This is a genomic window from uncultured Succiniclasticum sp. (assembly GCF_902793885.1).
GTDB lineage: Bacteria > Bacillota > Negativicutes > Acidaminococcales > Acidaminococcaceae > Succiniclasticum.
This window is the reverse complement of the sequence record NZ_CADBFF010000003.1, coordinates 1-115,343: the sequence shown is the minus strand read 5'-3', so window position 1 is coordinate 115,343 and position 115,343 is coordinate 1. Positions and strand designations below refer to the sequence as shown.

102 protein-coding genes, 1 tRNA gene, 1 other RNA gene, 2 pseudogenes and 2 riboswitches (1 of these 108 running past the window's edge) are annotated in these 115,343 nt (G+C 47.2%); of the genes and pseudogenes, 38 read left to right on the top strand and 68 right to left on the bottom strand.

Annotated features, from left to right (window positions below; all coding sequences use genetic code 11):
• From QZV31_RS02545 to lexA, 29 genes are all read left to right on the top strand, one after another.
• Positions 1-737, top strand: partial view of a hypothetical protein gene (locus QZV31_RS02545; protein WP_295357677.1) — the 3' portion only. The gene continues 199 nt to the left of window position 1, outside the view; the window shows 737 of its 936 coding nt (coding positions 200-936); its start codon lies beyond the left edge, outside the window; the stop codon is at positions 735-737.
• Positions 738-750: 13 nt separating this feature from the next.
• Entirely contained in the window at positions 751-1,830 is a 1,080-nt protein-coding gene (locus QZV31_RS02540) for a DUF4428 domain-containing protein (protein ID WP_295357674.1), read from the top strand.
• Positions 1,823-1,948: a hypothetical protein gene (locus QZV31_RS02535; RefSeq protein ID WP_295357672.1), complete on the top strand. Its 126-nt coding sequence runs from the start codon at positions 1,823-1,825 to the stop codon at positions 1,946-1,948. Before QZV31_RS02540 ends, QZV31_RS02535 begins: the two co-directional genes overlap by 8 nt.
• Positions 1,949-2,069: 121 nt before the next feature.
• Positions 2,070-2,699 carry a hypothetical protein gene (locus QZV31_RS02530; RefSeq protein WP_295357669.1) on the top strand — a complete coding sequence of 210 codons (630 nt, stop codon included), beginning with the start codon at positions 2,070-2,072 and terminating at the stop codon, positions 2,697-2,699.
• A 73-nt stretch (positions 2,700-2,772) separates the two neighbouring features.
• Positions 2,773-3,273 carry a hypothetical protein gene (locus QZV31_RS02525; protein WP_295357666.1) on the top strand — a complete coding sequence of 167 codons (501 nt, stop codon included), beginning with the start codon at positions 2,773-2,775 and terminating at the stop codon, positions 3,271-3,273.
• Between the two features lie 327 nt (positions 3,274-3,600).
• On the top strand, positions 3,601-4,593 hold the full coding sequence (locus QZV31_RS02520; RefSeq protein WP_295357664.1) for a hypothetical protein: 993 nt from the start codon (positions 3,601-3,603) through the stop codon (positions 4,591-4,593).
• A 153-nt stretch (positions 4,594-4,746) separates the two neighbouring features.
• A complete protein-coding gene (locus QZV31_RS02515) occupies positions 4,747-5,808 on the top strand; it encodes an alanine racemase (protein ID WP_295357661.1) in 1,062 nt (353 codons plus the stop codon).
• 152 nt (positions 5,809-5,960) lie between these two features.
• Complete coding sequence (locus QZV31_RS02510; RefSeq protein WP_295357658.1) at positions 5,961-6,614, top strand: HAD-IA family hydrolase; 654 nt, start codon at positions 5,961-5,963, stop codon at positions 6,612-6,614.
• Between the two features lie 121 nt (positions 6,615-6,735).
• A complete protein-coding gene (gene mtnP / locus QZV31_RS02505) occupies positions 6,736-7,548 on the top strand; it encodes an S-methyl-5'-thioadenosine phosphorylase (protein WP_093729655.1) in 813 nt (270 codons plus the stop codon).
• A gap of 69 nt (positions 7,549-7,617) precedes the next feature.
• Positions 7,618-8,790: an S-methyl-5-thioribose-1-phosphate isomerase gene (mtnA, locus tag QZV31_RS02500; protein ID WP_295357654.1), complete on the top strand. Its 1,173-nt coding sequence runs from the start codon at positions 7,618-7,620 to the stop codon at positions 8,788-8,790.
• Entirely contained in the window at positions 8,778-10,022 is a 1,245-nt protein-coding gene (locus QZV31_RS02495; protein ID WP_295357650.1) for an adenosylhomocysteinase, read from the top strand. The genes mtnA and QZV31_RS02495 overlap by 13 nt, the downstream gene beginning before the upstream one ends.
• 6 nt (positions 10,023-10,028) lie before the next feature.
• The gene (locus QZV31_RS02490; protein WP_295357647.1) at positions 10,029-11,231 is read left to right on the top strand and encodes a hypothetical protein; all 1,203 of its coding nucleotides are present in this window, start codon (positions 10,029-10,031) and stop codon (positions 11,229-11,231) included.
• Positions 11,232-11,666: 435 nt separating this feature from the next.
• Positions 11,667-12,044 carry a VOC family protein gene (locus QZV31_RS02485; RefSeq protein WP_295357644.1) on the top strand — a complete coding sequence of 126 codons (378 nt, stop codon included), beginning with the start codon at positions 11,667-11,669 and terminating at the stop codon, positions 12,042-12,044.
• 34 nt (positions 12,045-12,078) lie between these two features.
• On the top strand, positions 12,079-12,288 hold the full coding sequence (locus tag QZV31_RS02480) for a hypothetical protein (RefSeq protein WP_295357642.1): 210 nt from the start codon (positions 12,079-12,081) through the stop codon (positions 12,286-12,288).
• A gap of 108 nt (positions 12,289-12,396) precedes the next feature.
• The gene (locus tag QZV31_RS02475; protein WP_295357848.1) at positions 12,397-13,272 is read left to right on the top strand and encodes a DMT family transporter; all 876 of its coding nucleotides are present in this window, start codon (positions 12,397-12,399) and stop codon (positions 13,270-13,272) included.
• Between the two features lies 1 nt (position 13,273).
• On the top strand, positions 13,274-13,783 hold the full coding sequence (locus QZV31_RS02470) for a hypothetical protein (RefSeq protein ID WP_295357640.1): 510 nt from the start codon (positions 13,274-13,276) through the stop codon (positions 13,781-13,783).
• 98 nt (positions 13,784-13,881) lie between these two features.
• Complete coding sequence (locus tag QZV31_RS02465) at positions 13,882-14,961, top strand: metallophosphoesterase family protein (protein WP_295357638.1); 1,080 nt, start codon at positions 13,882-13,884, stop codon at positions 14,959-14,961.
• A 33-nt stretch (positions 14,962-14,994) separates the two neighbouring features.
• Positions 14,995-15,531 (top strand): hypothetical protein, encoded by a 537-nt coding sequence (locus tag QZV31_RS02460; protein ID WP_295357636.1) that lies wholly within the window; start codon positions 14,995-14,997, stop codon positions 15,529-15,531.
• Between the two features lie 109 nt (positions 15,532-15,640).
• Positions 15,641-15,946: a hypothetical protein gene (locus tag QZV31_RS02455; RefSeq protein ID WP_295357633.1), complete on the top strand. Its 306-nt coding sequence runs from the start codon at positions 15,641-15,643 to the stop codon at positions 15,944-15,946.
• A 199-nt stretch (positions 15,947-16,145) separates the two neighbouring features.
• Entirely contained in the window at positions 16,146-16,406 is a 261-nt protein-coding gene (locus QZV31_RS02450; RefSeq protein WP_295357630.1) for a hypothetical protein, read from the top strand.
• Between the two features lie 98 nt (positions 16,407-16,504).
• On the top strand, positions 16,505-16,846 hold the full coding sequence (locus tag QZV31_RS02445) for a DUF3795 domain-containing protein (RefSeq protein ID WP_295357627.1): 342 nt from the start codon (positions 16,505-16,507) through the stop codon (positions 16,844-16,846).
• Positions 16,847-16,973: 127 nt separating this feature from the next.
• The gene (locus QZV31_RS02440; RefSeq protein ID WP_295357624.1) at positions 16,974-17,735 is read left to right on the top strand and encodes a class II aldolase/adducin family protein; all 762 of its coding nucleotides are present in this window, start codon (positions 16,974-16,976) and stop codon (positions 17,733-17,735) included.
• A 44-nt stretch (positions 17,736-17,779) separates the two neighbouring features.
• Positions 17,780-19,066 (top strand): amidohydrolase, encoded by a 1,287-nt coding sequence (locus QZV31_RS02435; protein ID WP_295357621.1) that lies wholly within the window; start codon positions 17,780-17,782, stop codon positions 19,064-19,066.
• 144 nt (positions 19,067-19,210) lie between these two features.
• Positions 19,211-20,050 carry a sulfide/dihydroorotate dehydrogenase-like FAD/NAD-binding protein gene (locus QZV31_RS02430; RefSeq protein WP_295357617.1) on the top strand — a complete coding sequence of 280 codons (840 nt, stop codon included), beginning with the start codon at positions 19,211-19,213 and terminating at the stop codon, positions 20,048-20,050.
• Positions 20,038-21,429 (top strand): NADPH-dependent glutamate synthase, encoded by a 1,392-nt coding sequence (gltA, locus tag QZV31_RS02425; protein ID WP_093912784.1) that lies wholly within the window; start codon positions 20,038-20,040, stop codon positions 21,427-21,429. The genes QZV31_RS02430 and gltA overlap by 13 nt, the downstream gene beginning before the upstream one ends.
• A gap of 106 nt (positions 21,430-21,535) precedes the next feature.
• The gene (locus QZV31_RS02420; RefSeq protein WP_295357609.1) at positions 21,536-22,165 is read left to right on the top strand and encodes a hypothetical protein; all 630 of its coding nucleotides are present in this window, start codon (positions 21,536-21,538) and stop codon (positions 22,163-22,165) included.
• Between the two features lie 208 nt (positions 22,166-22,373).
• On the top strand, positions 22,374-23,837 hold the full coding sequence (locus QZV31_RS02415; RefSeq protein WP_295357606.1) for a hypothetical protein: 1,464 nt from the start codon (positions 22,374-22,376) through the stop codon (positions 23,835-23,837).
• A 399-nt stretch (positions 23,838-24,236) separates the two neighbouring features.
• Entirely contained in the window at positions 24,237-25,199 is a 963-nt protein-coding gene (locus QZV31_RS02410) for a hypothetical protein (RefSeq protein ID WP_295357603.1), read from the top strand.
• A 533-nt stretch (positions 25,200-25,732) separates the two neighbouring features.
• Positions 25,733-26,398, top strand: coding sequence for a transcriptional repressor LexA (gene lexA / locus QZV31_RS02405; protein WP_093729634.1), 666 nt, complete (start codon positions 25,733-25,735; stop codon positions 26,396-26,398).
• 142 nt (positions 26,399-26,540) lie between these two features.
• Here lexA and QZV31_RS02400 read toward each other — a convergent pair whose 3' ends face one another.
• From QZV31_RS02400 to QZV31_RS02345, 12 genes are all read right to left on the bottom strand, one after another.
• Positions 26,541-27,911 carry a methionine gamma-lyase family protein gene (locus tag QZV31_RS02400; protein WP_295357600.1) on the bottom strand — a complete coding sequence of 457 codons (1,371 nt, stop codon included), beginning with the start codon at positions 27,909-27,911 and terminating at the stop codon, positions 26,541-26,543.
• A 9-nt stretch (positions 27,912-27,920) separates the two neighbouring features.
• Positions 27,921-29,738, bottom strand: a complete 1,818-nt coding sequence (hflX, locus tag QZV31_RS02395; RefSeq protein WP_295357597.1) for a GTPase HflX — start codon at positions 29,736-29,738, stop codon at positions 27,921-27,923.
• 18 nt (positions 29,739-29,756) lie between these two features.
• Positions 29,757-31,361 (bottom strand): DEAD/DEAH box helicase, encoded by a 1,605-nt coding sequence (locus QZV31_RS02390; RefSeq protein ID WP_295357594.1) that lies wholly within the window; start codon positions 31,359-31,361, stop codon positions 29,757-29,759.
• A complete protein-coding gene (locus tag QZV31_RS02385) occupies positions 31,339-32,628 on the bottom strand; it encodes a competence/damage-inducible protein A (RefSeq protein WP_295357591.1) in 1,290 nt (429 codons plus the stop codon). Before QZV31_RS02385 ends, QZV31_RS02390 begins: the two co-directional genes overlap by 23 nt.
• Before the next feature lie 27 nt (positions 32,629-32,655).
• A complete protein-coding gene (rimO, locus tag QZV31_RS02380) occupies positions 32,656-34,014 on the bottom strand; it encodes a 30S ribosomal protein S12 methylthiotransferase RimO (RefSeq protein ID WP_295357588.1) in 1,359 nt (452 codons plus the stop codon).
• Positions 34,011-34,949 carry an extracellular solute-binding protein gene (locus QZV31_RS02375; RefSeq protein WP_295357584.1) on the bottom strand — a complete coding sequence of 313 codons (939 nt, stop codon included), beginning with the start codon at positions 34,947-34,949 and terminating at the stop codon, positions 34,011-34,013. The genes rimO and QZV31_RS02375 overlap by 4 nt, the downstream gene beginning before the upstream one ends.
• Before the next feature lie 157 nt (positions 34,950-35,106).
• Positions 35,107-36,960 carry a YgiQ family radical SAM protein gene (locus QZV31_RS02370; RefSeq protein WP_295357581.1) on the bottom strand — a complete coding sequence of 618 codons (1,854 nt, stop codon included), beginning with the start codon at positions 36,958-36,960 and terminating at the stop codon, positions 35,107-35,109.
• Positions 36,961-37,070: 110 nt separating this feature from the next.
• Entirely contained in the window at positions 37,071-39,980 is a 2,910-nt protein-coding gene (locus QZV31_RS02365) for a DNA translocase FtsK (RefSeq protein WP_295357579.1), read from the bottom strand.
• Positions 39,981-40,041: 61 nt separating this feature from the next.
• Entirely contained in the window at positions 40,042-41,706 is a 1,665-nt protein-coding gene (locus tag QZV31_RS02360) for a ribonuclease J (protein WP_295357576.1), read from the bottom strand.
• A 310-nt stretch (positions 41,707-42,016) separates the two neighbouring features.
• Positions 42,017-43,981 (bottom strand): TRAP transporter permease, encoded by a 1,965-nt coding sequence (locus QZV31_RS02355; protein WP_093729624.1) that lies wholly within the window; start codon positions 43,979-43,981, stop codon positions 42,017-42,019.
• Between the two features lie 73 nt (positions 43,982-44,054).
• Positions 44,055-44,597: a DUF1850 domain-containing protein gene (locus tag QZV31_RS02350; RefSeq protein WP_295357569.1), complete on the bottom strand. Its 543-nt coding sequence runs from the start codon at positions 44,595-44,597 to the stop codon at positions 44,055-44,057.
• 5 nt (positions 44,598-44,602) lie between these two features.
• On the bottom strand, positions 44,603-45,586 hold the full coding sequence (locus tag QZV31_RS02345) for a TAXI family TRAP transporter solute-binding subunit (protein WP_093729622.1): 984 nt from the start codon (positions 45,584-45,586) through the stop codon (positions 44,603-44,605).
• Between the two features lie 231 nt (positions 45,587-45,817).
• Between QZV31_RS02345 and QZV31_RS02340 the strand changes: the two genes are divergently transcribed.
• On the top strand, positions 45,818-46,162 hold the full coding sequence (locus QZV31_RS02340) for a hypothetical protein (RefSeq protein ID WP_093729621.1): 345 nt from the start codon (positions 45,818-45,820) through the stop codon (positions 46,160-46,162).
• 104 nt (positions 46,163-46,266) lie between these two features.
• Here the strand turns inward: QZV31_RS02340 and QZV31_RS02335 are convergent, their stop codons facing one another.
• The 9 genes from QZV31_RS02335 to dapB form a co-directional block, all read right to left on the bottom strand.
• Positions 46,267-47,781 (bottom strand): HD domain-containing phosphohydrolase, encoded by a 1,515-nt coding sequence (locus QZV31_RS02335; protein ID WP_295357562.1) that lies wholly within the window; start codon positions 47,779-47,781, stop codon positions 46,267-46,269.
• A gap of 254 nt (positions 47,782-48,035) precedes the next feature.
• Positions 48,036-48,941 carry a succinate--CoA ligase subunit alpha gene (gene sucD / locus QZV31_RS02330; protein WP_295357560.1) on the bottom strand — a complete coding sequence of 302 codons (906 nt, stop codon included), beginning with the start codon at positions 48,939-48,941 and terminating at the stop codon, positions 48,036-48,038.
• A 3-nt stretch (positions 48,942-48,944) separates the two neighbouring features.
• Positions 48,945-50,144, bottom strand: coding sequence for an ADP-forming succinate--CoA ligase subunit beta (gene sucC, locus QZV31_RS02325; RefSeq protein ID WP_295357557.1), 1,200 nt, complete (start codon positions 50,142-50,144; stop codon positions 48,945-48,947).
• 147 nt (positions 50,145-50,291) lie between these two features.
• Complete coding sequence (locus QZV31_RS02320) at positions 50,292-51,134, bottom strand: Asp23/Gls24 family envelope stress response protein (RefSeq protein ID WP_295357555.1); 843 nt, start codon at positions 51,132-51,134, stop codon at positions 50,292-50,294.
• A 31-nt stretch (positions 51,135-51,165) separates the two neighbouring features.
• Positions 51,166-52,713, bottom strand: coding sequence for a leucyl aminopeptidase (locus QZV31_RS02315; protein WP_295357552.1), 1,548 nt, complete (start codon positions 52,711-52,713; stop codon positions 51,166-51,168).
• Positions 52,710-54,032: an SH3 domain-containing protein gene (locus tag QZV31_RS02310; protein ID WP_295357549.1), complete on the bottom strand. Its 1,323-nt coding sequence runs from the start codon at positions 54,030-54,032 to the stop codon at positions 52,710-52,712. Before QZV31_RS02310 ends, QZV31_RS02315 begins: the two co-directional genes overlap by 4 nt.
• A gap of 352 nt (positions 54,033-54,384) precedes the next feature.
• On the bottom strand, positions 54,385-55,278 hold the full coding sequence (gene dapA, locus QZV31_RS02305; RefSeq protein ID WP_295357546.1) for a 4-hydroxy-tetrahydrodipicolinate synthase: 894 nt from the start codon (positions 55,276-55,278) through the stop codon (positions 54,385-54,387).
• Between the two features lie 103 nt (positions 55,279-55,381).
• Positions 55,382-56,413: an aspartate-semialdehyde dehydrogenase gene (locus QZV31_RS02300; protein ID WP_295357543.1), complete on the bottom strand. Its 1,032-nt coding sequence runs from the start codon at positions 56,411-56,413 to the stop codon at positions 55,382-55,384.
• 101 nt (positions 56,414-56,514) lie between these two features.
• The gene (dapB, locus tag QZV31_RS02295; RefSeq protein ID WP_093729612.1) at positions 56,515-57,288 is read right to left on the bottom strand and encodes a 4-hydroxy-tetrahydrodipicolinate reductase; all 774 of its coding nucleotides are present in this window, start codon (positions 57,286-57,288) and stop codon (positions 56,515-56,517) included.
• A 209-nt stretch (positions 57,289-57,497) separates the two neighbouring features.
• A riboswitch (Lysine riboswitch) is annotated at positions 57,498-57,678 on the bottom strand.
• Between the two features lie 356 nt (positions 57,679-58,034).
• Here dapB and QZV31_RS02290 point away from each other — a divergent pair.
• On the top strand, positions 58,035-59,543 hold the full coding sequence (locus QZV31_RS02290) for a hypothetical protein (protein WP_295357538.1): 1,509 nt from the start codon (positions 58,035-58,037) through the stop codon (positions 59,541-59,543).
• A 336-nt stretch (positions 59,544-59,879) separates the two neighbouring features.
• Here the strand turns inward: QZV31_RS02290 and QZV31_RS02285 are convergent, their stop codons facing one another.
• From QZV31_RS02285 to dut, 19 genes are all read right to left on the bottom strand, one after another.
• Positions 59,880-60,155: a type II toxin-antitoxin system YafQ family toxin gene (locus QZV31_RS02285; RefSeq protein WP_295357536.1), complete on the bottom strand. Its 276-nt coding sequence runs from the start codon at positions 60,153-60,155 to the stop codon at positions 59,880-59,882.
• A complete protein-coding gene (locus QZV31_RS02280; RefSeq protein ID WP_093729609.1) occupies positions 60,155-60,433 on the bottom strand; it encodes a type II toxin-antitoxin system RelB/DinJ family antitoxin in 279 nt (92 codons plus the stop codon). Before QZV31_RS02280 ends, QZV31_RS02285 begins: the two co-directional genes overlap by 1 nt.
• A gap of 264 nt (positions 60,434-60,697) precedes the next feature.
• A complete protein-coding gene (locus QZV31_RS02275) occupies positions 60,698-61,909 on the bottom strand; it encodes an arylsulfotransferase family protein (protein WP_295357532.1) in 1,212 nt (403 codons plus the stop codon).
• A 17-nt stretch (positions 61,910-61,926) separates the two neighbouring features.
• Positions 61,927-63,525, bottom strand: coding sequence for an EAL domain-containing protein (locus QZV31_RS02270; RefSeq protein WP_295357529.1), 1,599 nt, complete (start codon positions 63,523-63,525; stop codon positions 61,927-61,929).
• A 265-nt stretch (positions 63,526-63,790) separates the two neighbouring features.
• Complete coding sequence (locus tag QZV31_RS02265) at positions 63,791-64,636, bottom strand: PD-(D/E)XK nuclease family transposase (protein ID WP_295357526.1); 846 nt, start codon at positions 64,634-64,636, stop codon at positions 63,791-63,793.
• A 503-nt stretch (positions 64,637-65,139) separates the two neighbouring features.
• The gene (gene hypE, locus QZV31_RS02260; protein ID WP_295357523.1) at positions 65,140-66,123 is read right to left on the bottom strand and encodes a hydrogenase expression/formation protein HypE; all 984 of its coding nucleotides are present in this window, start codon (positions 66,121-66,123) and stop codon (positions 65,140-65,142) included.
• 90 nt (positions 66,124-66,213) lie between these two features.
• Positions 66,214-67,257, bottom strand: a complete 1,044-nt coding sequence (hypD, locus tag QZV31_RS02255) for a hydrogenase formation protein HypD (RefSeq protein WP_295357520.1) — start codon at positions 67,255-67,257, stop codon at positions 66,214-66,216.
• Positions 67,250-67,534, bottom strand: a complete 285-nt coding sequence (locus QZV31_RS02250; protein WP_295357517.1) for a HypC/HybG/HupF family hydrogenase formation chaperone — start codon at positions 67,532-67,534, stop codon at positions 67,250-67,252. Before QZV31_RS02250 ends, hypD begins: the two co-directional genes overlap by 8 nt.
• A gap of 113 nt (positions 67,535-67,647) precedes the next feature.
• Positions 67,648-67,947 (bottom strand): DUF2442 domain-containing protein, encoded by a 300-nt coding sequence (locus QZV31_RS02245; RefSeq protein WP_295357514.1) that lies wholly within the window; start codon positions 67,945-67,947, stop codon positions 67,648-67,650.
• A 135-nt stretch (positions 67,948-68,082) separates the two neighbouring features.
• A complete protein-coding gene (locus tag QZV31_RS02240; protein ID WP_295357510.1) occupies positions 68,083-70,698 on the bottom strand; it encodes a carbamoyltransferase HypF in 2,616 nt (871 codons plus the stop codon).
• Between the two features lie 22 nt (positions 70,699-70,720).
• On the bottom strand, positions 70,721-71,371 hold the full coding sequence (gene hypB / locus QZV31_RS02235) for a hydrogenase nickel incorporation protein HypB (protein WP_295357507.1): 651 nt from the start codon (positions 71,369-71,371) through the stop codon (positions 70,721-70,723).
• Positions 71,372-71,423: 52 nt separating this feature from the next.
• On the bottom strand, positions 71,424-71,801 hold the full coding sequence (locus QZV31_RS02230; RefSeq protein ID WP_295357504.1) for a hydrogenase maturation nickel metallochaperone HypA: 378 nt from the start codon (positions 71,799-71,801) through the stop codon (positions 71,424-71,426).
• A gap of 4 nt (positions 71,802-71,805) precedes the next feature.
• Complete coding sequence (locus QZV31_RS02225) at positions 71,806-72,237, bottom strand: 4Fe-4S dicluster domain-containing protein (RefSeq protein ID WP_295357501.1); 432 nt, start codon at positions 72,235-72,237, stop codon at positions 71,806-71,808.
• Between the two features lie 79 nt (positions 72,238-72,316).
• Positions 72,317-73,402 (bottom strand): nickel-dependent hydrogenase large subunit, encoded by a 1,086-nt coding sequence (locus QZV31_RS02220; RefSeq protein ID WP_093729599.1) that lies wholly within the window; start codon positions 73,400-73,402, stop codon positions 72,317-72,319.
• A 1-nt stretch (position 73,403) separates the two neighbouring features.
• The gene (locus QZV31_RS02215; protein ID WP_093729598.1) at positions 73,404-73,874 is read right to left on the bottom strand and encodes an NADH-quinone oxidoreductase subunit C; all 471 of its coding nucleotides are present in this window, start codon (positions 73,872-73,874) and stop codon (positions 73,404-73,406) included.
• A complete protein-coding gene (locus tag QZV31_RS02210; protein WP_093729597.1) occupies positions 73,871-74,380 on the bottom strand; it encodes an NADH-quinone oxidoreductase subunit B family protein in 510 nt (169 codons plus the stop codon). Before QZV31_RS02210 ends, QZV31_RS02215 begins: the two co-directional genes overlap by 4 nt.
• 88 nt (positions 74,381-74,468) lie before the next feature.
• Positions 74,469-75,344 (bottom strand): complex I subunit 1 family protein, encoded by an 876-nt coding sequence (locus QZV31_RS02205; protein WP_093729596.1) that lies wholly within the window; start codon positions 75,342-75,344, stop codon positions 74,469-74,471.
• A complete protein-coding gene (locus QZV31_RS02200) occupies positions 75,337-77,241 on the bottom strand; it encodes a proton-conducting transporter membrane subunit (protein ID WP_295357493.1) in 1,905 nt (634 codons plus the stop codon). The genes QZV31_RS02205 and QZV31_RS02200 overlap by 8 nt, the downstream gene beginning before the upstream one ends.
• Before the next feature lie 190 nt (positions 77,242-77,431).
• Positions 77,432-77,890 (bottom strand): dUTP diphosphatase, encoded by a 459-nt coding sequence (dut, locus tag QZV31_RS02195; RefSeq protein ID WP_093729594.1) that lies wholly within the window; start codon positions 77,888-77,890, stop codon positions 77,432-77,434.
• 222 nt (positions 77,891-78,112) lie between these two features.
• Here dut and QZV31_RS02190 point away from each other — a divergent pair, with 222 nt between their 5' ends.
• Positions 78,113-79,600, top strand: coding sequence for a 4Fe-4S dicluster domain-containing protein (locus QZV31_RS02190; protein WP_295357489.1), 1,488 nt, complete (start codon positions 78,113-78,115; stop codon positions 79,598-79,600).
• 205 nt (positions 79,601-79,805) lie between these two features.
• On the opposite strand, the gene QZV31_RS02185 is transcribed toward QZV31_RS02190, so the two are convergent.
• A complete protein-coding gene (locus QZV31_RS02185) occupies positions 79,806-80,009 on the bottom strand; it encodes a hypothetical protein (protein ID WP_295357487.1) in 204 nt (67 codons plus the stop codon).
• A 414-nt stretch (positions 80,010-80,423) separates the two neighbouring features.
• On the opposite strand from QZV31_RS02185, the gene QZV31_RS02180 reads away from it, so the two are divergent.
• Positions 80,424-80,669 carry a hypothetical protein gene (locus QZV31_RS02180; RefSeq protein WP_295357484.1) on the top strand — a complete coding sequence of 82 codons (246 nt, stop codon included), beginning with the start codon at positions 80,424-80,426 and terminating at the stop codon, positions 80,667-80,669.
• Between the two features lie 56 nt (positions 80,670-80,725).
• Here the strand turns inward: QZV31_RS02180 and QZV31_RS02175 are convergent, their stop codons facing one another.
• Positions 80,726-81,664: a LysR family transcriptional regulator gene (locus QZV31_RS02175; protein WP_295357481.1), complete on the bottom strand. Its 939-nt coding sequence runs from the start codon at positions 81,662-81,664 to the stop codon at positions 80,726-80,728.
• Between the two features lie 265 nt (positions 81,665-81,929).
• On the opposite strand from QZV31_RS02175, the gene QZV31_RS02170 reads away from it, so the two are divergent.
• Both QZV31_RS02170 and QZV31_RS02165 read left to right on the top strand, forming a co-directional pair.
• Positions 81,930-82,178, top strand: coding sequence for a hypothetical protein (locus QZV31_RS02170; RefSeq protein ID WP_295357479.1), 249 nt, complete (start codon positions 81,930-81,932; stop codon positions 82,176-82,178).
• A gap of 21 nt (positions 82,179-82,199) precedes the next feature.
• Complete coding sequence (locus tag QZV31_RS02165) at positions 82,200-83,483, top strand: SLC13 family permease (protein ID WP_295357476.1); 1,284 nt, start codon at positions 82,200-82,202, stop codon at positions 83,481-83,483.
• 163 nt (positions 83,484-83,646) lie between these two features.
• On the opposite strand, the gene QZV31_RS02160 is transcribed toward QZV31_RS02165, so the two are convergent.
• Positions 83,647-85,725, bottom strand: a complete 2,079-nt coding sequence (locus QZV31_RS02160; RefSeq protein ID WP_295357845.1) for a polyribonucleotide nucleotidyltransferase — start codon at positions 85,723-85,725, stop codon at positions 83,647-83,649.
• 232 nt (positions 85,726-85,957) lie between these two features.
• Positions 85,958-88,876 carry an insulinase family protein gene (locus QZV31_RS02155; RefSeq protein ID WP_295357475.1) on the bottom strand — a complete coding sequence of 973 codons (2,919 nt, stop codon included), beginning with the start codon at positions 88,874-88,876 and terminating at the stop codon, positions 85,958-85,960.
• Between the two features lie 319 nt (positions 88,877-89,195).
• Between QZV31_RS02155 and QZV31_RS02150 the strand changes: the two genes are divergently transcribed.
• Complete coding sequence (locus tag QZV31_RS02150) at positions 89,196-89,486, top strand: Arc family DNA-binding protein (protein ID WP_295357472.1); 291 nt, start codon at positions 89,196-89,198, stop codon at positions 89,484-89,486.
• A gap of 138 nt (positions 89,487-89,624) precedes the next feature.
• Here the strand turns inward: QZV31_RS02150 and rnpB are convergent.
• The 5 genes from rnpB to QZV31_RS02125 all read right to left on the bottom strand — a co-directional run bounded on the left by rnpB (position 89,625) and on the right by QZV31_RS02125 (position 93,137).
• An RNA gene (rnpB, locus tag QZV31_RS02145) (RNase P RNA component class A) lies at positions 89,625-89,990 on the bottom strand.
• Between the two features lie 132 nt (positions 89,991-90,122).
• Positions 90,123-91,043 (bottom strand): HD domain-containing protein, encoded by a 921-nt coding sequence (locus tag QZV31_RS02140; protein ID WP_295357469.1) that lies wholly within the window; start codon positions 91,041-91,043, stop codon positions 90,123-90,125.
• Between the two features lie 107 nt (positions 91,044-91,150).
• Positions 91,151-91,942 carry a Nif3-like dinuclear metal center hexameric protein gene (locus QZV31_RS02135; RefSeq protein WP_295357466.1) on the bottom strand — a complete coding sequence of 264 codons (792 nt, stop codon included), beginning with the start codon at positions 91,940-91,942 and terminating at the stop codon, positions 91,151-91,153.
• Between the two features lie 51 nt (positions 91,943-91,993).
• On the bottom strand, positions 91,994-92,695 hold the full coding sequence (locus QZV31_RS02130) for a class I SAM-dependent methyltransferase (RefSeq protein WP_295357463.1): 702 nt from the start codon (positions 92,693-92,695) through the stop codon (positions 91,994-91,996).
• A gap of 133 nt (positions 92,696-92,828) precedes the next feature.
• Entirely contained in the window at positions 92,829-93,137 is a 309-nt protein-coding gene (locus QZV31_RS02125; protein WP_093729586.1) for an HU family DNA-binding protein, read from the bottom strand.
• Positions 93,138-93,342: 205 nt separating this feature from the next.
• Between QZV31_RS02125 and QZV31_RS02120 the strand changes: the two genes are divergently transcribed.
• Positions 93,343-93,420 (top strand) — tRNA-Ile (locus QZV31_RS02120).
• A 193-nt stretch (positions 93,421-93,613) separates the two neighbouring features.
• On the opposite strand, the pseudogene rpoD reads toward QZV31_RS02120, so the two are convergent.
• From rpoD to QZV31_RS02060, 13 genes and pseudogenes are all read right to left on the bottom strand, one after another.
• Positions 93,614-94,375 (bottom strand): annotated as a pseudogene (rpoD, locus tag QZV31_RS12975) (RNA polymerase sigma factor RpoD); the annotation flags it as partial.
• Between the two features lie 531 nt (positions 94,376-94,906).
• Positions 94,907-95,287: pseudogene (locus tag QZV31_RS12970) on the bottom strand (sigma-70 factor domain-containing protein); the annotation flags it as partial.
• A gap of 1,063 nt (positions 95,288-96,350) precedes the next feature.
• Positions 96,351-98,147, bottom strand: coding sequence for a DNA primase (gene dnaG, locus QZV31_RS02110; RefSeq protein WP_295357456.1), 1,797 nt, complete (start codon positions 98,145-98,147; stop codon positions 96,351-96,353).
• A gap of 238 nt (positions 98,148-98,385) precedes the next feature.
• Positions 98,386-99,375, bottom strand: a complete 990-nt coding sequence (locus QZV31_RS02105; RefSeq protein WP_295357453.1) for a deoxyguanosinetriphosphate triphosphohydrolase — start codon at positions 99,373-99,375, stop codon at positions 98,386-98,388.
• Positions 99,376-99,393: 18 nt separating this feature from the next.
• A complete protein-coding gene (locus QZV31_RS02100; protein ID WP_295357450.1) occupies positions 99,394-100,218 on the bottom strand; it encodes a pyruvate, water dikinase regulatory protein in 825 nt (274 codons plus the stop codon).
• A complete protein-coding gene (locus QZV31_RS02095) occupies positions 100,211-100,873 on the bottom strand; it encodes a helix-turn-helix transcriptional regulator (protein WP_093729704.1) in 663 nt (220 codons plus the stop codon). Before QZV31_RS02095 ends, QZV31_RS02100 begins: the two co-directional genes overlap by 8 nt.
• A gap of 163 nt (positions 100,874-101,036) precedes the next feature.
• The gene (gene metK / locus QZV31_RS02090) at positions 101,037-102,215 is read right to left on the bottom strand and encodes a methionine adenosyltransferase (RefSeq protein ID WP_295357444.1); all 1,179 of its coding nucleotides are present in this window, start codon (positions 102,213-102,215) and stop codon (positions 101,037-101,039) included.
• A gap of 65 nt (positions 102,216-102,280) precedes the next feature.
• A riboswitch (SAM riboswitch) is annotated at positions 102,281-102,390 on the bottom strand.
• Positions 102,391-102,535: 145 nt separating this feature from the next.
• Positions 102,536-103,738 carry a bifunctional phosphopantothenoylcysteine decarboxylase/phosphopantothenate--cysteine ligase CoaBC gene (gene coaBC / locus QZV31_RS02085; RefSeq protein WP_295357441.1) on the bottom strand — a complete coding sequence of 401 codons (1,203 nt, stop codon included), beginning with the start codon at positions 103,736-103,738 and terminating at the stop codon, positions 102,536-102,538.
• Positions 103,739-103,751: 13 nt separating this feature from the next.
• Entirely contained in the window at positions 103,752-103,934 is a 183-nt protein-coding gene (rpoZ, locus tag QZV31_RS02080) for a DNA-directed RNA polymerase subunit omega (RefSeq protein WP_093729703.1), read from the bottom strand.
• A gap of 29 nt (positions 103,935-103,963) precedes the next feature.
• Positions 103,964-104,599, bottom strand: coding sequence for a guanylate kinase (gene gmk / locus QZV31_RS02075; RefSeq protein ID WP_295357436.1), 636 nt, complete (start codon positions 104,597-104,599; stop codon positions 103,964-103,966).
• Positions 104,596-104,859 carry an extracellular matrix/biofilm regulator RemA gene (gene remA, locus QZV31_RS02070; RefSeq protein WP_093729579.1) on the bottom strand — a complete coding sequence of 88 codons (264 nt, stop codon included), beginning with the start codon at positions 104,857-104,859 and terminating at the stop codon, positions 104,596-104,598. Before remA ends, gmk begins: the two co-directional genes overlap by 4 nt.
• 18 nt (positions 104,860-104,877) lie before the next feature.
• Positions 104,878-105,777 (bottom strand): YicC/YloC family endoribonuclease, encoded by a 900-nt coding sequence (locus QZV31_RS02065; protein WP_295357430.1) that lies wholly within the window; start codon positions 105,775-105,777, stop codon positions 104,878-104,880.
• 17 nt (positions 105,778-105,794) lie between these two features.
• Complete coding sequence (locus tag QZV31_RS02060; RefSeq protein WP_093729577.1) at positions 105,795-106,481, bottom strand: hypothetical protein; 687 nt, start codon at positions 106,479-106,481, stop codon at positions 105,795-105,797.
• Between the two features lie 140 nt (positions 106,482-106,621).
• Between QZV31_RS02060 and QZV31_RS02055 the strand changes: the two genes are divergently transcribed.
• Positions 106,622-108,373, top strand: a complete 1,752-nt coding sequence (locus tag QZV31_RS02055; RefSeq protein WP_295357427.1) for an NFACT family protein — start codon at positions 106,622-106,624, stop codon at positions 108,371-108,373.
• Between the two features lie 161 nt (positions 108,374-108,534).
• Here the strand turns inward: QZV31_RS02055 and QZV31_RS02050 are convergent, their stop codons facing one another.
• The 6 genes from QZV31_RS02050 to QZV31_RS02025 all read right to left on the bottom strand — a co-directional run bounded on the left by QZV31_RS02050 (position 108,535) and on the right by QZV31_RS02025 (position 114,963).
• Positions 108,535-109,293: a hypothetical protein gene (locus tag QZV31_RS02050; RefSeq protein ID WP_295357424.1), complete on the bottom strand. Its 759-nt coding sequence runs from the start codon at positions 109,291-109,293 to the stop codon at positions 108,535-108,537.
• Positions 109,294-109,468: 175 nt separating this feature from the next.
• Positions 109,469-109,870, bottom strand: coding sequence for a hypothetical protein (locus tag QZV31_RS02045; RefSeq protein ID WP_093729574.1), 402 nt, complete (start codon positions 109,868-109,870; stop codon positions 109,469-109,471).
• A gap of 149 nt (positions 109,871-110,019) precedes the next feature.
• Positions 110,020-111,669 carry an iron ABC transporter permease gene (locus tag QZV31_RS02040; protein WP_093729573.1) on the bottom strand — a complete coding sequence of 550 codons (1,650 nt, stop codon included), beginning with the start codon at positions 111,667-111,669 and terminating at the stop codon, positions 110,020-110,022.
• Entirely contained in the window at positions 111,666-112,820 is a 1,155-nt protein-coding gene (locus QZV31_RS02035) for an ABC transporter ATP-binding protein (protein ID WP_295357418.1), read from the bottom strand. Before QZV31_RS02035 ends, QZV31_RS02040 begins: the two co-directional genes overlap by 4 nt.
• A 116-nt stretch (positions 112,821-112,936) precedes the next feature.
• Positions 112,937-113,986 (bottom strand): extracellular solute-binding protein, encoded by a 1,050-nt coding sequence (locus QZV31_RS02030; RefSeq protein WP_295357415.1) that lies wholly within the window; start codon positions 113,984-113,986, stop codon positions 112,937-112,939.
• 155 nt (positions 113,987-114,141) lie between these two features.
• Positions 114,142-114,963, bottom strand: coding sequence for a nitroreductase family protein (locus QZV31_RS02025; protein ID WP_295357412.1), 822 nt, complete (start codon positions 114,961-114,963; stop codon positions 114,142-114,144).
• Positions 114,964-115,343 lie beyond the last annotated feature (380 nt).

Below are 115,343 nucleotides of genomic sequence, written 5' to 3'. Positions count from 1 at the left end.
AAGGCTATATTCTGTACCGGAAAAACGGGCAGACCAAAACACTGATTCCACCCGGTGTGCTGCATTACCCGTCAGGCATGGCGGTTAAGGACGATTACCTGTTTGTCTGCGACGGCGACCATCTTCGCGTTTACAATTTGCAGCAGCCGGAAAAAGCGCCCCAGACTATCACATTTCCTAAACCTTATTGGCTGAAAGCGGCTGCTATTGATGGGAACACACTTTACGTTTCTTCGGACAACGTGGGGCAGATTTTTACCCTTGATATCACCCATCCGGAAAATATGAACCGGGTGCAGCCGAAAAAATGGTTTGAGCTCCAGGGCGTAAAATGTATGGCAGTGGGTAACGGTGTCATGTATATCACGGCCCCTCCTGAAAACGGCCCGGATACAGAAGAAGCAGATATGGAAAACGTAATTTACCGGGTCACAGACCTGCATCATCCGCAGGCGGAAAAATTTATCAGCAAAAAGGTATATTCCGGCAATCCCGCTGCCGATAAAAACGTCTCTGTTTATTATGAGGGCATAACACTTTCGGAAGACAATTACGCGCTGTATGTAGCAGACCACCGGGTAAAGACGGGAGCCATCCTCGTTGTCGATATCGGAACAAAAGAAATGCGAACGATTTACGAAGCGGAAGGACTGGACCCGGCAGACCTCACACTGACAGACAAGGCATTGTTTATTCCCGACATGAAGAACCATCGCGTGCTTAAACTGGAATTGTAAGGAGGTGCTTCTTATGGGATTTTTCGACAGTATATTTGGCAAGAAAAAAGAAGAAAAGAAACCGGAAGAAAAACGGATCTGCCCGGTCTGCGGTAACAGTTTTACAGGCAGGGGCATGAATGTTCACGACGGCATCATCTGCATGGACTGCTGGGAACTGGTGATGGATGACTTTGAGATGGGCAGAATGGATGAAGATAAGGAATTTTATATCGCTCCCATCAAAGCAGCCGTACTGGCCAAAAAAGGTGAAATAGCCTCCGATAAAGCAGCCAAAGCGGAAAAACCGAAAGCCTGTCCCATCTGCGGCGGAAAAATGCCGAAGTTACTGACGGTGGAAGTGAAAGACGGGTACATCTGCGATGAATGCTTCCATACGTTTAATGAGCTGGAAGAAAACGGTGAAACCGATAAAGTGCTGGAAGATACAACGCTGAAAGAACTGTCCGCCCTGATTGCCCTGGCTGATAAACAAAAAGCGGCCAATGAAAAACGCAAGGAACAGGACACCTGTCCCGTCTGCGGAGCCAACGTGTCCGAGAAATCCACCGGTTCCCTTTGGGGCGATATCAAACGGTCGGTTAAGGATGAAATTCCTAAATTTGTTTTGTTAAAAGATAACCAAAAAATCTGCGAAGAGTGTGCGGAAAAAGTCCGCCTCCTGTATCCGGTTCAGTATTCGAGAAAATACGCCGGCGACGGCGAATACGAAGATGTTTACAATGACACACTGAATACAATTACACTGGCGGAATACAAACAGGCTTTAGCAGACGTTAAAACAAAACGGAAAGAATTGGAAGAGCAGTACGGAAGCTGCGAAGCCGTTTTATCTGTAAGCAGTACGCATGAAAATAAACGAAACGGAAAAACAGAATACCAGATCAGAGGAAGGATACTGTACGGCAAAGCGTCCAAAGGCGATATGATCCAGGTGGCACAGAATGGTTCCAGTAATTTAATGCGTATAAAATGGTTGCAGCAACCTAACGGCGAAGCTGCTGACAGCGTCGGGGAAGGATATTACGCCATCGTGACTGTCGCGGAAAACACTTCCTGTATTCATCCGGGAGATACCCTGATCATTGTGTAAGAGCAGCTTTATTTTTGTCTGGCAGTATGACGGCACGGCGCAGGAAGGATATCCTTTCCAGTTTGCGTTTACCAATAAGTATCTGCCCGTAGAGGCGGGGGATTTGATTGTGAAGTAAGGTGAGTCCATGTATCTGTGCATGCATGCACCCATGCACAGGGTTTAAAACTTTGCCTTAACAGATAATAGGTTAGCTGCAATTTTTGCTAATATAAACATTTATGTAAGGAGGCCTGATTATGATGAAAAAGAAAGTGTTGGCATTGACGTTAGCTGCTTTTGTAGCCTGTGGCGCTGCCGGATGCGGCGGCGAGGAAAAGAAACCGGCGCCGAAACCGGAAAACAAGCAGACTACAAATGTCAAAAAAGACGAGAAACAAAAGGCTCCGGAGAAAAAAGTCGATCCGGCAGTAAAACACGCGCAGGAAGTAATGAAGCTTCCGCATGTTGCCAAGTATGACAAAATGTCGAAGGACGCGTATCCGCATCTGAAATGGGGCAGCACCGGTTACAGTTACAAAGACTATCCGGGCAAGGGCAAGGAAGGCAAAGGCGCCCTGCTTGCCTACGGCGAAGTAGTGGCCGGTTTCCACCGGACCCTGGCCAGCGATGACAGACCCACGTTTAAACTGGATGACGGCAGGGAAGTCAAAGGCTCGGAAAATTATGATATCGAAGTACTGGTCGGCGGATGCAAGGGCAACTGCGTCATCGAAGCAACCAGCACGTATACCAAGCGTATGGACCCGGCTTCTTACAAGAAACCGCACGTTGAGAAAAAGGTCCTGGTACCCTTTGACAAAACCTATGTGCGTCACGATGAAAACGGCAAGAAGTGGGTTACCCACGAGAAATGCGGAACGAAATAATTATTACGGCTAACGGGCTGGCTAGTTATTGACCGTTCTTAACACTTTACACATTGGGGAGGTGTTTCGTATTTTGAAACGAATCGTATTATTTCTACTCACCATGCTTTCCATCTTGTTTTCCGCCACCAGTTTTGCCCATACGATGCCCGAATCGGAAATGTTCCTGCGGGGCATCGGACCCAAAACAACACTGGCCCAGGTCAAAACCGTCTACGGTGAGCCTGCCAGCAAAGACGAGTTTAAGGGCGAAGGGGTACGCGTTGTAACCTACGTTTACAGTCCTTTATTCAAAGTATTCGGCAGAACCTATGCGGAAGATACTTCACCGGATGAGAAGTTAACAGTTGTCGGCTACATGGTAAAAGATAAAAATATAACCACGCCGTCCGGTTTTTCGGTGGGAATGCCGTATCAGGCAGTCGTGAAAAAGTTCGGACCCGGAGAAAAATTTAAAAACTATAACGGAAGAATCGGCTATATTTACGGCTTTAACAACGACGTGAAGACGTTAACGTTTTATGTAGACAAAGAGGATAAAATTTCTGAAATCAATCTGGGAACGGATTTTTGATCGTCAGTATATTTGTTTTAACCGGACAGCGCATACTGTCTGGTTTTTATTTTCTGTGTGCGCTTACTTATAATAATGCGAAACGCAGCGACCCCGTGCTTGGCTATAATAAATTAAAAAGAAATAATTTTTTTAATTCTCCTTACGCCTTAGCATCTTCAGCATGAGGGAAATTTTTGTGCTATAATAAAAAAGTAACAGTTTAAACTTTCAGTTCTTCCAGTGTGAAAAAGGAGGCATGACAAAAACTCTTTGGATTTTGTTTTTAAATGCGAATGCCTGATCAGTAACAGAGAAAATGAAGATTACCGATAAGGAGGGTGAAACATGAAGCCGAAAAAAATATTTGCACTTACGCTCGCCCTGGTGGCGGCGCTCAACCTTACGGGCTGCGGCGGCAGTGGAGGAGGAAATGATAAGAAAGCCGATCTTCCCAAGAAATCCGTGCCTCCGATTGTAGAAATGGTTCAAAAAGAAGGCACCGAACTAAAAAATCAAAATGTGAGCATCAAAGCCCTCAAACTGGAAAGCGCTGTTAAAGATTTGTCCAATGGTGCCTACATGCCCCCGATGCGTTATCTGGACGGCGCGTTCTATACCGTTTCCAAAAATAAGGATATGGTGAAGCTCGTCCTCAAAGATAAAAAACTCGTGGTGGACCAGCCCTCGCTGGCAAAGAACGTCAGCTTCATCACCGGCGTTGCAGGCAATCGTTTGTTTTTCCGCCAGCAAGTTCAGGGCAAGACCCGCACGCACGGGTTGGAAAAAGATAAGGATATCGGAGAGATTTACGCCAATCTGGGTTATTTGACGCCTACTACTGATAAAAACAACGCGCTTGCCTGGACGAACAGCGGCTCTTTCCTAAAGACACAGGCTAAATCGGACGGTATTTTCCCCGTGCCCAATGCGAAAGAGGCCGGCGGCTACCTGCCTCAGAACGATCCCTATACCACCTGCGGCTGGTTCAGCATACACGACAACCGCGCTTTGGTCAAAGGGCGCGTTAAGAGCGAGGCTCCCAATAACCATTATGTTCGTGAACACGAACTGGATATGCGTCTGGTCAGGTCATATGGTCCCAACAAAGATTTTAATTTCGGCAGCTTTTATCTGACGGATGACTATATGGTGCATGCGCGCTCGAACAGCAAAGGATTGGACATTTATTCCCGAAAGGACGCAAAGCTCGTAGCTAATTTCACGCCTAAGGAATTAGGCATTAACTCTACCTTTGGCTGTCAGATTGACGGAAACACAATCGCGCTGCTGGACCATTGGACGGGCAATCCCAAACTCGTGCTGATTTCGTTTAAATAGAAATGGAAGTCGTCCGACGCGGGCAGGAAAAGCCCGTTAGAAAAGTAGTGCTTTTCTTGAAGGAAAAACGAATCAATACGAGTTTATCAAACGTCAATACGACTAAGAAAAAACAATGTCAGAACAGACACAACAGAGTTAAAGGAGAAACCCGTGTACCCCTGTGTTGAATGCAACAAGATCAAACTGTCAGAGAATATTGAAACCGTGGCCCGCATGTTGCATGCGGATCATAAAATCATGTGCTCTGTCGTCAAAGGCTTCTGCGCAGACGACGGCGTCATGGAAATTCTGGAAGACAGTTCCTGCGACTGGCTGGCTTCTTCCCGCATTGAAGATCTGGCAAAACTGAAAACGAAAAAGACAAGACTTTTAATCCGTTTGTCCCAACCCTGTGAGGTTAAAGAAGTGGTTGCTTCGTCGGAAGTAAGTTTTGAATCGGAGTGCAACACGATTTTGCTTTTGCAGGAAGAAGCAAAGAGACAGAATAAAACGCATGGTGTTATACTGGCCATCGACATGGGGGATTTGCGGGAAGGCATTTTTTATAAATATCTTAACGAGATTGAGGAAGCCGCCGCAATGGTTCTCCAGTCCTCAAATCTGGAACTGCTTGGTGTGGGCACGAACCTGGGCTGTTTCGGCGGTGTGATTACGGATGCGGCCAACATGCAGGGGCTTATAGAGGTGGCAACTCATATAGAACAGAAATTTTCTGTCACGCTGCCTTATATTTCCGGCATGAGTACGGCGGCCATGGAAATGATTGAAAACAAAACCATGCCCCTGCGGGTGAACCACGGCCGTTTCGGCGAAGCCTGGCTGTTGGGCTTTGATTCGGTGGATAACCGGAGGCTAGCATATCTCCACGATGACGTGTTTTTGTTTAAAGCGCAAATTATCGAAATCAAAGACAAACCGTCTCAACCTGTCGGAACCATTGGCGGAAACGCTTTCGGACAACATGTGGAATTTAAAAACCAAGGAATGATGAAGCGGGCCTTGCTTGCTTTCGGCACACAGGACGTAGCGTATGAATATCTTATTCCGCTGGATAAAAATATCGAAATCATAGGCGCCAGCAGCGATCATACGATTATCAACCTGCACGGTTCGGACAATTATGAAGTAGGGGACGTACTGACGTTTAAACTGAAGTATCACGCTTTGCTGCATTTGTACACCAGCAAGTATGTGAAGAAGTATATTGTGTAAACAAACAATTATAACGCAAAGGGTTTGAATGATTCATTCCCTTTGCGTTTTTTTATTTTGCAAAACCTGTGTATTTATCAGTAGAAGAACGACGTGATTTGTGGTATGATATTTGTGGAGTAATATAAATAAAATCTTAGGAATAAACACATATGATCAAGGGAATTGTTTTTGATTTTGACGGCACGCTGGCCAATACGCTTCCGGTGATTTTTGCCTGTTATGATTACAGCACGGAAAAAATTTTGGGAAAGAAAGCCGACCGTGCGCCATTTATTGAAACTTTCGGCCTGCCATTGACCGTGTGTCTGACCAAAATTTTTGGTAAAGAAAAAGGCAGCAGAATCTGCGAGGAGTATCGGGCGTATCAGGAACTCCATCATGACGAACTGATCCGGCCTTTCCCAAACGTTAAGGAAACGTTGGAACAACTGCAGCAGATGCATATCCCCATGGCTGTCGTCACCAGCAAAACCACCGCCACCTGTCTGCGGGGAGCCCGCTGCCTTGGCATTGACAAGTTTTTTGTTACGGTAATCGGTTCGGATATCGTAACACATCCCAAGCCGGACGCCGAACCGACCCGAATGGCGTTGGAAAGGTTAGGGACACGGCCGGAGGAAACCCTTTGCGTCGGTGATGCGCCCTTCGATATCATGAGCGGACGCGCGGCAGGGTGCAAAACCGTCGCAGTTAAATACACGCAGGTTGCCAGAGAAAAATTTACCGGAACGGCTGAACCGGATGGATGGATAGAAGATATTACGGATTTATTAAGTTTTAATTTACGGGAAGGGGAGCGATGACGAGGAAAAATCTACTGACTGCGCAAAAACTTTGCAGGACATTGGAGCAGGAAAAATATAATAGGACAACGTAACTTAGATAAAATGCGGTATTCTTCATGAACAGAAAGGTGGTAACAACATGCGTAAAATCGGTATTGTGGGCGGAACCGGTATCGAAAATCCCGATACCCTGAAGGGCTTTGAAACAAAAATTATTGAAACGCCTTATGGCAAAGCACTGTGCAACATCGGCGAGATGAGCGGAAACCTGGTGGCGTTCCTGTCCCGGCACGGGGTGGATCATTCCGTGGCGCCCCACATGATCAACTACCGCGCCAACATCTGGGCGCTGAAGAGCCTGGGCATCACGGAAGTGTTTGCTACGTCTGCTACCGGCTCCCTGAACCCCAACATGAAAGCGGGACACTTTGTAGTCTGTGACCAGTTGATGGACTTCACCAAGAACCGCATCAGCACCTTTTACGATAACCCGATCCGCGGTGTGGCCCATGCGGATTTCACCAACCCGTACTGCGAAACCCTGCGGCAGAAGGCCATTGCGATTTTAAAGAAGACAGACATCACTTTCCATGAAAAAGGCTGCTATGTCTGCACCGACGGCCCCCGTTTTGAAACCGCCGCCGAGGTTCGCGCCTACGCCATGCTGGGCGGCGACGTCATCGGCATGACCAACGCGCAGGAAGCGGCGCTGGCCCGGGAAGCGGAACTCTGCTACACCAACGTAGCCATCGTCACCAACATGGGCGCCGGTATTTCGCCTACGCCGCTCTCACACAAGGAAGTGGTGGAAGCCATGGCCCAGAGCATCAAGAACATGGAAAAACTGATTTTAGGTTTCATCGGCTACAACAAAAAAGTTAAAGACATCTGCCTGTGCAAGCATTGCATGAAAGATTTCGGCGGATTCAAGCTGTATCCGGAGAAAGAATAAAATGTTGTGACGCTCCTGCAGGTCCAGCGGGATACGTTACGCTAAAGTATAGAAGAGATGGGGATTGCTATGGTTGAAACAATGAAATGGGAAAACGGGAAGCTGATTCTGCTTGACCAGACGAAGCTGCCCGTCAGCGTGGAATGGATTTCCTGCGACACGTACCAGCGTGTGGGGAAAGCCATTCAAAAATTGGAAGTGCGGGGCGCACCGGCCATCGGGGCAGCGGCAGCGTTCGCCATGGTACTGGCCTGGCGGAAGATTGTAGAAAAGTACGAAACAAAAAGGGATGCTGCAAACACCTCCAATATGCAGCTGCAAACTTATGCTGCCATGCTTTACGGAAGTCATGACCATGCCGCTAAAAAGTTGCAGCAGCAGTTACTGAAAAAATTTTTGCAGACCCGAAACGATTTGGATGCGTCTCGTCCTACCGCAGTCAATCTTTCCTGGGCGACGAAGCTGATGTACGACGCCGCCTGCAAAATGTCGGAAGCAGGACTGGACCTGCCGCAGACAGATGCGGAACTGGAAAAGTTAGCAGTCAAAGTTTACGAACAGGACATCGCCAAAAACAGAAAGATGGGTGAGTATGGCGCGGAAGTCGTGCCGGAAGAGGCTGTCATCTTAACGCACTGCAATGCGGGAGCGTTGGCCACCTGTGGCTGGGGAACCGCTTTGGGCGTAATTCGTTCCGCCCATGAAAAGGGGAAAGTAAAAATGGTGTATTCGGATGAAACCCGGCCCCTGTTGCAGGGCTCGCGCCTCACAGCCTGGGAACTGCTGGAAGACAACATTCCCGTCACCACCATTACCGACAACATGGCGGCCTGGTCCATGAAGACCAAAGGCATCAATATTGTGATCACCGGGGCGGACCGCATCGCCGCCAACGGAGACACGGCCAACAAAATCGGCACATACGGCGTAGCACTTGCAGCCAAAGCCCACGGCATTCCTTTTTACATTGCGGCGCCGGCCAGCACCTTTGACTTTTCACTGAAGAATGGTTCGCAGATTCCTATCGAGGAACGCAATGCAAACGAGGTGAGAAGTTTTCAGGGAAAAGTCTCTGCACCGAAAAATGTCAATGTGTTTAACCCGGCCTTCGACGTAACGCCGGCCAAACTGATTGCGGGCATCATCACCGAATACGGCGTACTGCGCCCGCCCTTCAGCAAATCTATCAAAGAATTAAAAACGAAAGTACTCAGGGAGGAACTCTTTACATGGAAAGCATGATCCGCGACATCAGACTGGCAGAAAGCGGCCAGAAAAAAATCGACTGGGTGAAAGGCCACATGCCTTTGCTGAATTACTTTAACGAAAAGTATGCGCCCACCCAATTATTCAAAGGCATCAACATGGTGGTCACGATTCATCTGGAAGCCAAGACTGCCTATTTGGCGCTGACGCTGAAAAACTGCGGCGCCAACGTGACGGTTACCGGCAGTAATCCGCTTTCCACACAGGACGATGTGGCGGCTGCCCTGGTGGCAAACGGCATCACCGTATTCGCCACCCACGCCTGCACCAACGAAGAATACGACATGTATCTGGATAAAGCGCTGGATACCCATCCCCAGCTGATCGTGGATGACGGCGGCGACCTGGTGAACAAACTGCACACCACGCGCCGGGAACTGATTCCGGAACTGTGGGGCGGCAGCGAAGAGACCACCACCGGTGTGATTCGTCTGCGTGCGCTGGCAGAAACGGGGAAGCTTGCGTTCCCCATGATTGCTGTCAACGACAGCAACTGCAAATATTTATTTGACAACCGCTACGGTACCGGCCAGAGTGTGTGGGACGGCATCATGCGGACCAGCAACCTGATTGTGGCAGGGAAGACCGTGGTGGTTGCCGGGTACGGCTGGTGCGGCAAAGGTGTGGCCATGCGGGCCAAAGGCATGGGCGCCCGGGTCATCGTCACGGAAGTGGATCCCATCAAAGGCATTGAAGCGGTATTTGACGGGTTTGAAACCCTTCCCATGGCGGAAGCCGCGAAGAAAGGCGATATCTTTGTCACCGTTACGGGTTGCAAGGATGTCATCCGCAAAGAACACATGAAAGTGATGAAAGACGGCGTGCTGTTGGCCAATGCCGGACATTTTGATGTTGAGATCAACAAACCGGACCTGGAAGCGCTGAGCGTAAAAGCGCCCTTTGAAGCGCGTCAGAATATTACCGCATACACCCTGGCCAACGGTCATCAGCTGAATTTGTTAGGCGAGGGCCGTCTGGTAAATCTGGCCTGCGGCGACGGACATCCGGCGGAAGTTATGGACCTGAGCTTCGCCATGCAGTTCCTGGCCATGCGTCACGTGTTGGAGAATAAAGGCAAGCTGGAAAACAAACTGTATCTGCTGCCGGCGGAACTTGACGAAGAAGTGGCAACGATCAAATTACGGGCCATGGGCTTTGATGTAGACAAGTTGAGTGAAGAACAGTGGAAATATCTTCATGAGGCATAAGATGAAATGATTACCGTCGGCATTCTGCGCTGCGATGTGTGCGGCGCTCCCATGTATCCGAACCCGGCAAAGCAGGCATTTTGCTGTCCGTTCTGTGGCAATGTATCAGCCTATGGGATGCAGCAGTCCCGCGTGAAGCACGAACACCGAAAACTGGAATTTACCGAAGAAGGCTATTTCAGTTTGAAACGTGTGGCTATCCTGACGCCTGTGTCCGTAAAAGAAGAGCTTCTTGCCAAACGCAAATGGAGAACCTTTGACGAACTGGTGCAGCTGTTTGACCGGCGTGCGTTCGTGACTTTCAAAACCAAAAAAGAGTTTTCCTTTGCCTGTCCGGCCTGCGGAGCGCCCGTCCACGGAAACTCTGTCATGAGTATGTTTGAATGCGGGTATTGTGGGAGCAAGTACTCTTTCGAAGATGCGGCAGAACACGGGTATATCAAAGTGGCAAGGATTATTGGATATGAAGGCATGCTGCCGGATCAGTGTCTTCCTTACGAAGTTACCCCCGAGCAGGCGGAAGTTTATATCCGCAGGCTTGCGGAACGATATAATCTGGAACAGGGCGGTTTCCCGGTAAACGCCCTGCTGCGACAGAAAAAATTACTGGCTGTTTACGCACCGGGAAGATTATGGGACCGGAAGTTTCTGTTAGAAGTTGCAATGAATGGCAGCCGGTCCAAACTTTACGTGGAATGGCTCAACTGGGTCAGCCTGTTCAACAGCCTGGACGCGGAAACCTTTGACCGCCTCCAGCCCTGGAATTTTGAAAAGGCGGGTCCCTTTGTCCCCGAATATGTGGAAGGGGATGTCCGTCTGATGGCAACCCTGAATGACAACGACGAGTTGGAACTGCGACAAGCCCTGCTTGCGAAACGCCTTACGGAAGAAATCAGTGAAACCTTTGATGTAAAAGCCCCCCGGATCCTGAAATGGGGCGATGATTTTATCAAACATAAAAACGGCACCATTGCTATGCCTGTTTATTATCTGGAATATCGTGATTTACAAAAACGCCTTTGCCTGAACGTTATGGTCAACGGCCAGACAGGCAAGACGGTTGCGTCCGTCAGCCGGAACGGGGAAGAGCGTTGCTGTGAAATGACGCCGGGCAAGTTTACCGATATGACCGGGGAATGTTCCATGCATTCCAAACCGGTAAAGGTAAAATATGTAAAACCAAGTTTTCTGTATGAATCGTTGCGGTAAATACAGGCAAAGGTAAGAAACACTGATTAGTTAGTTTATACGCTGACCGGTGCTTTTTGCAACTGACTACCGCTTCAATGTCCTTCAACACAGCTACGGCTCTGTAATTATCCGTTTTATTCCATTTCGGGTATTTGGCCGCCCGGCGCAGTGGCAGCTCTCTCGAACAAAGCAATAAAATGAACGAAAGAAGTGTCACTGGGAGACAGACAAACAGACTGTCTATATTTATAACAGAGAGCAGGTTCAAAAGTGGCTCTATGACTGGGTTTACGAAAAAAGTCCGGTCACTAAAGTGACCGGAGTAGATTTTAAAATGCTTCACAACAAGTATTATTGAAAAAGAAGTATTGCGAACGAGTTAGATTGAGATTCAACCATCGCAAAATATGCGACAGTTCAGAATGATGGTTGTAGAGGTATTAAACGACAACGATGAAGATAACTGACATTGATCACTTTGTTCTCACGACAACTGATGTGGAAGCCTGCCTTCATTTTTATACGGACACATTAGGAATGGAAAAACGGGAAACAAACGGACGGTTTTCCCTGTGGTTCGGCAGACACAAAATCAATATACACACGCGCCCGGCCGAGTTTCTGCCTGCTGCAGACAAGCCGGTCCCGGGCAGTCTGGATCTTTGTTTTGAAATAGAGGATGACATAGAAGTAATCTACGGGGAACTAAAGCGCAAAAAGGCGCCGCTTATTACCGAGATTGTGGAACGTAACGGGGCAAAAGGGAAAATGCGCAGTGTGTATCTGCGTGACCCGGACGGAAACCTCATAGAGTTAGCTTCGTACAGATAAACGGTAAGTTAAATGGGGAAACGCAGGTGATAGTATGGACATTGAATGGGTAGACGGATTCGAAATCCGCGTGAAAGTGGATCATGATGCTGTGGTTATAACTGCAAACAGGGAAGGGATGCTTTCTCTGGCAAAACAGCTTACAGCGTTGGCAGATGCTGCACCGGGACAACATATCCATTATGACGACTATAATTCTCTGGAAGAAGGATCTGCCGAAATGATCATTGTCAGGGAAAAGTAATTCCGTTTTCAAATAAACTTTGCAAATCGGAGAAGAGTTAGATTCAAGTGTCAGGGAACGTTTAACCGTTCTCTAGCAATATACAGGAGATAGTAAGATTTGAAGTCGGTGACTGCCAAAGATAATAAAGGGAATAACAGTTCAGGCTTTTTTTATGGTATGTACGTCCTTTCCATGCTGTTGTTTGGCACGAACGGATATCTTGTGTCGCATATTTCACTGCAAAGCAGCCAGATTGTTCTTGTGAGAACGCTGATCGGCGGTATTTTGTTGTCTGCAATGGTCCTGCTGCAAAACGATTTTACGTTTAGCCGGATTAAACCGGAACTCCGCAATCTTCTGGCAGGCGGTATCGCACTTGGCTTAAACTGGGTGGCGCTGTTTGCCGCGTACCGGATGCTGAACGTCAGCCTGGCTACCTTGATTTATTATGCAGGCCCGATGCTGGTGTTGTTGTTTTCTCCGTGGCTTTTCCGTGAAGCGCTGACACAACGGAAACTGACTGCCATTATAATCGTTGCGGTCGGTTTACTGTGTATTACCGGAAGTATTGCCGCCGGCAAACTGAGTATGGCAGGTCTGGTTACGGCTATCGGCTCAGCATTGTTTTATGCGGCTCTGATTGTGTTCAACAAGCGCATCAAAAACACAGGCGGGTTGCAGACCGCTGCCATTGAACTTGATGTAGCTTTTGTTGTTGTATTATTGTATGTTCTTTTTACTTCGGGTTTTTCGTACCCGCTGGCAACCGATATTCCGTATCTTCTGACTATCGGCCTTTTGAATACAGGGCTTGCTTATTTTCTATATTTTTCCAGTATGCAGCGCTTGCCCGCCCAGTCGGTTGCGCTGATCAGTTACATCGACCCGGTATCGGCCTTACTGTTTTCTGCCATGCTGCTGAATGAAAACATGACCCTGCTGCAGATTGCAGGAGCCGTTTTCATTATCGGCGGGGCCATCATGGGAGAACTGGGGGATTAAAATGAACGTACGTAACACGGATAAAGACATCATCGTGTATCAGGATGAACGCTATACGCTGGGTCAGAAAGACACGTCTCCGTATTTTACGGCGGACGGTAAAACTTACCTGCTTTCCTGCCATCCCTATGAGCCCTGTACGTATATCAGGGACGGAGAACGTCTTGTGGCTGTAATCCATAATGCGTTTAATCCGCTGGACGCAATGGAAGCCTTTGCAAAAGGCAAGACGGTTACTTCGATAAGCGGGAAAGTCTATGATGCAAAAGCCTTTTGCGTGACGATTGAATACGCGGCTAGTTATCTTTACGATACGGATATCAGCTATGTGGAGGGTGCGCTGGCGGTAAAGAAACTGAAAGAGTCAGGCGCCACAAGTCCTGAAACAGCAATAGATGTTACATCCTTAGGCGTACGGAGCATCAGCGACCGGTTCAATCATTCGAAAAAGCGGAAAGAACGGGTGATGTACACAGAGGAAGGAAAAGTTTATGTTCGTATTATAAAATGAACTTACAGAAACTCATTTAATCAGCGTCTCCTATTATTTTACCGTAAACGAACAGATATAGAAAAAAGTTTAACTATGTAGTACGAGGGGAAAAGATTATGCAGAAAATAACGAAATTAGTGATTGCTGTCATAGCCCTTGTGGTTTTAAGCATTACGGTTTTCCCGCAAACGTTAAATGTGTTGGGAAAATCACCGGAAAAGCCCAAATCATATTATCTTGACGAGATACAGGACACGACGCAAAAAGTCAGAGCACTGACCAAAGAACCGGCCTTGGTATTTTTTCTCTGCTCTGATGTCCACTACAATACCGTCAAGACGGATAACCGCTTAAAGCTGGACAGCGTGACCGACATGACAACCAATATGGCTGCGTTAAAAAAGCAGATTCAGGTTGACGGCCTGATTTGTCTTGGGGATATCGTAGACGCAAAGCCGCCCACGAAAATGGATGAGACAAAGCAGCAGATCGATTATGTCATGAAACGGTTGCAGGGAGTCGGGGTTCCTCTGATTTACAGTATGGGAAATCATGATGATAACCGTTATATTTCCCGCAAGGACGGAACCGTTCTTACCCCTCAGCAAATTGAGTCCATGTTTATGCGTTACACCCTTCCGAATAAAGTCATTGATCCTTCCATGAACGGGTTGAATTACTATGTTGATTATGACCGGCTGAAGATCCGGGTGTTTGTTGTGGATTCTAATTATCAGAAACCGGAAGACGGTTTTCACTGGAGCCATGGGTTTTCAGACAATACTGTTGTATGGTTTAGTAAATGCCTGAATGAAGTTCCCAAAGGATGGAGCGTGCTGGTATTAACCCACAGAAGGCTTGTCCAGAACAAGAATCCGGGAAAAAAGTGGATTTACAACCAGATGAAAATGGTTGAGACTGTGAATAACTTCATTGCCAACGGAGGCACTTATATTGCTACCATCTCCGGTCATATTCACAGAGATTACAGTCACAGTAAGCCCTTTTTGGAATTTTCGGTTGCCGCGCAAAAGTGCCAGAACATAGAAGCGAAAAAAGGAAAAGCTCTTGCGCCTGAACGAAAGCTGAACACTGCCTCCGAAGATTTGTGGGACGTACTGGTCATCCGGCCCCAAAGCAGGAAAATCAATACCGTTCGTTTCGGCGCAGGCGATGACAGAGAGTGGTCGTATTAAATTAAATGAACGAAATATGAAGGAGGAGTTGTGATGAAAGTATTCAAATACAGCTCAATCGCCATTGTTCTTGTTGTTCCCTTATTCTTGATGATGGGTTGCGCCGGAGCCAGCTGGAGTTTTTCAGATATGTTGCCCGGAAACGGTCCAAAGACAGTGGGAGCCGACGTGAAAATGGAAGATATTACAGATTTTTATTTCACTTACGACTCTTCCACAAACCCGCCGCAATTCCAGCGCTATCGTTTTTCTGTGAAAGACGGAACCTATCAGTTTTATCACGAAAAACGGGAAGGCAACCATTGGCCGCTGCGAGAAAAGGATATCACCGTTTCCGGCACAAAGGAACTTTCGCCGGAAGAATGGAAAACCTTTTTTGACTGTTTAAAAGACGGAAAAGTGGAAAAAAGGAAAGAACATCTTGAATCCGGCGGAAGAGGTCCCTGGCTGTTTTTATACTGGAAAGGGGACAAGGGCAAAATTCAGGAGTTTACCTTTGCAAGTTACGAGAAAAGAATATCTTTTGAAAAGTATTGTGCGAAGCTGAAAGAGGAGCAAACAGGAAAATAGAATGACCTGTCGTGTGTCAGGAAAGGACGCTGTTATGAAACTCTTTTTAATACTGTTGGCAATAGTTCTTCTTTTTGTTGTAGCAGGATGTGAAGGGAAGGGAAACGGGTTGAATTTATTTCCGAAGAACTCAGCAGGTGAAAGTCGCGGTAAAAACCCGGGAGGCACCGGCCAGATTGTTGGCGGAACGGTTACCGTTTATGCCGAACCTTCTGTCAAGGCGAAAGCCGTGGGAAACTTCCCGGAAGAAACCGCCGTGATTTTAATGCATAAGCGGACGACGGAGACGGAAGGAATCTGGATTGAAATTAAGCGGAAAGAAAAAAGCGGCTGGGTACAGGGCTGGGTAAAAAGCGAATCTATTAAATTCAACTGGAAAGAAGACAGCCTGGAGAACCTGATAGAATCAAAATAATAGTTTTCCAGGCATAAAAGATAAAAATTGCAAGCAACATAAGGTGAACAAACCTTGCAGGATAATGAGAGCAGAATCCATGAAACTGTCAAATGCGTATATCCATGGGAAACACCCGAAAATATGGTTTGTGAATATGTGCGGGCTGTTGTGGGGAATAATTATTTATAATTAACAGTTGAAGAGGAGAGGTGTAATCATGATCACAGCAAAACAGGCTTACGAAATCGCCAAAGAGTGGATGGGACCCTTCGCGTTAGTCAGCGCCGGTTATGAAACGGAAAGCCATTTCATTTTTCTTCGGGAGCATAATAGGGGAAAGCTCTGGACAGATCATGCTTCCTTCTGGATCGACAAGACAAACGGCGCATTAAAAATCGTGTCGGCTATCCCGGCAACAAAAGAATATGACCTGATGCAGCAGGGCACGCAGTTGAACCTGGCAGAAATGTGTGAATAGGTTTTAAACGATTCGTTCACTAATTTTTTTAATGCAAATCGCCTTAGGTTCGTGCAGTTAAAGATTGAGAGCATAGTTGTTAATGGAGGATAAATAACTTGAAAGATTTTATTGCTTATTGCGGTCTGGACTGCGAGACCTGTGAAGCACGTATTGCAACGTTGCGTGATGACAATGAGCTGCGTAAGAAAGTTGCCAGAGAATGGTCTGAAATGAACAAGGTCGAAATAACTCCTGAAATGATTAACTGTGCAGGCTGCCGGATTAACGGAGTAAAAACTCTGTATTGTGATTCTTTGTGCCCGATTCGTCAATGCGGTCTGGGTAAGGGGTATGAAACCTGCGGTGACTGCAGCGAACTGGAGACTTGCGAAAAAGTCGGCATGATCATCGGCAACAGCAAAGAAGCACTGCGCAATCTGAAATGTAAAGAAACATGACGTGAATTTCGGGATATTATTCTTGAGATGGACTGGATCAAAATGTTTGTCTGCGAGCCGTTCCGTGAAATGGAAGAATTTTGTATTAAGCTGAAGAACGAACCGTTAAGGAAACAGAGGAATTTGTATGGACAGAGAAGTTTTGGATTCTATCAGACAGTCAGTGGTGGAGGCGGGGCTGGTACTGGCCCGTTCCAGCATGACCATCGGCACCTACGGAAACATCAGCCAGCGCGTAGATGCTGACCATATAGCCATCACTCCGTCGGGCAGGGATTATGAACAGCTTACTCCTGCGGATATTGTGGTGACGGATATGGAAGGGACAATTTCTTATAGCAGTGGCGCATTAACGAACCAAGATTGTGGTAACAAATCGGTTGCCGCGGATTCAGTCAACTGTAAAGAGGACAGAAGTTCTGTCACGGTTCCCTTGCGGCCTTCTTCCGAATTACCGCTCCATCTGGAAATATACAAAAACTTTCCGGAGGCACAGGCCATCGTGCACACCCACAGCGTCTATGCCAGTGCGCTGGCAGCGGCACATAAGGATCTGCCGCCCATTATAGAAGACCTGACACAAATTACAGGCGGTGCAGTGCGATGTACTGAATACACCATGGCAGGCACAAAAGAACTGGGCAGGAACGCCGTGCAGGCTATGGAAGGCGGACGCAGCGCCGCACTGCTGGCCAACCATGGCGCGGTTTGCTGGGGCAGAACTATGAAAGAGGCGCTGGCAACGGCGCAGATTTTGGAAAAAGCCGCGCAAATTTACTGTATTGCCCATTCTTTCGGCACTCCATTTCCGTTAAATGAAAAAACCGCGGAAGCGCTGCACGATTTTTATCTGAATCATTACAGCAAGAGGCAGCTGGGAGAAGAGTGAATCATAAAATCTTATTTAAGCTTTAACGAAAGGAAGAACGTACCATGAAGAAAATTTTAATCAGCAACGTGGAAATTGTTACGGACGGCCCGGCTTACAAAAAGAAGTACATTGGCATCACAGGCAATAAAATTTCATACATTGGTATTAAGAAGCCAAAAGGCTATGAGGATGCGTATCAGATTGACGGCACGGGAAAATTAGCTGCTGCCGGTATGGTGAACGCACACACCCACATCGCCATGTGCCTGCTGCGCAGTTACGCCGACGACATGGCGCTGATGGACTGGCTTCAGAACAAAGTATGGCCGGCAGAAGCAGGCCTGCAGAAAGGCGACTGCTATGTAGGCACCCAGCTGGGCATTTTGGAAATGCTGAAGAGCGGTACTACCGCTTACGCCGATATGTATTTCTTTATGGATGAAACGGCACAGGCTTCCAAGGAAGCAGGAATCCGTGCCTGCCTGTCCCGGGGCCTGATGGGCGACAAATATGACAAAAATGATGAGCGGCTCCAAGAAAATGTGCAGCTTTACAAAGACTGGAACGGAACAGATGACGGACTGATTACCGTCATGCTGGGACCTCACGCGCCTTACACCTGCAGCAAAGAGTATCTGAAGCTGTTGGTGGATACAGCCGGCGAACTGGGCTGCCAGCTGCACATGCATCTGGCGGAAACAGAACAGGAAGTAAAGAATTGCGTAAAGAATTTCGGGGCAACGCCCATTAAATACGCGGACAGCCTTGGCATTCTGGATAGAGGCTGCCTGATTGCCCACGGCGTATGGGTAACGGATGAAGAAATGGAAATCATGGCTGCCAAAAAGGCAAGAGTCGCCCACAATCCGCAAAGCAATTTAAAATTGGCCAGCGGGATTGCGCCGGTAGAAAAAATGCTGGCAAAAGGAATCACGGTTGGTCTTGGCACCGACGGAGCAACCAGCAATAACAATCTGGATATGCTGGAAGAAGCGCGACTCACGGCCATGCTGCACAAGGGCGTCACTTACGATCCGCTGTGCATTCCGGCAGCAACGGCCTGGGATATGGCCACATACCAGGGAGCGAAATGCCTTGGCTACGACAAGCTGGGAAAACTGGAAAAAGGCTGGCTGGCCGATATTGTTTTGTATGATATGAACAAACCGCACTGGTATCCGCGGAACAACCGTATGAGCCTGCTGGTGTACGCAGCCAATGCCAACGACGCGGACACGACCATCATCAACGGCAAAGTAGTGATGGAAAAAGGCGAAGTGAAAGCACTGGATGCGGAGAAGATTTATTTCGAAGCAGACAGAATCGCGAAACGCCTGACGGGAAAATAAAAATCACGAATTGGTTTTTTACCCGGAACTATGTTTGATTCGTTTTTTTATTCACAAATTCTTTTAAAATTTGTAACAACTAAACCTGAAAACGTATTATAATAATAAGATAGAGAACTATGAATTGAAGGAAGGGGAATCATCATGGCGAAAATCTTGGACAAAAAACTTGTTTCACCTGCCGTATACGAATTGGTGATTGAGGCGCCGCTGATTGCGCGCAAATGCAAACCGGGTCAATTCGTCATTGTGTTATCGGATCCTGAAAGTGAGCGGGTTCCGTTCACCATTGCGGATTTTGACCGGGAAAAAGGAACCATCACCATGATCATCCAGGTGGTAGGCAACACCTCCCGCCACATCTGCGAAGATTTCGAAGCAGGGGATGAATGGGATAACATCGTGGGCCCGTTAGGCCAGCCTTCTGAAATGAAAAATTTCGGTACGGTGGTCTGCGTGGGCGGCGGTATCGGCGTAGCGCCGGTATATCCTATTGCCAGAGCCTACAAAGAATTAGGAAATAAGGTCATTTCCATTATCGGCGCCCGGAACAAAGAGCTGGTATTGTGGGAAGACCGTATGCGCGCTGTCAGTGATGAACTGATCGTCTGCACCGACGACGGCAGTTACGGTCATAAGGGCTTTGTCACCGATCCGCTGAAGGCCATGCTGGAAAAAGGTGAGAAGGTAGATTACGTTATCGCCATCGGCCCGGTAATCATGATGCGCAATGTGGCTCGCACCACGGAACCGTTCAAGGTGTTTACGGCAGTCAGCCTCAACACCATCATGGTAGACGGAACCGGCATGTGCGGCGGCTGCCGCGTGCTGGTTGGCGGCGAAAACAAATTCGCCTGTGTGGACGGCCCGGAATTCGACGCCCATAAAGTGGATTTCGCCAATCTGATGGAACGCCAGAAGATGTATAAAACTCAGGAATCGGTTGAATGGGGATGCGGAGGTGCCTGCAAATGCTTAAAGTAAATCGTCACGCTATGCCGGAACAGCCGGCTGAGATCCGCCGTCGCAATTTTGAAGAAGTGGCGCTGGGCTATGATGAAGCCACTGCCATTGAAGAAGCCAAACGCTGCCTGAACTGTCCCAAGCCCCGCTGTGTAGAAGGCTGCCCTGTTAATATTTACATTCCGAAATTTGTCCACGCGGTTTCCGAAGGAGACTTTGCTTCCGCTATTAAAATCATCAAAGAAAAGAGCAGCCTGCCTGCTGTCTGCGGCCGTGTCTGCCCGCAGGAAAAACAGTGTGAAAGCCGCTGCGTGTTAGGTATCAAGGGCGAGCCGGTGGCAATCGGGCGCCTGGAGCGCTTTGTTGCGGATTATGCACGGGAACATGGACTGGACAAAGTGGATCCGTCTGAAGTTGCCGCTAAAAACGGCAAAAAGGTTGCCATTGTAGGTTCCGGACCCTCCGGCCTGGCCTGTGCCGGCGTGCTGGCGCAAAAAGGCTATGACGTAACCATCTTTGAAGTCCTGCATGCAGCCGGCGGCGTGCTGATGTACGGCATTCCCCAGTTCCGTCTGCCCAAAGAAATCGTGCAGCACGAAATTGAAGGGCTGAAGCAGATGGGCGTGCACGTCCAGACCAATGCCATCATCGGACGCACCTTTACCATTGACGAGCTGATGAAAGAAGAAGGCTTTGACGCTGTGTATATCGCGACCGGCGCAGGCCTGCCTCACTTCATGCATATTCCCGGCGAACAGTTCAACGGCGTCTATGCCGCTAATGAATTCTTAACCCGCGTAAACCTGATGAAAGCGTACACGTTCCCACGGGCAGCCACCCCAGTCTTTATCGGTAAAAAGGTTGCAGTCGTGGGCGGCGGCAACGTAGCCATGGACGCAGCCCGTACTGCTATGCGGTTAGGCGCGGAGCACGTGTACATTGTGTACCGCCGCGGTGAGGATGAACTGCCGGCCCGTAAAGAAGAAGTGGGACACGCAAAAGAAGAAGGCATCGAGTTCTGCCTGCTGAACAATCCGGTACGCATTGTCGGCAACGAACAGGGCTGGGTCACCGGTTTGGAATGCGTTAAGATGGAACTGGGCGAACCGGATGCTTCCGGCCGTCGTTCCCCTGTTGCCATCAAAGACAGCAACTATGTGCTGGAAGTGGATGAAGTCATCATGGCCATCGGCCAGGGTCCGAACCCGCTGATTCATCAGACTACGCCGGATTTGGAAGTAAACCGGCGCGGCAACATCGTAGCCGATGAAAACGGCGCCACCAGCATGCCGGGCGTCTACGCCGGCGGCGATATCGTCACCGGTGCGGCCACGGTTATTTCCGCCATGGGCGCAGGCAAAAGGGCTGCAGCAGCTATTGATGAATACCTGATGAAATAAAACATGATTATGGAGCAGGTACTCAATACTGTATGACTTACAGTTTTTGATTATATAAATCAGAAAAAATTTCGCAAAAAAGTTTACTCAGAAAGGCAGAATTAAAGTGAAAAAACTCAAATTATTTTTCGGTGTTTTGTTTTTGTTCCTCGCCTTGACGGCGTCCGTTCAGGCTCAGGAAAGAATCCTGGACTATTTTTATCCGGAGGGACGTTCTGCATTCTATATTTATGAAGATGAAAAATCCGGACCTATAGAAAAAGTAAATGTTAATTTTGAACGGAGCAGTAATGGATACCGACTGGAGAGGGAATCCCCGATTCCCCTGATTGGCAGTATTAAATTTCTTCCTTACGATGGGACTTCTTCTTACGTATTGGATATTACGGATTATTCCATTACCGCAAAGACCTGGTGGTCAACGGACAAGACTGGCGGTCAGAATTCGCAAAGCAATGTACGCGTCAATCTTGAACTTCTCAAACTGCCTGCAAAGGGCGAGGTTCTCAATTGGACTACTACCGTAAATGAAAACGGTACCATCAAACAAATCTGGGAAATGAGTGCCAGGCTTATGATGATGGCGGTTTTTGAGAATGGCGAAAGAATCGCTGTGCATGCGCTGGAAGTAAAGCGCAACGTATTTGATGCGCAGCATAATCCGCTTCCCGGTCAGTCCGTTATCGAATACTGGCAAAAAGGGAAGGGGAAAGTTAAGGTCATCCAAAACAAATAGGAGATAAGGGACGCATTCCGTTTTTGCAAAAGTTCCCGTCATTCTGCAAAGGATTTATATTTGTTTTATAGTTAACATAGTGTTTTATGACAACTAAAACTTGCATAGATTTGTTTATGCAGAATGGAATATTAAACCGAAGATAAAGATTTAGACGTTACAAACTATTTGTTTATTTTTATAATTTTATTTTTGGAGGCATTTGTCTATGAAAAAAAGTGCAGCAGCAATTATTTCTTCGTTATTGGTTTTAGGTTGTGCATATCCCGTATTTGCGGCGCCTAAAAATGTTTACACAGACGCAGATTCCGGCTTTGCGGTGCAAACTGTGAATCCGATGATAGAATATGCATCGAAATCCAGTTACGGATTCCAGGAAAACAATAGCACCACGGACAGCTATCATTCTGTTGCGGCCATTCCCGCAGACGTTCTCGCCCAAAAGACAGGAATCGTTTTCACAACGAAACAGTTTAAAGAAAAACTGGCAGCGGAAATGAGTAAAAAATCCGGAGCCAAGCCCGATTACGCTTTGTTCCGCCCGGAAACCTACACCCACGCCACAGGCCAACCCTATCAGAATATGGAAGACTCGTTGCTGGATTGTTTTGATGAAGATGAATTACAGCACGCCAAATTTTCCTATGAAACAAAAACTGTCGGAAAACAAACTTATTTTGTGATATCTGCACAATACCCCGGCGCATTTGATAAAGAAAAAGGGATTGACCAAAGGGTTACAGACAAAAAACTGTACATCACTTCTGAAAACAATATCCTTTATCTGACAGAATCCTACTGCAGTGCAGAGACAGAAGCTGCAAAGAAAGCCAAAGCGGCCGAAAACAAAAATTCCACATTGAAAAAAGACTATGAAGAAAAAGGGATTTCCGCAGAAACGGCCGGCAGCGCCGTACAGGATCCCAAGGCCTTGCAGAAAGCGCTTCTGCCGCTGACCGATTCTTCGTTGAATGATCCTAAGATCCAGAAAGCATTGCAGAAAGAACGGGAGGCAATCTTAAAAGGCCTCACTTTCTTTAAACCGGACAAAAGCAAAAAGAATTTTGGTATGAACGATCCGGTTCTGAAACAGTTTGTTTCGTTACCGGACAACTGGCTGTATGTGCGCGCTGCTCCGGAAATCAAGGATCAGGACGGCTTGAAAGTGAATGTGGCCTGGACAGCGCCTTATACTATGGTAAGCAATCTGGCGAACTTTGCTTTTATGAAAGATTTTGATAAAGACCTGAAGCCGGAAGAGATTTACAACATTTATGATGAAAGTGTAATATTAGCCAGCTACAGTATCCGGAAAAGCAAAAAAAATAAGAATATTTCTGATATAGCCGAAGAAATATTCAGTATCCCACAGTCTGATATGCAAAAGGCACTAAACGAACTGATGCCCAAGCTGCTCAACAATGAAGATTTGAAAAAATATGCGGTGTTAAGCAATACAAAAGCAAAGATTGCAAATGACGGTCAGGTAATTAAGCTTGCTTTTGACACCAATGTTAAAGTTATGAACCGGTTTGATTTTCTTACCCATGCCAACCTGGCGGGAACCCGGAACAACGGACTGCTCAGCCTGTATATCTCAAAAGGCGATAAAACTAAAACCAACGCAGTCGCTAATCTGGCAGACAAAGTGAAACTGCTGCCGGGAAAATAACAAGGAGCTAAACGAAAGATGAACAAAGTACTTTGCGCTTCAATCTCTGCACTTCTGATAACCGGAAGTTTATCTGCTTTTGCTGCCGCAGCTACCTATACGGATTTGGATTCGGGTTTTGCACTGAAGTCACAGCCTGCCTGGATGGAAATCGGCGGCAGAAGCTTCTATGGCCTTGCAAATAAACCGGAGAAAAATGAAACTGCCTTGAATATTATTTGCGCATATACAGCCAAAGAGGTGGAAGAGTCAACCGGAAAAAAATTCTCAACAGATGAATTTCTCAAAAAATATAAAGATTTACAGGTTCTGGAGCGCAACGGGCTTTCGCCGGATAAAGTAAATTATCTGCTGTTCATGCCGGATCCGTATGAGATAAAAACCGGCAATAAGCTGTCTTTGGCGCCAAAAGAACTTCTTGACAATTCAAATATCAGCATTTCCACAAACAAAAGCGGAAAACAGCCTTATGTGTATCTTCATATCGTGGATAATGGAGGAGCTAAGGAAAAGCTGAAAAGCCCGGGTCGTGCGGTAGATATGCAAATCTCCATAACATCAGCCAACAACATGCTCTATACGGTTGTTTCCACCTTCCCGCTGCCAAATCTGAACGCGCAAAAGGAAATAATCGGGGAGGCCACACCATTTACCAAAAAGAAAGTACGCAATGAATTAACCGATGGGAACAAAGTAAAAGTTAACGGCTATGTGGACTCCCGTAAGGCGTTTCTGAAAGGGCTCCGTTTCTTTACACCGACTAAAGAATCCGTTCCATATGGTTTTAATGACGAGTTACTGGGAGGAAGGATCACATTACCGGACGACTGGGCCTATGTTCAGGCTAATGATGACACGATTGACAAAAAGATACCGTTAAAAATTACGTTAGCCATGCCCTGGGACGGCGTATCTGATTTTCTGAAATATCATGAGGAAATAAACAAATCACAGGGCAAAGAGGACGCCTCAAAAATAAATTTTCAGAAAATTTCCGAGGTTGTTTTGTTTGCCTCTTCTCGAACCAAAGATAAAAATTCTTTCGCGGAATTTTTCGAGAATCCGATTCTGACAAATCTTATTATTGACAAATTAATAAATGAAGGTCTGAAACATCCTTCCATAAAAGAATATGTTGATTTTAAAGAAGTCAATACAAAATCAGATTTTAGAGACAATTACGGAACAGTTAATTTAACCGCACGCGGATCTGTAAAAAATAATTCTACATTTAACGTTAACGCAAAAGCAATGTTTACGCCGCAAAATTTTGGTTTGGCAGCTTACATTTTCAGAGACGACAAAAAAATGAATAACGAACTGGAAAACAGATTAGAAAAAATTACATTGCTGAAAAAATAATTTAAATTGATAAAAAACCGGCCAATTTGTTGTGCCGGTTTTTTGTTTAAAAAAACGACCGCGTAAAATGCCCGTAGAACGATTTTTAAGGCAGGGTACGATAAATGAGTCGCGCAGAATTTAATCAGGGCTTAAAACGCAAATATGAGCGTTTAAAAAGAAAAGCAGTTAATTGTGATAATTCCAGTACCGAGTTATTAGGAAAAACAGAAGAAAAGTACGGGCTCGATTAAAAAATAACGTAATCGAAACGGAAGTCGCCAGGAAATTATTAAAAGCAATGCGCAAACCGTGATTTTTCCGGTTCTGATTTTACATAATATATATTATCGGACGTAAAAATAATTATCAAATAACCACCATTATTTTACATAATTCACATTAGTTTTTGTAATTATGAAAATTACGAACGCTAATGAACAAGCGTTTGACATCCCCTCTCGCTTTTGCTATAATAATTATAAGAACTTTTGTTTTTATTTTTATTTACCGAAATTATGTATAGTACAAATTTATTTTAGGAGGTTGTGCAGATGGCAAGACACAAAAGTTTAATTCCAAAGGATTTCGACGGAAATTATACGGAAGATATGTTGACGGAAAGACAGAAACAAGTTTTGAATTTCATCAGGTCTTACGCGCAAACCAAAGGTTATCCGCCGTCAGTGCGTGAAATCTGTAAAGCTGTTGGTCTGTCTTCTACGGCCAGTGTCCACAACCATTTGCATAAGTTGCAGAACATGCGCTTCATACAGCGTGATTCCGCTAAACCGCGTGCTTTGGAGCTTACCCAGGAAGCTTCCTGGCGTAATAAAACAGTTGTTCCTGTACCTTTGGTCGGTAATGTGACTGCCGGTGTTCCCATTCTGGCTGTTGAGAATATTGAAGAGACCTATCCTATCCCTTTAGATCTGATTGGTACCGAAGAAGATGTTTTCATGCTCTCTGTTAAGGGCGACAGTATGATCAATGCCGGTATTCTGGATCATGATTATATTGTAGTACGCAAACAAAATTTTGCTAATAACGGTGATATCGTCGTAGCTTTAATCGACGGAGAAGAAACTACGGTAAAGCGTTACTTTAAAGATTTACGTTCTATTCGTTTGCAACCTGAAAACGATGCGTATAATCCTATCATCGGTAACGACAACATCCAGGTTATCGGTAAGGTTATTGCGGTCTTTCGCATGTTATAGCCATTCGTCTTTTTGACATCACTATTTTCGTTGTCTTTTTAATGTTTTTTCGATGCGTTTCTGACGTCATTTCTTCTTTTTAGTTTTAATATGAAAACCACAAGAGTTATGCGGTTTATGGCTCTTGTGGTTTTCATTTTCTTTATTTTACAGTATTTTGTTGTTTTTTATTTGGTTTTACGGTAGTCTCACAGGCCGTTAAAAAGTTTTTCTCTTCATTCATCATTGTAGTGTAATCACCCAATAACCTGTTCCTCCGTTTTTCAGTGGCTGCACCAATCAGTTTAGCCGCTGCATTGATTGCCAGTTGTCCGTGTTCATAGGTCAATCCGCCCTGCATAAATGCATTAAACGGTTCTCTCATCGGTCCGTCAGCACTTAATTCAATGGAAGCACCCTGAACAAATGTTCCCGCAGCCATAATAATTTTATCCTGATATCCGGGAATGTAATCCGGCACAGGGGTTACGTGTGCATCAACCGGTGAATTAATTTGTATAGCTACGCAAAAGTTCTCCAGATTTGTTGCATTCTTCAATGTAATCGACTGAATGATATCGTGCCGGATTTCATTTGATAACGGATTTACTTTATAACCTAACTGGTGAAAAACTGAGGCAGCATAAATAGCCGTTTTGACAGCCTGCATAACGACATGAGGAGCCATGAACAAACCCTGATAAAACTCTCTGCCGGTATCACCCAGTGTGGCCCCCATCTCTCCTGCAAGGCCGGGAACGGTTAACCGACAGGCTGCATTGTAAACAAGATCTTTTCGACCTACGATGTAGCCGCCGGTAGGCGCAAGTCCCCCTCCCAGGTTTTTGATCAGGGAACCCGCCATCAAATCCGCACCGTAATCAGTCGGTTCTTTTTCCTCTGTAAATTCGCCGTAACAATTATCTACGAAACAGATAATATCTTTCCGAACGTTGTGAACCTCCTGAATCAGCCGGCCAATGCTGGCTACATCCAACGTTCCCCTTTCACTGCTGTATCCACAGGAACGCTGAATATGAACCATTTTTGTTTTTTCGGTGATTGCATTACATACGGCACGGATATTGACATAATTGCCAATCATCGGAATTTCTTTATAGGCAATGCCTATGTCTGTCAAGGATCCCGGAATCTTTTTAGGATAACCGATAATTGTCTGCATGGTGTCGTAAGGAGTACCTGTCGCACCAATCACTTCATCACCCGCATGCAGATTGCCAAGCATGGCAACTGCCAGTGCATGGGTTCCGGAAACAAATTGGGAACGAACTAACGCAGCTTCTGTTTTAAAAATATCCGCATAAATCTCATCTAACTTCTCACGCCCAAGGTCATTGTACGCATAACCGGTAGTAGGTTTCATATAAAAATCAGATACCTGATGTTTCCGAAAAGCAGCGATAACCTTTTCCGTATTTTTCAAGGCAATTTCATCATACCGATACTGCCTTCTCTTAACCTCATTTCTTGCACACTCAAAGATAGAATCAAAAGATAACGTATTCTTAAACATAAAAATTAATCACCTGTTTACTATAAATTTTTCCCAACGACCGATCTCGTTGGCCTGAACTCTGACTACCATTTTAATTCCTTCCGCCTGATAATCCTGCGACAACACGGTTCCTGATTCAAACAGCTTTGCCGCAATACCGGAATCACTGTAAGGAATTAACATCGTGACTTCTACAGATTTCATTTTTAAATGATCTGTAATCGTCGCCAATAACTCATTCAGTCCAATTTGCTTTTTGGCTGAAATACAAACACTGTCCGGAATGGCTTTCAATTGAATTAAAAGACAGCTGTCTTCCGGCAGTTTATCAATTTTATTAAACACGCTTAATACCGGCTTATCCTGTGCTCCAATTTCTTCCAACACACGGTAGACGGCTTCGCTCTGTTCCTTATATAAAGCATGGCTCACGTCAATAACATGTACCAGCAAATCGGCATCCAGTGTTTCTTCCAGCGTAGATTTAAACGCTGCGATCAGTTGATGCGGAAGCCTCTGAATAAAACCGACCGTATCTGTCAAAATCGCCTGTCTCTTATCCGGAAGATCCAGCTGACGCGTGGTAGGATCCAGTGTAGCAAACAACTGGTCTTTTTCGTACACGTCAGAATGCGTAAGCACGTTTAACAAGGTAGATTTTCCTGCATTGGTATACCCAACCAGACTGATGGACGGCACCTGGTTTTTATTCCGGTGCGAGCGATGTAATTTACGAACATTCTGCACCTTATCGATACAGCCTTTAATATAGGCAATGCGATCGCGAATCATACGCCGGTCGGTTTCCAGTTTTGTTTCACCGGGGCCTCTGGTACCAATACCGCCGCCTAAACGGGAAAGGGACATCCCCTGCCCCATAATCCGCGGCAGTGTGTATTGCAGCTGTGCCAGTTCAACCTGCAGCTTTCCTTCATTTGTCCGTGCCCGTTGCGCAAAGATATCAAGAATCAACGCAGTACGGTCCAGCACTTTAATCCCCAGCGCCTGTTCCAGATTCCGTTGCTGGGCCGGAGACAATTCTTCATCAAACACGCAAAGATCTACGTCTTCCTGCTGCGCAAACAGAGCCAGGTCCCTCACCTTGCCGCGACCAATAAAAAATCCCGGATCCGGCTTGGGCCGCTTCTGCAAAAACTTTGCGATCACCTCGGCGCCGGCCGTCTCTGCCAGTTGTCGCAGCTCTTCCAGTGAATCCTCACTGGTCCACAGCCGGTCCTGTTTTCCATATTCCAGACTGACCAGCATGGTACGCTCCGGTCGCTGTTCCAGCTTATGGTTGTCATCCGTTGCAGCCAGCCGTTTTTCTGCCGAGCTGATAATATTTGGAAGGAACAACGTTTCCAGCGCCTCTAATTGTAAGACGCCATACTCTTCCGCTGTATACTGCCCGTAATCGTCTTTCCCTGTAATGATGGCAAAACTCAGAACGGATTCTTCCGGTTTTTCATCATCCACACCTATAGCTGCCATTAAATCATATTTGTGGCTGCGCAATGCGGACAAATCAATTCCACTTAATTGCGGATTCCCCCCAGGGTGTGTATGAATACAGCGGATCCCGCTCAATCGCCCGGTTCCCCTCCGGCCCGGCAGGTTTGGCAATGAAACTGTATTGCTGTCCCCAATGGAAACACTCAGCACATTTCCTTTCCGGTCCAGAAAGATATTAACTTCCCTGTTGACTGCAGTAGTAATCTTTGCCATATGGATGACAATTTCCTCAGACACTAACTGCCAGGGAGGCACCTTTAACTCATACAGCTGAAGTAATGATTCTATAATATTATTTTTAAGTCCGTCTGTGTTGCCCAGAACTTCCTTCATTCCAAGTCCAACTCCTTACTATTTGGAATGCGCCGGTTCAATATTCACTTTATAGCCCCGGATACTGTTCTTACGCATCACAACCAGTACCCGTTCGGCAAACTGCTCCGGTACCTCGACAAAAGAAAATTTATCAAAAATATTAATCAGACCGATAGAACGTCCCGGAATCTCAGCTTCCCGGGCAATCGTCCGCACCAGTTCAGGAACTGTAATTTTCTGACTGCGTCCAATGTTCAGGAAGAACCGTACCATACCCGGACGACCTCCTGTATTGGACATGTTCTGGTTGGTCAGGTCACTGATTGTATTTTTTTCTTCGTGAATCTCAAGGGCCCTGTTCCCTTCCTGCATCAGTTTTAACGCAGCGGCCGCAATCTCTTCCAGTTCATATTCCTTGCCCAGTGTGGTTACCACAGACATATAATCCCCATAGTTTCCCATTTCCAGCAAAGCCTGCATCTTGGAAATAATCTGTTCCCGCTGATGCTCCAGTACATCAGAAGTAGTCGGCAGTTCCCGGCGGCGGATACGTGTTTTGGCAATCCGTTCAATCAGCTTCAGCTGACGGAATTCCCTCGGTAAAATAAAGGTCAGCGCCACGCCGGTATTGCCAGCCCGTCCGGTTCGACCGATCCGGTGAACGTAACTTTCCGGATCCTGGGGAATATCAAAGTTGATAACATACTGCACGTTCTCAATATCCAAACCGCGGGCCGCAACATCGGTTGCAATTAAAATATCAAGACGCCCTTCCTTGAATTTTTTCATGACGCGGTCACGCTGAATCTGAGTCAGGTCACCGTGAAGTCCCTCTGCAATATAACCTCTGCTGATCAGTGACGAAGCCAGGTCGTCAACCCCCCGCTTGGTACGGCAGAATATAATGCTTTTCCCTTCAATGCCCGCATCCAGAAGACGGGAAACGCCTTCAATTTTATCACGGGTTTCAAAATAATACTGATCAATCAGAGGAACTGTAATTTCTTCTTTACTGACAGTTACAATCTGCGGAGCCCGCATGTACTTTTTGGTAAGACTGAGAATCGGCCGGGGCATCGTGGCGGAAAACAACATCGTCTGCCGGTCGGCCGGAACATTCGCCATGATGTCTTCCATATCGTCGACAAAGCCCATATCCAGCATTTCATCCGCTTCATCCAACACTAAATACCGAACATGGTTCAATTTTATCGTTCCCCGGCGGATATGGTCCAGCAAACGTCCCGGGGTACCAATCACAATCTGCACTCCGCTCTTCAGGGCGCGAATCTGTCGTTCAATCGGCTGACCGCCATATACCGGCACCGCTTTGATCCGTTTATTGCGGCCAATTTTTCCGATTTCTTCCGCAACCTGGATTGCCAGTTCCCGGGTAGGACTCATTACCAACGCCTGAATATGCCGATGGTCTTCAATCCCCTGTATGATGGGAATACCAAAGGCAGCAGTTTTGCCGGTACCGGTCTGCGCCTGTCCGATGATATCCTTTCCCTCTAACAATAAAGGAATCGCCTGCTGCTGAATCGGCGACGGTTCTTCAAATCCCATCTCCTTTACTGCCGCGACAATACGTTTATCCAGTTTCAATTCTCCAAAATTATCTTTCTGCGTCATGGTCATGGATTGTTTCCTCCGAATCATTCTGTGGGCTTTCTTTCAACCTGTCCAACGCCAAACCTAAAGCTGCCATGGAGGCCCTTTGTTTAATCTGTGTTCGCGTACCATTAAAAACAAATTTCCGGCATAACGAACCGTTTTTATCTGCCACGGCTATATAAACAAGGCCAACCGGTTTTTTACGGGTACCCCCTCCGGGTCCGGCCAACCCTGTAATGCTGACTGCTATATCGGAACCGATTGCCTCTCTGACACCCTCTGCCATTTCCAGAGCCACTTCTTCGCTGACGGCTCCCTTTTTCGTCAGCGTTGTTTTGCTGACATGAATAACCAGATTTTTTACTTCATCGGTATAAGAAACGACAGAGCCTTTCACATAAGCAGAGCTTCCCGGTACATCGGTCATTAGACTGGTTGCCAGCCCGCCGGTACAGGATTCCGCAAAAGCAATCGTTTTCTGCCTGCATAAAAGTTCTTTCCCTACTACTTCCGGCAGCGTATCATGATTATACCCATATACGTAGGTTCCCACAATTTTTTCCACTTTTTCCTGCATGCCTGCAATCAAAACGTCCGCTTCCTCTGGGGCAGACGCTTTGGCTGTCAGCCGGATCAAAATATCTCCATGTCTTGCATAAAGAGCGATGGTCGGATTTGACTGGTTTACAATGATATCGTCCAGTATTTCTGCCAGATTCGACTCGCCTATGCCGCGAAGCTTCAACGTGTGGGATTTGATGATTCCAAGATGCGGAAAACGCTGTTCAAAATAAGGGAACAGTTCCTTTTCACAAACCGTTTTTAATTCAAAGGGGGGTCCGGGCAGCATGACAAATGTCGTATTGTCATGCTCTAATACAAGTCCCGGCGCCGTTCCTGCCTCATTATGCAAAACGATGGCGCCACTGGGAACCAGAGCCTGTTTTTCATTATTCGCCGCAATACAGATATTCCGCCTGGACAACATTTCGTGTATATGATTCCAGACTTCCAGATTCATATACATATCGACGTTGCAATATTCCGCAATGATTTCTTTGGTAATATCGCCCCGGGTCGGCCCCAGACCGCCGCTGGTAATGACAATATCTGCACGTTTAACGGCGATGTCCAACACTTCTTTCATGCGGGCCGGATTATCTCCCACCGTTGTCTGGTACAGGACATCGAAACCGCGCTGATTTAACTCCTGTGCCAGCCAGGTAAAGTTTGTATTTATAATTTCTCCCAGAAGAAGTTCCGTACCGGTTGTTATAATTTCAACTCTCATCTGACGCCCTCCCATGTTTTGGTTTTATCACACGCGGGTCGCTACTACTTCATAGGCAAATCCCTGTTCTATCCGCACGCGGATAAAATCGCCCGGGTTCAGTCCGGGAGCATTCTCCACAAAAATACTTCCGTCTATATCAGGCGCTTCCCGATAACTGCGGGCTGCAACCAGATTATCTTCTTCTGACTCATAGTCTTCCACAACAACCTCCAGTTCCCGGTCTTCCATGGACCGGTGGACGTCTTCGGAAACACCGGCCTGAATTGCCATCAGTTCATCATACCTCTCCTGCTTTGTTTCTTCTGGAATCTGCTCCGGAAGTGTTGCCGCAACCGTATTTTCTTCCTGAGAATACTGGAACACGCCTGCATTTTCAAACTTCTGCTCTGTCACAAACTCTTTCAGAATGGCAAAATCTTCTTCCGTTTCACCGGGAAAACCTACAATAAATGTTGTGCGTATCACAATATCGGGAATCCGTTCCCGCAATTTTTTCAGAAGCTTTTTCGTCTCACTTAACTTATCGCGGCGCCGCATGGCATGCAGCAACCGGTCACTGGCATGCTGCAACGGTAAATCTACATAATGGCAGACTTTCGGCAATGTTGCATACGCTTCAATCAGTTCATCAGTAAATGTGTTTGGATAGGAATATAACACACGGATCCATTTTAAACCGGGCAACGCATTCAAATCGTGCAGCAGTTCCGCCAATCGGAGTTTTCCGTACAGGTCCTGACCGTAACGCGTCGTATCCTGCGCAATCACGATCAGTTCCTTCACGCCCCGCTCCACTAACTCTCTGGCTTCAGCCATGATTTGTTCATACGGTTTGCTGGTATAGCGTCCCCGAATGAGGGGAATCGCGCAAAAAGAACAGAAGTTATCACAGCCTTCCGCGATTTTCAGATACGCCATGTACGAGGGCGTCGTCAACTTACGGGGATCGGGCAAATTCCGTTCATTACCCTGCAGTCCTTCCAAATCGATTATTTCAAAATCAGTTTCCGACAGATGCAGAACCCGTTGCCCCTGCATGACCCGCTCAATAACCTGAGCAATATCTTTATATACATTTGTACCCACAATGGCATCAACTTCCGGCATATCATGAAAGAGTTCCTGCGCATAGCGCTGCGCCAGGCAGCCGGTTACAATCAGATAGCGGCAACAGCCTTCCGTTTTATAGGCAGACATGGAAAGGATTGTATCTATCGATTCCTGCTTGGCGGATTCAATAAACCCGCAGGTGTTAACGATAATAATTTCCGCCGCTTCCGGATCATTTGTAATTTCAATGTGATATTTTTCAATGATTCCCAGCATGACCTCCGAATCAACCAGATTCTTCGGACAGCCTAAACTAATCAGACCCAGCTTCACGTTTTATCCTCCCCTGCATCCGTCAACCGAATTTTCCGGAGCCATCCCTCCGTCAGTTTTTCTAAGGACTGTCTGTCTTTATAAAACGTATTGACCCATAACGTACCTTTTGAAACAGCCTGCCCGGTTTCTCCCCGAGGCAGTACCGGAAGATACCCGCTACGGGTAGTCATAAGGACTGTCCTCGCTTCGGAATCCTGCAATACCCAATTGAGGAATGCCGTAACTTCTTTTTGTTTCTTGCTGTTCTGCGTCACACCGATCCCGTATAAGTTAACCGGCGTTCCTTCTTCCGGAATCAGAATGTAAGCAGGAAAATCATTTTGCAAATATTTAAAGATATGACTTCTCCTGGTAATAGCAATATCCGCGTCGCCGGTAGCAGCCATACGGACCGGGGTGATGGGAAACTTTGCATATTGCTTTATCAGAGGGCGAATCTGTTTGAAATATTCCATACACTCCTGCTGTCCCATGCGGGAAGACAGTCCGGCCAAGAACTGAACAGTTGATTCATTGTCACTGAGATTTTCCATTACAAGCCGGGCTTCGGTCTGCTTTGGTAAATCAGCCCAGTGTAAAAACTGCTGCTGTCCAACTTTTCTGGAATACGCCTGATTGACCAGTAACACCGCCGGATCATAAAAGAGTGTGATCCATTTTTCTTCATTCCCCTTCAGCTCTGCCGGAAGCATATCCGCATATTCCGCAGAAATCTTTTGCAAGGAACCTTCCGCTGCCTTTTGCTGCAACAACGTCGCCTCACCGATAATACAGTCCGCCTGAAGCATTTCCTTTTCCTGATTCAGAACTTCAAACACAATTCTTTTTTCTTTTGGCTGACTGTCAGTAAATTTACCGCACAACGCCTCAACAAAAGTTTTGTCCAGCGTCGTATAAACTTTAACTGTGTTTTTGGAAACGGTTGTGTTCACAAAGCTGCAGCCTGTTGTAAAAAGAAAAAGCAGACACACACAAACCGAAAATAAAATCTTCCTGTTCATTACTTCTTCACTTCAAAAAACTTAGTTTCCGAATAAAAAACGTCGAAACATTATGATTCGTTTTATTTATTAATCAGCGTTTCCTTACTTATTTATGATTTCGCTTACTGCGGTTTCCGGATTTTGTTTTGCGCGAAATTTGAAAACTGTCAGCCCGGACAAGGCAACGGGGACCCTCCCCAATCAAATCCGTACGTCCCCCTTCTTTCAGCGCTTCTATAACTAACGCCCGGTTCCGGGGATTGCGGTATTGCATAAGGGCACGCTGCATCGCCTTGTGATGAGGATTGTGTACCGTGAATACTTTTTTTCCGGTAAAGGGATCTATACCGGAATAATACATGGCAGTCGACGCGCTCCCCGGCGTAGGAATAAAATCCTGCACCTGTTCCGGATAACGCCCGGTATCACGTAAAAACTCCGCCAGTTCAATGGCGTTTGACAGCGTACAACCGGGATGGCTGGAAATAAAATACGGAACCAGATACTGTTCTTTCCCAATTTCTTTATTCTTCTGCATGAAAGCTTTGACAAACTTCAGATACACTTCCTTGCCGGGTTTGCCCATATGCTTCAGGGTAGACTCCGCAATATGCTCCGGTGCAATTTTTAATTGTCCGCTCACATGGTAACGGCACAGCTCATCCAAAAACTGCTGCTTGTTTTCCGCCAGCAAATAATCGTAACGGATGCCGGAACGGATAAACACTTTTTTTACGCCCGGAAGCGCGCGCAGTTCCCGCAGCAACCGGATATAATCACTGTGGTCCGCATCAAGAGCCGGACACGGTTTTGGAAAGAGACACTGCCGGTCCTTGCAGGCGCCAACTTTCAGCTGTTTTTTGCAGGCAGGATGACGGAAATTTGCCGTAGGTCCCCCCACGTCGTTGATATATCCTTTGAAATCAGGCATCTGTGTCATCTCTTTTGCTTCTTTTAAAATAGAAGCATGGCTGCGCGCCTGAATGATACGCCCCTGATGGGCATGGATGGCACAAAAGGAACAGCTTCCAAAACAGCCCCGGCAGCTTACGATACTGAACTTCACTTCTTCCAGTGCCGCAATTCCGCCTTCTTTGTCGTACATCGGATGCCACTGCCGCGTATACGGAAGATCGTAAATGGAATCCATTTCTTCTTCCGTCAGCGGCATAGCAGCCGGATTCTGTACTATATATAAGTTATGGCTGTTCTTCTGCACAAGGATTTTTCCGTAAAAGGGGTCCACATTTTCATGCTGCAGCCGATAGGCATCCGCCAACAGCCTTTTGTCATTCCGGATAGCATCATACGCAGGAAGTTCTACATATTCTTCCAGATTATCCAACGTTTCCGCCGCGTAAGCAGTGCCGCGAATATAATGCAGGTCTTCTCCCGAAGCACCGCCGGCCAGATAATCCGCAATTTCACGAATCTGGGTTTCCCCCATGCCGCATACCAGCAGATCCGCACCGCTTTCTGTCAGGATGGAAGGCAACAGTTTATCTTCCCAGTAATCATAATGCGCGAAACGCCGCAAGCTTGCTTCGATACCGCCGATTATGACAGGTAAATCCGGCCACAATTTTTTAGCGGCTTTAGCATAAACCAGTGTTGCATGATCGGGACGCTTTCCCATTTCTTTCCCGGGAGAATATTTATCCTCTTTCCGGGGTTTTCTGGCAGCCGTATAATGACACAACATGGAATCTAAATTCCCGCCGCATACTAACACGCCAAGCCGGGGCTTCCCCATACGCTGAAACGATTGAGGAGAATTCCAGTCCGGCTGAGGCAGAATGGCAACTTTGTAACCTGCCGCTTCCAATACACGGCAGATAACCGCCGGTGCAAAGGACGGATGATCCACATACGCATCTCCGCTGATAAAAAGGAAGTCAAGCTGTTCCCAGCCCCGTTCCTCCATATCTTCTTTACACACGGGTAAAAATGTCTGATTCATTATACTTCCTTCTATATGACAATCGTTACATAAAAACACTCTTATACTACGCTTTGTCTTTATGTTTGTCAAGTATCAGTTTAGTATACCGATACCAACCAATTCCTGCATCACTGACTGTCAGAAAAATTATCTTTCTTTAAAAATCTGTATTCCACTTCATCCCTTGACAGCAGCAGCTCCCGCGGCTTGCTTCCTGTCGCCGGACCCACAATGCCCAGTTCTTCCATGGTTTCCACCAGACGGGCCGCCCGGTTATAACCGATACGGAAACGGCGCTGCAGCATAGAAGCAGAGGCCTGTCCCAAATCCAGTACTAAACGAATCGCGTCATCCAGCAACTCGTCCTGGCTGTCTTCTTCCGAAGCTTCTCCGTCACCGGCGGCAGCATTCTTCGCTTCTTTCTGGCTGTCGCTGGGAAGGACCGTATTCGTAATTTCAGGATTGTCTTCAACAGGAATTGCCTGCTGTTTAATAAAATCCGTTACCCGGTTCAGTTCCTCGTCACTGACAAAAGCCCCCTGAACACGGGACGGTTTGTTGGCGCCGATGGGATAAAACAGCATGTCGCCTTTGCCCAGCAGTTTTTCCGCACCGCCCATATCCAGAATGGTACGGGAATCCGTCAATGAGGAAACGGCAAAAGCAATCCGGGACGGAATGTTCGCTTTCACGATACCGGTAATAACATCAACAGAGGGACGCTGGGTCGCCAGCACCATGTGAATACCGCAGGCGCGAGCCTTTTGGGCCAGCCGTAAAATCGCATCTTCCACATCGGCCTTGGCCACCATCATCAGGTCACTCATCTCGTCGATGACGATGACGATGTACGGCATCTTTTCATCCGCCTGGGCGTTATACGCCTTAATATCGCGCACCCTTGTATCCGCAAAGGATTTATAACGCCGCTCCATTTCCCCCACAGCCCAATGCAAGGCGGAAGCCGCTTTCTTTGCGTCCGTAACCACAGGCACCAGCAGATGGGGAATGCCATTATAATTCGTCAGCTCGACGACCTTGGGGTCAACCAAAATCAGTTTTACCTCGTCGGGACGCGCTTTATACATGATGCCTGCCAGCAACGTATTGACACAGACAGATTTACCGCTGCCGGTAGTACCTGCTATCAACAGATGGGGCATCTTGGCAAGATCAATAGTGATAACCTTTCCTTCAATGTCCTTGCCCAGACCCACACACAGCTTGGAAGAATTTTCGCGTACCGCCTTGCAATCCACAATTTCACGGAAACCCACCATATCATTTTTTGTATTGGGCGCTTCAATCCCTATGGCCGCCTTGCCAGGTATGGGCGCTTCCACCCGGATGCCGGGTGCGGCCAGGCGCAACGCAATATCATCCGCCAAATTCACCACGGAATTGACTTTGACACCGGGGGCCGGCAGCAGTTCGTACCGTGTCACGGACGGACCGCGGGTCACACCGGTTACTTTTGCATTCACTTTGAAATCTGCCAGCGTTTGTTCCAGTATACGACACTGCTCCCTCACATCCGCGTCAAACCGTCTCTGGTCTGTTTTTTCCACAGGATTCAACAGATCCAGCGGTGGGAACTTGTATTCCGGTTTAGGCAATTCTTCTGTTTTTTGCGCTTTCTCTTCCGTTAATTGAGTTGCAGTCTTTCCGGCAGAAACTTTTTCTGCACCGGAACGGTCAGCCCTTTCATTGCCTGCCGTTTTATTCGTATCTGCAAGATTACGATTCTTACTTCCCGCTGTTTCAGGAGCATTCGTTTTTCCTGTAGCAGTTTCGTTTTGTGCAACAGAAGCCATTGCAAGCGCTTCCCGCCCTCCTTCTGTCACAGCCATAACGCCATGTTCCGTCAGAACATACCGGGACTGCGGTGCGTCTTTTTTCTTCTTTTCAGTCTCATTGCCTGCCGCTGCCGATTTTTCTTTCTCCATTGCGGCATCACCGGTTTTTATATTTCCGCTGAACGTCTCAGTATCCTCTTCGGTTTCTCCGTAATGAGAAATAGGTATTTCAGAGGGTTCCTGTTCCGGAAGCATTGCAGTCTTTTCCCAGGGCGCCGGTTCCGAATCATCCTCATGCGGAGTAATGATACCGGAAGCAGGACGCAAGACAACTGTTTCCTGCTTTTCAGGATACGTCTGTACCAGAGACGGTCTTTCTTTCTTATCATGATTCGCCATGCGCTCCACCGGAATATAATGTTCCGGTTTTGCTTCGTCCGGCCATGGATAATCCGAAGTCGTCTCTCCGGAATTTTTGTCTTTGTCCAATGCCTTTTGCCCGAAACTCAAAATCTTTTTAAAGGTGGAAGGCTTGCGTACATCCTCATTATATTCAGAGAACTCTTCATTATCGTATACATCCATTGCACTGGATTTTCTTCCGTCCTGGTCAGAGGAAACAAAAACAGGTTGCCGCGGCTTCCGGGAAGCAGATTCAGACTCCTCTTCCACATCCAGTTCAACATTCCGCCGTTCTCTCCTGGCCTCCCGGATATCCTGAATCGTATCCCCGGCTTTTTCGGTCAAAGCCGCCAACGATAATTTTCCGGTCAGCACCAGGCTGGCAAGCATACCGGCCACCAGTAAAATCACTGAGCCGGTTGCCCCTGCCACGGCATGCAGCGCACTGGTGAGAAGACCGCCTACAATTCCTCCGCCCTGCGGCAAAAAAGTTAATTCGGTTTCATAATCAAGAGGGATAAAGATATGATGCAGGAACCCCAGCAGGCAAATATAAAACAACATGGCAGCCCAGAATCCCCCAAACCAAACCAGATTCTTTTTCAGGCGGAAGTAACCGATTCCCATCGCGATAAAAATGAATGGGAAAACGATGGCGCCTAGCCCGAATCCATAGGTCATCGAGTCATGCAGGAACTTACCGATAAAACCTGTCGGCAACCCTGCATATGAGGCCAGCAGAAATAATCCTGCCGCAAGAAACAGGAGACCTTTCAGTTCAATATTTTTCTGGCTTTTCTGTATTTCTTTTTTATCTTGTACTGCCGGTTGCTTTTTCAATTTAATACCTCACACTAAAAGTACGGAAAGACGAGCCGCGAGGCCCGTCTTCATAGAAAAATCATACTTCCATAATAATCGGAATTATCATAGGCCGGCGCCTTGTCTTTTCGAACAGGAAGCGCCCCAGTGAATCGCGAATTGCCGTTTTTAATGCAGACCATTCTGTATTATTGTTTTCTTCGCACTTGTCCAGCGCAATCTGTACCTTATCTCTGGCTTCACCCATCAGGTCCTCTGCCTCCCGTACATATACAAAACCGCGGGATACAATATCCGGACCTGACACGATCTGATTTGTTGCTCCGTCTACGCCAACCACGACGATCATAATCCCGTCCTGGGACAACTGGCGACGGTCACGCAACACGATATTGCCAACATCCCCTACACCCAGACCGTCAATCAGAACATTTCCTGCCATAATTTTACCATTCGTGCAGATCTTATCGCGGGTCAGTTCCACAACAGCACCATTTTCCGCAATCACAATATTCTTGTGGTCCATGCCGAGACTTTCTGCCAGCCGGGCATGCTTTACCAGATGCCGGTATTCGCCGTGCACCGGCATGAAGAATTTCGGACGAACCAGATTGTGCATAATTTTCAGTTCTTCCTGGCTGGCGTGACCGGATACATGAACGCCGTTGGCTTTTTCGTACACCACTTCAGCACCTAACATATACAAGTGGTTAATGGTATTGGAAACCATTTTTTCATTACCCGGAATCGGCGCTGCGGAAATAATCACCGTATCTCCCGGAACAATTTGCACTTTTCGGTTTTCACCCATGGACATACGGGTCAGGGCGGACATGGGTTCCCCCTGGCTTCCGGTGCAGATGACTACAATTTTATCATTCGTATAATTGCGTATCTCATCAATGTCAATCAGCACGCCTTCCGGAACATTCAGGTAATTCAGCTTCAGGGAAATATTCACAACATTGACCATGCTGCGTCCCATAACCGCCACCTTACGCCCGTATCTGACCGCCGCATCACAGATTTGCTGGATACGGTGTACGTTTGATGAAAATGTAGCGACAATAATACGGTTCTTCGCATAGCGGAACTCATTGTCGAAGGTTTCCCCCACAAACTTTTCGCTCTGTGTGTAACCGGGACGTTCGGCATTGGTACTGTCCGCCATCATCAGGAGAACCCCTTTATCTCCGTACTCAGCAAAACGGTTCAGTTCCATCACCTGTCCGTCCACCGGAGTCTGATCAATTTTAAAATCGCCCGTGTGGACGATCAGCCCCACCGGCGTATGGATCGCCATACCGATGGCATCGGGAATACTGTGATTGACCCGCATAAATTCCAGTTTAAATACGCCGGCCCGCACACGGTCGCCGGATTTCACAACATTTAAATTGGCAGTGGAAACCCCCGCCTCTTCCAGACGTCCCTCCAGAATCCCAAGGGTTAACGCAGTGCCGTAAACCGGCACGTCCAGTTGTTTCAATATAAACGGCAGCGCACCGATATGGTCTTCGTGCCCGTGGGTTAAAAAGATGCCTTTCAGCTTATCCTGATTTTCAATTAAATAGGTAATGTCCGGGATAACCAGGTCAATCCCCAGCATATCATCTTCAGGGAACATTAAACCGGCGTCAATCAGAATGAGGTCGTTATCGTAACGAAAGGCCGTCATGTTCTTTCCGATTTCGCCGAGACCGCCAAGCGGTATAATATTTAGCTTTTTTAAAGTCTTATCCAAAATTTACCTCCATTATAAATTTTCCGCTCATTTCAACTCTGCTGTTATTATACTCCAATTGCTGCGGAAAAACAATGAGGTATCCTGATAAATGATGCTTAATTGTAAAAAAAATGTGAAAATCGCAGAAATATACAATTTTAAAATATAAAATCGCATCGGCCCATTCACGTAAACCTTATAATTAAGAAAGGAGGGAAAAGGAAGAATAGCCGATGCGATTGATAAAACGATATTCAGTTTTACGAAATTAGTAATAATCAGAAGTAATAATCAGATGTTTTTGAGTGATGAGTCACGCTGCCTGCGATTAGTCATCCTCTCCAGTTGCCGTCAGGGCGCCGCCCTTATTGCGTTTCTGCCACAGGAATGCAAGAACCAGAACTGCAACGCCGGCAATATCGGTCATGGTTCCCGGAACGATCAGGCACAGGCCGCCCAGGAAGAATACAATACGCTGTAATATGTTCAGCGGGTGCTGACAGAAACCGATCATGGCCAGGGACAGACCCCACATACCAAGTATAGCAGTGATCATGGACAACAGCACCGTAACGGCGGTTGCATTGATCATCAGCAGTTCAGGCGCCAGCACGAAAATATACGGAACGATGAACGCGGCAATTGCCAGTTTCGCTGCGTTGACGCCGGTCTTCATGGGGTTGGCGCCAGCGATACCGGAGCCTGCGTAAGCGGCCAGGGCAACCGGAGGCGTAACGTCAGCCACAATCCCGAAATAGAACGCGAACATGTGCGCAGCCAGAACCGGCACATTCATCTGCACCAACGCAGGGGCTGCAATGGTAGAAGTGATTACATAGTTCGCAGTAGTAGGAACGCCCATACCCAAAATCAGGGACGTGATCATGGTGAAGAACATGGCCGGCAATAATTGTCCGCCTGCCAGGTCCAACAGCGCGGTAGCCAGTTTCAGACCAACGCCGGTCTTGGTTACGACGCCGATGATGATGCCGGCCGTAGCACAGGCGATCAGTACACCCAGCACGCCTTTGGAACCGTTGATCAGACCGTTGACAAAATCTTTGGGGGTAATACGGGTGCTCTTACGCAGGCAGGCGCAGATGATGGTCAGCGCAATTGCATACAAAGCGGCCCGCATGGGAGTATAACCGGTAACCAACAGGTAAACGATGATAATCAGCGGAATGGCCAGATGACCTTTTTCCCGCAACAGTTCGCCAAACTTCGGCAATTCTTCCCGCGGCGTACCTTTTAAGCCGTACTTTTTGGCTTCAAAGTGAACGCCGATCCAGATACCGGTGTAATACAGCACCGCCGGAATGACGGCTGCCTTAACTACATCAATGTAAGGAACGCCTACAAATTCCGCCATCAAGAAAGCTGCCGCGCCCATAACCGGAGGCATCAGCTGGCCGCCGGTGGAAGCCGCTGCTTCTACCGCGCCGGCGAAAGCGGGACGGTAGCCCAACTTTTTCATCATGGGGATGGTAAAGGAACCGGTACCTGCTACGTTGGCAACAGAAGATCCGGATACCGTACCCATCAGGCCGGAGGACAAAACCGCAACTTTAGCCGGACCGCCTACGGCCCAGCCGGCCAGAGCGTTCGCCGTATCAATAAAGAACTTGCCAAGTCCGGTGGCTTCCAGATAAGCGCCGAACAAAATGAACAGGTAAATGAAAGTGGACGATACGCCCATCGGCACACCGAAGATACCTTCCGTCGTAAAGTACAGATGACTTACCAGTTCGTCAAAGCCCACACCGCGATGCGCCATGATTCCCGGCATGTACGGACCGGCAAACGCATACGCCAAAAAGATCAAAGCTACCGTGATCATTGGCCAGCCAACCGTTCGACGGGCAGCTTCAAATACAAGGACGATACCCAGAATACCGACCATGATATCCGTTTCGGTATTCATGCCGGCTCGCAACACCAATTCGTCATATTGAAAGAAAATGTACATTGTTGCGAACACACTGAGTACCGCAAACACCAGGTCAACCGGGTGCATAGATTTTCTTGACCAGCTGGCCCGCGCCGGATACAACAGGTAAATCAGCGCCATGCCGAAGCACAGATGGATGGTACGCTGTAAATGCGCATCCAATACGCCGAAGATACCCGTATACAATTGAAAACAGGCAAACAGGATACAGATAGCAGAGATTACATAGCCCCAAAAGCCGTCCGGTTCCCGTTTGTTCGATTCTTTATCAAACTTCTGCATCACTTCTTCGGCAGACATCTCTGCCGGAGCGGCAGTCGTTTTCTTTTTTAAATCGTCCATAGGCCTCACCGCCTTTTCTGAAATATTTTATTTAAGGAAACACTGATTCGTTCGTCTCCTTAACAACGGCGTCTTACAAAAAGTGTAACGCCCAGTACTGATACCGTTTGATTACTTTCACTTCCACTAACGTACCCTGCCCATACAGCAGACATAAATCGTAGGTCTTATCCTTGTGAATGATTTTCGGCATCGCCTGCACCGCAGTCCGGAACATAAGCGATTTGTACGGCCGGTTCATTTCCAGATCAAACTTTCCGTCTTTCTTCAGGCTTTTGAACGTTCCTTCCGCAGGATCGTAAGGCAGCCCCACCCCTAATGATTCATAGGTTGTATGAGTCATCGTCATGTCGTCTACACCATTCACCCGGAAAAACTCATCCACCGGAGTCTGTTGGACAGAGTGTTTATAATGGTAGCTCCACTCCCCGCCTTTTTCCACAGCAAAAGACTGGATGGGAAGATTATTTTCCGGTACTAATATAACCAGCAGCTGGTTTCCGTACCACCCGACTGCAGCCAGAATAATCAACAGCAGGAATACAAAGGACGGATGTTTGAAAAAAGACCGGGCCCCGGTGGACGCCGGAGTCCGGTCTGTAGTTGAGTGATTCATTAAAATTACTTCTCGTTGAAGAATTTTTCTGCGCCGGCATTCAGTTTAATGGACATACCATCTTTACCGGTAGCTTTGGTAATGTTCTTGGAAACGTTATGAGCAGCTTTCATACGATCCAGGTTGCCATACAATGCTTTTACAATAGCGTAACCGGTATCGGCATCCATCTTATCGGTAACAGCCAGCATGCATTTTACAGCAACAGCAGCGGTATCCGTTTCAACCTTGTTGTAGGTTTTTGCCGGAATGGTAACTTTGGTGTAGTACGGATATTTTGCAATCAGCTTATCGGCAATGTCAGCGCCTACACTTACCATTACAACGTCATGCTGGGTCGCCAGATCCTGGATAGCAGCAGTCGGGAAACCGGCTACTACGAAACCAGCGTCAACGTTGCCGTCTTTCAGAGCGGAAGCCGCTTCGCCGAAGGACAGGTACTGAGGTTTGATATCTTTATAGGTAATGCCTGCAATATTCAGAATCTGACGGGCATTTGCTTCGGTACCGGAACCGGCAGCGCCTACGGCAACTCTCTTGCCTTTCAGGTCAGCAACGGTTTTGATACCGGTCTTTTTCGTGGTAACGATCTGAACAGTTTCCGGATACAGGGTAGCCAGACCTTTCAGAGATTCAACCTTTTTGTCTTTGAACATTTCCGTGCCGGTGGAAGCATAGTAAGCAATATCGTTCTGGATAAACGCAATGTCAACTTTGCCTTCCTTCAGCAGATTAACGTTGGCAACAGAAGCGCCGGTGGACTGTGCAGAAGCATTCGCGCCTTTCACATTCTTGTTCAGAATGTCAGCCAGAGCGCCGCCTAACGGATAATAGGTACCAGCAGTGCCGCCGGTAGCAATGTTAATGAATTTTTTGCCACCATCAGCAGCCGGTTTCGGGGCTTCCTTCTTTTTGTCTCCTCCGCCGCAGCCAGCCAGTACGGAACCGATAACCGCAAAGGCCATCAAGAACGCCAAAAATTTTTTCATGATAAAAATCCCTCCCTTTTGCGTACAGCAAAAAATACATAATAATGCTTATTAAATTCGCATTTGATTATGTTTTCGCTATTCTTATAAAAAATCCTGCTAATATAAATTTTTTTTTTGAAATTTTTAAAAGAATATTGTATACAAAACTTTTTGTTTGCTCTTTCGCAATACGAAAAATTGTGCTAAAATAGGTGGCAAGCAAAAATTTATTAAAGGAAGTGTAACAAAATGAACAATGTACCCGTTTACAAACTGCGGTTAGCCCGCACCCTGTACAATAATTTTTATCGCGCCCGCCTGCAGGACGCCAACGGTGAAGACGCAGGCCAACTGCTGATCGTTCCCGGACTCCCTCTGGACCGCAGCCAGCTTCCGGAAAATGCTCCCATCGCCGACCCCTATCTTCTGGTGATCGTGGAAGACGCCGACATCAACAAAAATAATGTCATTGACTTTGAAGAAGGCGTATCCCGCGCCGTGCTTGCAAAATTCACAACCGAGACCACCTCGTTCAAGCATTGTGAATTTTATTATCCCTCACCGGCTTTCTACTTTGCACAGGAAGAAGAATAGTTTATCATTGTTTTACGATTATTAAAGGCAGAACTCTCATGATGAAAGTTCTGCCTTTCTTGTTATATTTATCCGTGAAACTTTTTATATTTATCCGTTGTTCATTACACAGAAGTTTCCTGCTTATTATTTTCACTGAACTTATCCGCCACTTCCAGGATCTGCTCCTCCGCCGCGAAAAACGCGTCGACAATTTTCGGATCAAACTGCTTCCCCCGCTCTTCGCGGATAATACTGAACGCTTTATCGTAAGGGAATCCTTTCTTGTAACACCGGTCGGAAATCAGCGCGTCGAACACATCCGCCACAGCCATCACACGGGCGGACAGGGGGATGTCTTCTCCCGCAAGCCCGGCCGGATACCCTTTCCCATTCCATTTTTCGTGATGGTACATAGCCAGATTTTTCGCTTCAAGCAGATAATCCGAATCCGGTATCTTATCAATAATGGAAGCAATAATATTTCCGCCTGCCGTGGTATGGGTCTTCATGATTTCAAATTCTTCATCCGTCAGTTTGCCCGGCTTATTCAGAATTAAGTCAGAAACATTTATTTTTCCTACATCATGCAACGGCGCTGAACTTACCACGTCGCCAATATATTTTTCTGTCAGCTGCTCCGTATAAACGCCTTCCCGCTTCAGTTCATCCAGAATAATTTTTACGTAGGACGCTGTCTTGCGGACATGATCCCCTGTATTTTCGTCACGACTTTCAACCATATCGGCCAGGGTGATCAGAAACGCTGTATGCATTTTGTTGATGGTTTCGTTTTTGCGATTGATATCCGTGACATACTTCACGCTGTCGTTACTCATTTTCACAAAGGCCCGGTACAGATTTTCAATCTCGTCGCCGGTGCGGATGTTGAGCTTACGAATTTCCTGCAGATTGTTCGCAAGAGCCTGTTCATTATCGAAGAGGAAACCGTCCGTAGTTTTTGCCATGGAATTGATGGGCGTAATGATCCGACGCGCCATAAACGCGGCCAACAACAGAACGCAGGCAAGGATACCGGCGAAGACTTTGGCCAGCCATTTAAAATACCGGTTCGAGTCATCTCGCAGGTGGTTCATAGAGATGTCCACCGCTGCATAGCACTGGCAGGTACCGTCATGATCATACACCGGCGTATATACCGTCAGCAGCCAGCCAAACTTATCATTAGAAATAACAGGCTCGATTCTTCCGCCTTTTAAAAGCGTGGGCAGATAGGGGTCAAATGCTTCGTCAAATTCCACCACTTCACCCGGTTTACCGGCTGCCGTTTCATCCGTATCCAAATCAAATACTACATGACACCCATCCGGTAAAATTTTATAAACATACACATATTTAATATTAGGAGAACTGTCACGGATAATTTCCAGTTGACGTTTTGTTTCCACATAACCGCTGGCCTTTTCCCCGTTTTTTATAAAATTGGGAACCAGGTCAGCATTAATCACACTGGCAACCAGAGCAGAAGTAGAAACGCCAAGCCGTTTATGCTGTTCTATGGTTGCACCCAAATAGTACTCATAACTAAGCTTAGCCGATACTACCCCAAAGATGGCCAGCGCTACAAAAATCAGTAACAGTATTTTTTTCTGTATGGAAAAATGAAATCTATTGTTCATGCAGCATTCCCCGATTCACACGGAAACAAAATGTTCAGAAACAGAGAAGCAAAGCCCACTGTAACCGCCTAACCATTTCTGATTCAAAGGATTCCTTATTTTCAACATTATGATTTATTATATCACGATACAGAACGTAAGACAACGGAAGCAAAAGAAAAATGCCGGAACTGCCATAAAAATACAGTTCCGGCATGAATTATTACTACCATTGTATGAACCGCAAACTCAAAACGGGGACAATGGCTGCTCCATCAGCAGGTATGGCATTTATCGTACAGTCCGGTTTTCTTCAGTACCCGTACTGCGGTCTCTCCGATATGGGCAACCGTATCCGCTACTTCGATGCCTGCCGCGTTCAATGCTTTGATTTTGTCGTCAGCCGTTCCCTTGCCGCCGCTGATGATAGCGCCCGCATGACCCATGCGTTTGCCGGGAGGCGCCTGACGGCCGCTGATGAACCCGATAACCGGTTTCTTCATGTTGGCTTTGATCCATTCCGCCGCCTCTTCTTCCGCCGTACCGCCGATCTCGCCGATCATAATAACTGCCAGCGTGTCGTCGTCTGCATTAAAGGCTTCCAGGGCTTCAATATAATCCATGCCCTTAACCGGATCGCCGCCCAGACCTACCGCGGTCGTCTGGCCGATGCCCGCCATGGTCAGCTGATAGGTTGCTTCATAGGTCAGGGTACCGGAACGGCTGATTACGCCTACATGCCCTTTCCTGTGAATATACGTCGGCAGTAATCCCAGACGGCATTCATCTACCGTTAAAATACCGGGGCAGTTGGGACCCAGTACGCGGGTCTTCTTCCCTTTCATATACGCGCGGACTTTCACCATATCATGCACCGGAATGTGTTCGGTGATGCAGCAGACAAAATCCAGTTCCGCATCAATGGCTTCACAAATAGCATCCGCCGCAAAACGGGCCGGAACATAAATGACAGAGGCGTTGGCGCCGGTGGCTTCTTTCGCATCTCTTACCGTATTGAATACGGGAATCTTGCCCAGTACTTTTTCCCCGGCTTTACCCGGAGCTACACCGGCTACCACATTCGTGCCGTAGTCCAACGCAATCTTGGTATGGAACGTAGCCTGACGGCCCGTAATGCCCTGTACGATGAGTTTCGTATCTTTTCCTACAAATACTGACATATCTTACGCCTCCTTTCCTTCCGCTCTCTTTGCTTTCAGTTCCGCCGCCAGCTTCACTGCCAGCTCTGCGCCCTCTTCCATCTTGGGAACCGCATGCACCATGGGAAGGTTGGCTTCTTTCAAAATACGACGGCCTTCTTCATGATTGGTGCCGTCCAGACGGGCAATGACCGGAACCCGAAGGCCTACTACTTTGGCCGCTTCCACGATACCGCCGGCGATCACGTCGCACTTGTTGATGCCGCCGAAGATATTTACGAACACGCTGCAGACCTGATCGTCGGACTGCATGATCCGGAAAGCTTCCGCAATCTTTTCTACCGTACTGTCGCCGCCTACATCCAGGAAGTTAGCCGGTTCGCCGCCGTAGAATTTGATGATGTCTACCGTAGCCATAGCCAGGCCAGCGCCGTTTACCATGCAGGCCACATCGCCGCCCAGGTTTACATAAGACAGGGAAGCCTTGCCAGCCGCTCTTTCTTTCGGATCTTCTTCCTCTTCGTCGCGGAGAGCTTCAATTTCAGGATGACGGAAAATCGCCGCATCGTCAAACTGCAGCTTGGCGTCCAGCGCCATTACTTTATTGTCTACCGTTACCACCAGCGGGTTGCATTCCGCGAGGGTACATTCTTTTTCTACAAACAGCGTATACAGGTCCATCATTAATTTCTGGGCCTTGGCAACCACTTTGTCCTTAAACTTTAAGTTGTACGCCATCCGTTTGGTCTGGAAAGGCATCAGCCCGATGGTAGGATCAATGTATTCCTTGAAAATGCGGTCAGGCATCTCGGCCGCTACTTTTTCAATTTCCATGCCGCCTTCGGAGCTGCCCATCATGACCACATTGGCAGTTTCCCGGTCGATGACGAAGCCAAGATAATACTCTTTTTCAATATTACTGCCTTCTTCGACCAACAGACGGTTGACCATCTTTCCTTCCGGGCCGGTCTGGTGGGTCACCAGCACTTTGCCCAAAATCTGGGAAGCAAAATATTTTACTTCGTCAATGTTATGAGCCAGCTTCACCCCGCCAGCCTTGCCGCGACCGCCTGCATGGATCTGCGCTTTCACAACAGCAATCGGCGCGTCAAAATCCTTGGCGATACGGGCCGCTTCTTCCGGACTGAAAGCAGGGCTGCCGTTGGGCACGCTGATGCCGTACATCTTCATGATCTGTTTTGCCTGATACTCATGAATTTTCAAAATGATGTCCCTCCTTTAAATAAACTTTTTGATTGAATTGTACTCATATCCTAAAAAATATTATCATATTTTTTAGATAAAATGTCAATTGTTTTTCCCTGTTTGGAATATGTCTTCTGCTAATTATAAACAGCAGTTACACGCTTTTTACTGTGCCTGCATCTGCACCGCCCCTGACTGCATTTCCAGACTGCGGACAGAAATATTCACCCGCTGTACCTGCATACCGGTCATGGATTCCACTTTGGTCTTGATTTTCCGTTGAAGTAACCGGGACACTTCAAATACCTTCACTCCGTAATACAGATTAATTTCTACATGGACAGACAGTCCTTTGTTATCGGTCCGTCGGCGGACATGAATGTAATGGATTCTCGCCACGCCTACCATGCGCTGTACAATCAGGTTGACGATATCCTCAATTACATAGTCGGAAATCAGGATCACGCCATAGTAACTGAAAGCAGGACGCACGATGGACCGGCTTTCCTGACGCACATTCTTGTTTTTGGAAAAAATATTGTACGGAAGATTTGCAAAAAATCCGCTGAAATGCTGCTTTAGTTCCACCGTAGGCACAGGCACAATGTGTTTGCCGTAACGTAACCGGGATTCATGCGCCTTTTTGATTTCCTGTTTGGAAGCGATATCTGTTATATAAATCGTCTTTAACGGATCCGGCAGCACCAGCCGCGCCGTAATTTTGTTCACCATCCTGTCTGACGTAGCAATGATCAGAATACGGCGAATACCAGACCGTGCCAGTGCTTCACGTACCTCCGAAGCATGGCTGTCTTCATAAAAAATCGCTCGCTTCACTGCCTGCACACGGTTTTGTTCACTTTTTGCCGAAGTACCGCCCAAAATTTTCGAGCCCTGTATCAAAAGACCATCGTCAATGATCGCATCGCAATGATACTTATGCGCCACACCGATGGCCCGATGGCTTTTGCCAGAACCACTGGGACCTACAAATGCAATGACTTCCATAACAATCTCCGCTTACTACATAATCTGTTATCTAAAAGCTTTTTGCCAGCTCAATCAGCGTGGCCGTACCAAATGCCGTGCAGCCTTCCGGCAAATGCCCTTCTGTTTTTTTTGCGGAAGATGTTCCGCCGATATCCAGATGGGCCCAGGGAATTCCTTTATCTACGAACTGCCCGACAAACACACCGCCTGTTATGACACCGGCCGGACGGCCCGCGTTGTTTATAAGGTCTGCGCATTTGCTTTCCAGCATTTCTTCCGCTTCTTCCAAAACCGGAAGCTGCCACCAGGCTTCTCCTGCACGGTGACCTGCCTTTTTGATTTCCTCTGCCAATGAATCATCATTGGAAACGACAGCCGACATGTGTTCACCCAGTGCTATGCTTACCGCACCGGTCAGCGTTGCGATGTCAATCACTTTTGTCGCTCCCTTGCGACAGGCGTACCAAACGGCGTCAGCCAGTACCAGCCTGCCTTCCGCATCGGTATTATCCACTTCGATGGTCTTGCCGTTACCAGCCCGTATGATATCGCCCGGCCTTACAGCCGAACCGGATGGCATATTCTCCGCGCAGGCCATTATACCAATCAGATTCACCGGCAGCTGTAACGCCGCAACCGCTTCCATAGCGCCCAGTACCGCAGCCGCGCCGGTCATATCATCCTTCATCTCGCCCATCCCGTCAGATGGTTTGATCGAAATTCCGCCGCTGTCGAAGGTAATGCCCTTACCCACAAACGCAGTAAAGGGTTTGTCGCCTCCCTTGGCGTACTTCAGCATAATCATCCGGGGTTCGTGTACACTGCCCGCGCCTACAGCGAGAATCGCCCCCATCCCCCGTTCCTGCATTTCTTTAACGCATAACACTTCTACTTCCAACTCATATTTTTTGGCAGTCTGCACTGCTTCCGCCGCCAAAACATCCGGCGTGATCACGTTCCCCGGCTCGTTGGCCAGGTCCCGGGCATGGCAGATGGCGCAGCAGATACTTGTTGCCTCGTTAACAATCGCGTCCGCGTTTTCTATTGCAGTGAAAACGGTTATCGAAATGTTTTCTTCGTTTCCACCCTCTGCGCAGGGCCCCCCTCTGTTGACCTCTGCATTTCTGTTGGAGTTGCCCGTTTCATCAGTATCTTTTTTGCTCTTATATTTATCAAATGTATAGCTTCCCAGCAACAATCCTTCCGCCAGTGCTTTCAGATAATGGCCCCGTTTCGGATTTGTCAGCAACGGAGCGGCAGCGACAGCCTGTTTGATTTTACATTTCTGCAGTTCCCGTGCTGCATTTCCGGCTGCCATACGCAGATGGTTCGGCGTGCACTCTTTCCCTGCGCCGACTCCTGCAAAAATCAAACGGGTGAAACCGCTCCCGGTTTTCATCAGCGCTGACGTGATACTTCCCTTATCCGTAAAACCGTAGCCCTGCGTTTTAATCTGATAGGCAACCGCCTCGTAAAAATCTTCCGGCAATCCGAGCATACGAATATGATCGGCACATTCTTTGCACAATAACAGAACCACCGCTTCTGCCTTTTCATACTGTCCAATGTTTTCTCTGCTGCTTTTTAATACAATCATTGATATGTTACCCCGTTGATAAGATTTTCCAAAAAACTCTTTCCGTTTTTCCGGTCCATTTCCAAATCGCTGACCAGTACCCGGCGCACATAAATCTTCCTGCCGTCTTTATAATAACTGCTGGAGGAATGAATTACATACGGCTCGCCCTTTTCCGTGCCAAGATAAATCATAATGTGCCCTTTCATGGAAAGCGGTGAACCCGGTTTCAGCGTTGCAATCGCCTGCAGTCTTTCTTCCCGGTTTTTATCAGTGAAATCTGTTACGACCCCCGGCACTTTCACAAGCTTGGAGGTGTTCCGGGGCAACTCCAGTCCCATGGTCCGGTAGACCGACCCTACCAGTGAGGAACAGTCCACGCTGCGCATGGCGCCGCCCCATCCGTATACAGAACCGTAAAACTTAAAGGCCCGGCGGATCACCTCATCGGAAGTGTATGGAAGGTACCCCCGGTGCAGTCCTTCCTCTTTCGCGAGCCACATGGTCTTTTCCTGTAACAGGCCTGTCTTTCTGTCCTTATACGGCAACAGCACCTGCCAGCGTTTTTTCTTTTCCTGCAAACACCGCAGCCTGGCCCCCATCAAATGAAATACATCTTCCCCATTCACGCGGGTATAAAAGTCCCTGCCGGTAACCACAAGAAAATCCTGCGGATCGACGTACTGCAGCCACTGCTCTCTGGTACAGAGCGCAATGTCTTCCTGGGCGATCCAGCCAAACAGATTATACATCCTTACATAATAATATTTTTTATCCGTCGACTCATGCAGGATCGCTACCGGTTCTCCCGCTTCCAGCACGGAATCCTGCACGTTATCGTAATAAACATCATCAGGTTCTTCAAACAGACCGGCCGCCAGCGGCAGGTTCCGTACCACTGCATGACGAACCGTCACACCATACCGTACCGCTACCGTTTCACTTTCAGAGGGAAGCGCAGCCAGATTCAGATTACTCTGTATGGCGTCCTTTTCTGCTTCCGTCAGTTCGCGGCCCTTACAATATACAGTTCCCCGCATGGCCCACGTGTTCGATATCCAGGGAAGGAACTCCTTCACCGGGAAAGGATCCGGAATGCTTTTCATTTCCGTAACGTCCAGGGACACATCACAGATTTTCCGGTTGAATTGTTTTATTCCTTCTTCATCCAAGACCACAGAATCGCCGGCATTATTATTTAAAATCCAAAAGGACGGCTCTGTCAGTTCACCCGACTCAACAATCCCCGCCAGCGCATGGGAAGAAATGAAAAGCGAAACAGCGCAGGCCGCCGCAAACACCTTATTAACCTTTTTCAAATAATCATGAACCTTACCCATAGTTCCGCTCCATCTCTGTAACGTATAGCATCGGCAGGTTCCTTTGACCTGCCGGCCTGCTCCCCAAAGAACAGGTCACCCTTCCTTCATATTATAACCCATAAAAAAAACGTATTCAATAACCTTGCGGTTAAAGAATACGCTTAATTTAATCTGATCCCGGCACCTGCCTTTCCCGAGTTCTCCCAAAACAGGTCAGGCAGATGTCTGTATCAGTTTGTGAACAAATTATAAACTATTATGAACTGAATTGCAAACTTTTTTTGAAATTTGCCCGGTAAATGAGACTTACTACTGATAACACAACGTCTGATTATATCAAATGTTGCAGAAATCAGGGAAAAATGTCTCCTTAAATCAATCCGTTCTCCGCCAGAATCCCTTTCATCTTGGCCAGAGCACCTTCCGTCATAGGTGTCAGCGGCAGACGGGGCGCGCCTGCATCAATACCGGTAACCAGGGTAACGGCCGCTTTAACCGGAATCGGATTGGTTTCAATAAACATGGCGTTCGCCAGCGGAACCATCTTCTTGTTGATTTCTGCAGCTTTCTTAACGTCGCCGCTTTCATACGCGTTCATCAGATCCTGCAGAATTTCGCCGCCGATGTTGGCCAGTACGGAAACCACGCCGGTGGCGCCAACAGATGCAAAGGGCAGCAACAGTCCGTCGTCGCCGCTGTAAATGGTGAAGTCGGCAGGCAGGATACGGAACAGTTCCGCAACCTGGGCTACGTTCCCCGCAGCTTCCTTGATTGCCACCACGTTCTTAAAATCTTTGGCAATACGGGCCACCGTTGCCGGCGGAATATTGGCTGCGGTGCGTCCGGGAACATTATATAAAATGATGGGCTTTGCCGTGCATTCGGAAATAGCTTTGAAGTGCTGATAATATCCTTCCTGGGTCGGTTTGTTATAATACGGACCAACGATCAGGAACCCGTCCACGCCAAGCTCGTCGGCAATCTTTGTGGTCTCCACGCTGTTTGCAGTGTTATTGGAACCGGTGCCTGCAATGACCGGAATACGTCCGTTTACCTGTTTGATAACCGTCGTCCACAACGCTTTTTTCTCTTCCAGGGTCATGGTCGCCGCTTCACCGGTGGAACCGGTTACCACCAGGGCGTCGGTGCCATGGGCGATCCACCATTCTACCAACTGTTTTGCTGCTTCCAGGTTAACGCTGCCGTCCGCAGCAAAAGGCGTTACCATAGCGGTTAATACTCTGCCAAAATACGGATTCTTCATAATTTTCCTCTCCTTTTTAACTCATCGGATTGTAATCACGTTTTCATTCACAATCGTGCCAAAATTCCTTGCAGAAAAAACTGCGAGCTTTTCAAAAGGTATCTCAAACCCAGCCGTTCTGGATCATGCACTCTGCAATCTGCAGGGTGTTCAGGGCGGCGCCTTTGCGGATCTGGTCTCCCACTACCCAGAAGTTGAATGTGTTGGGGTTTGAGAAGTCACGGCGCAGACGGCCAACATAGCAGTCATCCTTGTCGGATGTGTACAGGGGCATGGGATAAATCTGTTCTTCCAGATTGTCCTGCAACTGTACGCCAGGGAAGTTTTCCAGCGCCTTGCGCATATCCGCCAGATCCAGGTCATGTTCAAACTCTACGTTGACGGACTCGGAATGGCTGCGGTAAACGGGCACGCGGACGGTGGTCGCCGTGATCCGCATATCGTAATCGTCGAAAATCTTCTGGGTCTCATTGACCATCTTCATTTCTTCCTTGGAATACAAGTTGTCCAGGAACACATCAATCTGCGGAATCAGATTGAAGGCTATGGGATAATGTTTTTTCAGGCTGGCGGAAGGCAGAATGTGGGGAATCATTTCCCGGCCTTCTGCATAAGCTTTGGTCTCATCCGTCAGTTCGTCGATGCCTTCCTTGCCGGCGCCGCTGACTGCCTGATAGGTGGAAACGACGATGCGTTTGATGCGGGCCAGATCGTACAGCGGTTTCAGCGCCATGCACATGATGATGGTGGAACAGTTGGGATTGGCGATGATGCCTTTGTGTTTCAGGATGGCCTGGGGATTGATTTCCGGAACGATCAGAGGCACTTCCGGATCCATACGGAAGGTGCTGGAGTTGTCAATGACAACTGCGCCTGCCTTTACCGCGATGGGAGCAAACTCTTTGGAGATGCTGCCGCCGGCAAACAGGGCGATGTCAATGCCGTTAAAGGAATCTTCTTTTGCTTCCTGTACGGTGTATGTTTTTCCTTTTACCGTAAGCTGGGTTCCCGCGCTGCGGGCCGAAGCCAGTAAACGTAATTCCGCAAAGGGGAAATCCCGTTCCTCAATCAGTTTTAAAAACTCCGTGCCTACCGCTCCGGTGGCACCTAAAATGGCTACGTTGTACTTTTTCATAAAAACTGCTCCTTTTCCTTTATGACTTTATTTTATAACCTTAATTAAGAGAACCGCCCGCGCCGCAACAATGCAGCAGGCACCGGCGCAGGTTTCTCCGATTAATCCAGAATCTGATCCAGGCCGTACACCAGTCCCTGACGGGAACCGATCTTCTTGCAGGCCATGGCCACGCCCGGCATATAGCATTCGCGGTTGATTGTATCGTTAATGATCTTCAAGGTCTCGCCCTGGCTGCCGAACACCACTTCCTGGGAAGCCACATACCCCTGCAGTCGCATGCTGTGGATGCGGATGCCGTCGATATCGCCGCCCCGGGAACCGGCCAAAGTTTCTCTTTCATTAGGATGACCCTGTTTATGGGCTTCCCGCACTGCCCCGATCTTCTGCGCCGTTAAGATAGCCGTACCGCTGGGAGCGTCCAGCTTCTGATCGTGATGCTTCTCGATAATTTCCACATCTTTAAAATATTTTGCTGCTTCCGTGGCCAGTTTGATCATGACCACTGCGCCTAACGCAAAATTAGGAACGATCAGAGCCGCCGTGTTGTTTGCTTCCGCCAGCTCTTTCACTTCCGCCAGCCGTTCATCGGTAAAACCGGTCGTACCGACTACGGCACGAACGCCTTTCTTCAAAATGATACGCAGGGAATCCATGACCACATCGGGACGGGTGAAGTCAACCACAACGTCCGCTTTGACCGCTTCCAGCGCCTCACCGATATTGGTAAACACCGGTTTACCGTCGGGCAATGATTTCCCCGCCGCGTTGATATCCACGCCGCCCACCAGTTCCAGTTCGGGGTTGGCAGTAACCATGCGGACCACCTCGCTGCCCATGCGCCCAAAAGCTCCGTTCACTAATACTTTGATCATAACAAACCCTCCCGTTTCTTCTTAAAATTTAATAAAGATTTAAATCTTGTTATTGTTATATTATAAATCATTTTTGCCTTGTTGTCAGCAATTTACCACAACAATTTGACATTTTCCTGCAAACACAATCTATATTTTGTGTAAAAAAGAAAAGCCGTTGAGAGTTATCCCAACGGCAGGCTTTACTGTTAAACGTAATAATCCACTTCAGTTGAGATAGCTCTCCGCTGCAGGGCAAATGCTGCCTTGCAACGACAGTCCTGAAATTATTCACCTCAGGCCCAGGAACTGCATCCCGCCGGATGCAACCCTTCGGCGGCAACCCCTTTCCCTTACTTCTCCGATGCCTCTCCGTAAGGTACTCTTGCTTACCGCGCCTCTATCATTGTTATTAGGATAATTATATGTTAGCTTGTTTGCCTTGTCAAATCAAAAGACAGATTTTATCTGAATTTGCAATAATTCTTTCTAATCATAAAAATTATGAAACGTTTGTTACAGAATGATGAATCATTCCCACATTGTTTGACTATCCTCCATGATTTTGTTCTTATCATCTGCAGCGAAAACGTTTTACTCCTGCATGAATTCATTCTTGCATTTATTACAAGGCAAGCGTATAATTCATTTTTGTACGGAAAAAAGGAAATGTTGATCTGTCAGCATCTCCTTACCTTGCAATATATGTCCTGCAACATGCAACGCATTTGCTATTCCGTAAACAAAACATACAAGGAGATTTCAGTGTGACTAACAATAAAACGTTTCATAAACAGCCGCCGCTTACCTTTCGCATCATCGATTCGCCCATGGGCATAGGAAAAAGCGCCAGCCTGATGGACCTGATCCGCTTCCATAACAGAGGCTTCGATCCGGAGCCCCGGCGGTTTATTGTTTTCGTCCCCACCATCCGGGAACGGGACGAACGTTACGGATCGGAATTGGATTTAAAAAGTCCGGAAACGCCGCCTTATAACAAAAGCATTCTGGAGCTGATCCGTAACGGGGAAAACATCGTCACGACCCACTCGCTCTGGAGTATTTTTAATGATGAAACAATACGGGCATTCAGCGAAAGCAACTATAAATATATCGCGCTCTTTGACGAAGTTCCCCAGTTATTCCGCGACGTGGTGGGCACGGGACACAAACTGGATGAACCGGCGGGCAGCATTCGTTTCGGCCCGGCCGATATCAAACTGATGCAGCAGACCGGCATGGTCCGCGTACAGGACGGAACCATCCGTTTTAATCCCGAATGTGAATACGCAAAGTCTGACAAAGATTACAAAGTATTCAATGCGATAAAAAATCTGAGTTACAGCTGCACGTTATATCCGTTCGGCGAAAAGGACGGAACCTTCACTTCCATCATTGCCTTCACCAGGCCGGAACTGTTCGCCTGCTTCCGGGAATGCTGGTTTTATTCCTACATGACCGATGGCAGCATGCTGCACAACTATTGCGCCATGAACCACATTGACATGGAATATTACCATATCGACGACGGACGCATGATCCGGAATCCGGGCGGCAAGTATGTGGAGACCTACCCGAGAGGAATTGAAAACCTGGTCATTCTGGACGGCAAGCCCTTTAACATGGATGCCAGTTTGTCCAAAACCTGGTACCACAACGCCAGCAAGGACACGTCCCAAGCCGGGCTGAAAGAACTGAAACAGAAATTCCGCAACGCCTACGAATTCATGAAAGCCATGGGAGTGCGCAGCGATTCCTTTCTGTTCACTACCTTCAACGCATACAAAAACCTGTTACGCAGCAACGGAAGACATTACCCTTCCCTGCGGCGGTTTCTGCCCTGTAACACCAAAGCCACCAACTCGTACCAGAATTGTACCGGCGTCGCTTACCTGTGCAACCGCTTCTTTGACGTAACCTGCACGAAATTTCTGGAACAGCGGGCCAAAGCCGAGAACAATCCGGAACTGCTATTCAATAACGACAATTACGCCCTGTCTGAACTGGTACAGTTTGTCTGGCGTTCCCACGTACGGGTACGGGAAGCCTGCCAGCCTGTTTACGTGTGGATCCCGGACCGGCGGATGCGCACCCTGCTGCAGGACTTCCAGGAACGGGCGGATAAAACCCTGAAGAAACGGGCCCTCCTACGGGGAACGTGGAAATCGCGCCCGGTAACGCCTAACCTGAAGCGCATACTCGCGCGGATCAACCGGAAAAAAGCAGATCTGTACCACGCATTTGCCATGCTGAAAGCCAAACGGTTTTTACTATAACGAATACCCTTCCCGGTCACTTTAATGACCGGACTTTTTTTGTAACTCCAGTTGTGAAGCGGTTTCCCAGCCTGCTTTCTGTTATAAATATAGACAGCGTTATTTGTCTGTCTCCCAGTGACACTTCTTTCGTTCATTTTATTGCTTTGTTCGGGAAAGCTGCCACTGCGCCGTGCGGGAAAAATGGAGAGTTAAAAAAAACCGGCACAGGAGAAATCCCATGCCGGTTCGCAATTGTTGCTGTTATTTCACAATAGTTTGTTCACGCAGTTCATCCATGCGCTAATTCTTTCACGGTGTCAAGCGGTATGATGTTTGGCATAGCTTTTTCCTCTATCATTTAAATAAATCAGCATGAGAACCGGTATTAACAAGTGTAAGTGTGAGTATATTATTCTCAATCAGGTAAATCAGCAACCAGTCCGGTTTAACATGACATTCGTGGAAACCGGCATATTCACCTTTGAGGACATGGTCTTTATATTTTCCATCCAATTCCTTGCCCCTGCGTAACTCTTCAATGACATCATCAAGAAGAGAAATATCCATGCCCCGTTTCTTCATAAGCTTATAATTCTTTTTGAAAGCGGAAGTAAACTTAACTGTATACATTAGTCGTCCGCCTCCAAAGCGGCTTTAAGTTCTTTCATAGTTTTGTATCCTCTCACGTTAGCATCTTCGGCAATTCTTCTTGCTTCAGCCATAGCATTAAGTGTTTCCTGATTGTATTGGGGAATTACTACTGCAAAAGGAAGACCTCCGTGCAGAATGCACTGGCGGAGAAATATATTTACCGCACCAGACATATCCATTCCGAGTTCGTCAAAAAGAATTGTGGCCTGCTCCTTTACGTTTGTATCGATACGGATTTGGGTTGGTATTGTAGCCATAGAAATCATCTCCTTTCACAATAATTATAATACAATCAGTTTACAACGTCAATCAAAAAGCAATCTGAGAACTTCCCGAAGCAGACCCGAAGCAGATCCTACAGCAGTATGAGATGAAATGATTGTCGTCTATTCAATACCGCAAAACGTTTCGTTTGATGGTATCTTTTATGTTCTCCTCTAATTCCGTTGCATCGGACTGTGCGTCTTCCTCATCATGGCAACTGCTTTTCTTTGCCATATGTAAGTGAATCCCCCCTTTTCTCATTCATAATACACGCAGCGATAGGTTATATTCTTTGGATTATCGAGCATAACGGACATAAGCTTTTTCCCAGTAGCAAAGTTGTAGACAGACATGCATTCGTTATCGTTTACAGCCCAGCCCCAGCCGATTACATATAAATCGCCGGGCAGGTGCTGGACGGAGCCGCAGGCCTGGGAATATTTGCCGGGAATGTAGTAGAAGCGGGCCGCTTCCGCCTTTTTGTCAGCCGTGTTTACTGCGTAGGATGTAATACGGGTCTGCTTGTCACGGTTGTTGTTATCAAAAAGGGTAAGGTATCCGCCGTCCACTGTCACGTAGTGCTGGCAGGAAGACTTTTCATTTTCGGCAAGCCCGAATTCGTCACCGCGGCCGGAAAGCTTCCAAACGATTTGGTCTTTCCGTTTACTCCGGTCAAGACAAAGAATGGAATTTAGATGACGGAACGAGCAGACCAGGTTTCCGGATTCATCGAGCCGCATAGCATTAAAATGAACATAGTCCGGCGCGTCCGTCTTCTGATTCGCAAAATCGTTGCTCCTGGGATCCCCTTCTGTTACCGTGTAACCGTACAGTTCCGGATAATCAATGCTCTTCCAGTCCCAGACTACTTTTCCGTGATCCACTTCCTGCAGATAGGAATACACAACCTTCGATCCCTGCGCATAGCCCGGGATGTTATACACTTTGTCGTGGAGATAACCCGACAGGATATAATGATCCAAATCGATCAGCAGAAAGTCGTGCCCGTCCAGCGGAGCTCCTTTGGCAGTGACGTCCGACGCTTCAAAGGTGATTCGTTTCACTTCTTTGAAATGTTCATCCAGGATCACCCGTTCGCCCGGAGCGTAACCGTGCAGACCGTAATTGTCGTAGGCGCCTGTCTGATCGTGATAGCTGTAATAGGTTTTGCCTTTCACTTTGTGTTTCTTAAAATCCCACCAGCCGGTATGGCCGCCCGGCTTGGGTTCTGCTTCGTGCTTTGACCAGACAATGTTGCCCTTCCCATCCAGCATGATGAGATTACGGCTGAATGCAAAGGAAAGGAAAAAATGCCCCGGAAGGTCAGTGGAGCCTTTGACAGAGATTCCCTGGAGTCCTTCCGCCACAACCGGTTTTTTCGCCGCGTCGGCTACTGTGCCAAAGGCGCCGGAGACCATCAGCATACAGGTTGTCAATGCTGTCACCAGAATTTTGCTCGTCCTGTTCACTTTCATCACTCCTTGCATTATTCTTTTTCTTCTATCACCATCGTTGCGGATCCGTAGGCTTTCAAGGGCTTTCCGGTTTCATCAAACTCTGTGGTGTACCGTACGTGGAAAGGGATCCGTCCCACTGTCAGAGGAATGATTGCCTCCAGTTTTTTCGCGCCTGCAGCGATTTGTTTATGCCAGTCTCTGTACAGGTCCGCATAATCCTGCGGAATGATCCCGGTTTTAATGGCAGGCTCCGGATAATTCCGTACAATGGGAGGAAGCCCCAGATCACGCATGCACCGGAAGCAGGGCCGCATTTCCTTCGTATCTACTATATACTCCCAGGCGTAAACGTTTGCCTGTTCACTGGCAAAACGGAAGCGGCGCTCACTGTTGGCCAACTCCTCATACAGCCGTTTCTCATCGGTGATGTTTCGGATGATGGTATAAATAATCGCCTGGTTTCCGGCCTTTCCAATCACACGCATGTTGTTGCGGATACAGATTCTTTCTTCTCCGCAACATCCCGACGTAATCGTCCGCCATGTTTCACAGCTTTCTTCTTCCCCAAACTCAATCGCGGTTTTCACGGTATTTATATAAATCTTCCGGTTGGCCGGATTCATAGTATCCAGAGGATTCGAAGCAATAATCTCTTTTTCCGTCAGGTTCATGCCAATTTCCTTCACGCATTTCTCATTGACACGGAGAATCTCTATACTCCCATCCTCGTAGCTGAAGATGGCCGCCGCGCCGATAAAGCTGTTGAAGATTACGGTCTCCAGCGAATCCGGATTCCAGAACCGTTGCGCCTTCAGCCCCCGGATAAACGTAAGTGTCGGCACGGTCGTCTCGAAACTGCCAGTCTCCAGAAGATTTCTCATTTCCTCTTCGGGCATCGGCTTTGCATACAGATATCCCTGCACATAATTACAGCCGACGCTTTTCAGGAAATCCGCCTGCTCTATGGTTTCCACGCCTTCCGCAAGAACCTGGGTTTCCAGCCATTTCGCCATCTGTATGGCTGAATTAAGAATGATTCCCCCGCGGCCGCCGAGGCCTTCTCCAGCCAGAAACTGAAGGTCAAACTTCAGAATATCTACCGGCAGGTCTTTCAGTACGCTGAGAGAAGAATAACCGCTCCCGAAATCATCCATTGCCACAAGGTAACCCGCTTCATGGAACTGAGTGATTGCCTTAATAAAGAGGTCAATGCCGCCAATGGCAGAAGACTCCGTGATTTCCGCATGCAGGTATTTTACGGGGACATCGTATTTTTTCCGGATTGCTTCCAGCTCTTTCACATAATCGTGGCCAAAGAGATCGTGTCTGGAAACGTTAAAAGAAATGGGGATCCGGACAGAGGGCGGACAGTTGCTCTGAAAGCGGCAGATTTGCTCAAACACAAACAAATCGGCACGATGGATCAAGCCGTATTTTTCCAGGACCGGGATAAAGTTTACCGGATACTGCAGTCCAAACTCCGGATGTCTCCATCTCATCAGCCCTTCCGCGCCGACGATCCTCCCGGTGGAATGATTGTACTGCGGCTGATAGTACACAAAAATCTGTCCTCCAGCGATTGCCATCTCGAAAAAGCGAATGATTTCCTCATCTGTCATCGGTCTCATAATAAGCCCTCCAAATGCAACACCCGAAAATTGAATCAATAGTCTTTAAATTATAATAACTTTAGTGATATTATATCTCAATAGTATTATACTATAAATCTTTCGCAAAAGCTAAAATTATTAATGCCGCCCGTTCATTATATTGTTTTGTTTGGAAAAACTGTTCTGCACCAATCAGGAAAAATGGAGGAGTAAACGAATAAACCGGCACAGGAGAAATCCCATGCCGGTTCGCAATTGTTGCTGTTATTTCACAATAGTTTGTTCACGCAGTTCTTCCTTGCGCTAGTTCTTTCACGGTGTCAAGCGGTAATTTCACAACTCGTGCGATATGTTCCAGGGAAAGATCTGTAGTTTCAATCAATTCCTTCGCAATTTCCAATTGTTTACGCATTGCTTTTTTCTCTGCGTATTCTTCTACCAGTTCACACATCTCTGCAGTCCCTCCTTCGCTCTCCTTCAAATACCGCACCCGTTCACGCAATACCGGATTCAAAATATCACTGGCCTGTGTGCAGGCAAAATCATGCATCAACTGCCCAATCGGAGTAGAAACATCACGATACTCGCCGTTCACGAAAATGATGTGTCCGCCATCCCGGAACGGCTCATCACGCAACTCTTTAATCACATTCTCCACGTGGTACATGGGAAAGCCACTTCCAAACTTGTCTTCCTCTGTAATAAAAATCGTGTACCGCTCCGGCATTTCCTTGAACGGTTGCCTGTCTTTCAGTAATGTGATGTCCATCACCGCAGCATGGAATCGTGCTCGCTGCGGTGGCGCCTTGTACTTGTCACGCTGCACTTCAATGTTGTACAGCTTATTATCAGCATCCCGTGCGACGATGTCCAGCGTGACCATCTTGCCGTACACATTGATGAACTCTTCCTGTGTCTTGGTTGAAGTAACTTTGATGTCATCTCTGCCCAAAATTATTTGAATCAAGACCTCTGTTTCCGCAATACGACTGTCGAATACTGCATTCATCAGCGTGTCATCGAACATGCGCATTTGAGCGATACGTTGCAGCTTATCCTGCAGATCTTGTTGTTCCTGCAGTTTTTGCTGTTGTGATGCTACCTCCGGCAACACATTTTCCTGCAACATTTTCTTATTCACTTTTTGACTACGAATACCAATTCCCCCTTTATAGATAATTGCCTTTCGGCAACTATATTATAGCAGATTCACTCAGAAATTGCCATTGCAAAGCCAGGTCGCTTATACTTTTTACGTTACACTTTAAAACTGAACATAGCTACTGTAGCGCCTGCTAAAACGGCAGGCGATTTTATAGTTATTCTAAAGTCATTACATATCACTTTGGATTCAAACTACCCTTCCCGGTCACTTTAGTGACCGGACTTTTTTTGTAATTCCAGTCGTGGCGCGGTTTTTCAGCCTGCTTTCTGTTGTAATTATAGACAGCTTATTTGTCTGTCTCCAGGTGACAACTTCTCTCGTTCATTTGATTGCTTTGTTCGGGAAAGCTGCCACTGCGCCGTGCGGGAAAAATGGAGAAGAATAAAGTGTAATATAAAATAACCTGACTTCAATCTCTGAACTCTGGTTTTTGATTTAGGCAGAATATAATGCGAGTCTCTGGTTATTCAGCAAATCCTGGGCAGTCCTTCTCCCCGCAATGGCAACACTTTACGGTAACTGCCCAACGCAGTTAACAGGTAGACGCTGGTTCCTTCTGTAACCTCTCCGGCAATCACGGCGTCTTTGCCGTATTTTGTATTTTGCAGAATTGCTAATGCCTTTTCTGCTTCGCTGTGAGGAACTGCCAGCAACATTTTTCCTTCGTTCCCCATGGTCAGGGGGTCCAGCCCCAAAATGCCGCTGAGTCCTTTCACCGCTTCGCATACAGGTAACTTTTCCTCTTCCAGATTGATGCGACAGCCGGATGCTTCCGCCAGTTCGGTGGCAACGGTGGCCAGTCCGCCCCGGGTGATGTCGCGGATGGTATGGACATCAACACCTGCATCCAGTACAGTTTGTACCATGTGATTCAGCGGGGCGCAGTCGCTTTGCAGAGAAGTTTCCATTTGCAGGCGCTGCGTCAGAATCGTTGCATGATGGTCACCCAACGTGCCCGTAATGATGATTGCGTCACCCGGTTTCAAATTCGCGGCAGAGATGTTGCAGACAGACGGACGCACGCCAATGCCGGCGGTATTGATATAAAGTCCGCCGTTTCCTTCCACCACTTTTGTATCGCCGGCCACGATTTTTACGCCGGCTTCTTCAGCCGTTGCTGCCATGGACGAAACAACTTTTTCTAACGTTTCGGTTTCCAGTCCGGTTTCCAAAATAAAGGACGCCGTAAGATATAACGGTTTTGCCCCCATACAGGTTAAATCGTTGACCGTTCCGCAAACAGACAGTTTTCCGATATCCCCACCGGGAAAGAACAGCGGTTCCACCACAAAACTATCGGAAGTGAAGACGGGGACGCCATCCAATTTTGGCAGCACCGCCGAGTCTTCCATTTTATTTAAAATTTCGTTTTGAAAATGGGAAGCGAAAATGTCGTGAATCAGTTTTGATGTTTCTTCGCCGCCCGCTCCGTGACGTAATGCAATTTTCATATACAGTTCCTCATTGAATTCTGATTGCAGGGATGACATAGTTGTTGTGTTATTCTTGCAACCTTTAATTATTTTTCTGTTTGCATAAAACTAAACATCATTTCCTTCACGAAATGTTATGCAACAGGTCCCTTCACTGCTGACCATACACGCGCCAACCGGATGCTCGGGTGTGCATCGTTTACCAAAATGAGGACACTGCGCCGGCAGCGCGTCCCCTAATACAATTCTGCTGCACAGACAGCCTGCCGGAATTTTGTCTTCGTTTAAACCGCGGCTTCCTGCATCAAATTCTTTGTATTTTTCTTTTATATACAAACCAGAACCCGGCAATAAACCGATTCCCCGCCAGACTGCGTCGCCGGCTTCGAAGATTTCATTAACCATCTTTTGGGCTGCCGCGTTTCCTCCCGGTTTCACAACAGACGGATATTCATTCCACAGACCGGCGTGTCCCCTGCTGCTTTCCAGTACAAGACGGGTCATCGCCCGCAACAGCTGTGACTGTGAAAAGCCGCCGATGACCATGGTTTCATCAAATTCTTCCGCCAGTTTCTGAAAGGGTTCACTGCCGGTAATGACGGCCACGTGTCCCGGACACAAAAAGCCGTCGATCCTTCCTTTGCTGCACAAAAACGATAAAGCCTGGGGCATGGTTTTTAAGGCCGTCAGAAATTTTATGTTTTTTATATGATTGTCTGCCGCCATTTTGATTACCGTCGCCCACACCGGCGCGGTGGTCTCAAAGCCAACAGCAGCTAAAACAAACGTCGTTTCCGGCTGCGCTTTTGCTTTTTCCAGCATATCTTCCGGTGAATAGAAAAAATCCGCAGCGCCGCCCTGGTCCCGGGCTTCCGCCAATGACATTTTGCTGCCCGGTACCGCCAGCATATCCCCGAAGGTCATCACCCGGCAGCCGGGAGTAAACGCATACTCCACCAGTTTATCAATGTAGGACGTGGGCGTCACGCAGACAGGACAGCCCGGACCGGACACAAGCGTAATGTTTTCCGGCAACAATTGCCGCAATCCGGTGCGGTATAACGCAGATGTGTGAGTGCCGCACACTTCCATCAGCTTCAGCGCACGTCCCTTATACTGTTGTAAAAATGCTGCCAGTTCTTTTTCACGCATGATGGATATCCTCAGTCAGTAATTCTGACGGTGCAACCGTTTGTGACTCATCCGCTGCATCTACTGTCGCTTCTTCCAAATCCCGAAACAGCGCGATCCACTCTTTTGCTTCTTCTGTTTCCACTTTCTGGATTGCCATACCGGCATGCACCAATACATAATCACCTGGCGCCACATCTACCATGGAAATGTTCACCGGCACAACCGAACCGGTAAAATCGACGCGGGCGTGATGGTTTTCTATGGATAAAATTTTTCCCGGATATGCTACACACATAAGAACTCCCCGTACTTTCTTAAAGGAACTTGTACATCTCTTGTACAGATATAAAAACCGCCCCGGTATTTTTAATCCGAAGCGGCTATACAATAGCGGCTAAAAAATAAGCGTCAGACAGCTACAAGTTCTTCTCCTTTTTCGTCCTTGACCGCAACACTGTTTTCATACAGGTCATCGGGACCCAGATCCAACTGCTTACTCCAAACAACAGTACCGTGCGAAACATGCGTCTTGTTAAAGAATGTTAAATCCTTTAATTTTGTTGTCATAGGATGACTTAACACCCATGATGCATCATACAATTTAACTTCTCCCGTTGTAAAAGTGAGAAGCAATAAATAATTTTTTAAAACAATAACTCTCGAAACTTGTGGCATAGGAGGACGTCTATGATTATCTAATGTTGTCATTTCCTTTCACCTCCACAATACTCGTTCCACTTGGCCTTTTACATTTCCCCTTCAAATATTATACTAAAGAATTCTTAAAAGAGCAACTCGCCATCATCTTCTGCACATCAGGCATTTCTTTTAAGGAGACGCTGATTAAATGAGATACCCGTAATATGCCTGCCCCAGACTGATGCCTCCGTCGCCGCAGGACACATCTTCATTATAATAAACCTGAAAATCTCTTTCCTGCAGTTCCTTTGTACAGGTTTCCAACAGAATCCGATTTGCGAAACAGCCCCCTGTCAGAACAACTTGTTTTACTCCCATACGTTCCGCCATGTCTGTTACCATGTTGACAACAGCAAAATGAAAACCCAGCGCAGCGGCACAAATATCTTTATGTTCTCTCTTTACTTGTAACAGCGCCTCCCATACAGGCGCAGGATTGTAGAGAACTTTTTCTAAATTATAATTATCCTTTCCATCCGCATTGATCGTTTCGTTGAACCTTCTATCATTGCTGTTTTTATAATCTTCGTCTGACTTGTCCCATTCTTTCGCAAACGCAAGCGGAAGCGGCTGTATCTTTTCCATCAGTGCAGTTCGCGCCGCCGATTCCAACGCCATAGCGCAGCGGCCCTGATGGGAATTAAAATCCGCCAGCCCCAACAGACTGGATGCTGCATCAAACAGACGCCCCATACTGGATGTCTGAATTACATTGACATTTAACTTTAATGCTTTCTGCACTATGGCAAAACGCGGATCATGACTATGCAAACCCACCGCCGCCAAATGACAGAGTGCTGTCTTCCACGCCTGCTGCATGGAAACATCTCCGCCTAACATGGGGATCGCTTTCAGATGGCCGACCCGTGTAAAATCAGAGCCTTCACAAAGCAAAAACTCCCCGCCCCAGACCGTACCGTCGGCGCCCAGTCCGGTGCCGTCGAAGCATACAGCCAGCACTTTTCCTTTAAGATTATGTTCCGCCATCACCGCTAACGCATGGGCGTGATGGTGCTGTACCTGATAAAACGGTAATCCGTTCTGTTCCGCAAACTTTTTTCCCCACTGGGAAGACGTATATCCCGGATGCAAATCCGCCACCACTGATTGCAGTTTTATATTGAGAAGCTGCATCCAGTCTGCCACAGAGTCAGCAAAAAACTGTTCTGTCTTTTCCAGCGATATATCCCCCGGAATCTCAGCCGGAAAGAATTGTCCCTCTGCTGTCAGGCAAAAGCCCGGTTCCATCTGGGCGCCCAAGGCCAAAACGTCATCTTTCGAGAATTTTTCATGGGTGGAGGCTTTCCTTTCAGATTGCTTACAATATGCCGTGAGTTTGCGCTGCAAATCGGAAATGACAGTATCACAATTATTCTTATAATTCAGGATTGGAATCGGTTCCGGCATATAGCCTTTTGTGCGGCGCAACACCTGTACCCTGCCATTTATAATTCGCGTTACCGAATCGTCAGCCGGGCGCAGGATGTCCCGTTCATAGGTAAACAGTGCGGCAATGTTTGCATGCTCTTCAAAAAAACGTTGTGCTTCCTCATCTTTATAAATAATCGGCTGTCCCGTATAGTTGCAGCTGGTAACGATAAAAGGGAAGTCCACGTCCAGTTCGCTGTAAAAACCCATAGCCGGCAGGAACACGCCCACCTGGTCGGAAACGTCTGTCACGTTGTCCGCAAGAAACGATGGAACTGGATTTCTTTCCTCTGCTTCCACATTTTTTTGAGACGAACTCGTTGCATCTGTTCTCTTCGTTATAGAAACTTTCAGAGAATCCTCAGCTATTTTTTCAGTCAGCCAATCGTTTTTGCTTTTCTTTTTTTGAAGCAATACTATAGGACGGACCGCTGACTGGAGCAATGATTTTTCTTCTGCAGACATATAGCAAAACTTTTCCGCCAGAGCCAAATCCGTAACCATCACGGCAAAGGGTTTGGACATTCGCTTTTTCAAATCCCGCAGTCGCGTTACAACTTCCGCCTTATCTGCACGGCAAAGAAGATTAAAACCTCCTACCGCCTTGACCATAATAATCTTGCCCTGCTTCAGCAATTCACTGCCGATGGCAATTACTGTTTTGTCTTGGACCTGCCGTTTCAACGAATCGGAAAAAGATTCTGAAGATAAATTTCCTTCTATGTAGCCAGATGTTATGAAGCTTTTGTATTCTTCTTTCACGACACATTGCAGCTGAGGTCCGCAACGGTAACAGGAAATGGTCTCTCCATGCCCGCGCCGGTTCTGCATGTCACCATACTCTTCCGCACAGTCATCACACAACGCAAACTGATCCATGGTCGTGTTGGCACGGTCATACGGCAGCTTGCGGATAATTGTGTAGCGCGGCCCGCATTGGGCACAGGAAATATAAGAATAGCCCTGCCGGCGATTTCCTTTTTCTTTTAATTCCCGCAAACAGTTTTCACAGATACCGATATCCGCAGAAACAGATCTCACTTCATCGCTTTCCGTACTTGCAACGGAAATAAAATTTTCAAATTGCTGATGCAAAACGGTTTCACATAAAAGTTTTTCAACACGTACCGGCAGTTCTGCTTTATAGAGACGCTCGCATAATTGTTGTATATCATCCGGAAATCCTGTGGCAATTATTTCCACATGGGTTCCTGCATTGCGCACAAACCCTGTCAATTTATTATCTTTTGCCAAACGACAAACAAGGGGACGGAAACCGACCCCCTGCACTTTTCCGTATACAGTTATTGCAACAGTTACGTTTTGTTTCATTTCTCGTATAACAAATTTTTATTCAAAACCCTGCCCGTTGTTTCAGCCACGCAGCTGCTTCCGCGAAACCTTCCCCGGTCTTGCCGCTGACTTTGAACACGGGCGCCGTTTTATTGAGATGCCGGATGCCTTTCATGAAAAACTCTTCATCAAAGTCAACATAGGGCAGCAGATCAATCTTGTTCAGCACAATAATGTCTGCCTTTTCAAAGGCCAGCGGATACTTGTAAGGTTTGTCGCTGCCGTCCGTCACGCTGACCTGCAGCAGCTTGATATCTTCGCCGATAGAAAACTCCGCCGGACAAACCAGATTGCCCACGTTTTCAATAAACAAAATACCGGGCTTGTCAAACGGCAGCGCATGGATGGCATTGTGTACCAGTGGCGCGTCCAGATGGCAGGCGCCAAAGGTGTTAATCTGCGTTGCAGCGATGTTTTGCTTGCGCAGCCGTTCCGTATCGATATTTGATTCAATATCGCCTTCGATGACATACCCGGGCACATCCAGATGTTTCATCAGGTTTTCCAAGGTAGTGGTTTTTCCCGCTCCCGGCGCCCCCATGATATTCACCGCGAAAATTTTATGTTCCGCCAGATGTTCGTGGACATGCTCCGCAATATGGTTGTTCCTTGCGTGGATATCCACCATCACATCCGCTTTCATCATATGCATTGGAATCCTTCCTCCGTTTCCAACTCTAATCATTCAAGGAAAAAGATAACTGTCAAGAAGTGGAGTTTGTGTCCGCAGCAGGTTCGTCCTCTACTTCCAGTTCCACGCTTTTCACGTAGAATTCTTTCCCAATTTCCGTCGGGCTTCCGTCTCCACCGCAAAAAGGGCACTGAAAGGAAAAGCGTTTCCGCTCAAACAGCTTTCCGCAACTGTCACAACGCAGTTGGGGCTTCACGCCTTCAATAACAAGCTTTGCTCCCTCACAGAGAGTACCTTCCGCCACCACGTCAAAATACATCTGGATAGACTCGCCGATAAAGCCGGAATCTTCACCCACTACCAAATCAATACGGCGGACCCGGCCTTTGTTCTTTCTGGCAGTTTCCGAAGCGATATCCACGATTTGAACAGTAACGGGATATTCATGCATAAGATTACGCTTTCTGCGCCGCCGTTTTTTTCGCCTGCGCCGCGGCGATGGCAGCCTTTTGTGCTTCCGTCAAAACCACCTGAGGTTTGGGCGGAGGAGGCGGCCCCTGCAGCACTTCTTCCGTTTTCTCGGTAGCCGGCGCCGTATATTCCGTGTCCATGGACAGGCTCTTCTTTGGGCAGTTAGTCACGCACTCTTTGCACTGCACACAGGCAAAGCGATTAATCTTCCAGGTACGGGCATTCCGGTCCACCGTAATGGCATCGGACGGACAGTTCCGCATGCACATACCACAGAAAATACAATTGTTGATATCGTTGATGACCTTGCCCCGGTCTGCTTCATACACTTTTCTTGGTTTAAATGGATATTGACTGGTTGCCGGCGGTTTAAACAGATTGCCCAGCATCTCGCTGGCAAAGGACATAAAACTCATCGCCAGACCTCCTCGTTTTATGATTTAGCGTTTTTGCTAACAATATAATTTCAGAAAATGGACACTACGCTGCCTGTTTTTATCTCTCACAGCAGCTGATGCAAGGGTCGATAGTCAGGATAATGTTCGGCACATCCGCCAGATCGCAGCCCTGCAGCATTTTTACCAGCACCGGGATGTTCGCGTTGGTCGGCGTACGCAGACGGAACCGTTCCAGGTTCTTTGTCTTATTGCCTTTTACGTAATACACCGCTTCGCCCCGGGGTTGTTCCACGCGGGTAAAATATTCCGCTGCAGGCGGGAAGCCTTTTACCGGTACTGCAATTTCCCCGGCCGGCATGTTTTCCACACAGCCTTTGATGATGTCCAGGGACTGATACAGTTCCAGCAGGCGGACTTTAACACGGGCGAAACAATCGCCCTCGGTAGCAAGGACCGGGGTAAAACCTAATTCTTTGTAGGCTCCCCCTTCGTCTCCTATCCGGTAATCCTGCGGCACGCCGCTGGCCCGGGCCGTAGGGCCTACGCAGCCAAGCGCCACCGCTTCATCATAAGTCACCGTGCCGACGCCTTTCAACCGGGCATGAATCGTTTCATCATTCAGAAAGATATCCGCCACTCCGTCAATCTCTTTCTTCAGCGCATCCAGGCGCTTCACGATTTCTTTTAACTCCTGATCGGGAATATCCCGGCGCACACCGCCCACTTTGCAGACGGAAAAGATAACCCGTCCGCCGGTGGTCTGTTCGATGATATCCAGAATCGTTTCACGGATACGCCAGCACTGCATAAACAAACTCTCAAACCCCAGAGCGTCGGCGCCCAGTCCTGCCCACAGCAGATGGCTGTGGAGACGGGAAATTTCGTGCCAGATGGTACGCAGGTACTCCGCCCGTTTCGGAATTTCAATTTCCATCAGGCCTTCGATGGCCTTGCTGTAACCCCAGCCGTGACCGAAAGAACAGATGCCGCAGACCCGTTCCGCTACATACACATATTCCTGGAAACCGCGCTTCTCTACCAGTTTTTCCAAACCCCGGTGAACATACCCAATGGAAGGAATCGCCTTTACAACTTTTTCGTCCTCCAGCTCGAGATCGAAATGGATTGGCTCCGGCAATACCGGATGCTGGGGACCAAAAGGTACAACTGTACTTTTGCCCATATCAGTTACCTCCTTCCGCAGGTTTTGCTGCCGGTGCAGCAGGTTTCGCCGCCGGTTTTACCGCAGCGTCCACACCCAGTCCGGGCCGCAGGTTCACCTTTACGGCCGCAGCCGGCTGTTTCGCGTTAGCCAGCTCGTGCCAGGGCATGGGTTTGGCAAGATGGAAGAACTTTCCGCCGTAATCCACTTCCGGCGCAATGAATTCCACATTCAGGCCGAACAGGTCATGGATCTCGTTTTCCCAGACAAAGGCGTACCAGTACTGGCTGGTAACACTCATCACGGAACCCTCCAACGGCACCACGACCCGCAGGTTTTCCATTACATAATCCTTATCAAAACTGTAAGTCAGTTCGTAGCCTTCCGGAACCCGGGTGCACAGGATCTGCACCATGCGGTACCCGTCCTTTTTATACTGCGCCGCTTTGCCCAGCAAATCAGCAGCTGCTGTCTGAATAAAAATCTGTTTCATTTCCCGGCCTCCTGACTTTTATTGATAGCCACTTCCGGTTCTAATTCTCTTTCCCGCAGAGCCTGTTTTTCTCTCACAGGAACCGCCAGTGCTTTCTGCTTTTCTTCCAGCACAGACAGGCCTTTCACCACGCCGTCGATGATGGATTCCGGCCGGGCCGCGCAGCCCGGTACATACACATCCACAGGGATAGCCTTATCCATGCCGCCCAGCATATTGTAGCAGTCATGGAACACGCCGCCGCTGCAGGCGCAGGTCCCTACCGCGATGACCACTTTCGGTTCCGGAATCTGTTCATAAATCTGTTTTACAACCGGAAGGTTCTGGGTATTCACACCGCCCGTCACCAGAAAAATGTCCGCGTGCTTGGGATTGCCGGTATTTACGATACCGAACCGTTCCACGTCATACAGCGGGGTCAGGCAGGCGAGCACCTCGATGTCGCAGCCGTTACAGCTGGAGCCATCGTAATGAACAAGCCAGGGAGATTTCTTTATATAACTCATATAAGCCGCATCCTTTCCTTGCCATGCTTATTGTAATATCAATCTTGCCGAAGTCTGTTGCAACTTCATAATATGACAGAAAACATAATCAGCGTATCTGCATCAGGAACATAATATTTACAAAACCTGCAACCAATGTAACCAGCCAGGTCGAGGCCAGCATGTTTTCCCATTTTACACGGGAACAGCAGTTGTCCACCAGAATATCACCAAAATAAGTGAACGCGCACATGAACAGTCCCAGCGCCGGACTCCAGGGTGCGGCCCAGGCAAAGAACAGGTACACAAAACCAAGCAGGAACACATTTTCATACCAGTGCGCCAGTTCAATCAGCGCCAAGGAACGTCCGGAAATTTCAGTCAGCGCCCCCTGGATCAGTTCCTGATGCGCTTCATGCGAAACGGAAAGGTCAAAGGGCGATTTGCGGAATTTAATCAGCAGGATATAGCTCAGCCCGACAAAAATACCGGGCATGTAGATAAAATTCATCTGGGGGGATTTCAGTATCTCACCGATACTGAATGTGCCGCAGTTCAGGTAAAATCCCAACGCCATCAGAAGCAGCATGGGCTCGTAGGACATGGTCTGCACCAGTTCCCGTTCCGCACCGATCTGGCTGTAGGGAGAGTTGGAAGAATACGCAGCGACAATGAAACAGACGCTGGCCATGGTAAGCGTGAACACCACCAGCAGAATATCTCCATGCGTGAAGAAGAACAGGCCGCTGATCACCACAAAGAGCAGAAAGCCGGTCACGTAAAAGCTTTGGGCTTTGTTTACCGCCACAGGCTGTTTATCCCAAAGTTTGAAAAAATCGTAAAAGGGCTGCATAATGGGAGGTCCTACCCTGCGCTGCATGCGTGCGGAAATTTTGCGGTCAACACCGGCCAGAAGGCCGCCGATGACCGGTGCCAGGATCAGATATGCAATCCCCGAAATAATGTTGATGACCATCTCAGACATGGAAAGCACCTCCGAATATTATCGCAAACTCAATTAACAGGCAGGAACCGCAAAGAATGAATCCGCACAGTTTCATTTTTGCCTCCCCGAACCATTTTTCCATGTACCAGTTCCGGACCGTGACCGGAATCACCTGCCCGGCCGCGCCGCGATACGACTGGTTGTTGCCGAGGTTTTCCCCGGCCAGGTTGGTGACCACCAGTTTCTTTTCCTGCCCTTTGCCGAAACGCAGCGGCAGGACCACCAGCAACAGGACCATCATGGACATGATCAGCAGGTTGCTCCGGGAAATAACTTCCATCGTTGTTTCATAGGTAACTTCCAGATATGGAATGACCGCCATCTGGGAAATAACCGGGAACAGTACGCAGGTCACAATGGTCAGGGCGCTTAACGAGCGTAATGCCAGCCACTCTACGCCGTGGATTCCTTCTTCCAGATTTTTCTCTGCGGGAATGTACGCCGTAATTTTGCCCAGCCACTTGGTCCAGTAGAACAACGTGGTGGAAGAACCAAACACGAGCACCAGTAATAACAGCGGATGTCCCGCATCCACAAAGGCTTTCATGGCGGCCCATTTGGAGATCAGCATGCCGAACGGCGCCAGGAACATGCCGCAGATGCCGATGATCATGCAGAGAGACAGGCCCGGCAGCGAGCAGAACATGCCGTCAAAGTTTTCAATGTTACGGCTGCCCAGCTGCTGTTCCGCCGTGCCCACCGAAAGGAACATAAGGCTCTTGGCCACTGCGTGGAAAACTACGATCATAATAGCAGTCCAGGCTGCTTCATAGGAACCGATGCCCGCGCAGCAGACGATGAGGCCCAAGTTGGAAATTGTGGAATATGCCAGCACTTTTTTGCCGTCAGACTGGGAAATGGCCACAAAGGATGCAAACAGGAATGTGGCTCCGCCGATGAACATGGTCATCAGGCCTGCATGGTTCGGGCCCAGCACGGGGCAAAGTTTGATGATCAGGAACACGCCTGCCTTTACCATTGTGGAAGAATGCAGCAAAGCCGAAGTCGGCGTAGGCGCGACCATGGCTCCCAGCAGCCAGCCGGAGAACGGCATCATGGCAGCTTTGGTAAAGCCGCAGAAGACCAGCAGCGCAACCGCAATTTCCACAGGCTGCGAGCTGCGACCCAGATTGATCAGCATGGAAAGTTCCACGGATTCATACTCCGCGCCCAGCCAGAGAATGGCGGCGGCAAACGCTACGCCGCCCAGCAGGTTCATCCAGAGGGCCTTAAACGAATTTTCCACAGCCTCTTCCGTCTGTGTGTAGCCGATAAGCAGGAATGAACACAGGCTGGTGATTTCCCAGCAGGTGTACATGATCAGCAGATTGTTGGAAATGACCAGGCCGAACATGGCCGACAGGAACAGGAAGATGACAAAGAAGAAGAACGGACGCCGGTCCTGCACGTCGCGATGCTCTTTCTGGAACTCTTCCATATAACCTAATGAGAAGACGGCGATCAGACTGCCGATAATGCCGGCAATCAGTACCATGATCAGCGCAAAATTGTCAATGAGCAAATCATGGCGCGCTTCAATCGCGTGGCCTATCCCCTTTTCAAACCAGAGGATCCCGGCAAGCTGTATCAGTTCCAGGAACGCAATCTTGAATTTTTTAAACTTTATCAGCGTGTAATAGAAAATAACAGCAGCGGCAATGACATCCACAGCAAGCAGAACCGCCGGCAAAAATCCCCCGGTAATTTTTAAAAATGCCGGGTGCCCAAAGTACCGGATTGCCGTCCCTACAGATAAGACCATAGTAACGGCCGCTGCCAGCTTCACAAGGATGTTACGGGCCCCATTGCCCCGCAGGCAGAACGCAAGGATTGCCGCCACGAAAGGCACGCCAATCAATAAACCTGGTAAACACATAAAGCAGTCCTTCTTTCCTAATTAGTGTACATAATAAACCGAAATGCGGTGAATATAGCGTATACTATATCACACTATACGGGATATGACAAGGCTTGTTTTAAATTTTTATTTATATTCCCGTTGACCGCAATTCTATTGTAATATTCGCAACACTATTACGGTAGTTACAGTGACGGAAACCGGAACATCACCGGTTTTTTCCTGTACTGCCGAAACCGCCGCTCCGGTCTTCTTTTTTCGTGTCTTTATCGTCATCTGTCGTCAGGTACTTGTAAAAAATGCCCTGGGCTACCCGTTCGCCTTTCTTTAAAACTATTGGTTCTAAACCGGTATTCACCAGCGCAAGCATGATATGTCCTTCATTGTCGGGATTATTATAATAATCCGCATCGATGATTCCCACATTGTTGACAAGGCGGATTCCCTTTTTAATTGCCATGCTGGAACGGATATGCACACCCAGGAATTCATCTTCCTGCATATATGCCTTGACGCCGGTAGGTACCATCACCATACGGCCCGGCAGCAGAGCTACGTCTTCCGGAACACAGATGTCATATCCGGCAGAGGTTTTCGTCTTGCGAACCGGCATGGGAAAAACAACATCTTTATATTTATTGATTTTTTCAAAACCACGGATTCTCATTTTACATCCTCCCCATTTCATTTTCGGTTTCCCGGCACAAGCACCGGGCATAAAAAAGCTATTATAATTATTATACCATATCCTTCACAATTTATCGAAAAATATTCACAGTTCCGCAATTCTACTTTCAAAAACACAATTATTCATATATAATACTGATAAAGACATTATTAATGATTTGGTAAAGATTAAAGAAAGAACATCAGAAAAAGGAGGAAACACATGGAAACAACACAGGTCGTAAATTTCAGGCGGGAGGTTCTGCGCCGGATTGCAGAATACACATGGAACGACTGTCTGCCGGAGCACATTTATGATATTCTTTATAATACTGTAAAAGACAATACTAGCCGTGTCCGTTGCTGCGTGCATAAAGAACGGGCCGTATTGAAAAACCGCATCCAAATGGCGTTATGGCAGCCCCTGGGCCTCAATATCATCAATGCGGCAAAAGCTGCACTAGATGGGGAATTCGACAAAAAACTTCCTATCATCGACGTGCTGCCAGATGCCTGTGACGCCTGCCCCATTGACAAATACTATGTTACCGATTTGTGCCGGCACTGCATCCAGCATAACTGCATGAACAACTGCCCCAAAAAAGCCATCTCCATTGTCAACAACAGGGCTTTTATCAATCGTGATATCTGCATCGAATGTGGGCGCTGTTCCAAATCCTGTCCTTACGGCGCCATTATCGAAATCAGCCGTCCCTGCATCCGGGCCTGTGCCCTGAATGCACTTTCCGCCGGCGAAGATAAACGAACTAAAATCGATTACGAAAAATGCACAAACTGCGGCAACTGTCGGGAAGCCTGTCCCTTCGGCGCACTGGATGAACGAAGCATGATCGTTCCCCTGCTGTTATCCTTAAAGCAACATAAACCTGTTATTGCCATGCTTGCTCCCTCGTTCGTGGGACAGTTCGGCATGAAAATTACCCCTGCCCAGGTAATCGCTGGATTATATAAATTAGGTTTTACAGATGTGGTAGAAGTCGCTGTCGGCGCCGACATTACGACATTGCATGAAGCGGAAGAGTTTTTGGAAAAAGTTCCGAAAAAACTGTCCTTCATGACCAGTTCCTGCTGTCCGGCCTTTGTCTCCCTGGTAAAAAAACATTTTCCGGAATATGAAGAAAACATTTCAAAGACCACATCCCCTATGGTTTCCTGCGGCTTATATGTCAAAAACAAAAACCCGGAAGCCATGACCTGCTTCATCGGCCCCTGCATCGCCAAAAAGCGGGAATCTCTGGAACATCCGGACGCCGTTGATTTTGTGCTGACCTATGAAGAACTGCAGTGCATCTTCGAAGGGACCGGCATTGATCTGTCACAACCGGCAGACAAGGAATATGTCACCCAAGCTACGGCAGGAGGTATTGGCTTCCCCCTGACAAGAGGCGTGCAAGCTTCCATGCAAGAAGTACTGCCGGCCGAAATACAGGCTGAACTTAAATTAGAATATGCCGACGGCCTGGAAAACTGCAATGATAAGCTGACGCTGATCAAAAACGGCAAACTTGCCGCGGACTATTTTGAAGGAATGGCCTGCTGCAACGGCTGCGTCAACGGACCCGGTTCCCTGGCACAGCAGGGACTGACCCGTGTACTGGTTACAAAATTCCAGAAAGCTGCAGAAAAAAAGACCAGCGACCAATTGCAGGAAGCAGTGGACGCTGTAAAGAAAATCAGTTTTGAAGTGTAATTCGTTTAAACATTAACGTTTCTATCTATCTATAATAGAATTTGCAAAATCTTACCTGAATAAAAACAAAAAAGACGGGCTGGACAGAACATGTATCAGGATTCTGTTCCAGCCCTTAAATTATAGTAAAAGAGAAGGATTCTATTAATTTCAAAGTGACTTACGATGCTTCAACGTGTTGCGATGCCTTCTGTCATTGGTCTGTTCATTTAGCTTCTTTGAAGCTGAACAGCACGCCCTGATACTGTACCGGGCAGTCCAGCTTCCGGTTTGTAAGCATTTTGTAATGATCCGCCTGGCTTAAGCGTTTATGGGTCAGCCACTGGACCATAGATTCCGATTTAACGCTTCCTTCTCCAACATATTCGGGTACTGCCAGATAACCGGTTCTCATAACGATAGTAGACATGATGTTTTCCTCCTTTGATAAAACTGATTCAATTCTACGGTGTTTTGTTTTGCTAATCAGGATGCATTCCTAATTTCTGATTGCATTATACACGCTCTTTCCAAATTTGTATAATATCCGTCCGGCATGATTTATATGCAATTTTGGAATACGTGCGGAAAACGTGCCGGAAACATACCGGTTTGGCATAACAGATATGAAAAACCGGAATATATTTTATCCTGAACCAGTCGAAACCTCTTGCCACAACAGGCTTTCCACGGTTTCCCCTTCCCCTGTTTCACGGAAACTATCCGGGTTGCGGAAATAACCGAAACCCTGTATAATACACTTGCGCTTTGGTATGGGTCTGCATTTGGGTAACTGCAAACGGGTAAAAATTATCACGCATAATAATTACAAGGAGGAACAGCCATGGGCGAAACAAAGCAATACAATGAAAACGAATTGTATGAAATGTACGATTACCTTCTGCAAAAGGAACAGGAACTGGAAGCCGCTATGTTAAAGGCTTCCCCGGAAGGCCTTAACGCTAACCGTGAAAAGGAACAGCTTAAACTGTTGAAAGGGTTTGTCCGACAGGAAATCAAAGCGCTGATCCAGAGGGAAGCGCTGGCAGGCAGGACATTAAGCCTTAAAAGCAAAGAATTTGAAGATTGAACTCCAAAAACGGCGCCGGCTCCGGATTACCATAAGTAGTCCGGAGCCGGTGCTTTTTATATTTTACTTTCTTTTTCCAGCCTTCGAATATCACACAATCTTCTTGAATCGCTATTCTCATTATAAAACTGGATGAATTTCAGCGCCAGTGGGGATAACGGTCGCCCTTTGACCTTAACGACGGATTTGTAAAGCTCCGTGTCAATATCCAATATTTTTTTAATGATATATACATCCGGTTCAAGTACTTCCCCCGGCTCCACCGGAACCACAGCCACGCCGCTGTCGATAAGTGCCCACTGCAGCGCTGTAAAACGCGATGTATTGATGCTGAGTACTTTTGGCCGGAAGCCGATTTTATCGCATGCCTTCTGCAAAATAGCATAGCAGCCTGAAGAAACACTCAGGGGAATGTTCCTTAAATCGCTCAGATTTAATCCTTTACGTCTCGAACTCTCCAGCCACCGGGAGTCATGCTTAAACACCGCCGCCAGATATTCATCGCGGCGGAACAGTTCTTCAAAATTATCTTCCTGCCCTATCGGCGTGCTCAATATTCCAATCTCGGTGATTCCATTCAGCAGTTGCTGGCTCTGCTCATAAAAACTGGTTTCAAAAATTTCAAACCTAACATCCGGGTACAATTCCGAAAATGGCTGCAACGTCTTATTGATAAACGAAGCGGAACGGGAATTCGCCACGCTGATCCGCAAGGTGCCGGCCGCTCCTTTTTTCGTGCTGATGATTTCTTCTTTGGCAAGATCCTCCAGCGAACAGATATATTTCGCTTTCTGGTACAGCAGCCGTCCTGCTTCTGTTAATATGACCTTACGGCTGCCGCGTTCTGTAATCAGAAGCTTGGCCCCATAAAAATTCTCCAGCGTGCGAAGCTGTTTGCTGAGCGCGGGCTGCGCCACATGCACATACTCAGCGGCTCCCGTCAGGCTGCCGGTTTCGATGACAGCCAGAAAATTACGATAGTTTTCAAGATCCATAATGCCTCCTACACAACAGGGTATACTTGCGTCACTCCATACGCATTTCATTTTACCACAAAAAACATTAAATACAATACATGCTAATTGATAATCGTTTCTAATATTCCGTTTGGTTATATTTTTGTTGCCTAACGGGTATTTTTATTTTTCAGCCCTCTGCCCTATACTGAAACTACCCTAGCAATTACCCAAAGTTGCAAGCAAGAGCTGTGAATAAATAAACCGCACAGTTTTTGCCCGACCCGGACAGGAGGATACAGATATGCTTCCGGAATTTACGATGAATGCAAAAAGAATCGCATCAATGAATCTTTCCGACGAAACAAAAAGGCTGGAGCGGTTTCTGAAGAGCCTGGACTCTCACAAGTATCACCGCATACTCGGCGACGCCGCCACCCATCCCTTTTATCTGAATCCTGACAAAATGTATACGATGCGCGAATTGCCTGATCTCCTGCCGCCAAAAACTGAAGAAACGGCACCAGAGAAAAAGAGAACGACTAAAAAATGAAAAATGGAGGTTTACCATATTATGACACCAGTTACTAAATGCCTGCTACTGCTTCTGGTAGTATCAATCCTGTTTGTTACGGAAATAATTCCATTGGCTGTCACTTCAATGTCAGCCGCTATTGCCTGCTGGATTTTAGGCCTTGTTCCTGCCAAAGGAATCTTTCTTGGCCTGGCCGATTCCAACGTTATCCTGTTTGCCGGTATGTTCGTCGTAGGCGCCGCCATGTTCCATACTGGCGTGGCCCAGAAGGTTGGCAGCAAAATCGTCCGGGTCTGCGGCCAAGGTGAAAACACGCTTATGATCGGTCTTATGGTTGTCGCTGCTTTTATGTCCGCCTTTCTTTCCAACACAGGCACAACTGCCTGCCTCATCCCTGTTGTCATGAGTATCTGCGCTACTGCAAAGCTTTCCCCCCAGCGTCAGTTAATGCCTCTGGCCTTTGGTGCCGGCCTAGGCGGAACCATCACGCTGATTGGCACGCCGCCCAATATGCTGGCCAACGTTGCCCTGGAAGCTGCGGGCATGCCGGAACTGAAATTTGGTTTTTTTGAATACGCTTACATCGGAATACCTATTACCATTGCCGGTATTATTTACATGATTTTTATCGGCAAATACCTGTTACCTAAAGACCGGGATTTTGATCCCGATAAGCTGGAAGCGGAAGCCAGGGACGCGGAAGGCATTATCGTTAAGACCAGCAAGCAGATTATTTGCGGCCTCATTATTTTAGCCGTAATCATCAGTATGGCTCTGGATGTAATCCCGCTGCATATCGTAGCCGTAATTGGCGCACTGCTGTGCGTGCTGACCGGCTGCCTTACAGAACAGCAGGCTTATGCTTCAATTGACTGGATTACTATCTTCCTGTTCGCCGGCATGATTCCCGTTGCGGAGGCCATGAATACCACCGGCGCCGGCAAAGCCATTGCAGCCGCAACAGTAGAAATGATGGGTGGCGATCCTTCACCCTACGTTGTTACAGCAGTTTTGTTTGTACTGGCAATCGTGCTCACCCAGTTTATGTCCAACACCGCTTCCAAAGCTCTTCTGTGCCCAGTCGGCATCGCTCTGGCCCAGCAGCTTGGTGCTTCACCCCGAGCAGTGCTTATGGCGATTCTGATCGCATCTTCCTGCGCGTTCGCTTCACCGGTAGGCACACCCCCCAATACGCTTGTACTCGGCCCCGGCCATTACCGCTTCACCGATTATATCAAAGTAGGCGGCGGTTTGATCTTTGTCTGCTTCGTAGTATCGTTGATTGTAATTCCGGCAGTCTGGCCCTTCTTCCCCGGTAAATAACCCCCTTGGGAAAGAAGTTGACCATAAACATAAGAACCCGCAGTCTGAGCCGCTGCGGGCACCTCCTTCTTAAGGCCTGCGGAGTTTTACCTGATTCCGTATGCCCTAAAAAAAACAGCACTGACATTTCTGCCAGTGCTGTTTTTGTAATTTCTTTTATATTTTATTTTCCCTGCAGGATCGCCTTGCGGGACAGGTTGATGCGGCCCTTGCTGTCAATTTCCACACACTTCACCATGATCTCGTCGCCGACAGAGACCACGTCTTCCACTTTCTCTACCCGTTCGGTGGAGAGTTGGGAAATGTGGACCATACCTTCCTTGCCCGGCAGGATTTCCACAAAGGCGCCGAAGTTCATAATGCGGGTCACTTTGCCGGTATAAACCTTGCCCACTTCTGCTTCTGCCGTAATGCCGTCAATCGTTTTGATGGCTTTTTCAATGGCATCGGAGTCCGGGGAAGCGATATAAACCTTGCCGGAATCTTCAATATCAATTTTGGCACCGGTTTCTTCCACGATTTTCTTAATGGTCTTGCCGCCAGGCCCGATGATCTTGGCAATCTTTTCCGGATCCACGGTGATGGAAGTAATCTTGGGAGCCCATCTGGACAGGGACTTGCGGGGCTCGCTGATGCATTCCATCATTTTGCCCATGATGAATTCGCGGCCACGTTTAGCCTGTGCCAGCGCCTGTTCAAAAATTTCGCGGTTGATGCCGTCGATCTTCATATCCATCTGCATGGCAGTAATGCCGTGTTCCGTACCGGCAACCTTGAAGTCCATATCGCCCAGCGCGTCTTCCAGGCCCTGGATATCCGTCAGGATGGTGAAGAAGTCACCGTCTTTTACCAGGCCCATAGCCACACCGGCCACCGGAGCTTTAATAGGCACGCCCGCATCCATCAGGGACAGAGTGCTGGCGCAAACGGAACCCATGGAAGAAGAACCGTTGGATTCCAGTACTTCGGAAACCAGGCGCAGGGTGTACGGGAAATCTTCTTCGGAAGGAATCACCGGCAGCAATGCGCGTTCCGCCAGTGCGCCGTGACCGATCTCGCGACGGCCCGGGCTGCGCAGGGGTTTGGTCTCGCCAACGGAGTATGGCGGGAAATTGTAATGATGGATGTAACGCTGCATCTCTTCCGGTCCCAGGCCTTCGATGACCTGTGCTTCACGCAGCGGGGCCAGGGTGCAGGCGTTCATAATCTGGGTCTGGCCGCGGGTGAAGAGCGAGGAGCCGTGTACCCGGGGCAGCAGACCTACCCGGCAGGTAACCGGACGAACTTCATCCAGCGCCCGTCCGTCCGGACGGATCTTGTCCACCGCGATGGTGCGGCGTACGATTTTCTTAACCAGCTTCTGGGTAATATAAGCAACGTCGGTGCCGTTGTCAGGATATTTTTCGATAAACGCTTCCGCAATTTCTTTCTTCACGCGGTCCACGTTTTCTTCGCGCTGCAGTTTGTTGGCGTCCATGAGGGCCGCTTTCAGTTTTTCAGCGCCGAACTCTTCGATTTCTTTTACCAGTTCTTCCGGCGGATTGTATTTGGGCACTTCCATTTTCGGTTTGCCGATTTCAGCCTGGATGCCGCTGATAAATTCGCAGATCTTTTTAATGTTCTCATGAGCAAAGAAAATCGCGTCCAGCATTTCCTGCTCGGAGATTTCCTTGCAGCCGGCTTCTACCATCAGGATAGCGTCCGTGGTTCCGGCTACCGCCAGGTTCAGGCGGCTCACCTTGAACTGTTCCACAGTCGGGTTTACGATGTACTGACCGTCAATCAGACCTACGCGCACGCCGGCGATGGGTCCTTCAAACGGAATATCGGATACGCACAAAGCAGCGGAAGCACCGATCATGCCCGGGATATCCGGCGCATTGTCCGGATCTACGGAAACCGCAGTAGCAATGATCTGCACATCATTCCGGTACCCGTCCGGGAACATGGGACGGATGGGACGGTCAATCAGACGGCTGGTCAGTACCGCATGGGTGCTGGGACGGCCTTCCCGTTTGATAAAGCCTCCCGGGATTTTGCCTACCGCGTACATTTTTTCTTCGAAATCAACAGTCAGCGGGAAGAAATCCACGCCTTCACGAGGGGTCTTGGTACCGGTAGCGGCAACCACCACAACCGTGTCGCCATAGCGCACCAGCAGACCGCCGTTGGCCTGTTTGCAGACTTCGCCGAATTCCAGCGTCAGAGGTCTGCCGCCCAGGTCCATTGTGTAACTCTTCATCATTTTTCCTCCTATACTCTTACACTTTCTCTTACCTTTGCGATAAAACTTACCGCAAACTATAAAAATGGATTACTGAAAACAAGCATAAACATATATATTATAAAGTTTGTTACAGTTTTGGTCAACTATAAAATGAAAAAAATATCAGGAAAAGATTTTGCAAAACCCTACATGATGTTTTGCTCATAACTTTTCCTGACACATTTGTTTACGTATATATAGTAATTGCTTACTGTTTTAAAATTTTGTTAAACTCTTCCCTGTTTTCTTCGATGGCCTGCTGTCCCCCGACGACGCAGATGTAATTGTCCGCCAGCACACTCCGGATCATTTTGGCCAATGCTTTTATATCTGCCAGCGTAACTCCCAGAATTTCGTCGCGGGTCTTCTGCCGGTCAGCATCCGTAACGGCCAGAAGTTCCTGCATGGCAGCACGGGAAACTTTCAGTGAATTGGTCAGCGGTACATCGACTCCGCTCATAGTGCCGATGACATATTTGGTCATTTCCCTGTCAGTGAGTTCCAACTGTTCCAGCCAGTCCGGCAACATACGAAAAGCTTCCAGACTGTTTTTGAGCTGCGGATCGCGATAGGTAGAAAAATACATGATGCCGTTTCGGTCAAACACCGCATTAGCTCCATAGGCTCCGCCCTGTACACGGATTTTGGTCCACAGGTATTCGTAGCGAAGCATGGTCGCCAGTACCAGCATACTTCCGCTGTATGCGTAACCATGTTTGTGATAATCGCCACCGGCCAGTACATACTGTACCTTACCCGGTGTAACGATAGCTTCATTTGTTTCCGGCGCAGGGAGATATTTTGCATCTTTTCCGGCCGCTTCACTGCTGTCCGGTAAAGACTCCGCAAACGCCAAGGCCATTTCGCGCACAGTTCCCCTGTCAGATACATCACAGCTATAGCTTAGCAGGTATTGCGCTTTATTGAAGAAAACAGGTAACAATTTCCGTAGTGTACTAATTACCTGGTCTGCTTCGGTTTCAAAATGGTCCGACAGCTTTTTAACAAACTGGTAATAACTGTAATAGTCCTGCTCCGTCACCCGGGCTTTAGCGGAAAAATAGGAAGCCAGCCGTACGGTCGCCACAGCCTGACCCTTGGCAAAGAATGTGTTATCCCAGTCCGTTTTAATTTGGTCTACCAGTTCTTTCATACGGATTTTGTCTTCAAATTTTGTACGTAATGTCATCGCACTCAAAATTTTGAAAAGTTCCGGCAGCTTGGCCGTCAGGCATTTGGCCGCCAGGGAGAATTTCACCGTATAATCGTTGCAGTCACTATCTTTGCTCAATGCTTCCATCTGGAAAGAAATACCGCCGGTGTACATATCCGTATATTTGGCCAGTTCCGCATAGGAATACTCTTCCGTATTCAATTTGCCCAGTACATCGCTGAGCAGGTTGCAATACGGTAACAGTTCCGGGCTGATACCAGTCATATCGAAATACCAGTTTAGGTATGTAACCTTATTAGTAGGAAGCGCCTGATAAAGCAGGGTCCCTCCCTCCACGGCTTCCTTTTCTACTTTCAGCATTTCCGTTTCTTTCCGGATATCCGTCCGTTCCAACAACGGAATGGAAGCCAGCGCTTCTTCGGAATCCGGTTCAGCCTGTCGTTGATGCAGTTCCGCACACTCTGCCGCATACTGGTCCAACAGGTTCCGATCCATGGCCTCTTTCGCCGTTTCCAGTTTTTTCGCCAGTTCCGCCTGTTCCCGTTCTTCTTTTCCCTGTTCCGGAACCAGCGTCAGAATGACACGGTGCGTATTGTCCAGCAGGTTGGTCTCAATCAGCGTTTCATAATAGTTGGTTTGTACGGCATCCCGAAGTTCCTTCAGCATCTGTTCGTATTTCAGGCAGCTCAACGGATCCATATCATAAATCCAAGAATCCATAACAGACAGACCGTAGATCAATCCTTTGGGATAGGTTCCGAAGTCCGCTTCCCGCAGCTTGAACTCCGCGCTGTTCAGCGAAGCTTCCAGTAATTCTTTGTCAATTCCTTCCATGGAAATCTTCTGCAGGTTATGATACAGCGCCTTCACAAAAGCGTCTTTCTGCTCCGGCTCGCTGCCACTGGCGCGAACAGAGAAAATATTCTGCAGCATGCTGCCGCTTATGCTGCCGGAAATATCTTTGGCAACGCCGCTGTCAAGCAAAGCACGGCGTAACGGCGCACCTTCTGATTCCAACAGCACATTCTCCAGCAGGCGTAACGCCATGATCGTTTTCTGATCCCGCATATCCCCTGCCACGATTTGTACTTCATGGAAGGTCATACCTTCTGTTGGCGCTCCTTCGGGTACCGGATAGGTCCCTTCGAATTCCGCCGTTTTCAGCAGCGGCTGCTGTAACGGAATTTCAGAATGAACCGTTCCCGTTTTCGGGAACTCTCTCAGATACGAATCCAGATGGGCCAGCGTTTCTTCAATGTTCATATCCCCATACAGGTAGATATAAGAATTTTCCGGACTGTAATAGGTCTTATGGAAGCGGATAAAATCTTCCTGGGCCAGTTCCGGAATCGCAGAAGGTAACCCGCCTGATTCAAACCGGTAGGTGGTGTCCGGAAACAAAATTTTCTTTCCGTAATATTCCAGATAGGAATCCGGAGAAGAATACACGCCTTTCATCTCATTGTAGACAACACCGTTGTACTGCAGCGGATCATCGGCATTTTCCAGTTCGTAATGCCATCCTTCCTGCTTCAAGGTAAATTTGTTTTCATAAATCAACGGATAAAACACCGCGTCCAGATACACATCCATCAGATTATGAAAATCTTTGTCATTGCGGCTGGCCACCGGGTACACGGTCTTATCCGGATACGTCATGGCATTCAAAAAAGTATTAAGGGAACCCTTCACCAGTTCCACAAACGGTTCCTTTAAATGATACTTACGGGAACCGCACAGCACGGAATGCTCCAGAATATGGGCTACGCCGGTATCATCAAAAGGAGGCGTACGGAAGCCAATGGTAAATACTTTGTTGTCATCCTCATTGGCAAGATATAACAGACGCGCACCACTTACCACATGCTCCATAAGATATGCCGTCGAATCCACTTCTTTAATAAAATCACTTTTACAAATACGAAACCCGCAATACATTTTTCCTGTTTCCACTATTCTTACTCCTTACTTATGATAGATGATTCGTAGTAATACTATAAAACGCAGAATTTATCCGGTTGGCTGCAAACCAGAAAAGCCTTAATCTCTCGCTACCATAATCATTTCGCGTCAAAACATTGTGAAAGATATTTTATATTTTACCACACTTTACACCGTAAAACAAAAGGCTGAACTACAGAAGTCATGTTTTTGCAAAGAATTCACAAAAACATTTTTTAGTTATATCTATTGATTAAATGCCATTTGTAACGTATAATTAAGATAACATGACATTGAACTGACATCATTCTTACAGGGGGAGGTATCTTCTATGGCTTCTATCGAACAATATCGTTTTACTTTGCGCATTCATCCACTGATCATGGAGAAGATGAAATATATTGCAGAAACAAACGGCCGCTCTGTAAATAAAGAAATTGAGCAGATTTTAAAATGGGTTATCAGTGATTACGAAAACAAACGGGGGCGCATCCATATTGAAGAAAAGAATCAGCCCGGCTTCCGGGAGGCCCGTTCCGATAAAGAAGAATCCCGTCGTCCGGGGGAACAGAACAACATGCGCAGCAAGCCCATCAGTTCAGCTTTTTTTAAACCTAAATGAAACTGCACCATCATTCCGCTTGTTAATTAACTCCATACATTAATTCTACGGCTGCCGTCTGGCAGCCGTTTTTATATGGAATCTCAGTCCCGAAACAAAAAAGGGAAACCGCGGTTACGCAGTTTCCCTGTTATATGCGAGGTGAGTGTTCAATAAGCCGAGTTCTGTTCCGACAAGCGGTGGCAATCATTTATCTATTCCTGCGATTACTCGCAAGATACAGCGACACAACCCGGAAGGTTCAGCGGGCCGCTTCATCCCTTCCCTATTTGGTCTTACTCCGAATGGGGTTTACCAAGCCAAGTAATTACTTACTTGCTGGTGCGCTCTTACCGCACCGTTCCACCCTTACCAGATAAATCTGGCGGTACACTTTTCTGTGGCACTATCCCTAAGGTTTCCCTCGCCGGACGTTATCCGGCATTCCGCCCTATGGAGCTCGGACTTTCCTCACCGCCTGCAAATCCGAAAATTCACAGGCGCCGCGATTGCCTTTCACACTCACGTGTGTATCGTAGCACAAGGAAATATACTTGTCAAGACGGTTTGGATTATTTCAAAGTTTCGCCAAAGTTTTGCCACAAAGCCCGACTCACAAACGATACTGAAACGTATCATCGCAGTATATCAAATGATTCACTTCACCATCAGGTAGCGCTTCATCATATTGTTGTATTCCCAGGCCGATTTGCTTTCTTTTACGTCAAACTGGTTCATAATGGAATTCACTTCATCTGCATAGTGCACAATAAACGCTTCTTTAGTGGCGCAGGCCATAGGCGAACCTTTTTCCTGGTCGCCGTGATGGGACAGTATGATATGCTCCAACTGCTGCATCGCAGTAGCAGGCATTTTCAGTTCCAGCGCGGCTTCCCGCACCATCAGCACAGACATGGTGATGTGCCCCAGCAACCGGCCTTCCGTGGTATAAGGAAAACCCATGCCGGAAGAAATTTCTTTGACTTTTCCAATATCGTGCAGCAGAGCGCCTGCCGTAATCAGGTCTTTATCTGTATTGCCAATGGCCTCCGCCATGGTAAGAGCCAGTTCTGTCACATCCACCGAGTGCTGCAGCAATCCGCCCAGATAGGCGTGATGCAGCTTCATACCTGCAGGATTCTTACAGAATTCTTCATAAAAGGAACCGCTGAATATTTTCTTCAGCAGCGTACGCAGGCTGGGCGTCTTCACGCCGTTGATCAGCGTTTCCAGTTTGCTTTTATAGACGGCCATATCAAAACCGCCGGTGGGAACCAGATTGGAAATATCGTCCTCCGGCATGATATTGTCCAGCTTCTGTACCACTACCTGCAGCGCCAGCGTGGACGAGTATTTGACAATGTCCACCGGACCGGAAATCATAAACGCTTTGGGCGCGTCCAGGTCACGCAGCCGGTTTACAATATCCCGGTCAAACGCAATGAACTGGATTTTTCCGCTGTTATCTTCTACCGTCCCTCTGGCAAACACACCTCCGTTGGAAGAGTTGCCCACTTTCTGCAGGCGCAACAGCACCGCCTGGGTAATCCGTTCCCCCGCTTTTATATTTTCAATCATTCGTATCGCCTCTTTATCATTTATAAGTTATCGACTTACACTTTGCGTTTAAGCCTGATATTACAAACCATCCTAGCTATTACCTTATCGAAAATTGCCCCTAAACATTACAAAATTTGCATCAGTTTTGTTTCTTTTGCCACCAGTACTTTAGCCGTGTAACCTTCCCGGCTCAGCCGCAGGGCCAGCCGGTCTGCCAGCTCGTTCACCACCGGCAGTTCCGTCCCCTGATGGGTGGCGTCAATCAGGTTGATATGTTTTCCTTGTGCATCCTGTGCATCATGATATTTTACATCGCCTGTCACATACGTATCCGCACCGGCCTCCGCAGCACAATCCAGAAAATCCATCCCACTGCCGCCGCATACAGCGACTTTATGTACCGGACGGTCTGCCGGGACAACTGTCACATGGTTTAGTTTCAAAACACTTTTTACTTTTTCAGCAAAAGCAGTTATATCCATCGGTTGTTTCAGAACACCGATACGTCCGATGCCTTCCAGTGTATCGTCGCCGGAAAAACCATTCACATTTTCCAGTTCCAAAAGAGTTGCCAGCACATCATTTACCCCGCCGGCCACACTGTCCAGATTCGTGTGGGCACTGTAGACCGCAATATCCTTCCGCGCCGCTTCCAGCAGCAATGCGGTACGCCAGTCCCGATCGGTCAGCTTCTTGATGCCGCGAAAAATAGCCGGATGGTGTGTTACAATAATATCTGCGTGGAGCTGCGCAGCCTGTTCCAGCACTTCTGCGGAAAAATCCAGCGCACATAAAATCACCCGCACTTCTTTTTCATACCGGCCAACCTGCAGTCCCACGTTATCCCAGTCTTCCGCCAGACGTGCCGGCGCCATTTCGCTCATAATCTTAACAATATCTTTTACTAAAATAAACATTGCAGTTCCTCTTCTTTAAATAAACTTGAAGAAAATAAATATCCTCAAATATTATACCGATTTATTTATCAGTGCGTCAACTTTCACAAGCATGTTTTTCATATCTTTATATTTATCACTGTTCATTGCCGCAGAGCTGACTTCCATCTGCCGCAATAAACGGCGGTAATGTTCTGATTTTTCTTGTATAAATTCCTGCCATAATGCAGGTTTCTTTTCCATTATACAGGGACCCAGTTCCTCTTCAATCGCAGATAATTTTTGTTTTTTCTCCGTATGAATTGCTTTGATAATTACGTATATGTGACCATTTTCTTTGCAGAGAGCCTCGTCCGCAATACGATATCCGTGCTGTACCAGCCACCGGCGCAACAGGTTTGCCGCATTCATCGGCTGCAGAACAAAAGTATGTACGGTTGCAACGATTTCCGGATCTTCTTCCAGAATACTGACAATCGTCGCGCCGCCCATTCCGGCAATTACGACTGCTTCCGCTTCCCCGGCGCGCAGTCCCTGCAGTCCCGGCGCAGTACGGATTTCCATTTGACCAAACAGATTGTATCTGTTTCTGGTTTCAGCAGCTGCCCGGCAAGGTCCTTCCGCAATGTCAGAAGCAATCACATACTGACACTGCCCTGACAGCGCCAGATATGCCGGCACATACCCATGATCTGTACCGATATCAGCCATCGTTTGACACAAAGGAACCATGGAAGCCACTGTTTTCAGCCGTTCGCTAATGTGAATCATCATTTTCTCCGTCAATAAAATACTATTCAACAAAATCCTTGTCTATCCATCTGTCAGATATGCATTAACTTCTATGCAGTACGTTACATAAAAACGGTCTGCCTGTATAACAGACAGACCGTTCGGGAAACAGAACTTATTTTTTAACTTTTTTAGCTTTTTTAGCCGGTTTAGCATTAACTGCTTCCTTGAAAGCTTTGCCTGCTTTGAAAGCGGGAACAGTAGCAGCAGCAATCTTGATTGCAGCGCCGGTCTGCGGATTCTTTCCGGTACGGGCAGCGCGTTCACGAGCTTCGAAAGTACCAAAACCAATCAGCTGTACTTTGCCTTTCTGGGCAACTTCTTCAACAACAGCTTCAGTAAAGGCTTTCAATGCTTTTTCAACGTCTTTCTGAGACAATCCAGATGCTGCAGCAGCTGCTACAATAAGTTCTTTTTTGTTCATCGTAAAATCTCCTTTTTATAAAAAAATATTAAGATGCCTGTTTACATCTGCATCTAAGATTATAATACCAGTGTTTATCAGCATTGGCAAGCCCAATTTAACATTTTTCCGTGTTTTTTCACATTTTTTCGTTACATTTTTGATTTACAGATAAACTTGACACCAACGTGAACTTCGGGTAAAATAATTGTTGTTGAAAAACTGCGGGCCTATAGCTCAGCTGGTCCAGAGCCGGCGGCTCATAACCGCTTGGTCGTAGGTTCGAATCCTACTAGGCCCACCATTCTTCAGATGGTACAAAATTTTATATACAGAACGCAAGAGTGTGAATCATAAATTCCTTGCGGCAAAACAAAAAATGCCTATCTCACTATGGGATAGGCTTGATTTTTTGGAGATAAACCCGCTTCAGAAAAACTATCTGAAGCGGGTTCGTTTTTTAACTGAAACGTGTCGTGTTTACTTTTTAAAACAGTTTACATTCTTGGTTTCTTGTCGGTATCTTCATCTGTATCAGCCACAAAGGCACGTAACTGGCTGCTGCGTTTACTGCGCAGCCTGCGCAATGCTTTGGCTTCAATCTGACGGATACGTTCACGGGTAACGCCAAAATGCTGACCCACTTCTTCCAGCGTACGCTGCCGTCCGTCATTTAGGCCAAACCGAAGCTCCAGTACTTCTCTTTCACGACTGCTTAATGTGTCGAGTACTTCGTTCAATTTTTCACGTAACAGCGAAAAAGATGCTGCATCTGCCGGAGCCGGAGCATCATGGTCTTCGATAAAGTCGCCCAGATGGGAATCTTCTTCTTCTCCAATCGGTGTCTCCAGAGAAACGGGTTCCTGGGCAATTTTCATGATTTCCCTCACCCGGTCTTCCGTGGTCTCCATCAGTTCCGCAATTTCCCGCGGAGTCGGTTCACGCCCTAATTCCTGTAACAGCTGACGGGACACGCGGATCAGCTTATTGATGGTTTCCACCATATGCACCGGAATACGAATGGTCCTGGCCTGATCGGCAATGGCACGTGTAATAGCCTGACGAATCCACCAGGTTGCATACGTACTGAACTTAAAGCCCTTATTATAATCAAACTTTTCAACAGCTTTAATCAGTCCCAGGTTTCCTTCCTGAATCAGATCCAAAAATAACATGCCGCGTCCCACATACCGTTTGGCAATACTTACGACCAGACGGAGATTTGCTTCTGAAAGGAAACGCTTTGCTTCATTTCCCTGCCGCTTAATCTCTTCCAGTAAAGCCGAAAACTGTGATTTTATTTCCACGAGACGCTGCGCGTTCTTTTTATCTGTCCTGTACACTTTACTTTTGGGGCTAATCGTTTCCAAACGCGTATTGATCCACGCCTCGGATGCAGCAATCAGCTTGCTGATCTCATTCAGATTATGCGGTTCAGGCTCGTTGTCCTCTTCCCGTTCCGGGCATTCCTTTTCCCAATCCGCACATTTCAGCTTTTCGTCTTCCAACAAGCTGATGAAACGGCCACGCTCATTCTTCGTAAACTGGACGGTATCTGCGACAAAATCCGCAACACTGTACTTTTCACCGCTTTTCTGTTTTTCACTAAACTTACGGAACGCAACAGGAATAGAGCGCATATCTGTAACGGCTTGTTCTGTTGCTAACAGATCGTTTAACTTCTGAAAAGCGTCTTCGAATTCCTTTTTCGTTTTAAATTTTAAAGGTTCATCCGATTTTTTATGGGCCTTACCAATCCGTTCAATCTGTTTGCTTTTATCCATGCGCTTGGCCAGCTCTATTTCGTCTTCACTCTGCAACAGAGGAACGCGGCCAATTTCTTTCAGGTACATGCGCACAGGATCATCAATGTTAACGCCGTCGGGTACAGTCATGGAAGATGCAATTTCAGCTTCGGTAATTTCTTCCGCTTCTTTCTCTGCCTCTTCATCTTCAGCCGGCGGTAACAATGTGTCTTCATCTTCATCCTGCGGATAAATAATATTGATTCCCTTACTCTGCAGATACTCCATCATAAAATCAATCGCTTCCGCAGAATTTACAGATGGAGGAAGGGTATCGTTCACTTCACTGTCCGAAAGAATATTGCTGTTCGCTTTCGCACGGGACTCCAATTCCAACAGTTTTTCTACAGGAAAACCTGCAGGCATCATGGCAAGCAGTTCCTCACTTGCTTCTAATATCGGTTGTACTACTTCAAAACTTTCTGCTTTTTGCTTTTCAGGTTCTGCCAGCTCATTTTTATTTTTCTGTTTTAATGCCTGCTTATCTGCAGGAGAACTGTTTTTGGGCGCACTTATCTTTTTCTCAGCAGCCGGTTCTTTTGCAGAAGGCTTATTTACCGCTTTCTTCCTGTTCTGACCTACATTTGCTACCGAATTTATCTCGTCGTTATCTGTTACTTTTGCTGCTGCCTTTTTCGCAGCTGCTTTCGTTTCCCTGACAACTTTTACTTCCGCTTTTTCGGTATCTGTCGGCGTAGTTTCCGGTTTGGCCTTTGACTTTTGGGGTTCAGCTTTAGCAATCGCTTCCAACTTCGCTACAGGCTTTTTAGCGGAATTTGCTGTAGATTTTTTGGTTGCGACAGCTTTAACCTCAGACTTCTTTTCTTCGGCTTTGACTGCCGGTTTCTTGACTTCTTTAAGCGCAGGTTTCTTTTCTTCGGCTTTAACTTCCGGCTTCTTTACTTCTTTAGCTGCAGATTTCTTTACTTCCTGTTTAACTGTAGGTTTCTTAGTTTCTTTACCTGCAGTTTTCTTTTCTTCTACTTTAACTGTCGGTTTCTTTACTTCTTCAACCGCAGATTTCTTTATTTCCTGTTTAGCCGACGGTTTCTTTGCCGTTTCCGGCTTGGCAGCAGACTGCTTTGCGTCCTTCGGTTTAACCTGAAGCTTTTCCGAAATCTTTTTATCAGTCTCAACCTTTTTCGTCGTTGCTTTTTTTGCCTGTTTTTTAGCCTCTTCCGGTTTGGTTTCTGCAATACCTGCAGGTTTTTTTGCTTTAACAACAGGTTTCTTCACATCAGGTTTGACTGAAACCTTTGCAGGTTCCTTCTTCGCGGTCTTTTCCGGCATCTTTTTGGATATTACATCCGCTGCGGGTTTTACAGCCGCCTTCTTTGCTTTGCCATCCTGTTTTACCGCTTTTTTCGGTTTCACTGCAATCGTTTCTTCTGCAATTTCCATATTCAGTTTTTTGTTGGATTTCTTCTTGTTAGTTGCCATACAGATTTGTAATCTTCCCTCTTAACTCATTGCATATTTTTATCTCTTCATGAAATCTAGGATCATTCATGCTTGCATACGTATCTGCAAGGCGCCTGTGATCCTCATAGGCACGCTGTAAAAAATTCTGCTGCATCTTACGGATACAGTCGTCCGCAATCCGCTTCCGGTCTTCTTCATCGGTTGCAAAATCTTCTCCAGCCAAAATTCTTGCGGTTTCCGTATTGATATCTGCGTCACCAGCTGCAAACAAGCTCTCTTTGACCATGGAAAAATCAGCGTTTTCCAATTTGCAAATTTTTTCATAGATGCTCTGACGGACAGGCGACACAAAACCAATCTGCTGTAAGATTTCCCTGTAAAAATCTATCATGCCGGAATACCGGAAGAATAACAATAACAAATTACTTTCTGCCTGCTCCAGTACGCTGGGAACAGGCTTCGAATATTGCCCGGAAGCCTGGGGAACCGTATTGTTGCGGAACGAACGCGCCACAACTTTTTTCCTGTATTCCCCCCTGATCAGGCCTTCATCGATGACCAGTTGCTGCGCCAGGAACTTAATGTACCCGGCAGCTTCTATCTCTGTACTGCACTCCTGCAGGTACGGAATTATATTCGACACACATTGAACTTTTCCTGCCAGATCCGAAACATTATTTTTGGAAATTGTGTAACGGATCTGAAATTCTGTGCCATTCCATGCGTTTTTAACCAGGTTTTCAAAAGCATCTCTGCCAACACGGCGGACATATTCATCCGGATCCTTGCCTTCCGGCACATTCAGCACCCGGACCGAAAGCCCTGCCTTTTTGGCAATACTGACTGCCCGTACCGCATTGCGCCGTCCCGCGTCGTCGCTGTCATACGCAAACACAACATTCTCTGTAATACGGTGAAGCAGTTTCGCATGCTGCTCGCTAAACGCAGTCCCCAAGGAAGCTACGACCCGGTTAATTCCGGCTGCATGAAGGCTGATGGCATCCATGTAGCCTTCCACGATAATCGCTTCCTTCGCTTCACGAATCGGCTTGAGGGCCACATCCAGGCCAAACAAGGTCTCCCGTTTCTGAAAGATATCGGTTTCGCCTGTATTCAAATACTTTGGCAGACCGTCGTCCATCACGCGGCCTCCGAACGCGATCACTTTTCCCCGCGGATCCTTGATAGGGATCATCACCCGGTTAACAAAAAAATCGCTGTAATGACCATTCTTATTCCGTATCAGCCCTGCAGCGGCAAGCTGTTCCAACGTACAGCCTTTTTTCACCATGTTCGTCTGCAGCGCATTAAAAGACGGCTGGGAAAAGCCCAGGGAAAAACGTTCAATAATCGTATCGGTAATTCCCCTGTTATGAAAATATTCCAGCGCTGCCAATCCGGCTTTAGTTTTATGCAGGCACGCAGAAAAATAGCGACAGGCCAAGTCGTTAATCCGGTACATCTCTTTTCGTTTTTCTTCCCTGCGCACATCAGCCGCCGTCCGATGCGATTCGGGAACGGGGATATTGGCACGAGCAGCCAACGACTTGACTGCTTCCGGGAATGTGCTGTTCTCTATTTTCTGTACAAAGGTGAATACATCTCCGCCGGTATGACAGCCGTAACAGTAAAAAAACTGTCGTTCCTTATCCACACTAAATGAAGGTGTCTTTTCCCCGTGAAACGGACAGCAGGCCCAATAGTAACGCCCTTTTTTCTGCAGCGAGATGTAACCGCCAATGACATCGACGATATCAGAGCTGTCTTTTACCTGTTTTTTAAAATCTTCATACTGCTGATCCATCAATCGTAGGTTCCTTATTATCGAATTTTAATTACTTATTCTATATTTCATAAAAAAATCCTCTTTTTTCACGCAAAAACACTTGACACTTTAGTTTATGAAACACTGATTAATAAAAAACGTAAGCGACTGTTTTGTATTCAGTCGCTTATCCGCTGCTCCTGTTATGAAATTCAATAAGACTCTTTCATCAATATCTTTATATAAAAACACGGATTCATTTTATTAACTGTTTCTTTTATTCGCTGACCTTTGGCACAAAGTGCTGATTGAACATCCTGACAGCGCTTAAATCTGTCAGCCCTGCCACATAATCCACAATCGCCGTCATTTTGCCAAAGCGGTCAAAATTCAACTGAACATCTTCCGGAAGCAGCTGCGGCTCCTTTTCATACATATCCAGCAGACTCATGATCACGTGCTCTGCTTTCTGGTGTTCCTTTTCCAGTGCAGGGCATTCATACACATAAGCAAACATAAAGTCGCGGAACTCCTCGACCGCTTCGTCATAATACGAATCTAAAATTATTTTATCTTTACCGGCAGAGCATTCAACGATATTGTGAACCAGTATATCCAGAATCTGGGTTGGCTGTGTTCCCAAACGCATGGCCACAATCCCCGGCAGTTTATCAGGGCCGGCCAGCCCGACCCGGATACTGTCATCCAAATCGGAACACAAATAACAGATACGGTCGCACCGGCGTACAATAGCGCCTTCCAGTGTACCCGGGAGTTTTTCCCCGGTATGACACAAGATGGCATCCTGCACTTCCGCAGTCAGATTCAGACCTCGTCCCTGCCGGCCATAATACGTAACCACCCGGATACTTTGCTCGTTATGTGTAAAATGACCCGTATATTTATTGATGGCCCGCTCCCCTGCATGACCAAAAGGCGTATGTCCCAGATCATGGCCCAGTGCAGCAGCTTCAATCATATCTTCATTCAGGCGCAACGCACGACCGATCGTACGGGAAATCTGTGAGACCTCCATGCTGTGGGTCAGACGGGTACGGTAATGATCGCCCGGTGACAGATAGACCTGGGTTTTATGCTTCAGGGACCGGAACGCTTTACTGTGGATAATACGGTCCCGATCCCGCTGGAACGCAGTGCGCAAATCATCCTGCGGCTCCTCGGACAGACGGTGGGAAGCTGCGCTCTTGCAGGCCCAGGGCATCAGATTTTTCTGTTCCAGCCCTTCTGTATATTCTCGAACATTCATAATCAGTATAACTGCTCCTTACCGGCGGGCTGCATTATTCTTATAATAATAATCCAGAATAATACCGGCAGTCTCTTCAATAGCGCGATTCGACACATTGATAATCATACAGTGTACCCGCCGCATGATACCTTTGGCATAGTCCAGTTCTTCGTTGATACGATCCACATCTGCATAAGTAGCATCTTCAGAAAGTCCCATTGCTTTCAGACGGGTCATACGGATATCGGTCAGTTTGTACGGATCGATCAGGAGACCGATAATTTTATGATGCGGTACCTTGAACAGTTCCGGTGGGGGAACGACTTCCGGTACTAACGGGACATTAGCTACTTTAAGCTGTTTATGGGCCAGGTACATGGACAACGGCGTTTTCGATGTACGCGATACACCGATAATAACAATATCCGCCTTCAAAAGGCCCAACGGATTCTTACCGTCGTCATACTTAACCGCAAATTCTACCGCTTCTACACGTTTAAAATATTCATGGTCCAGTGCATGAATCAGCCCCGCCTGGTTTTTGGGAAGCAATCCAGAATTCTTCTGGATTGCCCGCAACATAGGACCCAGAACATCAACCACCTGTATCTGCAATTCCACAGCTCTGTCCGCAAGATGCTCACGAAGGCGCGGGTTTACAATCGTATAACACACCACGGCCTTATGTCGTACAGCTTCTTCCAGTGCTTCGTCAATTTGTTCCTTATTATTTATATAGGGAACCCTTATCACATCAAACTTTGTTTCCGTAAACTGGCTGACCGTTGCCTTAATGACAGACTCCGCCGTTCCGCCAATTGAATCTGACAATGCGTAGATAATCGGGTTGCTTTCAGTCATGATGACTCACTTCCCTTCCCTCTGCAATATCAACAAACAGCCTTGTAAAATTCGTTTTGGTAATCCGGCCTACAATCTCATAGTCTTTTGTTTTTTTATCGACACAACGAACCACGGGAAGGCTGTCGATTTGATTATCAATAACCTTCCTTGCCGCAGCAGCTACCGTCGTATCGGGAAAAACCATAACCATTTTTGAAAGCGGTGTCATCGCCATGACGACAGGTATCGTCTTCATATCACCATTACTGTTGGTAGCCAGTTTCAGAAGATCTTTACGTGAAACAACACCAACCAGCAGATTTCTCTCATCCACTACATAGACCGAGCCAACATCGGCTACAAACATGCTGATTATAGCATCATATGCACTTTTTGAATTTTTGATTACGACCGGCGATGACTGGATATCAGATACCAAAATAACAGAAACCTCTTCCGTCAGTAATCCCAGCGTACTTTTGCCATTAAAGAAATAGCCGACTTTGGGGCGTGCGTCAATCACGCCGCTCATGACCAAAATGGCCAGATCGGAGCGCAACGCCGCCCTTGTCACATTTAATTTATCCGCAATGTGCTGTCCTGTAATAGGACCTTCCAGCCTGACAATTTCCGCAATTTGTTTCTGTCTAGATGTTAAGCCTATTTTACTCAGTCCTTTCAAGCGCCATGCGCAACCCGGTCTCCCCGACTTTAATAACTATAGTACTGTACATTTTTTTAGCTTCAGGGCACATATAAGATACTATAATATTCGTGCACCAGCTATTTAATATACACTAATTATAGTATTTATTTTCTGTTTTGTAAAGAAACTGCTAAATTCCCGCCTGTTCTTTTAATGCTGCCGCTTTATCTGTGTGTTCCCACGGAACATCAATATCGGTCCGCCCCATATGTCCGTAAGCAGCAGTCTGTTTGTAAATAGGACGGCGCAGATCCATGCTGCGGATAATACCCGTCGGACTTAAGGAGAAGTTTTTGCGTACCAGTTCTGCAATCTTGTCGTCTGCAATGACGCCGGTACCAAAGGTATCCACCAAAATAGAAACAGGCTGCGCTACACCGATCGCATACGCCAGCTGGATCTCACAACGCTTTGCCAGCCCTGCCGCCACAATATTTTTTGCCACATAACGTGCCGCGTACGCAGCGGAACGGTCCACCTTGGAAGGATCCTTACCGCTGAACGCGCCGCCCCCATGACGGGCCATACCGCCATAGGTATCCACAATAATTTTACGTCCAGTCAGACCGCTGTCCCCCTGGGGACCGCCAATCACAAAACGGCCGGTAGGATTGATAAAGTATTTGGTATTTTCATCCAACAGTTCTGCAGGTACCACTTCCTTGATAACCAGTTCAATCATATCCCTGCGGATCTGTTCCTGGGTTGCATCGGGATCATGCTGGGTGGAGATGACAATGGTATCTACGCGAACCGGTTTTTCATCTTCATATTCTACCGTAACCTGGGTTTTTCCGTCAGGGCGCAAATAGGTCAGCGTCTTGTTCTTTCGAACTTCGGTAAGCCTGCGCGCCAGTTTGTGGGCCAGAGAAATCGGCAGCGGCATCAGCTCCGGTGTTTCATCACAGGCATAACCGAACATCATGCCCTGATCTCCGGCGCCGGTTTCATCTTCCGCAGCTGCTCCCTCTTTTGCTTCTAATGCTTTGTCTACACCCATAGCAATATCACTGGACTGTTCGTCAATGGAAATCAACACACCGCAGGTAGAACCATCAAAACCATATTTTGCTCTGTCATAGCCGATTCCCAAAACCGTATCACGGGCAATTTTGGGAATGTCCACAAAACAGGTCGTCGAAATTTCACCTACGATATGGATCTGACCGGTAGCGACTACGGTTTCACAGGCAACCCTGCCATTAGGGTCTTCCGCTAAAATTGCATCCAGGATCGCATCAGAAATCTGATCGGCAATTTTATCCGGATGTCCTTCCGTAACGGATTCTGAAGTAAATAATTTGCGCATTTTTATGCTCCTTTCCTTAAAAAAAGATGCCCTCGCACATGTGAGAGCATCTTAAAATTATTATGATCTCATCTTGCGATTTCTCGTAAGGACTTAGCACCGTTTGACAATCTTGCAATTGCAATGGTTGCTGCGGCTTCACTGGGCCAGTTCCCTCCACCGCTCGTGATGAGCTTTATTTAATTATCGTAACCATTATAACAGAAATTTTTTGCAATGCAACCGTTTCACAGTAATTTCACAGCAGAAATATTTTTCCGGTTTTAAAAAACAATTAACAATAAGCGAAACAATCATAAACAGTAACACCCTCAAACAGATCAATGCCGTTTTGCCATCACACGGTCCAGCAGGATGGAAGCTACCTCATCTTTGGAAAGAATCTCCAGTGCTTCCACTGTTCCGTCCGGATACAAAAACTTGACAATGTTGGTATCCGTATTGAAGCCGGTGCCTTTCAGCGAAACATCATTGGCAACGATCATATCCAGATTTTTCTTTTTCACTTTATTCGCCGCATTTTCAAGCAGGTTTTGCGTTTCCGCCGCAAAGCCCACTAAAAATTGTTGCTTTTTCATACCGCCCAGTGTTTTCAAGATATCAGGATTTTGATCCATCACGATGGTCATTCCGTCTTCCGGGTGAATTTTTTTGATTTTCTGATCCGCTACAGAGCGCGGCTTAAAATCAGCAACCGCGGCAGCTTTGATCACAATATCCGTATCCGGATACACGGCAAGACAGGCATCCAGCATCTGCTGCGTCGTTTCCACCCGAACTACCTTGGCATAGGGCGGCGGCGTCAAAGCGGAAGGACCTGTGATCAACGTCACGTCCGCACCCCGCAGCAAAGCCTGTCTGGCGATGGAGTATCCCATCTTTCCACTGCTCCGGTTCCCAACAAAGCGCACCGGATCAATCGGTTCACGGGTACCGGCCGCTGTAACCATTACTTTCAGGCCACGCATATCGCCTTCCCGCTGTGCCAGAAAGCGCTCCAGATACGCGATGATTTCCGGAACTTCCGGCAGACGGCCGGCGCCGGATGTACCGCAGGCCATTTCCCCGCTGGCGGGTTCCATAACGGTAATTCCCCTGCTGACCAGTGTTTTCAGGTTATCCTGAGTAGCAGGATTCTCATACATGCCCGTATTCATAGCCGGACATACGATTTTCGGGCAGGAAGCTGCGAGGAGTACAGTACTTAGCAAATCATCAGCCAGACCGCAGGCCATTTTAGCAAGAATATTCGCCGTAGCCGGCGCCACCAGGAGCAGGTCTCCCCAGTTTGCCAGGGCAATGTGCTCTACGTTAAATTCATCCCGTCCGTCCCACATGGAAACGGCACACTTGTGCCCGCTGATTTCAGCAAAAAGCAACGGGGAAACGAATTTCGCCGCATGCTCCGTCATGACAACACGAACCTCGGCTCCCTGTTTCCGCAGCTTGCTGACAAGGTCAACCGCTTTAAAAATGGCAATACCGCCTGTTACGCCAAGAACAATCTTTTTCCCTTTCAGCATAATCATTGCTCCATTACTTTTTACGGGTATAGGTTATTTTTTTCTCGCCAACTTCCTTCAATGCGATGCTGACCTCTTTTCCGGGAAGAGACTGGCCCGGTTTTGTCAGTTCACGCGCACGTTTGGCAGCCAGTATAGCCAGGGTATACTTACTGTCAACCATTGTCGCCAGTTTATCAATTGAGGGATTCACCATGCTCATAATTATTCCTCCTGTAAAACAAATTACTTATTTTCCTGTTTCTGTAACATCTTATCAACCAAAAAAAATGTACGTCCTGCACGATAACGCTCTGCTTCCAGCAAGGTCAAAACACGCTTCGTTGCTTTTTCCGCTACATCATTGACGATAATATAATCGTACTCACTGGCATAGCTCAGTTCGCTGGTTGCCGCTTTCAGGCGCTTTTCAATTACATCTTCCGCATCCGTACCGCGTTTATAGATACGGGCGCGCAATTCTTCCAACGAGGGCGGCACCACAAAAATAAATACGCCGTCAGGAAAAACCTTTTTAATCTGAAGCGCACCCTGGATATCAATTTCCAGCAAAACATCTTTGCCTTCATTCAGCAAATTCATTACATAAGGCTTCGGCGTACCGTAATAATTACCGTAAACCTGGGCGTATTCCAGCAGTTCGCCCCGGAATATCATGTCCTTTACCTGGGCAACGGTTTTAAAAAAATAGTCCCGGCCGTCCACTTCTCCTTCTCTGGGTTCCCGTGTCGTAACAGAAACCGAATAGGAAAGCTCCGGCAGTTCTTTACGCAACAGACTGCATATCGTTCCTTTCCCGGCGCCGCTGGGTCCGGATACGACAAGCAACAGTCCCTGTGGTTTATCTGACTTATTTTTCATTGTGGCTCCATCTCCTCCGTATCCGGATTAAACCGATTTGCGACTGTTTCCGGCTGTATCGCCGACAAGATTACATGGCTGCTGTCGGTAATGATAACAGCGCGCGTCTTTCTGCCATACGTGGCATCAATCAGCAGCCCTTTATCCCTCGCCTCCGAAATAACCCGTTTGACCGGCGCTGATTCCGGACTGATCACCGCAATGATGCGATTGGCAGAAACCATATTGCCAAAACCGATATTGATCAACTGAATACTCATACCTGCTCCTGTTCTACATTATTCAATGTTCTGGACCTGCTCCCGTATCTTTTCAATTTCGGCCTTTACGTCCACCACAATTTTTGCCAGTTCAAAATCATTGGCTTTTGATGCAATGGTATTGGCTTCCCGGTTAAACTCCTGAACAAGGAAGTCCAGCTTGCGCCCAACCGGCTGGCCGGCATCCAAAATAACCCGGAACTGACGGATGTGACTCTTCAACCGCACAATTTCCTCTGTAATCGCTACCCGGTCTGCAAAAATGGCAACTTCCTGAAGCACGCGGTCCGGATCTGCCGTAATCTTTTTATCTGCCAGTAAGGCATCCAGCCGTTCGTTCAGCTTAGCCTGATATTCTGCTACTACCTGCGGAGAACGTTTTTCGATTTCCAGCACATTGCGTTCAATCAACTCCAACCGCTTATAGAAATCTGCCGCAATATTATTGCCTTCTGCCTCCCGCATGGCCACCAGCGCTTCCACCGCCTGGTCCACAGCCTGTTTAATCTTAGGCCAGTAGGCGTCGCAGTCAAACAGTCCTTCTTTTGCAGTAATCACTTCCGGGCAACGCGCCAGATACAAAATTTCTGCCTGCTCACTGATGGACGGAGACGGGATGCCAATCGCCTGCCCTACCTCCTGCAGGGCATTATGATAGGCTGCCGCCAGCGCTTTATCAACAGTCACATTCACCGCGCCCTGATCCGTGTATCTGGCAGTCACAAAAACATCAATACGGCCTCTGGATACAGAAGCTAAAATCGTTTTGCGGATCTTGTCTTCCAACGGATTCAGAAAATGCGGCAAACGGATTGCCGTTTCATTATAGCGGTGGTTGACAGACTTGATTTCAATCGTAACAGAAAAGTTTTCCTCTTCATAACATCCCCGGCCAAAGCCGGTCATGCTTTTAACCATTGTGTGGTCCTCCCATCTTAGCGGATTGATGCCGGATCCACATCAAAGCGGCGTTCTCCGCAATATTTGTCAGAAATTAAAATGGAATACCGCTGTGACGGGTTAAACTGTGAACTGTCAAAATAAAACTGCATTTCAAGAACAGCAATTTTTTCTGTGTTTGCCTTGTTCTCTTCTTTTTTTTCATTCCTTGTCAGCTGTTTTCCGTCATCGGGTTGCGATCCGTTATTACCTTTTTCCTGCTTTGTAACACGGTTGATCATCTCGTGATGTAAATACGTGGATGCATACGGCGCCAGCACGGTTTTATCCTGTACCAGTTTCACCGAATACTCTCCTTCCTGCAAAACAACAGGCGTATTCAGTCTTGCCCCGATCAGGGTAATTCCCTCATACTCCTGAATTGCTTTTCTGATTTCTGCCAGTTCCGGTACCCGCGAGTCTTCCACCTTATCCCGGGCATGAATCGCGGCCAGCAAATACGGCGTATACACAAAAATCGTTTCATTCTGCCGGTAGGGGTTTTTCAAAGAGCGTTCCGGAATAAGCCAGGGATTGGTCAGCTGATACAGCGTTTGCTTATCCTGCTTGCTGGCAACTCCGTACTGGATTGCTTTCATCATATTTTCATCTGTCATGGGAGTCAGTGCAAAACACTGTGCCACAAAGCTGCAAAATAAGAGCGTAAGGAAAACTTTTTTCATAACGATTCCTCCGAAAGATATTTTGTACGAAATATGATATACTTGATAATAAATACAGAAACTGTACCGATATTATAAACCATTGTGGAAATGAACGCAACCAAACAGTCAAATAAATTAAAGAAAAAGGAAGAGACATTATGAATTTGGAAGGTATTACGTTACATTCACTGACAGCGTATCTGAAACAGGAAGTCACAGGAAGCCGGATTTACAAAATCGGTATGCCGTCAAATCATATGGTGTATTTTTCCCTGAAAAGGGAATCTGACACAATTCATTTTATTATAGACGTCAACCCTGCCTCTCCCGCCATCCGGCTTACAACCGAAGCGCCGGACAATCCGCAGGAGCCTCCGGCTTTCTGCATGCTGCTGCGCAAACATCTGGAAGAAGGAAGAATTACCCGGATCCGTCAATATGGACTGGACCGTGTGATCGAACTGGAAATCAGCCTGTTAGGAAGAAGCAGTCAGATCCTTACAAAACAAATTATCATTGAACTCACAGGCAAAAACGCCAATCTGATTTTTGCGGAAAACGGAAAGATTCTGGACAGCCTGAAACATGTCAGCCCTTATATGAACTCCGTTCGTGTAATCCAGCCCGGATATGCCTACAACCCGCCGCCACCACAGCCAGGGTTGGATATTCTGACTGTTTCTCCGGCAACGATCGTTGCTGCCATCCCCGATGAAGTGACCAGTTCATTATGGAAGCAGCTGGTCAAAGCAACCACCGGTATCGGCAAGGCTTCTGCGTTACAGCTTCTTTCCGCCGCAAACATTCCGTTAAGCGCTACCTACCTCACACCTATGGACCGAAACCGCCTGATTTCCGTAATTACTGATTTACAAAAAAAACTAACAGAAAAAAACATAACGCAACCATTTACTGCCATTGTCACCAAACGTAATCAGTGCCAGACCATTTTCCCTTACGAGATTGCTTATGTTCCGGAAGACTGCCATTCTGAATTTTTTCCCAATATTAATGAAGCATTATGTTATGCAGCCCGGTTACAGCCGGCAAAACTGCCCGAGCAGGAAGTATTACAGAAAGCAATTCAGTCCGAGTTACGAAAAACCGATAAAAAAATCAGCGTTTTGCAGCAGGACCTGTCCCTTTCCAACGATGCGGAAAGGTACCGTGTCATGGCCGACAGCCTGATGGCTGCACTGTATCAGGTTCAAAAGGGAGCCGCTTCCTGCACGATTCCCAATATTTATGACGGCACATCTCTTCCGGTAGCCTTATCTCCCATACTGACCCCCGCTGAAAACGCACAGAAGTATTACAAAAAATACAATAAACTGAAACGGGCCCAGGAAGAAATCGCTATCCAGTTAGCCGAAACAAAGGAGATGCAGAACTATCTGGAAAGTGTGGAAGAAAGCCTGCATTTCGTAACCACGAGACAGGAAACGGAAGAAATTAAAGAAGAGTTGCAAAGAGCAGGCATCCTTCCTGTTCCCAAACGAAAAACACCAACCTCCGTCAAATCATCGCCTGTTCAAATTATATTTTCTGAGTCAACCACAATTTACATCGGCAAAAACAATCGTCAAAATGAAGATGTGACTTTCAAAATCGGTACGGGCAGCGATCTCTGGCTGCATGTACAGAAAATCCCCGGCAGCCACGTATTACTGAAAACCATCCTGCCCGAACCGGAGCCGCAAGCATTGGAAGCCGCCATACAATTAGCCGCCTGGTTCAGCAAGGCCCGCGGCAGCAGCCAGATTCCCGTAGATTGTGTGCCCCGGCGTTATGTGAAAAAGCCGTCTGGCGCGAAACCGGGTTTTGTCATATTTACAAATCAAAAAACATTCTATACCACGCCGGACGAGGAATATATCAACCGCTTATTACAAAAGAACAAGGCAAAATGATTATCCAAAATAATGTCATCTAACTGAAATGATTCAACACGATCCATTCCATGCAAATCGCCCTTAATATGGTAAATATCATTTTTCAGCAGGAAGAATAAAATACCGCAGCATTCAGAAAAAACTGAATCCCTGCGGTATTTTTTCATCTGAAACACAACTTAATGTTTGGCTACAATTAACCTCGTCAGTTTTCCGTCCGTTAATTGCATAAACTGGTTATATTCATGCTTATGATCAGGCGTAGGATCGTACCGCATAATGATAAACTTTGGATCGGTACGATCGTCCAACGAAGCAAGTTTGCCTTTGTAACATTCCAGCACTTCTGCCTTTGTCATGCCAATCTGAATTCCGCTTCCCGTCTTGTACCCATTTCCGGTCATATAATACGCATCCGGTCCATAGGACGGAGGCAACGGTTTTCCATCGGTTTCACCATGATCCCTGATTTCGTTGAACACAAGACCGGAATACTTAAATTCTGTTAAGCCGGCGGTCTGCTTCTTCTCAATCGGTTCTCCCAGTATCACCGCAATTTCTTTCCAGCGGCATCCGATGCCGACACCCATCACAGCATCGCCTTTAATTTTTGGAGCAACAGCAGCTTTCATCCATTCTACATGATCCTGTTTCAATGTTTTACGTAATTCTTCAGTTTCAGATTTAAATTTGGTGTCCGCTTTTCCATACTTTTCGCCCAATTCTTTAAGCCTGTTGTCTATTTGTTCCAAACCAGCTTTGTGTTTGTGTGCTAACTCATCGATTGCTGCATCCAGCGCCTTTCCTTCCAAACCTTCCGGAATTTTAATCAGTTGAACCTGTTTCAGTTCATCCAAAATCTGCGCTTTCTCCTTATTATATTTTTCTTCTTCCCCACAACCCGTAACAAACATTGCTGCCGTAATCAGAAAAAACATAAATAAAAACAACAGCCTGCGACGGGATCCTTGCAAACAATTCATGTGTTCCAACCTTTCAGGATCAATTTGGAAGCTCTGCCAAACCCGTTTGCCCATGTATCTGCAACAAGCATACAAACAAAGATAAGCAGAATGTTCCCTTTAAAAAATATAAATCAGAATGACCTTCCGTTTATACCTCTTCTCCTGAAGGAGCTGCTTTATGCGGCATCAGGTTTACCCATTTCACAAACTCATCCTGATCTAGCTGTACCACAAACCGTAATCCGTTTTCCATCTGGGCAGCCACCACGTGCCAGGTTTTGTTGTCTCCGCCAAGAATCGCGCCGGCCAAAGCGCCCAACGGGCCAAAAATAGCCAGTCCTACGATACCCCAGCCGAGGCTGAATTTCTTTTCGTTTTCCTGCGTCACTTCTTCATAAAATGAAATATTGTCTTTAATTCCGATTTTCTCTGAAGAAAAAATACCGGTAGAAACATTTAACACAAAATCATTGTTTAACAAACCCGGAGTTATCAGTTCAGCCTTAACCTCTTCCTGCTGACTGTCCGTACCGCCTAAATATTTTGCCATATCGGATTATCCTCCTTTACTTCCCTACATTGAGTTCATTATTTTAATCTTATTCTATTTCTTTGCTCTTGCTATAGCGTAATTATTATAACACTATCAAACAGTTAATATCTTGACTTTTATGTGAAAAGATTTTTGAAAGCCGAGTGTTAAACGCTGACATCTTCGTTATGCGTGAGCCGGAAGAAAATCAGTAACGAAACAATGGAAGTCAGGGTCAGAATGGTCGAATAGGCAGCTGCGTTGCCGAAATTGCTGCGGATGACTTCCGCGTAAATCGCAACCGTCAGGGTGCTGGTACTGCTGGTATACAAAATGATGCTGGAACTTAATTCACTGATCAGGGTAATCCAGCTCATGATCGCGCCGGCCAAAACACCCGGAAGCATCATAGGTACCATGATCTTACGGAAAGATTTAAACTCGCTGGCGCCCAGACTGACTGCCGCTTCTTCCACACTGGGAGAAATCTGGGAAATAATTGCCGTGCTTGAACGGATCGTATAAGGCATACGCCGAATCGTCAGGGAAATGATGATAATCAGAGCGGTACCGGACAAGACCAACACCCCTGAATTGAAGCCCGACAGCAATGCAATACCTAACACAGAACCCGGAATAATATACGGGAACATGGTCAGCGTATCCAGGATATTTGTAAGCAAAGAAGGTTTACGTGCAGTAAGATACGAAATCAGGATACCCAAAACAACGACAATTCCGATTGCGCAAATACCGAAAGCATAGGTATTAAAAATAGAAATATTGTCTTTGGAGAACAGCGTATTCTCATAATTCATAAAAGAAAACTTTCCGGTATAAACCGCGCCGCCTACGGTTTCCAGGAAAGAAGTGAAAATAACCGTCAGCTGCGGAAGCATGGCAATAAATGCCACTCCGTATACAAACAGATACGCAAAAAATTTCTGGCTTCCTTTTGCATACACCGGCTGCATAGGCTTTAACGCCGTCATAGCGTAAGAATAATGTTTTGCCATCATACGCTGCAGGAAGAACAGGAACAACGTAATGACGACTACAATCACGCACAAGGCCGCCGCGAAATGATCGTCCGTACTGACTTCGCCCATGAACTGTGTGTAAATCAGGACCGGGAACGTTTTAAATCCTTCCCCAATCAGCATAGGCGTACCAAAATCGGAGAATACCCTCATAAAGACCAAAAGCGAACCTGCCAGCAATGAAGGCATAACCAGCGGAAGGATAATCCGGGTCACACGCTGGAAGGCATTGCAACCCAGGCTTTCCGCCGCTTCATTTAAGGAACTGTCCAAATTTTTCAAAGCGCCGGAAACATACATGTAAATCAGCGGAAACGACTGCAGCGAAAAGACCAGGACAATGCCAGCAAACCCGTAAATGCCGCCGAATTGGATACCAAAAAGACTGTTAATCAACTGCGTGATAAATCCATTGCGTCCCAGCAGCTGGATCCATGCATACGCACCGATAAAAGGCGGTGACAAATACGAAATGACAATTAAAATATTGACATATTTGCTGTAAGGTATTTTAAAGCTGCGGAGTACATACGCCATAGGCAAACCGATAATCGCCGCCAGCAGCGTAGCGCAAACCGTTACCTTGAAACTGTTGACCAACGTGCTCCAATAGAACTTGCGACCAAAAAACTTAGTAAAATAATCAAAGGTCAGCGCATGTGTTTCCGGATCCACTACACTCTGGTACATAATTAAAAATAGCGGATACACGACAAACAAAAGGAAAAAGCATAATATTACCAATGTAAATCCGGTCCAGATGTTTGGCTTCTTCATGCGTCTTCACCACCAATTCGCCTGCCATTTATGTCTTCTGTCTGAATAATCAGCGAGCGCATTCCATCCTCTGTAAAAACATTGATGCGTTCTGCTTCAACACGCAATTTAACAGCAGTATGATTCGGAATGATCCGTCCCACGTCCGAAGGCGTAATCACTTCCACTTCCTGACCGTCGGACATGGTCAGGAAGTAATGGGTAGAAATGCCCAGGAATACGCTGTAATTCACAACTGCGTCCAGACCTTCCCCATCCATGTGTACCGTAAACTCTTCCGGACGGACGGCAACCGTTACAGGGATATCTGCCGTTCCACAGACGGCAGCATATTCGGAAACAGCTGCAGCATCCAGCGTCTGCATGGGCACCTGGTATTTTCCGAAGGAAAGAACCTGCTGCGCCCCGTTTTTCCGGATAACCGCTTTAAAAATATTTGACAGGCCAATAAATGTAGATACAAAACGATTGGCCGGTCGTTGATAAATATATTGCGGCGATCCTACCTGCTGGATGACGCCGTCATGCATTACGGCAATACGGTCCGAAACAGCCAGGGCCTCTTCCTGGTCGTGGGTCACATACACTGTGGTAATGCCGACCTGCTGCTGAATGTTTTTGATTGCATTCCGCATTTCCACCCGCAGTTTTGCATCCAGGTTAGATAACGGCTCGTCCATTAGCAGTACCTGCGGATGAATCACAATAGCCCTGGCCAGCGCAACACGCTGCTGCTGACCGCCGGAAAGTTGTGTAGGCATTCGGTCTTTCAAGTGTCCAATCTTGACTACATCCAAAATCTCAACAACGGACTTTTCAATTTCTGCCGCCGGAACTTTCCGTTGCTTCAAGCCAAAAGCCACATTATCGAAAACAGACATATGGGGAAAGATTGCATAATTCTGAAACACCATGCCCATGTTCCGCTTGTTGACAGGAATATCGTTAATTACCTTACCATCAACTTTAATCGTTCCGCCTTCAATGGAATTAAAGCCGATAATCATACGTAATAATGTTGTTTTTCCGCAACCGGATGGACCTAATAATGTAAAAAATTCTCCCGGATGGATTTTCAGAGATAACCCGTTGATTACGGTTGTATCCTCATATTTTTTAATTACATTATCAACATCAATTGAAACGCTCATCACCATTCTCCTTACCATAAATACAAAATGGCGCCAATTCATATATTGGCGCCATTCATAGCTTCAGCACAAATTGATTACGGAATGACCCCGCAGTTCCTTATGCCGTTTTACAACTACATGGATTTTTCCAGATGTTTGGTAAATTCCTTGGTGAATTTTTCTTTGTTTTCGGAAACCCACTTTTCATTAAATTTCGGAGCAATTTTGATCTTGCTGGCCGGCGTCATATAGTCTGCCAGTTTGGCATTCTTACGAAGCGGACGAACCGTTAACGTGGTTCCAACCAGATTCTGGATCTTGTCGCTCAGCATATAATCAACGAACTTCTTTGCATTTTCAGGATGCTTGCAGTTTTTGATAATCTGTACAGACTGGGGAGCGTACAAAGCGCCTTCTTTCGGGAACACAACTTCAACCGGAGCGCCGCTCTTAACCAACGTAGCTGCCGGATCTTCCCAGGTCAGACCTACAATATATTCTCCGCCTGCCACACCTTTATAAACCTGGCTGGAGCTGTTCATCATCTTGCCGTTCAGCTGTTTCAGGAATTTATCACAATAATCCCAGGCTTCTTTGCTGAACGGATCCCCGTTGCCCATATCATACAGCATAACAACCAGAGACTGGAACGCAGAAGAAGAGTTTACCGGGTCTCCGAAAGCAATTTTGTCTTTCAACGCCGGATTCAGCAGATCGCCGAACCCTTCAATCTTCATATCGCCTTTCATCTTCTTATTTACAATCATAACTGTCGGATCAGAAAATGCCGGAGTGAAGAGTTTTGTTGTATTACGGAATTCCTCCATCATGTTCGGATCTTCTTTGGAAACATATTCCATAAAAAGTTCTTTTTTGGAAGCTAACATGGCTTCACTGCCGGCCCACAATACATCACCCAGCGGGTTCGCTTTTTCGGAAGCTACACGCTTCACAACTTCGCCCGTACCGGCAACGACAACGTTTACTTTAATTCCTGTATCTTTTTCGAAGTTCTTGATTACCGCATTATTCAGGCTTTCACTGCGGGCAGTATATACTGTCAGTTCTTTTGCCGCATTATCCGCTTTCGTACCTTCAGCTTTTTTATCACCGCCGCCGCAACCGCTGAACAACATGGACAGTGACAATACTGCTGTTGCTAAAAATGCTACTGATTTTTTCATGTTCTCTTCCTCCCATTTTTAACAAGCATTCTAAACAAACATATTAAATGATTGTTTAGCTACAAAATAATTATAACACTTCATATTGAATATCTCAAATACAAATTCCGACAAAAACAACCTGTATCTCCTTACGAAATACAGGCTGCTGTTTTCTACTCCTTAAATTCGCATTTCAGATGCTGGCGTTCCGGCATCAGCTTATACTTAACCCGTGGATAGCCTACCATCATACATCCCACCAGTTTCTGTTTGGGATGAATCCCAACCAAATCCAGTAGCGGTTTGTAGCCGGCAATACCGCAGGCCTGAATGAACCCGGCAATTGTCGTTCCCAGGCCAACAGCCGGCGCAAACAGTTCCGCATAAGCCAGACATTGCTCGCTGTTGCTGACACCGGTCACATTCAGACGCCTGGTTGATACAAAGATGAGCATCGGTGCATTACGCCCGATAATATCCACCTTTTTTTCATGAAACGTATGCAGCACGGCTTTAAAATACCGTTTGTTGACCGTTCCTTTTTCTACTTCTTCGGCCATCCAGCAAGCGGTCGCCCTACGAATCGCAGCCAGCGTGTCCGGATTGGATATGACCGTAAAATACATGCTCTGGCTGTTACCCGCAGTGGGCGCATAGCGGCAGATATTCAACAGTTTTAAAACATCCTCCTGTTTTGGCGGCTGCGGTTTAAACAGTCGCACACTGCGACGGGATCGGAGAAAATCGTAGGCCTGCTGTTCCGAAATAACAGAAGCAGGAACCGGGACCATTTCTTCCCGCGGCGTATACTTATTATCCATGGCTCCTGTAGGACAGATCGCCACGCAATGGCCGCAACTCATACAACCGCGATCCACATGACATTCCGGACCGTTCTCTCCCATATCCAGAATACAGGCCGGGCAATCCGCCACACACAGCCCGCACTTTACACATTTATTCCGATCAACTCTTATTAAATCTAACACCGGCACTCTACCAGCCCTCCAGATAAAATGTATTCTCTGCGTTCTTCCACTTTTAATTCAGGATAAAACGATATTATGTATTATATCACATCTCAGAAAAAATGCGAATTCTTTTCGTCAACCTCATCCAGAAACGAATTGTTAATAACATGTATCTTCAGGTCGGATAACTTCGCCAGGCGGACATTGCGTCCGGTCAGTTTAGTGACCGGAAAATTTTCGTCAGGCCAGTGATGGCGCGGGTTTGGAGCCTGCTCTCTGTTATATAATATAGACAGTCTATATGTTTGATAAGGTACAATAAGTTGCGCAAAATTAAATAGACATGGTGTAAATCCTTTTGTAGAATTAAGTTACCACACCAAATCAACAAGGAGGATTTACCC

Bases quoted from the DNA above. Each gene is read 5' to 3' on its own strand.
- QZV31_RS02540 (WP_295357674.1), top strand. From the start codon at position 751: ATGGGATTTTTCGACAGTATATTTGGCAAGAAAAAAGAAGAAAAGAAA.
- QZV31_RS02530 (WP_295357669.1), top strand. From the start codon at position 2,070: ATGATGAAAAAGAAAGTGTTGGCATTGACGTTAGCTGCTTTTGTAGCC.
- QZV31_RS02520 (WP_295357664.1), top strand. From the start codon at position 3,601: ATGAAGCCGAAAAAAATATTTGCACTTACGCTCGCCCTGGTGGCGGCG.
- QZV31_RS02510 (WP_295357658.1), top strand. From the start codon at position 5,961: ATGATCAAGGGAATTGTTTTTGATTTTGACGGCACGCTGGCCAATACG.
- mtnP (WP_093729655.1), top strand. From the start codon at position 6,736: ATGCGTAAAATCGGTATTGTGGGCGGAACCGGTATCGAAAATCCCGAT.
- mtnA (WP_295357654.1), top strand. From the start codon at position 7,618: ATGGTTGAAACAATGAAATGGGAAAACGGGAAGCTGATTCTGCTTGAC.
- QZV31_RS02495 (WP_295357650.1), top strand. From the start codon at position 8,778: ATGGAAAGCATGATCCGCGACATCAGACTGGCAGAAAGCGGCCAGAAA.
- QZV31_RS02490 (WP_295357647.1), top strand. From the start codon at position 10,029: ATGATTACCGTCGGCATTCTGCGCTGCGATGTGTGCGGCGCTCCCATG.
- QZV31_RS02485 (WP_295357644.1), top strand. From the start codon at position 11,667: ATGAAGATAACTGACATTGATCACTTTGTTCTCACGACAACTGATGTG.
- QZV31_RS02480 (WP_295357642.1), top strand. From the start codon at position 12,079: ATGGACATTGAATGGGTAGACGGATTCGAAATCCGCGTGAAAGTGGAT.
- QZV31_RS02470 (WP_295357640.1), top strand. From the start codon at position 13,274: ATGAACGTACGTAACACGGATAAAGACATCATCGTGTATCAGGATGAA.
- QZV31_RS02465 (WP_295357638.1), top strand. From the start codon at position 13,882: ATGCAGAAAATAACGAAATTAGTGATTGCTGTCATAGCCCTTGTGGTT.
- QZV31_RS02460 (WP_295357636.1), top strand. From the start codon at position 14,995: ATGAAAGTATTCAAATACAGCTCAATCGCCATTGTTCTTGTTGTTCCC.
- QZV31_RS02450 (WP_295357630.1), top strand. From the start codon at position 16,146: ATGATCACAGCAAAACAGGCTTACGAAATCGCCAAAGAGTGGATGGGA.
- QZV31_RS02440 (WP_295357624.1), top strand. From the start codon at position 16,974: ATGGACAGAGAAGTTTTGGATTCTATCAGACAGTCAGTGGTGGAGGCG.
- QZV31_RS02435 (WP_295357621.1), top strand. From the start codon at position 17,780: ATGAAGAAAATTTTAATCAGCAACGTGGAAATTGTTACGGACGGCCCG.
- QZV31_RS02430 (WP_295357617.1), top strand. From the start codon at position 19,211: ATGGCGAAAATCTTGGACAAAAAACTTGTTTCACCTGCCGTATACGAA.
- gltA (WP_093912784.1), top strand. From the start codon at position 20,038: ATGCTTAAAGTAAATCGTCACGCTATGCCGGAACAGCCGGCTGAGATC.
- QZV31_RS02415 (WP_295357606.1), top strand. From the start codon at position 22,374: ATGAAAAAAAGTGCAGCAGCAATTATTTCTTCGTTATTGGTTTTAGGT.
- lexA (WP_093729634.1), top strand. From the start codon at position 25,733: ATGGCAAGACACAAAAGTTTAATTCCAAAGGATTTCGACGGAAATTAT.
- QZV31_RS02400 (WP_295357600.1), bottom strand. From the start codon at position 27,911: ATGTTTAAGAATACGTTATCTTTTGATTCTATCTTTGAGTGTGCAAGA.
- hflX (WP_295357597.1), bottom strand. From the start codon at position 29,738: ATGAAGGAAGTTCTGGGCAACACAGACGGACTTAAAAATAATATTATA.
- QZV31_RS02390 (WP_295357594.1), bottom strand. From the start codon at position 31,361: ATGACCATGACGCAGAAAGATAATTTTGGAGAATTGAAACTGGATAAA.
- QZV31_RS02385 (WP_295357591.1), bottom strand. From the start codon at position 32,628: ATGAGAGTTGAAATTATAACAACCGGTACGGAACTTCTTCTGGGAGAA.
- QZV31_RS02370 (WP_295357581.1), bottom strand. From the start codon at position 36,960: ATGAATCAGACATTTTTACCCGTGTGTAAAGAAGATATGGAGGAACGG.
- QZV31_RS02355 (WP_093729624.1), bottom strand. From the start codon at position 43,981: ATGGACGATTTAAAAAAGAAAACGACTGCCGCTCCGGCAGAGATGTCT.
- QZV31_RS02350 (WP_295357569.1), bottom strand. From the start codon at position 44,597: ATGAATCACTCAACTACAGACCGGACTCCGGCGTCCACCGGGGCCCGG.
- QZV31_RS02345 (WP_093729622.1), bottom strand. From the start codon at position 45,586: ATGAAAAAATTTTTGGCGTTCTTGATGGCCTTTGCGGTTATCGGTTCC.
- QZV31_RS02340 (WP_093729621.1), top strand. From the start codon at position 45,818: ATGAACAATGTACCCGTTTACAAACTGCGGTTAGCCCGCACCCTGTAC.
- QZV31_RS02335 (WP_295357562.1), bottom strand. From the start codon at position 47,781: ATGAACAATAGATTTCATTTTTCCATACAGAAAAAAATACTGTTACTG.
- sucD (WP_295357560.1), bottom strand. From the start codon at position 48,941: ATGTCAGTATTTGTAGGAAAAGATACGAAACTCATCGTACAGGGCATT.
- QZV31_RS02320 (WP_295357555.1), bottom strand. From the start codon at position 51,134: ATGGAAGTCATTGCATTTGTAGGTCCCAGTGGTTCTGGCAAAAGCCAT.
- QZV31_RS02315 (WP_295357552.1), bottom strand. From the start codon at position 52,713: ATGATTGTATTAAAAAGCAGCAGAGAAAACATTGGACAGTATGAAAAG.
- QZV31_RS02310 (WP_295357549.1), bottom strand. From the start codon at position 54,032: ATGGGTAAGGTTCATGATTATTTGAAAAAGGTTAATAAGGTGTTTGCG.
- dapA (WP_295357546.1), bottom strand. From the start codon at position 55,278: ATGAAGAATCCGTATTTTGGCAGAGTATTAACCGCTATGGTAACGCCT.
- QZV31_RS02300 (WP_295357543.1), bottom strand. From the start codon at position 56,413: ATGAAAAAGTACAACGTAGCCATTTTAGGTGCCACCGGAGCGGTAGGC.
- dapB (WP_093729612.1), bottom strand. From the start codon at position 57,288: ATGATCAAAGTATTAGTGAACGGAGCTTTTGGGCGCATGGGCAGCGAG.
- QZV31_RS02285 (WP_295357536.1), bottom strand. From the start codon at position 60,155: ATGTATACAGTTAAGTTTACTTCCGCTTTCAAAAAGAATTATAAGCTT.
- QZV31_RS02280 (WP_093729609.1), bottom strand. From the start codon at position 60,433: ATGGCTACAATACCAACCCAAATCCGTATCGATACAAACGTAAAGGAG.
- QZV31_RS02270 (WP_295357529.1), bottom strand. From the start codon at position 63,525: ATGAGACCGATGACAGATGAGGAAATCATTCGCTTTTTCGAGATGGCA.
- QZV31_RS02265 (WP_295357526.1), bottom strand. From the start codon at position 64,636: ATGTTGCAGGAAAATGTGTTGCCGGAGGTAGCATCACAACAGCAAAAA.
- hypE (WP_295357523.1), bottom strand. From the start codon at position 66,123: ATGAAAATTGCATTACGTCACGGAGCGGGCGGCGAAGAAACATCAAAA.
- hypD (WP_295357520.1), bottom strand. From the start codon at position 67,257: ATGCGTGAAAAAGAACTGGCAGCATTTTTACAACAGTATAAGGGACGT.
- QZV31_RS02250 (WP_295357517.1), bottom strand. From the start codon at position 67,534: ATGTGTGTAGCATATCCGGGAAAAATTTTATCCATAGAAAACCATCAC.
- QZV31_RS02245 (WP_295357514.1), bottom strand. From the start codon at position 67,947: ATGACAACATTAGATAATCATAGACGTCCTCCTATGCCACAAGTTTCG.
- QZV31_RS02240 (WP_295357510.1), bottom strand. From the start codon at position 70,698: ATGAAACAAAACGTAACTGTTGCAATAACTGTATACGGAAAAGTGCAG.
- hypB (WP_295357507.1), bottom strand. From the start codon at position 71,371: ATGCATATGATGAAAGCGGATGTGATGGTGGATATCCACGCAAGGAAC.
- QZV31_RS02230 (WP_295357504.1), bottom strand. From the start codon at position 71,801: ATGCATGAATATCCCGTTACTGTTCAAATCGTGGATATCGCTTCGGAA.
- QZV31_RS02225 (WP_295357501.1), bottom strand. From the start codon at position 72,237: ATGAGTTTTATGTCCTTTGCCAGCGAGATGCTGGGCAATCTGTTTAAA.
- QZV31_RS02220 (WP_093729599.1), bottom strand. From the start codon at position 73,402: ATGGGCAAAAGTACAGTTGTACCTTTTGGTCCCCAGCATCCGGTATTG.
- QZV31_RS02215 (WP_093729598.1), bottom strand. From the start codon at position 73,874: ATGAAACAGATTTTTATTCAGACAGCAGCTGCTGATTTGCTGGGCAAA.
- QZV31_RS02210 (WP_093729597.1), bottom strand. From the start codon at position 74,380: ATGAGTTATATAAAGAAATCTCCCTGGCTTGTTCATTACGATGGCTCC.
- QZV31_RS02205 (WP_093729596.1), bottom strand. From the start codon at position 75,344: ATGTCTGAGATGGTCATCAACATTATTTCGGGGATTGCATATCTGATC.
- QZV31_RS02200 (WP_295357493.1), bottom strand. From the start codon at position 77,241: ATGTGTTTACCAGGTTTATTGATTGGCGTGCCTTTCGTGGCGGCAATC.
- dut (WP_093729594.1), bottom strand. From the start codon at position 77,890: ATGAGAATCCGTGGTTTTGAAAAAATCAATAAATATAAAGATGTTGTT.
- QZV31_RS02190 (WP_295357489.1), top strand. From the start codon at position 78,113: ATGGAAACAACACAGGTCGTAAATTTCAGGCGGGAGGTTCTGCGCCGG.
- QZV31_RS02185 (WP_295357487.1), bottom strand. From the start codon at position 80,009: ATGTCTACTATCGTTATGAGAACCGGTTATCTGGCAGTACCCGAATAT.
- QZV31_RS02180 (WP_295357484.1), top strand. From the start codon at position 80,424: ATGGGCGAAACAAAGCAATACAATGAAAACGAATTGTATGAAATGTAC.
- QZV31_RS02175 (WP_295357481.1), bottom strand. From the start codon at position 81,664: ATGGATCTTGAAAACTATCGTAATTTTCTGGCTGTCATCGAAACCGGC.
- QZV31_RS02170 (WP_295357479.1), top strand. From the start codon at position 81,930: ATGCTTCCGGAATTTACGATGAATGCAAAAAGAATCGCATCAATGAAT.
- QZV31_RS02165 (WP_295357476.1), top strand. From the start codon at position 82,200: ATGACACCAGTTACTAAATGCCTGCTACTGCTTCTGGTAGTATCAATC.
- QZV31_RS02160 (WP_295357845.1), bottom strand. From the start codon at position 85,725: ATGAAGAGTTACACAATGGACCTGGGCGGCAGACCTCTGACGCTGGAA.
- QZV31_RS02150 (WP_295357472.1), top strand. From the start codon at position 89,196: ATGGCTTCTATCGAACAATATCGTTTTACTTTGCGCATTCATCCACTG.
- QZV31_RS02140 (WP_295357469.1), bottom strand. From the start codon at position 91,043: ATGATTGAAAATATAAAAGCGGGGGAACGGATTACCCAGGCGGTGCTG.
- QZV31_RS02135 (WP_295357466.1), bottom strand. From the start codon at position 91,942: ATGTTTATTTTAGTAAAAGATATTGTTAAGATTATGAGCGAAATGGCG.
- QZV31_RS02130 (WP_295357463.1), bottom strand. From the start codon at position 92,695: ATGATGATTCACATTAGCGAACGGCTGAAAACAGTGGCTTCCATGGTT.
- QZV31_RS02125 (WP_093729586.1), bottom strand. From the start codon at position 93,137: ATGAACAAAAAAGAACTTATTGTAGCAGCTGCTGCAGCATCTGGATTG.
- dnaG (WP_295357456.1), bottom strand. From the start codon at position 98,147: ATGGATCAGCAGTATGAAGATTTTAAAAAACAGGTAAAAGACAGCTCT.
- QZV31_RS02105 (WP_295357453.1), bottom strand. From the start codon at position 99,375: ATGAATGTTCGAGAATATACAGAAGGGCTGGAACAGAAAAATCTGATG.
- QZV31_RS02100 (WP_295357450.1), bottom strand. From the start codon at position 100,218: ATGACTGAAAGCAACCCGATTATCTACGCATTGTCAGATTCAATTGGC.
- metK (WP_295357444.1), bottom strand. From the start codon at position 102,215: ATGCGCAAATTATTTACTTCAGAATCCGTTACGGAAGGACATCCGGAT.
- coaBC (WP_295357441.1), bottom strand. From the start codon at position 103,738: ATGCTGAAAGGGAAAAAGATTGTTCTTGGCGTAACAGGCGGTATTGCC.
- rpoZ (WP_093729703.1), bottom strand. From the start codon at position 103,934: ATGGTGAATCCCTCAATTGATAAACTGGCGACAATGGTTGACAGTAAG.
- gmk (WP_295357436.1), bottom strand. From the start codon at position 104,599: ATGAAAAATAAGTCAGATAAACCACAGGGACTGTTGCTTGTCGTATCC.
- remA (WP_093729579.1), bottom strand. From the start codon at position 104,859: ATGAGTATTCAGTTGATCAATATCGGTTTTGGCAATATGGTTTCTGCC.
- QZV31_RS02065 (WP_295357430.1), bottom strand. From the start codon at position 105,777: ATGGTTAAAAGCATGACCGGCTTTGGCCGGGGATGTTATGAAGAGGAA.
- QZV31_RS02060 (WP_093729577.1), bottom strand. From the start codon at position 106,481: ATGAAAAAAGTTTTCCTTACGCTCTTATTTTGCAGCTTTGTGGCACAG.
- QZV31_RS02055 (WP_295357427.1), top strand. From the start codon at position 106,622: ATGAATTTGGAAGGTATTACGTTACATTCACTGACAGCGTATCTGAAA.
- QZV31_RS02050 (WP_295357424.1), bottom strand. From the start codon at position 109,293: ATGTTTTTTCTGATTACGGCAGCAATGTTTGTTACGGGTTGTGGGGAA.
- QZV31_RS02045 (WP_093729574.1), bottom strand. From the start codon at position 109,870: ATGGCAAAATATTTAGGCGGTACGGACAGTCAGCAGGAAGAGGTTAAG.
- QZV31_RS02040 (WP_093729573.1), bottom strand. From the start codon at position 111,669: ATGAAGAAGCCAAACATCTGGACCGGATTTACATTGGTAATATTATGC.
- QZV31_RS02035 (WP_295357418.1), bottom strand. From the start codon at position 112,820: ATGAGCGTTTCAATTGATGTTGATAATGTAATTAAAAAATATGAGGAT.
- QZV31_RS02030 (WP_295357415.1), bottom strand. From the start codon at position 113,986: ATGAAAAAATCAGTAGCATTTTTAGCAACAGCAGTATTGTCACTGTCC.